Below are 110602 nucleotides of genomic sequence, written 5' to 3' on the forward strand. Positions count from 1 at the left end.
ACATCAGCTACTATCCTGACATCGCCGTGCCCGGCGCGGCGGAAACCGTCGAGGAATTTTCCAGGCTGGCCGTGAGCCGCGGCGTACGCCGGCTGGTGCTTCTGTCCGGTCGCGGCGAAGCGGAGGCGCAGCGCGCGGAAGAGATGGTGAAGGCTACCGGCGCCGACTGGACGATCCTGCGCTGCGCCTGGTTCGCGCAGAATTTTTCCGAAGGCGCCTTCCTGGACGGCGTGCTGGCGGGACAGATTTCCATCCCCGCTGCCGAGATCGGCGAGCCCTTTGTCGATGTCGACGACATCGCGGACGTCGCAGCCGAGGTCCTGTCGAACGACGGCCATATCGGTGAGTTGTACGAGCTTACCGGACCGCGGCTCCTGACGTTCCGCGAAGCGGTCGCCGAGATCTCCAATGCCGCTGGCCGCGACGTGGTCTTCAGCCGTGTCTCGCCCGAAGCATTCAGGGCTGAACTCGAGGCTTACGAAACGCCGGCCGATGTCGTCTGGCTGCTCGACGAACTGTTCGGACAGGTGCTCGACGGCCGAAACGAACACCTCACCGACGGTGTCCAGCGCGCTCTTGGTCGTGGCCCCAAAGACTTTTCCGCCTATGTGCGCGAAACTGCCGCCACCGGCGTGTGGCACGTGAATCTCTGAGAGGGAGAGAGAAATGTTTGCTCAGATCGTAATCGCCATCACTTTCATTGCCGCGATTGGCAGCGGCCTCATGGCGGGCCTGTTCTTCGCCTATTCCAATTCGGTGATGCCATCGCTGGCGCAGGTGCCGGTGCCGCAGGGCGTGCTGGCCATGAACACCATCAACACGGTGATCCAGAACCCGCTGTTCCTGTCCATCTTCATGGGCACGGCGCTGCTGGCGCTGTTTCTTGTACTTGCGGCACTGTTCGGCTGGGGCGTCGCTCGACCCAGCTGGGTTCTGATCGGTGCAGCTCTCTATGTCATCGGCAACATCGTCGTCACCATGGCCATCAACGTGCCGATGAACGACGCACTGGCCGCCACCGCCCCCGACAGCCAGGCCGCGGCGCAGCTGTGGGCCACCTATCTCGATCGCTGGGTGTTCTGGAACCACGTGCGTGCCTTCGCATGCACCGGCGCGCTGGCGGCTTTCATCGCGGCGCTGATGTAATCAATCATTCTTTTCGAAAGGACCCGTCGTCTCCCGTCGAGACGGCGGGTTCTGCCGTCCGGCAGTCGCGGCTTTCAGCCGACGCCAGGCTTTTTGCGGTCGGAGTGACCGAGGTCACGCTCGGGGTCGATGACATCACGCACGAGCTGCTTCAATTTGGCGGCGTCCGGGAACCCGCCGTCGCGCTTGCGATCCCAGATCAGCTCGTCGTTGCAGGTGATGGTGAAGACGCCGCCCGTTCCCGGTACCAGGATCACTTCGCCGAGGTCCGTGGCGAATGTCGACAACAGTTCCTGCGCCATCCAGCCGGCACGCAGCAGCCACTGGCACTGCGTGCAATAGGCTATGACGATGCGGGGGCGGGAAGCGTCGGTCATCAAAACCTCGTTGAGTGACGACAAAAGAAAACGCCCCGGAGTGCGGGGCGTTTTTGATTCAGGCTGCGCTGAGCTTGGCCAGGGTCGCGTCATCGACCTCGAAATTGGCATAGACGTTCTGGACGTCGTCGTCGTCTTCCAGTGTCGCCACCAGCTTCATCAACGACTGGGCACGCTCCTCGTCGACCGGGATGTTGTTCTGCGGCCGCCAGATGGCTTTCACCGATTCAGCTTCGCCGAGCGCGCTTTCGAGGGCCTTCGAGACTTCGCCGAGATTTTCGAACGCGCAGTAGATGGTGTGGCTCTCTTCGTCGGTCTCGACGTCGTCGGCACCGGCTTCGATCGCGGCTTCCATCACCTTGTCGTCGCTGCCGACCTTGGCCGGATAGACGATTTCGCCGATACGATCCCACATGAAGGAAACCGAACCGGTCTCGCCGAGCCCACCGCCAGCCTTGGTGAAGGCGGCACGTACGTTGGAAGCGGAACGGTTGCGATTGTCCGTCAGTGCCTCGACGATGAGGGCCACACCGCCAGGGCCGTAACCTTCGTAGCGCACTTCCTCATAGTTTTCGGCATCGCCGCCGGAGGCCTTGGAGATGGCGCGCGCGATGTTGTCCTTCGGCATGGACTCGGCCTTGGCGTTCTGGATTGCCAGGCGCAGGCGCGGGTTCATCGCGGGATCGGGCAGCCCCTGCTTGGCGGCGACGGTGATCTCGCGCGCCAGCTTGGAAAAGATCTTCGAGCGGACCGCATCCTGGCGGCCCTTGCGATGCATGATGTTCTTAAACTGTGAATGGCCTGCCATGGCACCCCTGCGGTCGTTTGCGGCTGTCGAACCGTCATGCGCGGGAATGGTACGCCAAAAACGATCTGACATGTTGATTGGGCAGCGGTTGCGATCCGATGCCGGATGGCGGGCTTATAAATAAATCGGCTCAAAACGTCCAGATATGCCAAGGCGACACGGTGAGCGCGGTGTGAGCCTCTTTCGAAAAGCATGGATCTCTGTCGGGTAACCAGCAGCGCTGCCGGGGATCGGGGTCAATAGCCCGCCTTGATCTTCTCGAATTCGGCGACCATGCGCTGCTTCAGTTCCGCCGGCAGCGGCTGCTGGAACAGTGTCTTGTCGAGGAAGGCATCGAGATTGTCGAAACCACGCTCGGCGAGCAGCTTCCTGTCGATCGCAGCCATGCCGGCGGCATTGCCGTGGCCATAACCGAACGTCGTGACCAGATGGCTGGATACATTGGGCGCGTTGACGGCGTTCAGGAAATCGTAGGCCTCGTCGACATGCGTGGCGTCCTTCAGCAACGCATAGCCGCATACCCAGGTGGACAATCCTTCCTTGGTGTCGCGGTTCATCTCCAGCGGTACGCCCTGGCCTTTCAACGTGACGTAGGTCTCGGCCCAACCCCAGGCAAGGTCGATCTCACCGCCGGAGAAAGCCTGGTTGATCGAGGTGTCGTCGGTCCAATAGAAGCGGACATTCTTGTGCACCTGGCGCAGGAAGTCGGAAGCCTCCTTGAATTGCGCATCCGTCATCCGGGTCCAGTCTTTCAGGCCGATGACCAGGGAGGCCAGCGCATAGGCATCGTCGACATTGTCGCCGATGGTGACGCGACCCTCGAATTTCGGGTCGGCGAAGATGCGCAGCGACTTCGCGTCGTCAGGCGTGACCTTGTCGGTGCGGTATATCAGGGACGAAGTGCCCCAGTCGAATGGCAGCAGCCAGGCCTTGCCGTCGGCGGTGGTGACAAGGTCCTTCATCTTCATCAGGCCGGGATTGATATCCTTCCAGCCGATGATCCGCGACGTATCCAATGGTTGCAGCAGACCGGCTTCGCGCCATTTGACCACGCTCTGCGCGCAAGGATGGCCGACATCGGCCTTGAAGCCGGCTCGCATCTTCTCGAAGGCTTCATCCTCGTCGCCAAAGAAGGAAAAACTCGGCTCCGCCCCTTGCTTGGCGGTGTAGTCGGCGTGCAGCAGTGGATCCTCATAGCCCGACCAGTCAAAGACGATCAGGTCGCCGCCGGCCGCAATCGCCGCGCTTGCTGCAGTGGTGGCCAGGGCTGCGGCCAGGATCATGCGGCGAAAAGTGAAGGCCATGAGGCGAGAGCTCCCCGATCGCGAAACGGCACGTTTGTCGACGGTAGAGCAGTTTTTGCCGGCTGACGAGAGGGAACAAGGCTATGCCAGCGGATCCCGTCCGACAGGCCGTTCGAAGGTTTCCAGAACCGCCGCGGCGGCGGCGCGGCCGCTGACGATGGCGCCCTCGACATAGCCGGGAAATGACGGGGAGAGCTCCGAGCTGGCGAAATGGATGGGTGCCGTTCCGGCGCGCAGCAGGGCTTCGGCATCGTGGGCGGAAAAATCGGCGACGATGTCGCTGTAACCGCCACCGCTCCACGGATCATCGATCCAGTCACGCATGGCAACGTCGAGCGGCTCGAGGATCTGCGGTCCAAGCGCTGCGGCAATCCGGGTGAAAACTTCTGCGCGCAGAGCCGCATCCCCCAGTGCGCGTAGCCGCAAAGCCGACGGCCCGCCGATGAAAACCACAAGTGCGGGATGCGCGTCTTCCCTGCTGGTGTCACAGACGAAAAGACCATGGACGTCACGCCACAACACCATGCCGTTGCGGCCCTGATCGCGCCAGAACGCGCGGGCGTAGCGAAGGCGCATCTTGATGACCGTGCCGCTGCGCCAGGCGTTGAGTGCCCTGGCGAGCTTTGCCGGCAGGGCTGGCGAGAAGACAATGCGGTTTGCCACAACCGGTGGCGCCGCGATGACGACGCGCCTCGCCTGGTGGAGGCCTTCGGCCGTCATCAGGGTCACGCCACTTTCATCGTGCCGGACTTCGTGCACCGGTACCGAAAGCCGGATGCGGTCGCCAAGGTCAGCAGCCAGGTCCTCGGCCAGCGCGTGCATCGTCTCGGCAAGGAAATATTGCAGTTCCGAGACCTCATTGGTGATACGGCGGTCGTTGTCGATCAGATACCAGACCGGGACGGCATCGATCGGCTGACACCACAGTCCTTCGATCGTCGAACAAAATGCGGATTTGGCGTCAGCATCGTCCGGTTGCCGCTGCAGCCAATCCCATACGCTGAGGTCACCTACAGCCGGATCGGCAGGATCGATCGAATTCATGCGATCGCGTATGGCGACATTGGCATCCCAGAGTGCCCGGCTGTCTTCCTCCGACATTTCCGGTTGCAGCGTAAAAGAGCCGTCGATCGGGGTCGTCACCAGCGTCTTGCCGTGACGTTTCGCCAGCGCCATCACGTGTGGCATGTCCTCGCACAGGAACTGGCCGCCGCTGTCGTAACGCTCGCCAAGAGAATTGGCCTGCGTCTCGACCCGGCCGCCGACCCGGCCGCGCGCCTCGAGGACCAGAACGTCCAGCCCATCGTCGCGCAAGGCAAGTGCTGCCGAAAGGCCGGCAAAACCTGCGCCGACAACAATGACGTCGTGGATCATCAATATCCCGCTTTGATCTTCTCGAACTCGGCGATCATCTTCTGCTTGAGTTCCGTCGGAATAGGCGACTGGAAAAGCGTCTTGTCGACGAATTTGTCGACGTCGTCATAACCCCTGTCCTTCAGCAATTTCGCGTCGACGGCGGCCATGCCCTTGGCATTGGCCTGGCCGTAACCCCAGTCCTTCACCAGCACATTGGCGACGTCGGGCTCATTGATCGCGTTGAGATAGTCGTAGGCCAGGTCGGCATTGCCCGGCGCGTCCTTCAAGCGGACGTAGCCGCAGACCCAGGTCGAAATGCCCTCCTGCGTATCGGGTTTTGCCTTGATGGGCGAGCCGGCAAGCACGGACTGGGCGGTCGCATCATTCCAGGCCCAGGCCAGGTCGATCTCACCGCCGGTCAGCGCCTGCACGATGTTGGTGGTGTCGGTCCAGTAGAGGCGTACGTTCTTGTGCACCTGGCGCAGGAAATCCGATGCCTGCTTGAACTGTTCGTCGGTCATCTGGGTCCAATCCTTGAGCCCGATGACCAGGGAGGCCAACGCGTAGGCGTCATCGACATTGTCGGGGATGGAGACGCGGCCCTGGAATTTCGGGTCGGCGAGGGATTTCAGCGACTGGATGTCCTTCTCGTCCACTTTTTCGGAGTTGTAGGTGAGCTGCGAATTGCCCCAGTCCCAGGGCATGAACCAGGCCGTCCCGTCTTCGGACGTGGCGAGGTTCTTCATCTTCATGATGCCGGGGTTGAGATCTTTCCAGGCGGTGATCCTGGAGGTGTCGAGCGGCTGCAACAGGCCGGCGTCGCGCCATTTCACGACGCTTTGCGAGCAGGGATGGGCAAGGTCCGCCTTGAAACCGGAGCGCATCTTCTCGAAGGCCTCGTCCTCGTCGCCGAAGAAGGTGAAGGTCGGGGCGTCGCCATGCTTCTCGGTGTATTTGGGATGGAACTCTGGCAGTTCGTAGCCAGCCCAGTCGAAGACGACGAGATCGCTGCCGGCGGCGTGCGCGGTAGCCGGCGTCATCAACGTGCTCGCCAGGGCGAGTGCGGTCATCCAATGGCGGATCGTCGTCTGCATTCCAGTTCCCCTTGGTTGCGCGGGCCGGTGCCCGTCTGGTTGTCGTGCCGTTCGTCAGTTCCTTGCGAAATGTGCCAGCTTTGTTTCAAAGCCTCTGGATGCCGCTTGCCCCTCGTGTGTAGTGCCGCGGGAAAACGGTCAGCAGGAATTCATTGGCGGCTTGCAGGGCCGTTTCGCGGCTGACGTCTTCCAGCCCCATCATCAGGCGCAGCCAAAGCCCTTCGAGCAGGGCGCTGAGCGCCAGCGCAAGGGCCTGCGGCTCGAAGGCGTAGCCAGCCTCGGCTTTCAACCCGCTGCACAGATCGAAGAGAAGGTTCTGGTAGGCAGTGTCGCGCGCGCCCGAAAGCGCCTGATAGGTGGGACGTGATTTTGCCTCGCCCCAGAAGGCGCACCATGCCGCCAGCTTGCGCTTGTTGCAGATGGCGCGGTCGAAATCCGCCGTGACCAGCGCCTTCAACCGATCGGCCGTGTTGTCACCGGCCTTGTCGTAGGCGTTGCGCCAATGCGTGGAATATTCGTCGTACATATATTGCAGCGTGGCGACGAGCAGCTTCTCCTTGCTCTCGAAATGGAAATTGACGATGCCGCGCGACAGCTTCGCGCCATCCGCGACATCGGCCATCGTCGTTTCGGAATAGCCACGCTTGGCCAGGGAATCGATCGTCGCTTCGATCAGCTGCTGGCGGCGCACTTCCTTGGAAGCCTTACGGCCACGCCGTTCGCCTTGTCGTTCGGTCTCTGCAGCCTCGTCTTCGAGATCGATTGTCTTCATAGGTAAACGGTCTCCTAAGCGCCGGCCTATACTGGCTCCCAGCCGCGCTGATGAGTGGGGCGGTGTGTGCCCGAGTCAAGCACCTTCTGCATCGCTTCCGGGTGCGGATGTTCCTGTCGGCATAGGCTTTGGCGAAAGCCTTGGACGTCGACACCTTCCTGCTCATCGGATGGATCACCGTGTCGGCAAATGATCGTCGGCAGAGCCTAGCGTTTCGAAGGGCAAACGCAAGGGTATTTGCTGAACATTCATTCAATATAGACAAGGCAAGGCCCGTCGTGGCAGGATCGGCAGCCGGCGACCGGCAGAGGCGGGGCGCAAGGATGGACGGCCTGACATGACCGACCGGAACGAGACGGAAGCGGCGGAACAGTGGGCGCTGGTCAACACGCCGCTCGGGCAACCATGGTCGGGCCGCGCGCGCTACGCTGCCGCCATGTATTTCTACAAACATGGCGAGATGAACGCCGAGACCCTCGAAGTCTATCGCATCTGCTCCAGGCTGGATGCGGAGGATCCCCTGCCGATCATCCGCGATCGTGGCGTCGGCAAGGCGTGGCTGAAACGGGTCGACTGCAAATAAGCCGAAGTCGAGATCAGCCGATCGATTTTTCCAGCACGCGCACCCAGTTGCGATGGGCGATCTTTTCGATCAGCGCACGGCCATAGCCGTGCTTGGCCAATGCATCGAGCAGCTTCGGCAGGCCGGCGGCGTCGCCGATCGCGGCCGGGATCATGGCGCCGTCAAAGTCGGAACCCAGGCCGACACGGTCTTCGCCGAGCGCTTTCACCAGATAGTCGACATGACGCACCATGACCTCGAGCGGCGTGTCGGAGTTCATGCGGCCATCCTCGCGCAGGAAGCCGGTGGCATAGTTCAGGCCGACCATGCCGTCGGTATCGCGAATGGCGCCGAGCTGCCAATCGGTGAGGTTGCGCGAGTGCGGGCACAGCGCGTGAACGTTGGAATGGGTGGCGACCAGCGGTGCATTGGAGAGCTTGGCAACGTCGCGGAATCCCTTCTCGTTGAGGTGGGAAAGGTCGATCATGATCCTGAGCTCGTTGCAGGCCTTGACCAGCGCCTTGCCGGCATCGGTCAGACCGTCGCCGGTGTCGGGCGAGGATGGGAAGCGGAACGGCACACCGTGGCCGAAGGCGTTGGGCCGGCTCCAGACGATGCCGAGCGAGCGCAGGCCGGCGGCATGAAGCACGTCGAGCATGGCGAGGTCAGTGTCGATCGCCTCGGCACCCTCGATATGGAAAACCGCCGCCATCGACTTCTTTGCCATCGCCGCGCGGATGTCGGCGGCGCTGCGGCAGACGGTCAGCGCGCCCGCTCTTTCCAATCGCAGCAGGATCGAGGCCATGCCCAGCGTGGTTTCTCGGGCGAATTCGCGCGGCAGTTCCGGCGGCAGTGGCTCGTTGTCGGACGGCATGGCCGGAATGCCGTCATCCTTGGCCTTGCGTTCCTCCTGCGGCGGCGGGAAGATGGCGAACATGCCGCCGGCGAGCCCTCCCTTCCTGGCACGTGGCAGGTCGATGTGCCAGCTGGCCGGCGATCCTTCGATGAACAGCTTTTCGACATCAGCCTTGCCGGACTGGTAGAGCTTGAGCAGCGTGTCGTTGTGGCCGTCGAAGACGGGGATCAGGTCGGTCTCGGTCATTGGGGACTTTCGGCTGGCGACTTTGGAAACGAGGCGCCCTGTTTACGGCGGGTCGTCCGCGCACGCAAATGCCAGAGGGCGGCTTATGCTTGTCACTGCATGCAAGGCGTGCTGGAAAGAACATAGATTTCGAACTGCCGGAGCCATCCTTGACGAATACGCTTTACGACGCGCTGCTTCGGCCGCACGAGGCCAATCACGGCACCTTTCTCGCGCTGAGGGATGGCTCTCGCGTTTCCTACGCCGACTTCCTGAAACTGTCCGCGCGGGTCGCGCACGCCATGGCTGGCGCCGGCGTGCGACCCGGCGACCGGGTGGCGTTGCAGGCAAAAAAGTCGTTGCAGGCCCTGGCCGTCTATGCCGCCACCGTTCGCATGGGCGCAGTGTTCCTGCCGCTCAATACGGCCTATACGGCCGCCGAGGTCGACTATTTCATCAGCGACGCCAGTGCCAGGCTTCTGATCTGCGACGGCACCAGCGCAGCCGCTCTGCAGCCGGTGGCGGACAGGACAGGGGCGGCGCTGCTGACGCTCAATGGGGATGGTTCCGGCTCCCTGATTGAGCGGGCGGATGGCCTGTCCGAAATCTATGCGCCCGCCGAGCGAGGACCGGAAGACCTCGCCGCCTTTCTCTACACGTCCGGGACGACCGGACGGTCGAAGGGCGCGATGCTGACGCATGACAACCTGCTGTCGAACGCGGAGGCGCTGGTGGAAACCTGGCGCTTCACCGAGCAGGACGTGCTGCTTCACGCCTTGCCGATCTTCCATACGCACGGACTGTTCGTTGCCACCAACGTCATCCTGCTCGCAGGCGGATCGATGATCTTCCTGCCGGGTCTCGACATCGATGACCTTGTCGCGAACATGCCGCGCGCGACCACATTGATGGGGGTGCCGACCTTCTACACGCGCCTGCTCGCAGATCCCAGGCTGACACGGGAACTGGTCCAGCACATGCGCCTGTTCGTTTCCGGCAGCGCGCCGCTGCTGGCCGAAACGCACCGGGATTTCGAGGCGCGCACGGGCAAGCGCATCCTCGAGCGCTACGGCATGACCGAGACCAACATGAACACCTCGAACCCCTATGACGGCGAGCGCCGCGCCGGTACAGTTGGGCAGCCTTTGCCTGGCGTTTCGGTACGCATCGCTGAACCCCATGCCGGCAAGCCGGTTGCGACGGGCGATATCGGGGTGATCGAGGTGAAGGGTCGCAATGTCTTCAAGGGTTACTGGAACATGCCGGAGAAGACCGCGCAGGAGTTCCGCGCCGACGGCTATTTCATCACCGGCGATCTCGCCACGCAGGACGGCGATGGCTACGTCACCATCGTTGGTCGCGCCAAGGACCTGATCATCGCCGGCGGCTACAACATCTATCCCAAGGAAATAGAACTCCTGCTCGACGAGATGCCGGGCGTCGAGGAGTCGGCGGTGATCGGCGTGCCGCATCCCGATCTCGGCGAAGGCGTGGTCGGTGTCGTGACGGCGCGCAAGGGGGCTGCGCTCGACGAGGCCAGCCTGCTTGCAGGATTGGCGTCAAGGCTCGCGCGCTTCAAGCAGCCGCGCCGTCTCTTCGTGATCGACGAGTTGCCGCGCAACACGATGGGCAAGGTGCAGAAGAACCTTCTGCGCCAGCAGTTCGCCGAGACGTTCGCGGTGAAGGGGTAGATGCGCAACGCTTCCTTCTCTCCTAGAGCGTTTCCGTTTTTCACGGAAAACGCTCCAAGTTTTTGCTCCAGGGAAGAAGGAAGAAGACGCGTCCTGACTACGACAGCTTGTCGAGCTTGCGCTGCATGGCGGCGATCTGATCCTTCAACTCCTGAAGGTCATCAGCCTTTTCCGCCGGCTCCGCCTTGGCAGGCTCCGGGGCGGTGTTTGCGGCGCCACCCGCCGCGGCAGCCGGGAACGGCGTGAACATGCGCATGGCGTTCTGGAACATTTCCATGTTGCGCCGGGTCTGTTCTTCGAGCGCTTTCATCGGCGTCGGCAGTTTCATCATGTCCATCGGCGTCTTGCCGAGCGCCGATTTCATCTGGTCGCGGAAACGTTCCTGTTCCTTGGAGAAGGCGAGCATCGACTGCTCGAGGAAACTCGGCACGATCATCTGCATCTGATCGCCATAGAAGGCAATGAGCTGGCGCAGAAAGGGGATGGGCAGCATGTTCTGCCCGTCCTTGTTCTCCAGTTCGAAAATAATCTGGGTCAGCACGGGGTGCGTGTGTCGTCGCCGGTCTTGGCATCCTGGACAGTGAATTCCTCGCCTTTCTTGACCATTTCGGCGAGGTCTTCGAGGGTCACATAGGTGCTGGTGCCCGTGTTGTAGAGCCGGCGGTTGGCGTATTTCTTGATCACCACCGGTTCGTCTTTCGCCGCCATTCAGCATCCTCCCGCGGATACCGGCTTGCCCGTAAGCAGCCGGTAACGATTACTCCCTGCGTCGAGGATATGCGCAAAACCGTCACAATTCCAAGCGGTTTGTGCAGTGCGGAAGCAGACGCCGTCCTTTCGGCGCTGCAATATGCTGCGCAGCATGCCGCAATATGCTGCGCGGGATGACTTACGCGGCGGCAATGACAGCCAAATCGATCAGATTTCGAGTTTGACTCGCAGCCTCGAACCGGCAAGAAAAGTCAAACCAACGGTTGCAAACCGCTCAATTCGAGGTCTGGAGAAGAACATGTCCGCTTCCAACGCCATCGTCGTCGCAAGTGCCGCGCGCACTGCCGTCGGGTCCTTCAACGGAGCCTTCGCGGCAACGCCCGCGCATGAGCTTGGCGCAGTGGTGATCCGCGAGCTGCTGTCGCGCGCGGGTGTCGAGGCGGCGGAAGTCGATGAGGTTATCCTCGGTCAGGTGCTGACCGCGGCCCAGGGCCAGAACCCGGCGCGGCAGGCATCGATCAACGCCGGCCTGCCGATAGAGACTACCGCGTGGGGCCTCAATCAGGTCTGTGGCTCGGGCCTGCGCGCGATCGCCATCGGCATGCAGCAGATCGCTGGTGGCGATGCCAAGGTGATCGTGGCCGGCGGCCAGGAGTCGATGTCACTGTCGGCGCATGCGCAGCACCTGCGTGCCGGCGTGAAGATGGGCGACTACAAGATGATCGACACCATGATCAAGGACGGTCTGTGGGACGCCTTCAACGGCTACCACATGGGCATCACCGCCGAGAACGTCGCCAAGCAGTTCCAGATCACCCGCGACGACCAGGATGCTTTTGCTCTCGCCTCGCAGAACAAGGCCGAGGCCGCGCAGAAGGCCGGCCGGTTCAAGGACGAGATTGTTGCCTTCACGATCAAGGGCAAGAAGGGCGATACCATCGTCGATCAGGACGAATACATTCGCCACGGCGCCACGCTGGACGCGATGACCAAATTGAAGCCGGCCTTCGACAAGGACGGGACGGTGACCGCCGCCAACGCTTCGGGCATCAATGACGGTGCTGCCGGCGCGCTGCTGATGACAGAAGCCGAGGCGGTGCGGCGCGGCATCACTCCGCTCGCCCGCATCGCTTCCTGGGCGACCGCCGGCGTCGACCCGTCGGTGATGGGCACGGGCCCGATTCCGGCTTCCAAGCGTGCGCTGGAAAAGGCAGGCTGGAAGGTGTCGGATCTCGATCTGGTGGAAGCCAATGAGGCATTTGCCGCGCAGGCCTGCGCCGTCAACAAGGGGCTCGGCTGGAACCCGGACATCGTCAACGTCAATGGCGGCGCCATTGCCATCGGCCATCCGATCGGCGCTTCCGGCGCGCGCATCTTCAATACGCTTGTCTTTGAGATGAAGCGCCGCGGCGCCAAGAAAGGGCTGGCCACCCTATGCATCGGCGGCGGCATGGGCGTCGCGATGTGTGTCGAGGCACTCTAATCGAAAAAGACGAGCGGGCGGCCAAGGTGCCGCCCGTTTCGTCTCTGAAACCAATCCAGATGATTTGGTTCAAAGACTCGTCATAAGAGTCGGGTTCAAGAAGATCCGCCATACGGGTCATTCAATGAAGGCGATTTCGAAATCGCCTGAGATGCAGCAAAGGGGAAACGCATGAGTAAAGTCGCACTCGTCACCGGTGGGTCGCGCGGTATCGGTGCCGCAATCTCGATCGGTTTGAAGAATGCCGGTTACAGCGTCGCGGCGAACTATGCCGGCAACGACGAGGCAGCAGCGAAGTTCACGGCGGAAACAGGGATCAAGACCTACAAGTGGTCGGTTGCCGACTATGAGGCCTGCGCGGCCGGTATCGGCCAGGTAGAGGCTGACCTCGGCCCTGTTTCGGTGCTGGTCAACAATGCAGGCATCACGCGCGATGCGATGTTCCACAAGATGACGCCGCAGCAGTGGAAAGAGGTGATCGACACCAACCTGTCCGGTGTCTTCAACATGTCGCATCCGCTGTGGAGTGGCATGCGCGACCGCAAGTTCGGCCGCATCATCACCATTTCCTCCATCAACGGGCAGAAAGGCCAGGCCGGCCAGGCCAACTACTCGGCGTCGAAGGCCGGTGACATCGGCTTCACCAAGGCACTCGCGCAGGAAGGCGCGCGCGCAGGCATCACCGTCAATGTGATCTGCCCCGGCTACATCGCCACCGAAATGGTCAAGGCGATCGACGAGAAGGTACTCAACGAACGCATCATTCCGCAGATCCCGGTCGGCCGTCTTGGCGAGCCGGAAGAGATCGCGCGTTGCGTGGTGTTCCTGGCTTCCGAAGAAGCCGGCTTCATCACCGGCTCGACCATCTCGGCAAATGGCGGGCAGTATTTCGCCTGAGCGTGCTCTCGCATGAAGACAAAACGGGCCGCAAGCGGCCCGTTTTCATTTCTGTGGCAACGGAAGCCTCTAACTGGAGGGTGCCGCATCGCGGGGGATCGATGCCGTGGCGACGGCTGCGATGATGGAAGCGATGCCGGCTATGATGAAGGCAGCTGACATCGATTGCGTGATGACCATGCCTGCGATGGCGGATCCGAGCGGGAAGCCAGCCAGGTTCAGGCTCATGGAAATCGACATGACGCGGCCAAGCTGGTGCGGGTCGGTGCGGCGCTGGCGCAAGGTCAGCAGCGCAACATCGATCGGGCCGGACACCACGCCGGCAATCATCAGGCCGATCGCCAACCCACCCAGCCCGAATTCCGCCGCGACCGGCCAGGCAGCCAGGGCGGTGATCACCATGCCGATCGCCATGACATGACGCTCTCGCCCCGTCGTGCGCAGACGACCCGCCATGAGCGCGCCGATGCCTCCGGCAATGCCCATCGCAGCCCACAGCGCCCCGGTCACCGAGCTGCTTTCCGTCGCGCCATAGCGTTCGACCACGAACACCGGCACTACCACGACAAGCACACCCCAGGTGATCTGATAGAAGGAGTAGGAGATAGCGAGGCCGCGCAGGGTGGGCTGTCGTGCCACCATCTCGATGCCTTCGATCGTCTGGCGCAACAGGGAGGCATGGCGCGATGCCAGACCCGGCAGGCGTGGAACGTAAGAGAGGCAGATTGCGGCGCCGGTGTAGGCAAAAGCGATGATTGACAACGCAGCTTCCGGTCCAAGCAGGGCTACCGTCAGGCCGGCCAGCGCAGGCCCCACGACATCGGAGACGGCATAGACTGCGGTGTCGAGCGCGTTGACCCGGTCGAGCGCATGGGACGGCACGAGCCGTGGCAGCAGCGTCCGCGTGCCGGATGCGCCCAATGGGCCGGCCAGCGAGAACAGGACCACCAGGACAAACAGGACCGGGGGGCTCGCCCAGCCCGCCCAGCCGGCCACGCTGACCGCGGCGATGAAAATGGCGCTGGCGATCAGATCGATCCGGACCGCTGCTGTCGGACCCACCCGGTCGAGCAATGCGCCGGCGATGGGGCTGATAAGGAGGCCTGGAGCAATCGCGGCAAAAGTCAGCCAACCGGCCAGTGCCGGCGAGGAAAAGCGCGCCAGGACGAACAGGACGAGGGTGAGGCCAAACATGCGGGCCGCCAGGCGCGACAGCGTTGCCGCAAGGATCAGGGGCGACAGGCCGGGGATCGACATCAAGGCACGATACGAGTTCTGGGCTTCCATAGGAGCTGTCCCGGCTGCAGGCGGCCTACCGTATGGAGGTGCCTGCGCCTCTGTAAATGGACCACGGGCGCCGGTTTGAAGCGGACACGCACCATCCCGGCGACGAAAAACAAGGTCCGGTTCGACCGTGTGGAATGGCTTGCGATGTTCAGGGATTGTGCCGTTCCGGCACACAAACGTTAACGTTGGCCAGCCGCAAGACGGACAAGCTCTTCAGAAGCCTGTGAATCATTGGTGGACAAGCTGTGCACAACACCAGATGTTGGGGTGAACGAAACGAGAAACTTCTGCGATCGCCGATTCGTCGCCGATTCGTTCCGGCTTTGGTCGAATTGTTAACGAAAATCGAGGGTTGAGTGTCCGATGTGGTTAATGGCTATTAAGAAAATGCTGTCATTTCAGCGGCTTGACCTGCGCCCCTCGTTAGCCGGTACTCATGCGGACGCCTGTTGCCGGCAAAAGTTAACGGCGGTCATCAAAAGCGGATGGTTTGGTCGGTTAGTCGATTCAGCATGTGGTGCGACTCTCTCAGCCGAGGTCCATATCTAGCCGTGAACGAACCGTGAATCGCGAAGAGTCAGCGATTCGTCGCTGATTCGTTCCAGACTCGTTCCGAGCGTTAATCCGGCGGTGCATAAGGCTGGATGCGGTGATCGCGTGCGACGCTTCCATGAACATTATGCTTTCGCTCCGGCGCTTGAATGCCTATGTGTGCGCTGTCGCCGCTAGAGCGTTTCCGTCTTAACGGAAATGCGGAAACGCTCTAATCCTTAGTTCTTACGCAATTCCGGACGGAAAACCGCTACGCACTTTTCCTGGAATTGCTCCAGGGGCGGCGCCGATCACGGGAAAAGGTCTTCTTTCCGGGCCGATGAATATCCATCCCAAACCCACTGAACCGCTGATCCTCTCAGGCCGCGACGTCACCGCCGTGCTCGGCCCGACCAACACGGGCAAGACGCATCTCGCCATCGAGAGAATGGTCGCGCATGAAAGCGGCATCATCGGCTTGCCGCTTCGCCTCCTGGCGCGCGAGGTCTACGCCCGGCTATGCGAGAAGGTCGGCGCGAACAAGGTCGCGCTGGTGACGGGTGAGGAAAAGATCCAGCCAGCCGGAGCGCGATACTCGGTCCACACCGTCGAGGCGCTGCCGCGCGAGACCGATGCCGCATTCGTTGCCATCGATGAAGTGCAATTGGCCGGCGATCTCGAACGCGGCCATATCTTCACCGATCGTATCCTCAACCTGCGTGGCCGGCAGGAGACGTTGCTCCTGGGCGCCGCCACCATGCACGGCATCCTGCAGAAATTGCTCAGGGGCGTGTCGGTGGTGACCAGGCCTCGCCTGTCGCACCTCGCCTATGCCGGCTCCAAGAAGCTGACCCGCCTGCCGCGCCGTTCGGCCATCGTCGCCTTCTCGGCGGATGAGGTCTATGGCATCGCCGAGTTGATCCGGCGCCAGCAGGGCGGTGCGGCTGTCGTGCTTGGCGCATTGTCGCCTCGTACCCGCAATGCCCAGGTAGCGCTCTATCAGTCCGGCGACGTTGACTATCTGGTAGCGACCGACGCCATCGGCATGGGATTGAACCTTGACGTCGATCATGTCGCCTTCGCCCAGAACAGGAAGTTTGACGGCTATCAATACCGAAACCTGACCGCTGCGGAGCTCGGCCAGATCGCCGGTCGTGCCGGCCGGCACCTGCGCGATGGCACGTTTGGCGTCACCGGTCAGGTCGACCCGCTCGACGAAGACCTTGTCCAGAAGATCGAAGGCCATGATTTCGAGCCGGTGAAGGTGCTGCAATGGCGCACGCCGAGTTTCGATTTTTCCAACCTCGATGCGCTGAAGCGTTCGATCGAAACCAACGCCCCGGTTGAAGGGTTGACCCGGGCTCTGCCAGCCGTCGATGCACAGGCGCTTGAGTTCCTGTCAAAGGACGGCGAAATCCGTGCGCTCGCTACCAGCCGTGAACGTGTGGCCCTGCTGTGGGAAGCCTGCGCCTTGCCGGATTACCGCAAGATCGCTCCCGCACAGCACGCTGACCTCATTGCTTCCATCTATATGGACCTTGCCAGGCACGGCCACGTCGATGAAAGCTACATGGCGGAACAGGTGCGTCGCGCCGATACCACCGAGGGTGATATCGACACGCTTTCGCATCGCATCGCCCAGATTCGCACGTGGACTTTTGTATCCAATCGTCCAGGTTGGCTTGCCGATCCGACACACTGGCAAGAAAAGACACGGGAAATCGAAGACAGATTGTCCGACGCGTTGCATGAGCGGTTGACGAAACGCTTCGTTGATCGCAGGACTTCCGTCCTCATGCGGCGCCTTAGAGAAAATACCATGCCCGAAGCCGAAATCAGCCCAACCGGAACCGTCCTCGTTGAGGGCCATCATGTCGGCGAACTGCAAGGGTTCCGCTTCACGGCCGACCAAGGCGCTGGCGGTGAAGATGCCAAGGCTGTGCGTTCGGCCGCGCAGAGGGCACTTGCCTCCGAGTTCGAAGCCCGTGCGGAACGCTTCGCGGCGTCCGGCAACAACGACATCGCCTTGGGTTCCGATGGCGTGCTGCGCTGGATTGGCGCGCCGATCGGTACGCTGGTGGCCGGCGAAGACGCGCTGAAGCCGCGACTGGTGCTGCTTGCCGACGAACAGCTGACCGGTCCGGCCCGCGACAAGGTGGCGGCGCGTGCCGATCGTTTTGTCAATTTCCAGGTCGAACTGCTGTTGAAGCCGCTGGTCGACATGAAGAATGCCGAGCAGCTGACCGGGATCGCTCGCGGCATCGCTTTCCAGCTCGTCGAGCATTTCGGTCTCATCAACCGGCGCGATATCGCGGAAGAAATGCGCACGCTCGACCAGGAAGGTCGTGCAGCGCTGCGGCGCCTCGGCGTGCGTTTCGGCGCCTATCATGTTTTCGTACCGTCGCTGATCAAGCCGGCGCCAGCTGGCCTTGTGACGCTGTTGTGGGCACTGAAGAACGACGGCAAGGACAAGCCGGGCTTCGGCGATGTGGTCCACGCGCTGGCTTCCGGCCGCACCTCGATCGTGATCGACCCGACCTACGACAAGACGTTCTACCGTTTGGCCGGCTATCGCAACCTCGGCCGTCGAGCGGTGCGCGTCGACATTCTCGAGCGTCTGGCTGATCTCATCCGCCCGGCGACCAACTGGAAGCCGGGCCTTGGTGTTCGTCCGGACGGCGCTTATGACGGCCAGGCCTTCATGGTGACGCCGCCGATGATGTCGATCCTCGGCGCAACCGCCGACGACATGGAGGAGATCCTGAAAGGTCTCGGCTACCGTGCCGAGCCGAAGCCTGCGGCGGACGTCAAGGCCAAGCTCGAACAACTCGACCAGGCGGCCCGCGAGGCCGCAGAGGCGAAGGCCGCGGCTGATGCCACCGCAAAGGCGGCGGACCAGGTGACTGAAGCGGCTGCCACCGATGCCGTTGACGGCTCTGGTGCTGTTGAGGCTGAGCCGGTCTCCGAAACCCCGGAGGTCGAGTCTGCTGCGGAAGACGTCGCTGACACCGGTGCGGAAATCGCCGAGACGGCAGAAGCCGTGGAAGCAGGCGAGGCTGGCGGAACCGAGGAAGCCGCGGTCATCGCCGAGCCGGCCAGCGAAGCAGAGGCAACCGAGCAGGCTGTGGGCGAAACCGAGCAGCAGGCCGAAGCTGTTGCGGTCGAAGGCGCAGCCCCGAGTGGTGAAGCGGCCAAGGCCGAGTCGGAAGAGCCGAAGCCGATCCTGCTGTGGCGGCAGGCACGTTTCGATCATCGCCGCGACAACCGTCATCACCGTGGCGGTCGCAACGCGCAGGGGGCAGGCGAAAACAACCGCCAGCGTTCCGATCGCGAAGGTGCCGATCAAGGCAACAACCGCGAGCGTTTTTCCCGCGACCGGTTCAAGGGGCGCGCCAATGGCGAAGGCGGACGGCCGGATCGTTCCGGCGGTAAGCCGCAAGGCGAACGTCAGGACCGGCGTGACGGTCGGCCCGAGTGGAAAGGGAAGCAGGACGGCCGCAGGCCGGAGGGCAAGGGTGGCAAACCATCCTTCCAGGCAAAGCCGCGCGAGGAACGCCCGGTCCGCTTCGATCCTGACTCGCCTTTTGCCAAGCTGGCCGCTTTGCGCGACCAGTTGAAGAAGTAGATGACGGGCCTGCGTTCCTCGGCGCGCCGCGTCGGTCTTTGAACCGATGGTTGCCGAGGGTCGCCAACGCATCGACAAGTGGCTGTTCTTTGCGCGTGCGGTAAAATCGCGGTCACTGGCTGCCAAGCTGGCGGTTGCGGGCAGGGTGCGCATCAACCGCGACAAAGCAGCGCAGGCGTCCGATCTGGTCAAGGTCGGTGATGTTCTGACCATCACGCTCGATGGCCGGATCCTGGTTTGGAAAGTGTTGGGGCCAGGTGCCCGGCGCGGTCCGGCGGAAGAAGCCCGTACGCTCTACGAGGACATGTCGCCGGTGCCGACCGCCCGCAAGGAAGCGTTGCCCGACGCCATCGTGCCGCTGCGCGACACCGGCAGCGGCCGCCCGACCAAGAAGGAGAGGCGGCAAACCGATCGCCTGCGCGATGGGGATTGAGGAGCATAAAGGCCCACGGTGGCGAGGCGGTTGGAATGCAAAACCCACCTGGGCCAATTCGTTGGAATGCACCGGCCTTGCAAGCGGTGGCCAAAGACGTTACCTGACCGGCAAGAAGCGCAATTCCAGGAAAAGTGTGTAGCGGTTTTCCGTCCGGAATTGCGCCAGAAAAGAGTAAGAGCGTTTCCGCGTTTCCGTGAAAGACGGAAACGCTCTAGAGATAGAAGAACGGGACTTTCCCGGAGCAGGCCATGACCTACCTCGTCACCGACAACTGCATCAAATGCAAGTACATGGATTGTGTCGAGGTCTGTCCGGTCGACTGTTTCTACGAAGGCGAGAACATGCTCGTCATCCATCCGGACGAGTGCATCGATTGCGGCGTGTGCGAACCGGAATGCCCTGCCGACGCCATCAAGCCGGATACCGAACCGGGTCTCGACAAGTGGCTGCAGATCAACACCGAATACGCCGAGAAATGGCCCAACATCACCACCAAGAAGGACGCGCCGGCTGACGCCAAGCAGTTCGATGGTGAGACCGAGAAGTTCGAGAAATACTTCTCTGCAGAGCCGGGCGGTGGCGACTGACGGTTCGGGGCAATCCCCAGCTTTAACAGCAGGATTGTGCTAACCGTCTTGACGAGCGGGGTAGTGCTTGTCCTTCGCGTATGCAGCAAAATCTTGATTCTTGCGAGTTTTTGTGTTACACGGAAAAAACATGCCGGTGACACAACGTCGATTTATGGCGAACACGCCCCTAATCATCGAAAGGTGACTTCCTATTTCCGGACCAGAGCACTCTGGGCCAGGCGGACGCAGTTTTGCGGTTGGCCGGCGCAGGCTTTTTCCGGAGGATTTCGCTTGTTGTGTGGCATTCCAGGCCGGACCTGATCCGGCAGCCCCAGTTCTGCCGGCAGAGGCCTGCCGGCGCCACAACAAGGAGTTCAGGGCGTAATGGCAACGACAACCCCGCAGAAGAAGTCCGCATCCGCAGCCCGTCACGGTTTCAAGACCGGCGAGTTCATCGTGTACCCGGCGCACGGCGTCGGCCAGATTGTCTCGATCGACGAGCAAGAGGTGGCGGGCCACAAGCTGGAGCTGTTCGTCATTGATTTCCAGAAAGACAAGATGCGCCTGAAGGTACCGGTCGCCAAGGCAACCTCGATCGGCATGCGCAAGCTCTCCGAGACCGATTATGTCGACCGCGCGCTGAAGGTCGTGCAGGGCCGTGCCCGCGTGAAGCGCACCATGTGGTCGCGCCGCGCCCAGGAATATGATGCGAAGATCAATTCCGGCGACCTGATCTCGATCTCGGAAGTCGTACGCGACCTCTACCGCGCCGAGAACCAGCCGGAGCAGTCCTATTCCGAACGCCAGCTCTATGAAGCTGCGCTCGACCGCATGGCCCGCGAGATCGCGGCTGTGAATCGTATGTCGGAAACCGAAGCTGTGCGCCTGATCGAGGTCAATCTCAACAAGGGCCCTAAGCGCGGTGCCAAGGCTGATAACGAAGAAACCGAACAGGAAGAAGCTGCCTGATCGCTTCCTGTCTCTGGTTACAAAAGCCCGGCCATTCGGCCGGGTTTTTTGTTGGCCGGCATTCAGAAAGACTCAGTGTTTCCGCGACAGTTGTTTTGTCGCAGTCTCCAGGCCAGTCAGTGTCAGCGGGTACATGCGGCCACCGAAGATGTCGTGGATCATGCCGATGGAGTGCGTGTAACTCCAATGCTGTTCGCGAGTCGGGTTCAGCCAGACCGCGTTCGGCCACTGGTTCAGCACGCGTTGCAGCCAGGCAATGCCGGCTTCCTTGTTCCAGTGCTCGACCGCGCCGCCAGGCGAGACGATTTCATAAGGGCTCATCGAGGCGTCGCCAACGAAAATGACCTTGTAGTCGTGACCGTATTTGTGGAGCACGTCGAAGGTCGGAATCTTCTCGGTGTAGCGACGACGGTTGTCCTTCCAGACGTCCTCGTAAAGGCAGTTATGGAAATAGAAATATTCAAGCTGCCTGAATTCCGCGCGGGCGGCCGAGAACAGCTCCTCCACCACCTTGATGTGATCGTCCATTGAGCCGCCGACATCGAAGAACATCAGCAGCTTCACCGCGTTACGCCGTTCTGGCCGGGTCTGCACGTCGAGATAGCCATGCTCGGCGGTGGCGTGAATGGTGCCCGGAAGATCGAGCTCTTCATCGGCCCCCTCGCGCACCCAGCGGCGCAGGCGTTTCAGCGCGACTTTGATGTTGCGGGTGCCAAGCTCGACAGAGTCGTCGAAATTCCTGAACTCGCGCTTGTCCCACACTTTCACGGCGCGGCGGTTGCGGCTTTCCGCCTGGCCGATGCGCACGCCTTCGGGATTGTAGCCATAGGCGCCGAAGGGCGAGGTACCGGCGGTGCCGATCCATTTCGAACCACCCTGGTGGCGGCCCTTCTGCTCCTCCAGCCGTTGTCTCAGTGTCTCCATCAGCTTGTCGAAGCCGCCCAGCGCTTCGACAAGTTTCTTTTCCTCTTCGGTCAGCGTCTTTTCCGCCAGTCGGCGTAGCCATTCCTCCGGCAAAGCCGCGGCGTCGACGCCAGCCTCACCCGAGACAGCCTCCACGCCCTTGAAATAATGCGAGAAGACCTGATCGAAGCGGTCGATGTGGCGCTCGTCCTTCACCAGGGTGGCGCGGGCGAGATAATAGAATCCCTCGACATCGTAACTGACGAGATCCGCGTCCAGGCTCTCGAGCAAAGTCAGATATTCCCGCAACGACACGGGTACCTTGGCGGCTTTCAGTTCAAGGAAGAACGGGATGAACATCGCGCCAATCTGCGTCGGCGAAGGCGTGGAGGCAAGGGCGATCCAATCCTGCGCGGTTGCCACACTCATGGTAAAAATAAGATTCAGCCTTTTTTGGTAATTTCCCGTTAGCAATTCCCTTGGCGGGAGTTTTGGTATCGGCACCCGTCTCCGGTTCTTGTTCTTGCGTACGGGTTCTCATGCGTTTCACCACGGTGTCGGCAATTCTGCTTGCCTGCGCGGCGCTTGCCAGCTGCGCTTCCAGCTCCGGCATGGATGAAGTCCTGTCGCCGGGACCATCCTCCGAGACGACAAGCTCGATCACCCGGCCGAACAGCCCGGTGCCGAGCGCCAGCATCAAATCCGAATTGCGCGAGGCTCCCGCCCCGCAAATGGCGATGACGATGCCTGTCCCGGAGGCGTCCATTCCCGAGGTCGAATCCTTCGCCGGTTCGGAGCCAGGCATGCCGGCCATGCCATTGCCGGCGATGAAGCCGGCAATCCTGACGCCGGCGGAAAAGCCGGTGATCCGGAAAGCGGCGATCGTGCGCGGCGACGTCTATGCCCGTCGTTTCCGCGATGCCAAGCCGATCAATTTCGGTCGCACCACTTCACCAAGGCAGCTTGCCGTCCACGGTGTCGACGTCTCGCGCTGGCAGGGCGACATCGATTGGGCAAGGCTGCGTACGCAGGGCGCCAACTTTGCCTATATCAAGGCGACCGATGGCGGCGACCATCTCGATCCGATGTTCAAGAAGAACTGGCGCGAAGCAAACGAGGCTGGGTTGCGCCGCGGTGCCTATCATTTCTTCTACTGGTGCCGGGTGGCCAGTGAACAGGCCGACTGGTTCATTCGCAACGTGCCGAAAGTGCCGGGTGCTTTGCCGCCGGTCATCGATGTCGAATACAACGGCGAATCCAGCTGCAAGCGGCGTCTTTCACGCGAGAAAGTGCTCGAGAAGATGCAGGTGTTCATGGACAAGCTGGAGCGTCATTACGGCCAGCGTCCGATCATCTACACCGCGCCCGATTTCTACCGCGACAATCTGAGGGGTGCGTTCCTGGATTATCCGTTCTGGCTGCGCGCCGTGGCACAGCACCCTTCCAAGGTCTATCCCGGCCGCAAGTGGGTTTTCTGGCAGTATTCGGGTTCCGGGCTATCGCATGGCGTCGCCGGCAAGATCGACCTCAACGCCTTCCATGGTTCGGAAGACGACTGGCACGATTGGGTCGCCGACAAATCCAGCTGAGGAGAAGCGGGACAGGAGTGGTCCCGCGCTCGAACTGATGGACGGCGGGACATGAGCGATCCCGCCGAACTGTCCGATTACATCAGGTCGTATTCGATGAAGCCGGTGTGGCGGGCCACGCGGTCGTAAAGCTTGCGCGCGGTCGCATTGGTTTCATGCGTCATCCAGTAGACATTGATAACACCCACTGCCTTGGCGGTCTGCCTGACTGCGTCGATCAGGGCCGTGCCGACGCCCTTGCCGCGGATTTCGGGATCGGCGAACAGATCCTGCAGGTAGCAGTTGTTCGCCTCGGCCCAGCAGGAGCGGTGGTACATGTAGTGGGTGAGGCCGGCCGGCTTGCCGTCGACGAGGGCGATGAAGCCACGCGGTTCGTACTCACCAGGCGTAAACAGCCGCTTCCAGGTGAGCTGATAGGTCTCTTCCGGCAGAACGGTGTTGTAGAATTTGAGATAGGCGGTCCACAGCCGGTGCCATTCGGCGTGATCCGACTGTTCAAGCGGGCGGACGGTGACGGTCATGGTTCGAGATCCCCTCTGTTATGGGGGCCGTTGTAGCTGTCGGACTGTGCCAATGCGATGGCACAGCAGGCGCCTTTCCATTGTGCGAACTATCTTTGCTGGAGCGGGACAGAACCGCCATTCTCACCCCTGACGCCTGGCCATGAAGGCCAGGCGTTCGAACAGATGCACATCCTGTTCGTTCTTGAGCAGCGCGCCGTGCAGCTTGGGCAAGGCGTTTTTCGGATCGGCGAGCAGATCTTCCGGCGAGACGTCGTCGGCGACCAGCAGGCGGATCCAGTCGAGCGCTTCGGAAGTCGACGGCTTCTTCTTCAGGCCCGCCACTTCTCGGATTTCGTAGAACTGCGTCAGGGCCGCGCGCACAAGGTTCTGCTTGATGCCCGGATAGTGCACATCGACGATGCGATGCAGTGTGTCGACGTCGGGGAAGCGGATGTAGTGGAAGAAGCAGCGACGCAGGAACGCGTCCGGCAGTTCCTTCTCGTTGTTGGAGGTGATGATGACGATCGGGCGCACCGTGGCGCGGATGGTCTCGCCGGTTTCGTAGACAAAGAATTCCATGCGGTCGAGTTCCTGCAGCAGGTCGTTGGGAAACTCGATGTCGGCCTTGTCGATCTCGTCGATCAGAAGCACGATCTTCCTGCCGGCGGCGAAGGCATCCCACAGCTTGCCGCGCTTGATGTAGTTATGGATGTCATTGAAACGGGCATCGCCAAGCTGGCTGTCGCGCAGGCGCGAAACGGCATCGTATTCATAAAGGCCCTGCTGTGCCTTGGTGGTGGATTTCACGTTCCATTCGATGAGATCAAGGCCAAGGCCGGCTGCCACCTGACGGGCAAGTTCGGTCTTGCCGGTGCCGGGTTCACCCTTGACCAGCAGCGGCCGCTCCAGCGCGATCGCCGCATTCACCGCCACCATCAGATCCTTGTCGGCGACATAGGCCGATGTTCCTTCAAACCGCATCGAAAACTCCAGCTCCGTCACAGCGAACCTAAAGCAATTCCAGCAAAAGTGTGTAGCGGTTTTGCGTCCGGAATTGCGTAAAAACAAAAAGTTAGAGTGTTTCCGCGTTTCCGTGAAAAACGGAAACGCTCCAGAGATGGGCGGCGGAAGGGGCAAGCCACGGGTGGCTTGGCCAAAAGACGGGCAAGACAAAGATGCCCACTGGCAAGCTGACCGGCGGCGCTCTATATTTGCAAGTGACGGTCTGCGTCTCGCGGCAGGAGAGACATTTCCCCGGGGCCTTATTGATCTCGAAGGGAGCTGTCCCTGACCGGACCCGTGGGTTCGGACATATGGCGCCCACCTACTTTGTAGGTTCCCGGGATCAACTTCTTCACCGGTTGCGTGGATCGTCACTTCCTCTTTTCTGTCTCGGGCAGTGTTGGCTTAAGGTCGCCGTTGCGACAGTGCGCGCTGCCGTGCCATGGCATAGGCGCTGTGAGCCGACAGGAGTGCCCTCCCACCATGCACAAGGAACGCAAGAAACAACTGCGCAAGGAGGCTCTGGCACGCCGCGACGCGCTCGATCCATTCTGGCGCATCGAGGCATCGCTCGAAATGGCTGAGACCGCGCGTGACAGCATTGCCTTCGAACCCGGCGCGATCGTTTCCGGCTTCTGGCCGATGCGCTCGGAAGTCGATGTCCGGCCGATGATGTTCGCGCTGCGCGAACATGGCGCGCGCCTGTGCCTGCCGGCTATCCTCGACAAGTCCACGATCGCCTTTCGCGAGCTGGTGCGTGGTGCGCCGCTGGTCGAGATGGGGTTTGGAACGCATGGTCCCGGGGAGGAAGCCGAGGTGCTGGATCCGGATATCATGCTGATCCCGCTTGCCGCATTCGACGGCCGCGGCCACCGTATCGGTTATGGGGCCGGCTATTATGACCGGGCGATCGGCAGGCTGCAGGATGCCGGCAAACAACCACGCCTGATCGGCATCGCCTTCGATTGCCAGGAGGTATCGGAGGTTCCGGACGAGCCGCACGACGTGGTCATCCCCGAAATCCTGACAGAGAGCGGGTTGCGGCGGTTTGCCGAGCAGTTATAGAAGACTGCATGAGGCTGCTTTTTCTGGGCGACATGGTGGGCAAGACGGGCCGCACGGCAGTGTGGGAACAGTTGCCCGGGCTGATCTCCGACTTCAAACTGGATTTCGTCATCGTCAATGGCGAGAACGCCGCTGGCGGCTTCGGCATCACTGAGGAGATCTTTCGCGAGACGATTGCCGCCGGCGCCGATGTGGTGACCACCGGCAATCATGTCTGGGATCAGCGTGATGCGCTGAACTTCGCGCCGCGCGAGGAACGGTTCCTGCGCCCGGCCAATTTTCCGAAAGGTACGCCGGGGCGTGGCTCCGGTGTCTATATCGCGCGCAACGGCGCGCGCGTGCTGGTTGCAAACATCATGGGCCGGGTGTTCATGCATCCCGAGCTCGATGACCCGTTCCAGGCAGGAGAGCGCGAGCTTGCCGCCTGTCCGCTCGGTGAGCAGGCCGATGCCGTCGTGATCGATTTCCATGCCGAGGCGACGAGCGAGAAGATGTGCTTCGCGCATTTCGTCGATGGTCGCGCCTCGCTGGTGGTCGGCACCCACACACACCAGCCGACCGCCGATCATCAGATTCTCAACGGCGGAACCGCCTATCTGACTGATGCCGGCATGTGCGGCGACTACGATTCTTCGCTCGGCATGGACAAGGAAGAGCCGCTGAACCGGTTTCTCTCGAAAGTGCCGAAGGGCCGCTTCGAAGCAGCTAACGGACCTGCTACGATCTGTGGCGTCGGCGTCGACATCTCTGACCGGACGGGTCTGGCGGAACGTGTTGCGCCGTTTCGTCGCGGACCTAGGCTTGAAGAAACGGTCCCATCCTTCTGGTTGTGACATTGAAGACGGGAACCGTCGTACCTAACTGCCGCCGAAACCTGCCTTACCTGCTTCAGATCGTTCAAGGGGAAGACGACCTCCATGCAGATCATCGAGTTTCTTGCGCCGTACTTCACTTTCGTCAACGATCCGACCGCCTGGGTCGCCCTGCTCACCCTGATCGCGCTCGAGATCGTTCTCGGCATCGACAACCTGATCTTCATCTCGATTCTGACCAACAAGCTGCCGGAAGCCCAGCGCGCCCGGGCGCGTCGGCTTGGCATCGGTGCCGCGCTCATCATGCGCCTCCTGCTGCTCGCCACCATCTCCATCATCGTCGGGCTGACGGCTCCGGTGTTCAGCGCCTTCGGCCATGATTTCTCCTGGCGCGACCTGATCCTGATCGCCGGTGGCCTGTTCCTGGTGTGGAAAGCGACCAAGGAGATCCACCATACGGTCGATCCGCAGGATCATCAGGATTCCATGATCGGCGAGACGCTGCAGATCAGTCTCGGTGGCGCGATCGTGCAGATCCTGCTGCTTGATCTGGTGTTCTCGGTCGACTCCATCATCACGGCCGTCGGCATGACCGACGAGATCGCCATCATGTACATCGCGGTGATCGTCACCGTCGTCGTGATGCTGCTTGCGGCTGCGCCGCTCGCCAACTTCATCGCCAAGAACCCGACCATCGTGATGCTGGCGCTCGGCTTCCTTTTGATGATCGGCATGACGCTGATAGCCGACGGCATGGGCTACCATGTACCGAAGGGCTACATCTACGCCGCCATGGGCTTCTCGGCACTGGTCGAGGCGCTCAACATGCTGGCGCGGCGCAGGAAAGCGAAGAAAAGCGGCGGACATTGAAGGTTGACTTGCCCGTCTCCAATGGAGGCGGGCAAGTCTTCAGGCGGCGCCGAACATGACCTTGCGGCCATCGGGATCCTCGACGGTGACGACGACGTCGTCGAGGGCGAAGGGCTCGATGGACAGCTCCTTCAGTCGGGCGAGAAAGCCATCCCGGTCATGGATGTTGAAATAGAGGTGGGTTACGTTCGAGCCGGCCAGCGGCGGATGGGTGTAGCCGGCAAAGGCAGCCGCATCATGGATCGCCAGCTGAACTCCCTCGCGGTCGATGCGCCAGTAGACATAGCTGCCCGGCGTACCGACCTGTTCGAGCGGCAGGCCGGCGACACGGCGGTAGAATTCCGCGGTTTTGGCAGGGTTCGCCGCGGTCAGGAAAATTCCGCGAAATGTCGTTTGCATGATCCTGCCTCGAGCATTTTGTAGCCAAATGGAATCATTTGGCGTTAGCAAAACAAAAGCCTGGAGCGTTTCCGCGTTTCCGTGAAAAACGGAAACGCTCTAGGTCGATGGCACCCCGACAGGATGCCGGTCGGCGATCAATCCCAGTGTGATGCCTTGTTCCAGCCAGGCCTTGGCGCCCGCGAGGACGAGCGCAAAGCCATCCGTCGAATCCACCGCCGTCTTGACCTGCTGATCCGCGTCACCCTGGAAGTCGAAATTGCGGATGGCGACGAAGGTCGCCGTGCCGTCCAGCATTGCTTTGAAGATCCATTCGACAGTCGTCGCCGGCTCGCCCCAGCCGATCAGGATCTTCTGGTCCTTCACCAGTTCCCTGACGGCGACAGGGGACTTGAAGTCATACATGCGCCACTCCCATTCGACCTGCCGGCCTGAATCGAGGCGGGCGCTGCCATGGGTGAACCAGAATTTCGACGTGATGGCCGGGTCGATGAAGGCTTCATAGACCTCAGTCACCGGCTTGCGGATCAGCATGCCGACTTCCGCGGCAGGGGCCTTGCGCAGTTCCATCGCTTTGTTCCTTCCTGTCTGGTAGCCGCGATGTGTCTTCTCGGCGGAGTCAGATGTTGTCCGGATTGGCCGGCACGCCCTTCATTTCGGAACGGTAGTAGCCATCGCGCAGGTTGATGCCGTATTCGACATAGGCCTTCATGCAGGCGAGCATCTGCGACCAGCCCTCGCAGTTGATGTAAGAGCGCTTGCGGCCGGCCTCGTCCTCGCGCCAGCCATCCTCGGCAATGGTGACGAAGGTGCCGCCGTCGTCGAGCTGTTCGAAGTTCATCTCGATGCGGGTTTTGTATGCCGGCTTGTCATCGGGACCACTGCCGTCCCAGCGGAGCACGATCCGCCGCTGCGGTACGACTTCGTCGACCTCGACCGGGATTTCGCCCCACCAGGTCACGGTGGTGCCGACCACCAGCGGCGCGGAGGCACCGCGCACGGTGGTGAAATAGCCGCTGAGCTTGGTCGGATTGACGACGGCGTCGAAGACTTCGGCGACCGGCTTGCCGATGCGCCCGGAAACCCTGATTGCAATGGACATGTCCACAGCCTCCTGCTTGAAATTTCCTCTATAATGTTATAAAAATATAACATGTCAAGCGAAGCAAAAGACGATCATGTTTTCAAAGCCTTGGCACATCCGCGCCGACGCCTTTTGCTCGACGAACTCAAGGATGGCCCGAAAACGACCGGTGCCTTGTGCGAGATGTTCGCCGACATGGACCGTTGCACGGTGATGATGCATCTGAAGGTGCTGGAAGATGCCGGACTGGTCGTTGCCCGTCGCGAAGGGCGCGAGCGCTGGAACCACCTCGACGCGCTGCCGATCAAACGCATCCATGATCGCTGGATCAGCGAATACGCTACCCATGCCATTTCGATCCTCGATCGCCTGAAGGCGGATCTGGGGTAGTCGGGTGTACTATTCCGCCATCGCCACCAGTGCATCGCGGTCATAGCCAAGGCGGATGGGCGCCCCGACCGGAATGTCGTCGGCGCCGAAGTCATTTGTCTCGGTGACCGATAGTGGCTTTTCCAGGCCCGGTATATCGACGATGAGATGCGTGATTTCACCGAAATAGTGTCGCTCCACAACGGTGCCGGACACCTCGTGTTTGGCCGTTGCGCTGTCCCACAACACACGGAGCCGCTCCGGTCTGATGCCAAGTGTGGCGCCGGCACCGCTACGCATGAATGCCTTAGGCTTTTCGGTGGTGACACGACCGAAGCCCAGGGTGTCGACGGTGATGGACGAGCCGTTTTCCTCGACGATCTCGGCCTTCACGAAATTCATGCCGCCAAGGAAATCGGCAACCTGGCGGTTCACCGGCCGCTGGTAAATCTCCTTCGGTGACGCGATCTGCGCGATGCGGCCGCCGAACATCACGGCGATACGGTCTGACATGGCGAGGGCTTCATACTGGTCGTGGGTGACCAGGATGAAGGTGATGCCGACCGCCTGTTGCAGGCGGCGCAGCTCCACCTGCATCTGTTCGCGCAGTTTCTTGTCCAGCGCCGACAAGGGCTCGTCGAGCAGAAGCACTTTCGGCCGCATCACCAGCGCGCGGGCCAGCGCCACGCGCTGGCGTTGGCCGCCGGAGAGTTCATGCGCCCCCCGCTTGCCAAGGCCGTTCAGCGAAACCATGGCGAGTACGTCCTCGACACGGCGTCTTTCCTCGGCCGGGTCGAGTTTCAGCCGCTTCAATCCATAGGCGACGTTCTGCTCGACATTGAGGTGCGGGAAGATGGCGTAGCTCTGGAACACCATGTTGGTGGGGCGCCGGTTGGCGGGCACGCCAACCATTTCCTGCCCGTCGACGGCGATGGTGCCGCTGGTCGGGTTGTCGAAGCCGGCGATCATCCTGAGCAGCGTGGTCTTGCCGCAGCCGGAGGGGCCGAGCAGGGAGAAGAATTCACCCTCGCGGATGGTCAGGCTGCAGTCATCCAGTGCCTTGAAGGCACCGTAGCTGCGGGTAACGTCCCTGATTTCGATCATCGGCCGATCTGAGGTCGGGCGGTCGGGCATTGGCCGGTCAAGCATGCAGAAGACCCTCGGACTGGGTGCGACGCGCAGCGCGGCGGCGCAGGATTTCGGCGATGGAGAGCAGCACGAAGGAGCCGATGAGCAGTAGCGTACCGAGTGCCAGCACTCCGGGCAGCTTGGCAGCGAAACGCAATTGGCCCCAGATGTAGATCGGCAGTGTCGCATCCGTCCCGGTAAGGAAAAAGGCGATGATGAAATCGTCGAGCGAGATGGTGAAGGAAACAAGCAGGCTGGAGATGATGGCCGGCGTGACCATCGGCAAGGTCACGCGCCGGAATGTGCCAAAGGCGCTTTCGCCAAGATCGGCTGATGCCTCTTCCAGGCTGCGGTCGAAGCCTTCGAAGCCCGAAGTCAGCACCGACATCGAATAGGGAATGCAGATCAGCACATGACCGAGCACGACGGTGAAGAGCGAGAGGCTGAGGCCCAGTTGCAGCATCACCAGCAGCATGGATATGGCGACGATGACTTCCGGCAGCACCAGCGGCGCCATGATCAGGCCGTGGATCGGGCGTCGGCCGGGGAAGCGGTAGCGGGTAATGGCGCGCGCGGCGAGGATGCCGAGGGTCGTGGAGAGCACGGCAGCCGAAACGCCGACGATCATGCTGTTCCAGGCGGCGTCGATCAACGCCGGTGTCTTCGGCAGGTCGCGGTACCACTGCAGCGTATAGCCGGCGAGCGGGAACTTCGGCGAGGCCGAGGTGTTGATCGAGAAGATCGGCAGGAACAGCACCGGCAGATAGAGAAAGCCGATATAGAGTAAGGCATAGGCCGCCAGCCAGGAATTGCCGCCAGGCAGGAAGCGCTTGAGGACGGTCATCGCGCGAGCCTCATTGCCGCGCGGAGCAGAAACACGGTGGCGCCCGCCATCAGGCTGACCACGATCATGGTCGTCACGGAAAGCGCTGCCCCCAGGGGCCAGTTCGCCGCCTTGCCGAACTGCGCCTGGATGGCATTGGCGATCATGACGCCGTCCTTGCCGCCGACCAGCTTCGGCGTGACATAGTCACCGACCGTCGGGATCATCACGATGAGCAACGCCGAGATCACACCTGGCGCCGACAGCGGCAGCGTCACGCGCAGGAAGGATCGGAACGGTCCGTCACCGAGATCCTTCGCCGCCTCGATCAGTGTACGATCGACCTTTTCGAGCGAAACGTAGATCGGCAGGATGGCGAAGGTCGCCCATGCGTGAGTGAGCGTGATGACGACCGCGCTGGTGTTGTAGAGCAGGGCGGTGGACGGCTCGCTGATCAGGCCGAGCCCCATCAGGCCGGAATTCAGCACGCCGTTGTAGCCGAGGATGACCTTCCACGACATCACGCGCAGCAGGTAGCTCGTCCAGAACGGGATGGTGATGAGAAAGAGCCACAGGCTCTTGTGACGGCCGCCGTGGAAGGAAATGAAATAGGCGATCGGATAGGCCAGCAGCACGGTGAACAGCGACACCAGAAGCGACACGAAAAGCGAACGCCACAACAGGTCGAGATAGATCGGTTCGGTCAGCGCGGTGCGATAGTTCTGCAGCGTGAAGGTGTGGTCGATGGTGAGGTAGTTCTGTGTCCAGAACGAATGGGCGAACACCACCAGGATCGGCAGCAGCAGCAGGATAAGAGCGTAGAGAAGCGTTGGACTGATCAGGGCAAGGCCCTGGAAGGATTCGGACTGCAGGAAGGGTGGCCTTCGCCTGATGCCGCCCGCAGCAAGTGGCGGCGACCCTTCTGCGGCTGCCGTCATTGCAGCGCTCCCGGTGCGTATGTGGTCGCTGGCCTGGACTGTCCCGCCATGCTGCCTCCCGCCGGTCGTTCCCACATTTTCTTGTCGAGATTCAACCGCCTTGTGCTCGCGAGTCGATGCGCAGCCCTGGCGGGTGTCCTCTTGCCGGCTTTCCTCATCATGAGCGCATCCGCCGGTTGAAATCAAGCGGTATTTCTGCGATGTTGATTGAACAGCCATTCAAAATCTTTTTGTGAAACCTGTGTTTTCCAACGGTTTGAAGGGCTTGTAGAGGTTGAAATCAAACGAGGCTGCGATGGCTGCGCTGCGCGAGACAGGAACCGGTGGGCTGAATGCGGAAGTATCGGAAAACGCCGTTGAGACCGCGCGACGTCACCTCGTCCAGCCCTGGCCGGTGGCTTCCACCGTTGGTGCCGAAGCGCGGGCGCTGATCGGCGACGGCGACGGCATCTACATCACCGATGGTGAAGGCAAGCGGCTGATTGATGGTCCGGCCGGCATGTGGTGCACCAATGTCGGCCACCGTCGCGAGGAGCTGGCGCGCGTGCTCTACGACCAGGCGATGCAGCTGTCCTACAACACGCCTTGGTATACGATGAACGCACCCTCGGCGGAGCTGGCGCGGCGTATCGCAGCGGCAGCGCCCGGCGACCTCAGTCACGTGTTCTTCACCACCGGCGGATCGTCGGCGGTCGAGACGGCGCTGCGTTTCATGCAGTTCTACAACAACGTGCGTGGCCGGCCGGAAAAGAAACTGATCCTGTCGCGCGGTGGCGCCTATCACGGCTCCACCTATCTGGCGGCTTCGCTGAACGGCCGCCCGCGTGACCGCGACTGGATGGACGGCGCCGACGAGCTGGTGGTGAAGCTGTCATCACCCGATCCGTTTCGCCGGCCGGGGGGGATGGAAGTCGGTGCCTTTGCCGACATGCTGGTCGAGGAGTTCCGAAGCAGGGTCGAGGCGATCGGCGCCAGCAGGATCGGTGCCTTCGTAGGCGAACCTGTCCAGGCTTCGGGCGGTGTCATCGTGCCACCGGACGGCTATCTGAGGCGCATCCGCGAAATCTGCCGCGAGAACGATATCCTTTACATCTCGGACGAGGTGGTGACGGCATTCGGCCGGCTCGGCCACGTCTTTGCTTCCGGCGACGCGTTCGGGCTCGATCCGGACATGATCACCTTCGCCAAGGGGGTCACATCCGGCTATTTCCCGCTCGGTGGCGTCGTCATCTCCGAACGGCTGCTGCAGGAGCTGCGTCGCTCCAACCATCCCGACGCGATGTTCGCGCATGGGCTGACCTATACCAGCCATCCGATCGGTTGTGCGCTGGCACTGAAGAATCTCGACATACTTGAAGATGAGGTTCTGGCGCATGCCCGGGCCGTCGCACCTTACTTCCAGGCGCAGCTGAAGTCGCTGGAAGACCTCCCGCTGGTTGGTGAGGTGCGCGGGCTGGGATTGATGGCCTGCGTGGACTGCGTGGCGGATCGCGAAAGCAAGAACCCGCTGCAGCTGGACAGGGCAGTCGGCGCGCGCATCGATGCGCATTGCCATGAGCTCGGGCTTCTGGTGCGTCCGCTGATCAACATGTGCGTGATGTCACCGCCGCTGGTCATCACGCGCGAGCAGATCGACACAATGGTCGCGATCCTGCGGGAAGGCATTTCGCGCACGATGGGGGACCTGCGCCGGGAGGGGCTGTGGCAGGGCTGAGGTCAGAGCGCCTCCGCTATGTTGGGATTGCTTTAGCCGTCGCCGCCACCACCGCTGTCGCCACTCCCGTGACCTCCTCCGGAATGATGGTCGCCGCCATAATGCCCTCCGCCATCGCCGGATCCCAGAGAACCACCGACGAGCGGCACCATGAACCGGCGGCTGGACGTGCGGTATTTGATGCCGAGGAAGATCGCGGCGACAATCGCCACCGGGATCAGCAGATAGAGCCATGCGTCCATATCGCCGTCTCCTTGTGTGGAGGCTGACTATCGCATGGTCGAAGGTGTTTGTGGACCCGAGCTAGGCGGCTGGTTCATCGACGCGGATCGTCTTGCTTTGCCAAAGCAGGATCAGGCCGGCAAGGACGATAAGAGTAGCGCCGGCGATGGTGGCCGGGCCGGGAACCTCGTTGAAGGCGAGATAGCCGATGATGGCTGCCCCCACCAGCTCGAGATAGACAAGTGGTGCCAGCACCGATGTTTCGGCAAGCCGGAAGGCGACGATCAGCATGAAATGACCGATCAGGGAAAAGATACCCACTCCGGCGAAAAAGATGAGGTCGCTCCAGGCAGGTGTGGACCAGGTGAACAGGGCCTGCGGCAACAGGATCAGCGCACCGAAGGCGCATTGGAAGGCCAGTGTCTTGAGCGGATCGCTTTCCAGCGCGGCCTTTCGGGTGACGATCATGTAGAAGGCGAAACACAAGCCCGAGGCGAGCGCCAGCAGAATGCCGGGGTCAATCGTGCTGCCCGGCTGCAGGATCACCATGGCGCCGGCGAAACCAAGCACCAGGCTGATGCCCTTCACCGACGTCATACGCTCCTTCAGGATCAGCACCGACAGCACCATGCCGATGATGGGCGCGATGAAATAGGCGCTGATGGCGGTGGCCAGCGGGATGAAGGTGATGGCGACGAAATAGAGTGACATCGCCGTGACCAGCAGGATGGTGCGCAGCATGTGCGCGCCAAGGCGCTCTGAGGGGAACACGTGCCGGCCATAGCGGGCAAAAGCGTAAGGCAGAACGATAATCGTGGCCACGGCATAGCGCGCCCAGCCGATGAAGAGCGGCGAATAGTCGGCACTCAGATATTTCGCCAGCCCGTCGACGATCTGGATAGCAAAGGCCACCGCGGCCATCAACAGGATGCCTCGGGTCTGCGGGGATAGGCCGGCGGATGCGCTCATGCGCGGCTTCTAGCGCTAAGCCTCATGCCGTTACAGTCGAAGATATTGATCCAGACAGGCAGAATTCACTCCCTTCTTCGGTGTTGGTGAAGAAGGGAGTGTGGCGTCGCCGGCCGATAGATCCTACCAGCGTGCCTGGCCGAGCAGCTTCTCGCCGAGCGGCGTCAGGGTTGCGGTCGTGGCGTTGTGCTTTTCCCATTCGCGCGGGTCGCCTGGGAAGGCGTCACGTTGCGGGTGGTCGAGTTCACGCCACAGCCGGAGGCGTTCCTGGCGCTCCGCCTCGTTGTCCCATTCCGCCGGATGCATGGAAATATACTGCGCCATGCGCACGCGGTTGTCGGAATGGTTGGGACGCACGCCGTGCGCCAGCAGCGAGTTGAAGATCATCAGGTCGCCGGCTTCCATCTCGATGTTGACGGTAGCCTGACCGGCCATGTCGGGATGCATCGGGTCGCGATCGGCAGGCTGCGTTTTTTCCCAGGCCTCGAAATCGGAGAACAGCTTCGGCACGCATTGGAAACCGCCGACATCGCCGTCCTGCTTCTGCAGGCTGAGCACACCCTGCACGCCGATGGGCAGAGGGCGGATCGAGGTGTCGACATCCCAGTGGATGAAGCCGTTGGGATTGCCCTTGACCTTCTTCGGCGGGTTGAGGTTGGCGCGGTCGATGGTCACCCACAGATCCTCGCGGTCCCAGATGTCGACGAAGGCGTCGTAGATGCGCCGCTCCATGCGATTGTCCCAGAGATACTGGTGATTGTAGATCTCCAGCATGCCGGTGTTGTTCAGCTCCTTCATCTTGTGCTCGCGCCGCTGCGGCGCATACCAGGTGGAAGGATCGGTCGGGTCCTTCTCGTCGAAGCGCCACAGGAGATCGACCAGCCGCCTGACGTTCTCGGCCGGGACCGCCTGGCGCACGATGACGTAGCCATTGGTGATCCAATGCTGCCAGTCGTCTTCGGAAAGCACGCGCAGCGGCAGCGTCTTCTCGATGTCCTTCAACTGGGTGGACATAGACGTGGTCGGGTGGTGGTCCTTCACGGCTGCGGCTTGCATGGCGTTCTCTCCCTGGCTGGCACCCAACGATGGGGTATGAACGGGAGAATAAGGAAGCAGTCGAAGCCGTGTTGTCCTGCACCAGCAATTTCCGGTACTATTCTGGCGTCTTGAAGCTCAATAGCGCCGCATGAAGCCTTATCTCGAAAGAGTGCCAGCCAGTCCTGACGCCTCCTGGAGCATGCTGAACCGGCGGCTCGACGATGGCATCCCGTTCCAGTGGCATCATCATCCCGAACTCGAACTGACCCTGACGCTGAATTCGCGCGGGCACCGTTTCATCGGCGACCATGTCGGTACTTTCGATGGGATCGATCTGGTCCTGGTCGGCTCCAACCTGCCGCACACATGGTCATCCTCGGAGAAACTGGACCCGGCCTTGCCGCATGTCGCACTTGTGGTGTGGTTCACGCAGGAATGGATCGAAACGATCACCAGTTCGTCGGTGGAATTGGGCGCCGTTGCCGCGCTTGTCGCAAAGGCCGGCGCCGGCCTGTGTTTCTCGAGAGAATCGGCTGTTGCGCTCGCCGACGACTTCAAGCGGCTGTTCGACCTGCCCGCGCCGCAGCGGTTGCTTGCCTTGCTCGCCATTCTTGGCAGGCTCGCGGATGATGCCGACACCGAGCCGCTTTCCAGCGAGGCCCTGGTGCCGATGGAGCGCGACGCGGGAGGCGCGCGCATAGACCGGGTGCTGACCCACATCCACCAGTCCTATGCGCGGGAGATCCGACTGGAGGAACTTGCCGGCATCGCGGCGCTCAGTGTTTCGGGAACGCACCGGCTGTTTCGCCGGCACATGCGCGCAACGATTTCCGACTACATCATCCGGCTGCGCATCGGTGATGCCTGCGCGCGTCTGTCGGGGACGAGCCAGCCGGTCCAGCACATCGCGAATGCCGTCGGTTACGGTTCGCTGGCGAACTTCAACAGGCATTTCCGCCGCCTGCGCGGCATGTCGCCTCGCGACTACCGCGCGCGATTCAGGCCGCGGTAATCGGTTTCTCGTCAGACCCGGCTGAGCAGCGCGGTGTTGAGCGCTTCCATATCCTTCTCGGCCGGCTGGGCCTCCAGCGACAACACCGGCAGTTGCTGGCGCAGATGGTCGTGATGCGTCCGTACGCCATATTCGAGGTCGGACATATAGAAGCCGGCAAAAGCCTCCGACAGCATGGATTCGTTCGACCAGACCGAAAGTTGAACATCCTCGGCCATGGTGTCGCGGTCGATGCGGAAGGCAAGATAGCGAGCAGCAGCCTGCTCGCGACTTTCGTCAGCATAGCGGTAGATGGCACCGCGCAGCAGCGTCTCGCCGGTCGACAGTGGGAACTCCTGGTAGAATTGCACCGATTCCGGCGTTACCGCGATGACGGCGTTGGGAAACAGACCATAGTAGATCCACGCCTTCTTCTGCGTATCGGGAAGATGGTCCGGCTGCGGTGCAATCCGTACATAGTTCCTGACGCTCCAGCGGCGACCGGCATGCGGATTGTAGGTTGCGAAGGAGCGCGAGACGCCATTGATGAAAGGCTCGTCGTAGTAGGTCGAGCCATAGAGGTCCTGCAGAGCCGGATGCGCCATGGCGACGTGGTAGCCTTCATTGTCGACGTCACGTACCGATTTCCAGTTGACCGGGCTTTTCTGGGTCCAGATGCCCCAGGAAGGCACCATCTCTGCGGCTCGGTAAGGTGCGAACTCCGCTTCGATCGGCTTCAACAGGTCGACCACGGCTGGCTGGGGTCCGCCATCGCGGAAACGGATGAAGATGAAACCCATCCAGATTTCCAGGTCGAGTGGCTTCAAGCCGAATTCGGTCTTGTCCAGTTCCGGGAAGGAACGGGGACGAGCGGCGCCGCGCAGCGTGCCGTCGAGATTGTAGACCCAGCCATGGAAAGGGCAGACCAACGCATTGGCGCAATGACCCTGATTGTCGGCGACCACCCGGCTGCCGCGGTGCCGGCACAGATTGTGAAAGCCACGCACGATGCCGTCCTTGCCGCGCACGATCAGTGCGCGCTCGCCGACCACATCCATGGTCAGGTAGTCGCCGGGATTGGGCACGTCCGAGACGTGGCCGGCGATCTGCCAATGGGTGCGGAACAGATGCTCCTTCTCCAGCTCCAGCAGTGCGTCGGAGTGGTAGGCCCAGCCCGGCAAGCCGCTGCGGTCCCAATCATTGGGGATCGCCACATCGCGGAAATGTGGGTTCATGAGGAGTGCTTTCTTATTGAATATTCATTCAATAAGAGCATATTTGTTATTGAAATGCAATGGCTTGTGAGTTTTGTGCATTCGCACATACGAAGATTCGACTGTGCCTGGACGGGAATTTTCCCGTCTTTCCCGCGACTTAATCGGGGTTTGTCGCAGGCTCTTTCGCCTGCAAAACGAGATGCAAATCACACAAGCCGCGCCAGTTCGGACGGCTGGTTTTGCTGTGCCTGACACAACAAGCTTCAACGGAAAGATGGCGCACGACGATGCGCCTCGAGGCTGACCCTCGGACGCTTTCCTGCACGTGACAATGATGGTGCCGGTTTATCCGGCTTTGGCAGGTGCTTTCGGTTTTGCGGCCTTTTTGGCGGCCGGTTTTGCATCGGCGGCCTTCGCCGCAGGTTTTGCGGTCTTGGCCGGAGCCTTTGCAATGGCTGCTGCCTTGGCGGGTGCAACTGTCTTGGCTGCCTTCGCCGGTTTTTCCGCTGCCTTCGGTTTGGCTGCCTTTGCGGGAACAGCAGCCTTGACCGACTTGGCGCTCGCCGCGCGCGCCGGCTTTTTACCCTTGCTTTCTTCGGCCCCGATCTCATCGGCGGCCTGATGCCAGTGGCGTTCGTGAGCGCCGTGCGGCCTGCCCTCACGTTCCCAGATTTCGTGGGCGCGCTGCCGGATGCGTTCCTGCCTGTCGTCTGCCATGGACGTCTCTCCTGATGTTCGACGCATACCCGCGCAACGCAGTGAACCATGCGCAGCCGCAGGTTGAACATGCGCATATTTCCGCAAGGTGACGACGGTGGCAAGTGCGCGGGATAGGGCGCGTCTCCGCGGGGCGGGATAGGTCAAGCCACAAAGCCTGCAGATGCCCCGTCAGTTCGAAACGAAAACCCCGGCCGAGGCCGGGGCTTTGCACGGGCCGAGGCCAGCTTCAGCTGTTCTTTTTCGTGATCAGCGTCAAGGTGCCGTCCTGGCCCATGCTCGTGGCCACGACCTGTGCCGATGTCGATCCCTTGGCCTTCAGGGCAGCCTTGGCTTCCGGGACGGCATCGATATTGCTGCGCAATTGCTTGAGGCTGTCATCGGTGCCTTGCGCAACCACCTGTTCGACCTCCTTCTGCGTTGCCTGGGGCAATTCGCTGACATCGACCACGTTGATGCGCTGGATCTTCGGTGCTTCGCTTGGTGCCGCCGCCGGCGGATTGGCCGGTGTTTGTGGCGTTGGCGATGATTGAGCATTCGCAGCCACGATGCCGACGAAAGAAATGCTGGCCGCAAGCATTAGAGCCTTGTGCATGGGTTTCCCTTTCCGGTTGGCCCCCGCTGACAACCAGCAGAATAGGACAATGAGTCCTGAAGCCGCCGCTCACCGGGTCATTTCGTGACCAATTGGTGTCCGCAATGTGCGTCGCCGCTGCAATGTGTGTCGTCGCTCAGGATTGCACGCTATGGGCGAAGGAACATATATAAAGTTCGCGTGTTAAGAAGCGTCGTGCCATCAAAAAGCACCCGGGGCTATTTTATTTCGGTTTACCAATCCGCTTCACCAAACGGCAGGCGACTGCCGCTAGACCAGGGTTACACAGGGTTCCTTTCCAGACGCTTCTTCATGATAGACACTGCTTCCCACGAGACACATACGGCAACTCCGGTTGTCTTGACGGCGACTTTCGGTCCGAAGCGCGACGGCAATGCATGGTCCTTCCGCGCGATGCGGTCGCGCCTCACCAGGCGGGATCAAAGCCTCTACCCGAAGCTCTCGTTCAGTATCGGCCTAGCGATCCTCTGTGCGGTCGTGCTGGCGGCCATGATCCTGTCGCGCGCCTGGAACGATTTCGCGGAGGCCAGACAGAACCACTACGACATCCAATATTTCAGGCAGGTGCTCGATACCGCGAACCTTATCTCCGCCGAGCGTGGCCCGGCCAATGATGTGATGTCCGATCGAACCGACGCAGCCTTGAAGCGGCTCGCCGAGTTTCGTACCCGCAGCGACACGGCCCTGGCGGCTCTTGCGGCAATGCCCGAGGTGCCAGTCCTGCTGCACGACCATCCCATTCCGCCGGAACTCCTCGGTGCCGTTACCGAAAGCCTTGCCGCAGCCAGAGCCAAGGTCGACCGTGCCGCAACCGTGCAGGGTGGTCAGGCCAGGCTCAAGGCGATGCAGGAAGCCATCGAAGCGATGTTCGAGGTCTCCGACAATTTTCGTGCCGTCACGACAGCGCGGGCGAACCAGCTGATCGGCCATGACAGCGGTTTGTCGGAGCCGGTGCTCATTGGCCAGATGCTGGCGGACCTGCGTGAATTTGGCGGGCGCATAGCCTCGGAAGTGATTGCGCCGATGGCGTCGCATCAGCCGATCCCGCTCGAGAACATCATCGACGCGCGCCGCGATCAGGGACGCATCTACCAGATATGGCATATGCTGCGCGGCCAGACCGCTCTCAATGCCATGCCGGATCTTGCCAGGAACCAGGCTGCCATCGACAGGCTGTTCTTCGGTGTCGGCATGGACATGGTCAACGCCATCATCAAGCAGGGCAAGGATTCCAGCGACTATCCGATGACGGCGACGGAACTGACCCGATCCTTCGTGCCGACCATGAAGTCGGTGGAGGATTATCGGACAGCTTTCCTCGACAACACGGTGTCGCGTGTTGCCATGGAACGTGATGCCGCGTTGCGGTTGCTTGTCATCGTTGCACTGGCGACCTCGATCGTGCTTGCCGTTCTGGTCGGAGTGCTCCTGTCGGTGCGTCGTGATGTTTTCCGTCCGCTGCTGCAGGCGCATGAGGAGGTGATCGGCCTGGCCGAGGATCGTCCGCTGGTGGCAAGGCGCGATTCCGGCAGTGCCGGCGAAATGACACGGCTGTTCGACGCGATTGACATCCTGCAGGATCGCATGCGCGAGCGTGCCTCGTTGACCAGTGAATTGCGACTGCAGGCCGAAACCGACGGCCTGACGGGCGCCCTGAACCGACGCACGCTCGATTACATTGCCCAGAACGGCCGCGACGGCTTGCCGGCGGATGATGCGCTCGCCCTGATCATGGTCGATCTGGACCACTTCAAGAGCATCAACGACACGTATGGACACCTCGCGGGTGACCGCGTGCTGATTGAGACGGCCAGGCTTCTGACGCGCGAGGCACCGATCGATTGTGTCGTGGCCCGCTTCGGGGGCGAAGAATTCGCCTTGCTGCTTTCCCGGGCGGACCTCGACCAGGCCGGACGTCTTGCAGAAACAATCCGCAGCAAGCTGCAGAACCATCGCTTCATGCTTTCCGACGGCCAGCAGATAAGCGTCACCGCAAGCTTCGGTGTCGCCTGCGGCCAACGCGGTCCGCGCGACTGGCGTCATCTGGTCGAGCGTGCGGACAAGGCACTCTACCGGGCGAAATCGGATGGCCGAAATCGTGTGTCGATTGCTTCTGCCGTCCTGGCTCGCCGGGCCGGCGTCAAGGATCTACAGCGCCGGCGGGCCTGAGTCAGACGCCGTCGTTAGCGTCGATAGCTTCATGAGGTTTCAAGTTTCCACTGTCGAAAACAAATAGCGCTGATCGTTCTAAAACGCGTTCATTCGAAGATTGGAATCATGAATCCTCACGTATCTGTCCATTGGCTCGAGGTTGTCTTCCCGCTCTTGATAACGATCGGTGCCACTATCGGGCTATGGCGAAATAGCCCTGCGCGAGCAAATCGAATGTATCTATTTGGCTCATTCATGCTCACGCTGGCGTTTGCAGGGACGATGGTTGCAAACCTTTTCTATCAGAATCTCCTGCTTGCGCGGGCGTGGCCACCAATCCGTATCCACGATCAGGTGGTGGTGACGGAAAGTGGAGATGTCTTCGTCAAGATAAAGGATCCGATAATCGGTCGCGCTGACCGAGTTCAACTCTATGATTGCAATGGTAAATTCAAGGCCGCGTTCCAACCTGACAGCGCTGGCGGCGTTTTCAAAATCGCGGCAAGTCCGGATCAGAGTTTGGAAATCTATAGTGTTCGAACCAATACGGTGGACACTTTTGCCTTGGATGGGACCTTCCTCCGGAGGCGGAGTGTCGACGACAGGGATATGCCTTTCGATTTTCTCAAATCCGGCCCCTCTGTGAAAAAAGCAGGTTTGTGCGAATTCGAGATTGATCCGATTTCATCCCAATTTTCTGTAAGAAAAGGCACCAGTATCAAGCCGCTCGAGCCGGGCGACTGGATACTCGAAAACCTACTAAATTATTGGGGTATTGGAGGTACCGGTGCCTTGGGCATAGGTCTGATGCTGGTTTCCACTCTTAGAAGAGATAAGTTGCAGACTTGAGATCGTCATCTCAAGCATAGGCCACTCCGCTCGGGCAACAGGCCTCTCTCGGTGTCGGATCAAGCGAAGAGTTTTGACTGGCGCATCCGGTTTAGGACGTCATGTGGCGGCGGCTTGCCGATCTGTTCTCCCACAAACCAGCCGCCAGCATGACGATGGTGGTCAGCCAGCCCATCGTCAGAAGGTCGACTTTGAACGCGACCGGGAACAACAGCGCCAGTGCGACGATGGCGGCAATGTGGGAAACCGGCACGGTGCCGTAGACCATCTTCTTGTAGATGGCGCTGCCGAGCAGGTAGATCGCTGGTCCCCCGCACAAGGTCAGGGCGTAGGCCGTCTTCAGGCCGTCATGCGGATGGGCAAGCACAAGGTCGTTGCCGACGGCCGTGGCGATGATCCCGCCGATCAGCACGGCATGGATGTAGTGGAAATAGGCGCCGAGCCGGCCGGGGTCGTCGGAACGGGTGATGGTTTCGGTCGCATCCTTGCTCGATGTCCCGAAATACAGCCACCACATCGCCAGGGTACCGAGGAAGGTGGCGAGCAGGGCCGACAGCACGGCAGGCTCCCAAACCTCCGCGCGGCCGAGCGTTGCGCCGGTGGCAAGCAACGTTTCGCCAAGCGCGACGATGACGAACAGCTGGCAGCGTTCCGCCAGGTGTCCACCCTCGATGGTCCAGTCGCTCGTTCTGGAGCGGCCAAACCCGGGAAGCGCGAAACCGAACATCGGCGACAGGTATTCGCAGGCGATCGCAACGGCCCATAGCGCTGCGCGGGTCCAGTGCTCGGCGAGAGCACCGGCGATCCAGAACACCGCTGCGATCGAAAGCCAGCCAGCATGCGCCGGTAGTTGGCGGAGAGCGGATGGTTCGGCCCCAGTTCCCAGACGACATAGGCCGTGCGGCCGACCTGTATCGCGACATAGGCGAGTGCAAAGACCAGCCCGCGATCGCCGAAGGCTCCTGGAATGGCCGAGGCCATCACCAGGGCCGCAAGCATCACCCCAAACAGCGCCCCACGAATGCGCGGGGTCTCGGGGTCGAACCAGTTGGTGAACCAGCACGTGTACTGCCACCCGAGCCAGACCGCGAACCACAGGATCAGCGTTTCGACAACGCCGGTCGGTGTCAGATTGGTCAACAGCTCATGGCTGAGCTGGGTGACTGCGAAGACATAGACCAGGTCGAAGAACAGCTCCTCGAACGTGACGCGGGCGTGATGGCCGTCACGCTGCCGCAGCAGAGGGTGGTGCCCGGTCATCTTGCTGGCTTCGACAGTCATCCCGTGTTCCCCTCGAAAAAGACAACGCCAAATTGAACACCGACCCGAACTGACCGCAATCGTTGCAGGCGGGGTTCTTCACAGGCTTCGCGAAGATCCCCGCCGCACGTCGACAGGACGCCAGCCTACTTGGTGGTGTAGCCGCCATTGACCAGGATGGTCTGTCCGGTCATCCACCAGCCGTCGGAGACCAGCATGCGGATCCATGGCACGATGTCCTGGATGTCGGTCAGGCCCGTCTTTGAGAAGTTCGACAATGCTGCAGCCGTCCTGTGGTAGGCGACCGCATCGGCCCCTTCGGCCGGATAGAAGAACGGGGTGTCCATCGGACCGGGGCCGATCGCGGTTACCGAGATGCCACGCTCGCCGAATTCCTTGGAGGCTGCACGCGTGAAGTGCTCCACAGGTGCCTTGGTTCCGGCATAGCTGGAATAGAAGGGCGTGAAGGCGCCTAGCAGCGAGGTCACCAGGGTACAGATCTTGCCATTGTCGTTGACGTTCCTGCCTGCCTCCTTGAGGAAGAAGAAGGCCGTCTTGGCGTTCACCGCGCTCATCTCGTCATATTCGGCTTCCGAAATCTCGACCATCGGCTTCTTCAGCACCTTGCCGACGGTGTTGATGGCGATGTCGGGGCGGCCGACCGCCGCGACAGTGTCCGCAAAGAGCTTTTCAATGGCGCCGGCCGTGGTGAGGTCTGCCTGGAAGGCTACTGCCTTGGCGCCCGCAGCCGTTACCGCAGCGAGCGTGGCATCGGCGTCGGCCTTGGTGGCTGCGCTGTTGTAGTGGATGGCGATCGCCCCGGCGCCATGGGCCGCGAGATCGCGGGCGATGAGTCCGCCGAGGTTCTTTGCGCCTCCGGCGATGAGAACGGTTTTTCCCTTGATGCTGTGATCGGTCATGACGTGGCCTCCTTTGCTTTCCGTCACCACGCCATGTATCGTCTGAGAAATTCGCATAAAGCTGCCATTTCTGACATCACTTGTCAGAGTTAGCTACCAAAGGAACGCCTGGATTTGGATCGGATAGACCTGTTCCGCATCTTTGCGCGGGTCGTCGAATGCTCCAGTTTCACCCGCGCGGCGGCGACACTGGGACTGCCGCGCTCATCCGTTTCGGCGGCGGTCATCGAGCTCGAAGACCGTGTCGGCGCCAGATTGCTGCACCGGACGACACGACGCGTTTCGCCCACCCAGGATGGCACTGCCTTCTACGACCGCTGCCTGCGCGTGATCGCTGATGTCGAGGAAACGGAAACCCTGTTCAGACTAGCCGGAAAGGAACCGTCCGGCAGGCTGAAGGTCGACGTGCCAGGCCGTATCGGACGCCTGGTCATCGCCCCGGCTCTGCCCGGTTTCCTCGAAAGGTATCCTCAGATCGATATCGACCTCGGTGTCACGGATCGTGCCGTCAACCTGATCGAGGACAGTGTCGATTGTGTCCTGCGGGTCGGTCCTCTGGCGGATTCGGGGCTTATCGCGCGTTCGATCGGGCAACTGCCTCTCATCAACGTCGCCAGTCCCGCCTATCTCGAACGCCATGGCGTGCCGATGGCACCGGGCGATCTGAAGGATCATCTGGCGGTCAATTATGCATCCCCTTCGAGTGGCCGTATCGACGATTGGGAATGGCTGGAGAATGGGGTCTTGCACTCTCTTCCGATGCGTGGCCGCGTGACCCCCAACAGCGCTGAAGCCTGCATTGCCTGCTGTCTTGCCGGGCTAGGGCTGATCCAGATTCCCGCCTATGATGTCCGCCCCCATCTTGAGGCCGGCGAACTCGTCGAGGTGTTGCCGGGCTTTCAAGCGGAGCCAATGGCCATGACGATCCTCTATCCAAGCAGGCAGCATCTGTCCCGCAGGTTGCACGTCTTTGCCGACTGGCTGGAGGAGTTGTTGCGGAATGCCGTCAGATAGGCCCTTTCCAGGGCCTGTTGCGGACACGCCAGGTCCGTCTCTTCGACAGGGCACTATTCGATCTTGCCACGTGCTGCGACCAACTCGGCCCGGACATAGTTGTCGCCGCGGACGAGATGGACGTGGTTGACCATGTTGGAAACAACGCAGGCGTGGTTGGGAATGATGCGCAGTAAGTCGCCAACACCTGGCGCGTCACCGGACAGGCATTCGATCCGGCCATGTTCCTCGTTCAGGGAAACGATTGCGAAATCGGGGCGCTCGGGAATCATGCCGTAGTGCTGCATGCCGAACAGATCGGAGGTTAAAACCTTGGTTCCGGCATCGATGATCGTGCGATTGGGTTCTGGGGAACTGATAACCGTTGCAACAACCGTCAGCGCGCAATCAGTTGCGTCGCACGCGCCAGCTTCGATCAAGGAACGGTCGTTGTAGATGTAGCTGCCTGGCCTGTATTCGCTGACGCTGTCGTGTCGAGTCATCGCATAAAGGTCGGGTGTGCCGCCGCTGGAGACGGTATCGGATTTGAGCCCCGCAGCGTGCAACAGAGCGATTGCCTCTCCGAGCCATCCCGCGGCTGAGTTGCCTTGTTTCGGAGCGGGATAAGTCATCAGGCCAGCGAAGCGTAGTCCGGGACAGGCAGCGACCTGGCGTGCCAGCGTGACGGCAGCCTGCGGGGTGAGCACCCCGCAGCGGCCCATTCCGGTATCGCACTCCACCAGCACATCCAGCACCGAAGAACTGTCGGCAAACTCAGCCGACAGGCCGGAAACGACTTCGATGCTGTCCGCCACGACGGTGATCCTGGCGCGCGAAGCCAGCTGCCGAAGCCGCCGAAGCTTTGCCTTGCCGACAATGTTGTAGCTGATCAGGATGTCTTCGATGCCTGCGTCGGCCATGATCTCGGCCTCGCCGAGTTTCTGGGCGGTGACGCCGACCGCGCCGGCCGCAAGCTGCGCGTGGGCGAGCACCGGCAACTTGTGTGTCTTGATATGCGGGCGCACCGTAAAACCCAGCGCTGCACAGTGAGCCTGACAGCGCAGGATGTTTGCCTCGACAACATCGAGGTCGATCAACACCGCCGGCGTTTCCACCACGTCACGCCACTTGAGGGGGCCGGCCGCCGGCAAGTTCAAAGCTCCGGCTTCCATCTAGCGATCTGCCGCGTCGACATTGCGAAGATAACCAAGCACGACATCGATGATGTGCGCCAGGCGCAGATCTTCGGCGCCGTCAGCGAGCAGGTTCCGGTTGAACACGACACTGAGTGTCCAGCGGTTCGCCAGGAAAAAATATCCAAGGCCGACGATGGAGATATAGAGTTCAACAATATCCACATCCCGGCGGAAGATACCCTGCTCCTGTCCGCGGTCGATAAGTTCGCCGAGTCGGGTAGACAGCGGCGCGAACATGCTGCGCACGCTTTCCGATTTTTCCAGATGAACTGCTTTCATCAGGTTTTCGGAATTCACCAGGACGATGAATTCCGGGTGGGTCGCGAAATAGTTGTAGGTATGGGCGATGAGCTGGCGGATGCCTTCCTCCGGCTCAAAAACGTCGAGCACGAGAGCTTCGTTCTGGGAACGAAGCTCCTGATAGATGTCCTCGAGGACTGCGACGAACAAGTCGTCCTTGGAATTGTAGTGATGGTAGAGAACGCCTTTGCTCATTCCGGTAAGGGCGGCGATGCGATCGGTGCGCGCGCCGTCATAGCCGTGCTCGGCAAATTCCTGCCGGGCGGCTTCGATGATGGTGCGAATCGTCCGTTCAGGATCGCGCTTCCTGGTGCCCACGGATTTTGCCCTTGAATCAGTCTTTGTGTCCCGGATGTCTACCATATGATGCGCTCCTGCGACGACGCCGAGAACAGATGCAGATGCGCCGGGTCGAATTTGAGGCCAACCTGCTCGCCTTGGTTCAGCCGGTGACGATTGAGCGTCTGCACCGTCCATTCGCAGTCGCCGACGGTGAGGATCACATTCGTCTCGCAGCCGGTATGTTCCACAAGCATGACCGTGCCTTTCAAAGGCGCCACATCCGTGGCGACGATCTCGATATGTTGCGGGCGCACGCCGGCGATCACATCTTGTGCTGCGATGTCTGAAGTCCCGTTGAGGGGCAGGGGATAGATGCCGTCGTCGAACGTAATGTTCTTCGATCCGGCCGACAGCCGGCCTTTGGCGAAGTTGATTGTCGGAGACCCGAGGAACCCGGCAACGAACGTGTTTGCCGGCCGGTCGAAGAGTTCCAGGGGGGTGCCGATCTGCTCGACCTTTCCCCTGTTCATGACCACGATGCGGTCGGCCATGGTCATGGCTTCGATCTGGTCATGCGTCACATAGATTGACGTCGCACCAAGCGACTTGTGCAACTGGCGCAGCTCAATGCGCATGTGATGGCGCAGCTTGGCGTCAAGATTGCTCAGCGGCTCGTCGAACAGGAACGCGCGTGGTTCGCGCACCATGGCACGGCCCATCGCTACACGCTGGCGCTGGCCACCCGATAGCGCGCGTGGCTGACGATCGAGCAATGTTTCCAGATGCAGGGTGGACGCGACACGCGCGACCGATCGTTCGATCTGCTCGGGCGACGAACCGCGTAGCTTGAGCGGGAAACCGATATTTTGCGCGGTCGTCATGTGCGGATAAAGCGCATAGGTCTGGAAGACCATGGCAAGATCCCGCTTCTGTGGTCCAAGATGGTTCACCACCTCGCCATCGATGCGGATCATGCCGTCGGAAATCGGTTCCAGTCCGGCAATCATCCTGAGAAGGGTCGACTTTCCGCATCCGGAAGGCCCGACCAGAACGACGAACTCACGGTCGCCGATCGATATGTTGACATCGTCCAGGATATTCAGCGCGCCAAACTGCTTGCTGACGCCGACAAGATCTATCGAAGCCATAGGGTCCTCCTACTTCACGCCGCCCAGCGACATTCCGCCGATGAGGTATCGCTGGATGCTGGCAAAGACGACAGCCACAGGCACGGACGCGATCAGCGTCGCTGCCATGATCAGATGCCATTCAATCTGGTAGAGCGTGCCCGTCAGGAACGCGATCTGAACCGGTGCGGTCTGCTGATTGACGTCACGCAACAGCGTCAAAGACATGGCGTACTCGTTCCATGAATTGACGAAGGTGAAGATCGCCGTCACGACAACACCGGGCAGGCACAGCGGCAGGAATATGCGGACAAACGCGCTGAAACGGCTGGCTCCGTCGATCCATGCGGCTTCTTCAAGATCCTTTGGGATCGTCGCAAAATAGCTTTTCAGCATCCACACGGCAAAGGCCATGAAGAAGGCGCTGTGCGCTATGATCACCGACATCAGACTGTTTATCAGGCCGAAATAGGCGAACATGCGGAACAGGCCGATGATGAGCACGATCGGTGAGATCATCTGAGTGATAAGCAGGTAGTTGGTCAGGGCGCTGTTTCCCGGAACACGCATGCGCGTCAGCGCATAGGCGGCGGGGATAGCGACCGCGAGCGACAGCAGCGTCGCGCCGACGCTGATCGTGAGCGAATTCACCAGTGCCCGGCCAAAGTTGCGATCGACGAACAGTTCGACAAAATTGCCGAGATAGAACTCTCGCGGCAGCCAGCTGCGGTGGAACGTGAAGATCTCGTCCTTCTGTTTCAGCGCCGTCGACAGCATCGTCAGATAAGGGAACAGCACGACAATCAGAAAGGGCGACAGCGCCGCCCAGCAGAGCACGCTTTTCCTGGCCTTAGACATCGTCTCGCGCCCCCCGCGCCTTGGTCAGGTAGAGATAGATGACCGCGAAGACCAACAGCATCGCGAACATGATCACCGAGCCTGCCGCCGCATTGCCCAATTTGCCGAAAGCGAAGGCCTGCTTGTAGATGTAGGTGATCAGGATATCCGTGCGGTTCGAAGGGCCGCCATTGGTCATGATCCATATGATCGGGAATGAATTGAAGACATAGATCACGTTGAGGACGATCGCGATCTGCATGAATGGCCAAAGCAGGGGCATGGTGATGTAGCGGAGGCTGTGGAGGGCGCGCGCGCCGTCCATCGCCGAAGCCTCGTAGAGAGTGTCCGGAATGGAGGTCAGCCCACCGAGCAGGATCGTCACCGTGAACGGGACCGATACGAGAATGCCGACCAGAATTTCCAAAGTGAATGCCATCCTGGCGTCGGCAAGCCAGGGATAGCCATCGAATGGCAGGCCAAGCGCGGACAGCGTCATGTTGAGCGTGCCGAAGTCGCCGTTGACGACGTAACGCCAGACCACGGCGGTCATCGCAAGCGAGATGGCCCATGGCAGCAGGACGATGGTGCGCGCTATCGTCCGCCCGTAGAACTCCTCGTTGAGGATCAGTGCGATCGGGATCGAAACCAGCATCGTTCCGCCGACCACGGCAACTGTCCATATCAGCGTCTGCCAACAAGCCTGAACAAAAACCGGATCACTGAACGTCTTGATGAAGTTGCCGAAGCCGGTGAACTCCCTGACGACGCCGATGCGGCTGACATCAAAAACGGACATGCGGATGACGTCGAAGATCGGATAACCGATGACCGTGACGGACAGCAGCAGGCAGGGAGCCACCAGGATCAGGGCGAAGAGCGAATTGGATTGCGCAGCTCCGGATCGCCGGAGCCTGGCCATTCGAATTGGCGTGCTGCTGTCAATTGCCGACATGGGACTGAACCTGGGTCCTGAGGCGGCGACGCGGTGTTCCCGCGTCGCCTCTGAAGAATGAAGCACTGATGGAACGGCGCACGCCCCTATTTTTCGGCGAGCAAGGCGTTCATCTTTTCGGCCGCGGCCTGCAGGCCGGCTTCCGGTGTCGCTTCGCCTGCATAGATCTTCGCCAGTTCAGATTTCAGGCCATCGGCCATTTCTTCCCAGCGCGGGAACAGCGGTGCGAACTTCGCCACGGGCCCCATTTCGAGGAAGATGGCCATCTTCGGATTGCCGGTGAAGAACGGCTCGGTCGATTCCGACTTCAGCACCGGGACGAACCCTTCCAGCTTGCCGAATTCGAGGCGGTTTTCCTTGCTGAAGATGTACTCAAGGAACTTCATCGCCTGCGGTTTCACCTTCGACGTTTCGAGGATGGAGATCGTGTCGGTCACGCCATAGGTTGCCGAGGCGGTCGAGATCGGAATCTGGCTGATGCCGTAGTCGATGTCCTTGCCCTGCTCCGCCATCTGCGCGTTGAGCCATGGGCCAGACAGGACGATGCCGAGCTTGCCGGCGGCAAACAGGTTCTGCAGATCCTCGCGGCTGGAGCCGGTCACGCCGGGTTGGGTCGCCTTGGCCTCGATGAAGCGAAGATAGTTCCTGGTCGCCGCCACCGCTTCCGGTGAAGCAAAGCCGCTTTTGCCATCCGGACCGATGATGGCGCCGCCATGGGTCCAGAGCGTGTAGAACCAGTATCCCTCGGTATCGAGGTCCTTGCCCTGCATGCCCATGCCGTAGATGTCATCGCCAAGCGCATCGATTTTCTTGGCGGCTTCGAAAGCTTCATCCCAGGTCTTGGGCGGATTTGTTATGCCGGCTTTTTCAAGCAGCTTCTTGTTGTAGAACATGCCGCGCGCAGAGGCTGCGATCGGCAGACCCCAGGTGTGTCCATCCTGTTTCTGCAGGTCGAGATAGGTCGGCACGAAGGTATCGGCAAAGCCAGGTGACATCAGGCTTTCGATCGGAGCCAGCGCGCCATCCTTGGCGAAACCGGCCATCCAGCGCGTTGCCATGTGCGAAATATCCGGCGCGGTTCCCGCTGAAATATCGCTTACCAGCTGCTGTTGCATTTCAGGCCAGGGCAGATGCTCAACCTTGACTTCGATGTCGGGGTTGGCGGCATTGAACTTTTCCGCCAGACCCTGAAAGAAAGGGCCGGTCTTGGTGCTGTATTCCGCAACACGCACCCGAACGACGTCTTTCGCCCATGTGCTTGTGGTCTGCAGCGCAGCCATTGCGACGGCAGAACCAAATATCAATGCGCCTAGCAGTCTCTTGGCCATCAGAACCTCCCCGAATGCGCCATAAAATCCAGTGACGGCCGTCATGTGCTACGACAAATTCGCTTCTGTCAATATTGACTGACTAGTCGGTATGTGATTTTTTACCCTTATGTTTGGTTCGCGGCGTCGCCGGCCTAAGGTCTTCACGCATTGAACCAACGCAGGGGAGTAGAGTCGTGACCATCGCACACCGTGTCATCTTGAAAGGCGGAAAGGTTCTCGCTTTTGGCGGAACCGAAGCCGCCATTTCGGACGTCTCGATAGAGGGAGGCCGGATCGGACCCGTCGGTGCCGTCGATCCAAGGCCGGGCGACACCGTCATCGACGTCTCGGGCGCGATTGTCTTGCCTGCACTGAGCGATATCCATACCCATATCTATTGGGGCGCGACCTCGCTCGGAGTGAAACCCGAAATCGTTGCTCATCGCTCCGGCACGGGCGTTTTCGTCGACGCCGGCTCCGCGGGTGCTGGCAATTTTGTCGGCTTAAGAGCGTTTGTCTTCGATCCTTCGCCGTTCCACACCTACGCGTTTCTGAACGTCTCCTTTCCGGGAATATTCGGGTTTTCGAAGCGGGTCATGGTTGGCGAATGCTGCGACATCCGCCTGGCCGATCCCGATGCTTGCATCGATGCCGCCTTGGCGCATCCCGACAAGGTCGTCGGGATCAAGGTTCGCGCGGGTCGAAAGGCGGCTGGAGACAATGGCGCAAGAGCGCTGGAGATCGCGCTGGACGTGGCGGAACGCGTCAAGCTTCCCGTGATGTGTCACGTGGACCTCGATCCGCCCTCCATCGACGACGTCCTGCGTGTCCTGCGCAAGGGTGACATCATCACCCATTGCTGCCGACCCGATCCAAATGCCGCAACGGTCAACGGGCATGTCATCGAGTCGGCGTGGCAAGCGCGTGAGCGCGGTGTGCATTTCGATATCGGTCACGGCATGGGCGGCTTTTCATTCAAGGTCTGCCGGGAGATGCTTGCGGAAGGTTTCGTGCCTGATCTGATCAGCTCCGACATTCATACCTTGAGTGTCGACGGTCCCGCATTCGACCTGTTGACGACGATCAACAAGCTGATCGCCCTCGGCGTGGACCCAACGACGGCTCTCGCCTGCGGCAGCGCCAACCCGACAACGGTCATCGGTCATCCCGAACTCGGCCGCATCGCCGTTGGTGACGAAGCCAACATCGCGGTTCTCAAATGGCGCGACGAGCCGTGGGTCTTCCATGACGCAAGCGGCGAAGCCCTGAGCGTGGAGCGCCGCCTCGTTTGCGAACGGCTGATCGTGAGGGGCCAGGAAATCACTCTCGAGGGCGAAAGCCAGCCTTTGCCGGGCCAATCCAGCTGATCGGACACATACCTCATGCAGCATGTACTCAAAGCACATCACTTCATCGGCGGCCGCTGGACCCCATCGCAGAACGGAAACATCTTTGAATCGCGCTCACCCTATGACGGCGCGCTTCTGGCGCTGCTCGCCGAGGGTGATCGCGAAGACGCGCAGGCGGCGATCGTGGCCGCCCAGGCCGGGTTCAAGGTGCTGTCGCAGATGACGGCCTGGGAGCGGTCGAAACTTTGCAATCGCGTCGCTGATGCGATGGAGAAGCGGCGCGAGGAGCTTGCCGCCACACTGGCAAGCGAACAGGGCAAACCGCTTGTGGCGGAGGCCTATGGCGAAATCGACGCAGCGGTGACCGGCTTTCGAGAGGCCGGCGAATTGATCAAGTGGCTCGAAGGTGAAGTCATTCCAGTCGAGACGCCCGGCAAGCGCGCGATCAGCTTCCGCCAGCCGCGCGGTGTCTATGCCGTGGTGACGCCATGGAACTTCCCGATCAACATTCCGGTCGAATATCTCGCACCTTGCCTGGCAGCCGGCAACGCCGTGGTCTGGGTTCCAGCGCCGACGACATCGCTGTGCGCGGTCAAGCTGATGGAATGCATCGCCGAAGCGGGTTTGCCCGACGGTGCCGTCAATCTTGTCCTGGGACCAGGGGCGGTCGTGGGTGACGAGATTGTCGGCAGTGTCGGTACGCACGGCATCGGCTTTACCGGCAGCCCGGCAACCGGCAACGCCATTGCAAAGCGCGGCGCCGGCAAACCGATGCTGCTCGAGCTGGGCGGCAACGGGCCGGTGGTTGTGCTGGACGATGCCGATCTCGACCGCGCCGCGGCAGCCGCGGCCTTCGGAAGCTTTTTCAACGCCGGACAGGTCTGTGCCGCGTCCGGGCGTATTCTGGTCACCGAGAAGAATCACGATGCGCTCGCCGAGCGGCTCGTCGCGATCGCTTCCAGGATCAGACTGGGCGACCCACTCGACGGCGCCACCACGATGGGCCCGCTCAACAACGCGCAGGTCGTCCGCAAGATAGAAGAGCACGTTGCAGACGGTGCGAACCGAGGTGGCGAGCTTCTCTTCGGCGGCGAACGCGGACCTGACGTCGGGCCCGGCTGGTTCTACAAGCCAACCGTCATCGGGCGCGTCGAAAAACAGGCCATGCTCAACACGGCGGAGACCTTTGGTCCGATTGCCCCGCTCGTGGTCTGTGCCGACGAGGCCGATTTGCTTGATACCGCCAATGCTTCCTCGCACGGGCTCGCTGCGGGCGTTTTCACCCGTGACCTGAGCAAAGCCTTCGCGTTTGGCGAAAAGCTTCGGATGGGCCTTGTGAACATCAACAGCCCGAGTTGCTACTGGGAGCTGCATCTGCCTTTCGGCGGTGCATCGGGCAAGTCGAGCGGCCTCGGCAGGCTGGGCGGCAAACACACGTTGCGTGAGGTTACTGACGTCAAGACGATTACGTTCGACGTCACATGACACGGCACCGTGCATTTCAACGTTTCATCCAGGTGTAGAGAGGGGCCATGCGGCTTTGCAGTTTTGTCCACGAGGGCAGGAATGGCTACGGCGTTGTGAACGGCGACCGGGTCGTTGATCTCAGCACATTGCGTAGCGGAGCCTGGCCGACGCTGCGCGACCTGATCGCAAGCCGAAACTTGATGGAGGTCTGCTCTACGGCCCTGGCTCAAGGCGGCGGGCTGCCGCTCGAAACGATCACCTTCGCGCCGGTGATTCCGCAGCCGGAAAAGATCTTCTGCGTCGGGCTGAACTACCACGACCATATGCTCGAAACGAAACATAAGCCGACTGCCTTTCCGACGCTGTTCTCACGCTTCGCCGATTCCCAGTGCGGCCACAATGCGAGACTGGTCATGCCGGACATTTCCAGCCAGTTCGATTTCGAAGCCGAACTGGCAGTCATCATAGGCAGGCCGGGGCGCGACATTGCGTCTGATACCGCGCTTGACCACGTCATCGGCTATGCCTGCTACAATGACGGCTCGGTGCGAGACTGGCAGGTCCACACGACGCAGTTTCTGCCCGGCAAGAATTTTCCCGGCACCGGTGCGTTCGGTCCCTATCTGGTGACGGCCGACGAAGTGGCCGATCCGCAGAACCTGACGATCACCTGCCGGCTCAACGGCGAAACGGTACAGTCCGCCAACACCAGCGACATGATCCATTCGGTCGCCGGGCTGATTGCCTACATCTCGCGCTTTACGCCGCTGTCGCCCGGCGACGTGATCGCGACGGGCACCCCTGGCGGTGTCGGCTTCACGCGTGTGCCCCCGCTCTTCATGAAAAATGGAGATGTCGTCGAGGTCGAGATCGAGACCATCGGCATGTTGCAGAACCGCGTCGTTCAAGAGGGCAGCTTAAAAGTAGCCTGACCGGGGAAGAACCAATGTCCATGTCCACAGCCGGTCAGTCGGCCGACAAGGTGTGGATGGGCTCATCGCGCCGGGACAGCGACCGTTCTCCGCATTGCTCCCCGAAAATCCAGTCCTGGCAGCCAATATCCGAGGAGGCATCATTATGACCGAGATCATCGAATTCCTGGAAGGTGGCTATCGCTTCGTCAGAGGTGTGTCGCAATATTCAGGCGGTGTCGCCGCTTTGCCGGGCTATCGGCTTGAACGCGTGCGGTTCAAGGAGCCGCTCCCACTGGAAAAGGGGTTCGAGCGAATTGCCGAATTGCTGGCGTCCGCCGATCGGCCGTTGACGGCATTTGCCGCGTGCGAATTGCGCTCCCCCGCGCCATTCACGGAAGATGGTTTCATCGCCTTCAACGAAGCCTATACGAAAACGCTTGGGGCATGGGATTTGCTCGACACCGGTCTTAACCCCGTTGCGCGCAGCAATGTCTGTCCCAAGGTTTCGCCCCCGTCGGAACCTTCCTTCTACGCGTTCACCTATACGGTGCCGGCCACCGGCTCCGAGCCTTCGTTTGTGGTTTCAGGTTCGGCCGAGGTGCCGGAAGGACATTTCCATTATCGCGACCACATCGTGCGGCGCGGCGACCTGTCCGAGGAGGGTCTGCGCACCAAGGCCTGTTTCGTGCTGGATGAAATGGAACGCCGTGCCAGAAAACTGGGATTCAGCTGGAAAGACGCAACAGCCGTCCAAGTCTACACCATTCACAATCTCTACCCGTTCATGGCGGACGAAATCGTCAAGCGCGGCGCCGCTCGTGCCGGCCTGACGTGGCATTACAACAATCCGCCGGTCGTCGATCTCGAATATGAAATGGACCTGCGTGGCGTGACGGTTGAACATGTGAGGTGAGGGCTCGGCCACCGGAACGTGTTGCAATGGGCAGACCTCTCGCATGACCGTCAAACTGGAAGGCGACTTCGACTACATCATCGTCGGTGCGGGCACCGCCGGCTGCGTGTTGGCCAACCGGCTGACCCGGGATCCACGCGTCCGCGTATTGCTGCTGGAGGCCGGTGGCAGCGACAACTATCACTGGGTGCATATTCCGGTCGGATATCTTTACTGTATCGGCAATCCGCGTACCGACTGGCTCATGAAAACGGCCCCGGAACCCGGGCTGAACGGCCGCTCGCTTTCCTATCCTCGCGGCAAGGTCCTGGGTGGCTGCACGTCGGTCAATGGCATGATCTATATGCGCGGGCAGGCGGCGGATTATGACCGCTGGCGGCAGATGGGCAATCTCGGCTGGGGTTGGGAAGACCTCTTGCCCTATTTTGTGAAGTCGGAGGATTTTCACGGCGGCAAATCGGACCTGCACGGTGCGGGTGGCGAATGGAAGGTGGCGAAGCAGCGTCTTGCCTGGCCGATCCTGCATGCGGTGCAGGAGGCCGCCAAGGAATTCGGCATCCTGCCGCGTGCCGACTTCAACGACGGCAGCAACGAGGGTTCGGGGTTCTTCGAGGTGAACCAGTCGAGAGGCGTTCGCTGGAACGCGTCGAAAGCTTTTCTGCGTCCGGTGCTGAAGCGCCCCAATCTCAGGCTCATCACGAACGCTCATGCCGAGCGGCTGGTCTTCGATGGCACACGAGCGAAGGGCGTACGCTTCGGGCGAGGCGGCGAAACCTGGGAGGCGTCGGCGAGATCGGAAGTGCTTCTGGCCGCAGGCGCGATCAATTCACCGAAACTGCTGGAGTTGTCCGGCGTCGGCCGGCCCGATCTGTTGCGCGATTTCGGCATCGAGGTCGTGCATGCAAGCCGGGATGTCGGCGAAAACCTGCAAGACCATTTGCAAATCCGAACCGTCTACAGGGTTTCTGGTGTGCAGACCTTGAACACGATGTTCAACAGCCTGTTCGGCAAGGCGCGGATCGGGCTCGAATATGCGTTGCGCCGATCCGGCCCGATGTCGATGGCGCCCAGCCAGTTCGGAATGTTCACGAAGTCGGATCCGTCGATGGAGACGCCGGACCTTGAGTATCATGTGCAACCGCTGTCGACAGACAAGCTCGGCGACCCGTTGCATCCTTTTCCGGCGATCACCATGTCGGTGTGCAACCTGCGTCCCGAAAGTGTCGGCAGCGTCCACGCGACCACACGTGATCTGGCTGTGCAGCCGCAGATCACGCCGAACTACCTGTCGGCCATTTGCGACAGGGAAGTGGCGGTGCGCTCGGTAAGACAGGCGCGGCAGATCATGATGGCCAAACACCTCGAGCAATACATGCCGGATGAGATACTACCCGGTCCCCAGCATCAATCGGATGAGGAACTTCTCCAGCAGATAGGTTCGATTGCCACGACGATCTTCCATCCCGTCGGGACCTGTCGGATGGGCGTCGATGATCACGCCGTTGTCAGCCCGGATCTGCGCGTCAAGGGTATCGCTGGCCTACGGGTCGTCGATGCCTCGATCATGCCGAAGATCGTCTCTGGCAATACCGCGTCGCCGACCATCATGATCGCGGAAAAAGCCGCGGATATGATCAGATCGGTCGCTGCCTGAAGTAAGTTGGCGACACAACAGGCCAGGTTCGATCGCTGTTGGTCAACTCAGATCAGCTGCCGGGGTATCGATGGTTCCTCCTTCGATTTGGCGTAAGGCATCCAAACACTCCGGCTCCTGATTTATGAGGGCGAGCCCATCGAGCCTGAGTTCCCGCGCCCCATTCCAGGCATCTGACGCCTTGTGGCTGGAAATCAGCAGGATGCGGTCCTGGAGATGAGCACTCAAGCGCTCGACAATGCGGCGGGCCTGCTCCGTGTCCAGATGCTCGCCGGGTTCATCGAGCAGGATCAGCGGAAGCGGGCTCAGCAGTGCGCGGGCGAGGTTGAGCCGATGCGCTTCGCCGAGTGAAAGCTTGTCCTGGGTGATCCAGCCTTCCAGTCCGCCGGCGAGCTGGACACGTTCGCCAAGCTCGACGGTGTCGAGTGCCGCCCAGCATTCAGCGTCGGTCGCGCCCGGTGCGAACAAGTTCTCGCGCACCGAATCCGAAAGCACGGCGGCGTCGTGCAGCCCGAGAAAGGTGAGCTGCCTGCGCGAGGTCGCCGAAAGCGCGATGCCGTCTCCAAGTAGCTTACCATCGGCGTCCAGCCATCCGGCGACCTGTTTCAGCAAGGATGTCTTGCCGCTGCCGCTGGGCCCGGAAAGCACCGTCGGGTGTCCGGTTTTCAGGACGAGATCCACCGTGTCGCCGAGCGGCCTGCCGTCTGGCGCGCAGCGTGTCAGCGCCTTGATTTCCAATCGGCCCAGATGGAAAGGTTGGTCGTCGCCGGTGGGCATATGGCTGGGCGGCGTGCCCGCGGACCATGCTTTCAAGGTTCTCGAGGCGGCTTGCTCCTTGACCCGGGCAACCAGGATGCGCGAGCCGCCCTGCATGGCCTCGCCCAATGCAAGCCATGCGAAGGCGACAAATGCAGCCGGAAGCAGAGCTTCCCCGCGCAGACCACCCAGCCATGCAGCCGCCAGGACGACTACGCTGCAGCCAGGGCCAAGCAGACCAACAAGCGTATCGGCAACAGCCATCCTGCGTCGCGAGCGGAGCAAATGTGCATCAGCGTTCGAAAGGGCGGCGAACGATACGCTCAGCGTCTTCGACCAGGCATGCTCCGCCTGCAGCGAGACCACCGCGCCGAGGCCCGCGCCGAGCCGCCGACCTGCCGCGCGCCTGCGAAGGCGTGCGCAATGCCAATCCCTTGCCAGGTTCGGCATAAGCCAGTGGGCGCAGGCAGCCGCGCCAAGCAGAACTGGCAAAATGACCGCCAAGGCCATCGGAGCGACAAAGAATGTGGCTGCTGCGGCAAAGGCAAGACCGGTAGCCGTTGCCAGCAGTGGCAACTGCACCCGGAGCCTGGCAAAATCAAGGTTCTCGACATCATCGATGAAGTCCGCAAGCCTGTCCTGGTCGCCGAGCTGCCAACCCGCGCTGCGTACCTTTGGAGCGGCAGCCATAGCCGAGAACAACGCTGCGCGGCGCGATACCTGGTCAAGCAGGGCTGCCTTGTGGCCGACGAGGCGCTCGCCATATTTGGCGGCCGTCCGGGCCATGGCGAACATCCGGATCAAGGCTGCCGGGATGTGGAAATTGAAGGTGTGGGCGGCTCCACCAGCCCCGGCCAGGGCAACGGCGCCCAGAAACCACACCGAAACACCGGTCAGCAGGATGCCCGCGAACAACGCCACCAGCGTAAGCAGTATAGCCAGGCGCCACCAGAACAGCGAGCCGTGCGAGACCCTGCTTTCGGTCCCGGTCCCTGGCAACATGGAGGGGCTCATAATGCGACCTCCTGGCGAGCGGGCTGCTGCCGATCGAGGTCGACAACCAGCGTAGCCAGCGCCTTCAACTCCGGGTCATGGGTCGCCACGACCACCAGCCTTTGACGAGCGCAGTCGGCCAGAGCAGCCCTGACACGCGCGGCGCTGGCGGCGTCTAACTTGGCAGTCGGTTCGTCGGCAAAGATCGGGCGATCGGAGATCAGGGCGCGCGCAACGGCGATCCTGAGGCGCTGGCCGCCGGACAGGTTCTCGCCACCGGCCTTTATCCGGGCAGCCAATCCTCCCGGCAGCAGGGCATCGTCCAGCAGGCCGACACGTTCCGCCGCAGACGCCAGCTCTGCCGGGCTGCGTTCTGCCCGGTTCCAGGAAAACGCATCCGCGAGCGTACCAGCGGGCATCGCAATGTCTGTCGAAATCCAGTCGACGCCATCCGTGAAGGCCGGATGCGGCTGTGCGAACTCGGCAGCAACTGGTGTTTCGATGCCCGCAAGCCGGCGCAACAATGTTGATTTTCCAGCCCCGCTTTCGCCGACGATGGCGACGATCCCCTTCCGCGGCAGGTGCAAGCCACTCTCGAAGCGATCAGGGACCGTCATCGGTTCGGGAGCTGCAGGTCCGGCCAGGAAGCCATCCAATGCCACAGCTGCTGCATTGCCTTCAGCCTTGGCGTGATACTGCTCCGCATAGCGGCGGAAGGGTGCGAAAAATTCCGGCGCCAGCATCAGGATAAACAGACTTTGCCACAGCTGCAGACCGGCGAAGCCCGGAATCTCGGCCAGCTTGAGATGTCCCAGGCCGAGGAATACGGCCAGGATGGCGATCGAAAGCGATGAGAAGAAATCAATGACGCCGGCATTGAGGAAAGCCACTTTCAGCATGTTCATGGTGCTGTCCGCATAAGCAGTCATCCTGGCCTGCAGCTTCCCGCGTTCGCGATCGACGCCATGCGCGGAGAGAATGGTCGGCAAGGTGCGAACACGATCGTCGAACTGCGTCGCGAGCTGCCCGAAGGCACGTTCCTGTTTTTCCGCCCTGGCATGGATCGCGCCGCCGAGCAGAGTGAAGAACACGACCATGACAGGCGTGGCAAAAAGCAGCGCCAGCGCCGCCTGCCAGGACACTGCGACGATTGCACACACCACCAGAGCCGGGACGACGCCCAGCATCAGAGCTGCGGCGCGATGGCCGACGACAAGTGCCGCCAGCGCTTCCGGATAGCGCTGGAGACCGGCAATCAATGCGCCTGCCGGCAAGGCCTGTATCGTCCGTGCCGGCATCGCGGCGAGATTTTTCGCTGCATTTTCGCGCAGGCCTTCGGCCACGGAAAACTCCGCCACGGCCTGCTGCCGATCGGCGAGAAAACCGGCGAGCGCGGCGAGAGACAGCGCGGCAAGCCCAATGGCAACCGCTTCGACCGAGACAGTTCCGGCTTCGATCATCAGGCCGGCAAAAATGGCCAGCGCACCGGCAAAGACCAGGCGCAGCGCCGTGCGCGAAATCTGCAACAGCAGCGTCGCGCGCAGTCCGCCGACGGCAAGCGACCGCGCCTTCGCGAGCGTACCGGTTGCCATATCGGGGAGTATCCGTCTCGGGGCTGGGCTCATCTGCCTTGCTGCGGGTCTATGTGGCGTTCATCCGGGCTTGCGTCGAAGAGGCACAAGGCAAGCTATTGTAATCATCATTTTATGCTCGTCTTATAGTGAGCGTCGTGACGCCTATAGGGGACGCCAGATGACCGATCCGCTACTCGTCGAATTGTCGCGCCTGCAGTTCGCGCTGACCGCGATGTATCACTTCCTGTTCGTGCCGCTGACCCTCGGTCTCTCCATCATGATCGCAATGATGGAGACGGTCTACGTCATGACCAAGCGCACCATCTGGCGCGACATGACCAAGTTCTGGGGCGTGCTGTTCGGCATCAACTTCGCCCTCGGCGTCGCGACGGGCATCACGATGGAGTTCCAGTTCGGAATGAACTGGGCCTTCTATTCGCACTATGTCGGCGATGTGTTCGGCGCGCCGCTCGCCATCGAAGGCCTGATGGCCTTCTTCCTCGAAGCCACATTCGTCGGGCTGTTCTTCTTCGGCTGGGAAAAGCTGTCTGCCCGCGCGCATCTCGCCGTCACCTGGCTGGTCGCGCTCGCCACCAACTTCTCGGCGCTGTGGATCCTGATCGCCAATGCCTGGATGCAGAACCCGGTCGGAGCCGCCTTCAACCCCGACACGATGCGCATGGAAGTCACCGACTTCATCGCCGTCCTGTTCAATCCGGTCGCACAGGCGAAATTCGTCCATACGGTTTCGGCCGGCTATGTCTGCGGCGCAACCTTCGTGCTCGGCATCTCGGCCTTCTACATGCTGCGCGGCCGCCATATCGAGCTGGCCAAGCGCTCCTTCGTCATCGCCGCGGCCTTCGGCACGGCGTCGGCCCTTTCCGTGATCGTGCTCGGCGACGAGAGCGGTTACGAGATCACCGACAACCAGAAAATGAAGCTGGCCGCCATGGAGGCGATGTGGGAAACCGAGCCGGCACCGGCATCGTTCACGGCCATCGGCATTCCCGACATGCAGGACAAGACCACGCATTTTGCGATCCGGATCCCCTGGGTGATGGGTCTTATCGGCACGCGTTCGATCGACAAACAGATCCCCGGCATATTCGAGCTGGTGGAGCGTGCCGAAAAGCGCATCCGCGACGGCATCCCGGCCTATGATGCGCTGGAGCAGCTGAAGGCCGACCACGGCAATGCCGCCGCGCGGGCGCGTTTCGACGCTACCAGTGCCGATCTCGGCTATGCGCTGCTCCTGAAGCGTTACGTCGCCGATCCGCGCCAGGCGACGGAAGAGCAAATCAAGCAGGCGGCATGGGATACTGTGCCCACCGTTCCGGCGATCTTCTTCACGTTCCGCATCATGGTGGCGTGCGGTTTCCTGCTGCTCGCCGTGTTCCTGACCTCGCTGTGGTACACGATGCGCGAGACGCCGGCGCCGCGCTGGCTGTTCCGCATGGCCCTCTTCGCCATGCCGCTGCCCTGGATTGCCGTCGAGGTCGGCTGGTTCGTGGCCGAGTTCGGCCGCCAACCCTGGGTCATCGAAGGTGTGCTGCCGACCTTCCTTGCCACATCCCAGCTCGGCATCAGCGATCTCATCATCACCATACTGGGCTTCACGCTGGTCTACGGCACGCTCGCCGTCATCGAGGTCCGGCTGATGCTGGCGGCCATCGCCAAGGGTCCGGCAACGGAACATGACCATGCCGCACCGTCAGGCAGCACCACGCTCGTTGCCGCGAAATAGGCACCTGGAAGGAACACGGATATGATCGAGTTTCTTTTCGACTACACCACGCTTCGCCTGATCTGGTGGGTTCTGCTCGGTGTCCTGCTGATCGGCTTTGCCGTGACGGACGGTTTCGACATGGGGGTCGGCACGCTACTGCCTTTTGTCGCCAAGACCGACATCGAACGTCGTGTCGCCATCAACACGGTCGGTCCGGTCTGGGAAGGCAACCAGGTGTGGTTCATCCTCGGTGGCGGTGCGATCTTCGCAGCCTGGCCCGCGCTGTACGCGGTGAGCTTCTCGGGCTTCTACCTGGCGATGTTCCTGGTCCTGTTCGCGCTGATCCTGCGGCCCGTCGGGTTCAAGTACCGTTCCAAGCGCGACAGCCAGCGCTGGCGCAACAACTGGGATTGGGCGCTGTTCATCGGCGGCGCCGTGCCGGCGCTGATCTTCGGCGTGGCGATCGGCAATGTCCTGCAGGGCGTGCCTTTCCATTTCACCGACGACCTGCGCCCGATCTATGAAGGCAACCTGTTTGGCCTGCTCAATCCGCTGGCGATCTTCTGCGGGCTGGTGTCGCTGGCGATGCTGGTCATGCATGGCGCCGCGTGGCTCGCCTTCAAGGCCGATGGAGTGGTTGGCGAGCGTGCCGCGGCGATCGGGCCCAAGGCTGCGCTGCTGGCCGCGATCCTCTTCGCACTCGGCGGCGTTTTCATCTCGCTGGGCTGGTTCGGCGGCTATGAGGTGACCAGTCCGATCGTTTGGGACGGACCATCCAATCCGCTGCGCAAGACGGTTGCCGAGAATGCCGGCGCATGGCTGCACAATTTCCAGACCATGCCGCTGCTGTGGCTGGCGCCGTTGCTCGGCGTGCTGCTGCCGCTGGCGGTCGCGGCAGGCTTCAGGGCGCGCAAGGCCGGCCTGACCTTCTTCGCCTCACAGCTTTCCATCGTCTGCATCATCGCCACGGTCGGCTTGGCGATGTTCCCGATCATCCTGCCGTCGAGCACCAACCCCGGCCATTCGCTTGCGGTGTTCGATGCTTCGTCCAGCCGCGCGACGCTGCGCAACATGCTGTTCGCCACCGTGATCTTCCTGCCGCTCATCCTGCTCTACACCGCCTGGGTCTACCGGGTGCTGTGGGGCAAGGTGAGCGAGAAGGACATTCACGACGCCGACCACGCTTATTGAGGAAGAACGGCCATGTGGTACTTCGCCTGGATACTCGGCCTCGGCCTCGCCGCAACCGTCGGTATTCTCAACGCCTTGTGGTACGAGCTGCGCGTCCTGCGCGACCAGCCGCAGGACCTGACGCAGAAGCAGCCTACACCCTGACGAGACCTCACCCCCTGGGAGGATGAGGTTTCCGTGAGCGACTACACGGGTATGGCGAACGTCGCCGGCCGTCGACGCGGCCGGCGTTAGGTTTCTCGTTTTTCTCCACCAGTTCTCCAAGGTGGCCAGATTTTAACCACGCATTTTCTTGCGACTACCTGAGCCGGTTCTTTTGGAGTACGCAACGTAAGCCCTGACTGACCGGGGCGGGCCAGGGGATCGTCGCCCCTGGTTCAAAGTGCAGGCCAGGAGATTTTTCTTGTGGCGTCTTTCGATCGCAGACCTCCGTTCCCGGCTCTCCATGCGCGTCTGGATTGGCCTTGCTGAAAGCAATGTCGTGGCCGGACACGGTACCGGCACGACCGCGGTCTCATCCCGATCGCTGCCGACGGCCCCGGTGCGGGCCGGCATCCTCGCCGATCAGCTTGCTGACCTGAAAGCAGGGCTTTTCATCTCGATGCCGATCGGCATCGTGCTTGCAGCCGTGATCCTGGTCGAACAGATCCGCTCGGAGGGAGGTCTCCTTGCTTCCTTCTGGTTTGCGGCGAGCGTTGCGGTCAGCGGCGGACGCATTGCGCTCGCGCTCAGACGATCGGACGCAAACGGAGGTGACGAGAACACGGTCCGCGCCGCGCTCGTGCGGTATGGATTGCTGGCCTTGCTGTCGGGGATCATCTGGACGCTGCCTGCCGTGTTCACGCATGGTTACACGAACCCGCACTGGCCGCTCTATCTCATTGTGCTGGCAGGCGCCTGTGCCGGATCCGTGACTTATGGTGCTGCCTACGCGCCGGCCTCCCTCAATTTCATGGTCCCGCCGCTCGTGGTGGCTGCGGGCTGCCTTGTGGCCAAAGGCGACACTGACAGCTACATCCTGACATTCACGGTGATCCTGTTCTTCGGCGGTATGGTGAGGAGCGCCTTCATCGGTCAGTCCCGGTTCTGCGAGACGAGCCGCCTCAAACATGAAGCCAAGGCGTTCGCCGCCGAGATGCAACGGACTTCCAGGCTCGACCCGCTGACCAATCTGCTCAATCGAAGCGGATTGGAGCAGGCCGTGGGCCGGCTCGGACCGGAGGACGGTCCGTTCGTGGTCATGCTGATCGATCTGGATGGCTTCAAGTCGGTCAACGACACCTATGGCCACAGCGTCGGCGATGACCTGCTGGTGAATGTTGCGGCTACGATCGAAAGCCATGCCCCGGAAAGAGCGACCATCGCGCGTATCGGCGGCGACGAATTCGTCCTGCTTTTTTCAGCCGAAGGGCGAATTCAGACCGAGGTGTTCGCAGGCTCGATCATATCCGCAATCGCAAGCCAGGTTTCCACTTTGAATTCGGTGCGTATCGGCGCTTCGATCGGCATCTACGCGTCGGACAAACCACATCTCACCGAAATGCTGCTTCGCGCAGACTTTGCGCTCTACGCCGCCAAACGCAGCGGCAGGAACGAATACTGCTTTTTTGACCAGGAGCTTGAGGAGGCGCTCGAGCGCAAGCATTGCATTGAACGCGATCTGCGCTCGGCCATCGAGGCGGGTGCTGTGTGCTCCTGGTTCCAGCCTGTCCTGCGGCTGGATACGAATGCGACGGTCGGTTTCGAGGCCCTCCTGCGATGGCAGCATCCGCTGCACGGCTTCCTTTCCCCTCCCGCGGTGGTGAACGCGGCTCGCGAAACCGGTCTGCAGTCCCTGCTGACGGAGACGGTCCTGCTCAACTGCTGCTCGATGATTGAAGAGCTGATCGGGAGTGGTCGCGGTCACATGCGCGTCGCGATGAACCTGTCGCCGCGAGAACTGGAAGCGGGCAATGTCGATGACATGATCCTTGGGACGCTCGCTGCGAAGAACATCCCGGCAGCAATGCTCGAAATCGAGATCACGGAGGAAGCCCCGATCGATCGCGGCAGGGTGGACAGGAAACTCGAACGCCTGGCCGACGCAGGCATATCGATTGTGCTCGATGATTTCGGGACCGGATTTTCGACCCTCCTGTCGCTGAAGGACAGCCGTATCCGCAAGATCAAGATCGACCAGAACTTCGTGCGCAATCTCTCCAAGTCCGCCGAGGATCAGGCTCTCGTCAAAGCCGTCATCGATCTTGGGCAGGCTCTCGAGATCGAGGTGATGGCTGAAGGCGTGGAGACCGATGAAGACCGGTTGATCCTCGTGTCCCTCGGTTGCCTGATTGCGCAGGGCTACCTTTTCTCGGCCGCCGTGCCGATGGACAGGGCCCTGGGCTTCACCCCTGAGCCCGATCGCGCGCTGCGGCTGCCACTGTTCACCAGCTGACCAATCGCGGCAGCTTCACGCCTCTTGAAGCCGCATAAGCAAATTTCCGATAATGTATAGTTCACTGCCAAAACTGCAAAGCAAGAGGCGAAGCTCGGGGGGTATTGTTTCTCGAGCAATCGCGCGCCGGCCCAAAGTCAGTTTCTCGGTCTTCTTGCCGGGCAGCAGAATTCAGGAGGCGCTTCCTGCAAGGCAACAAGATGACCAAGCAGACAACGGACGAAGATCACCTGGTCGTATTCTTCCTGATGCCTGAGTTCACCATGCTGGCCTTCACCTCGGCGATCGAGACGCTGCGTCTGGCAAACAGAGCGCTCGGCGGATCGGGGTATCGCTGGCGGGTTTCCTCGACAGGTGGTGAAGGCGTCACGGCAAGCTGCGGCCTCTCCATCGCAGCCCAGTCATCGATCGCCGAAGAACGGCTGGCGCTTGGCCATCCCGACCGCGCTGACTTGGTGATCGTCTGTTCGGGCCAGAATGTCTCACGGTACTACGACAGGTCAGCGGGTGCATGGCTGCGGGAGTGCAGGCAGAGGGGGGTCGTCGTTGGCGGCGTCTGCACCGGTGCGTACACGCTCGCAAAAGCCGGGCTTCTCGACCACAAACGCTGCACCATCCATTGGGAGAACTACCCGCAGTTCAGCGAGGTGTTCCCGCAGGCACTGGCCAACACAAGCGTCTATGAGATCGACGGAGGTATCTACACGTGCGCCGGCGGCACTGCCACCTTCGATATGATGCTGGACGTCGTGCGCAAGGACTATGGTGACGATACAGCTTCGGCGGTATGTGCCCAGGCCCTGATAGACCGGGTGCGGTTGCCTTCGGAGCCGCAACGGGCGCCACTCTCCGTACGCCTCAAACAATGCACGACCAGTCTGCTCAGGGCGGTTTCGCGTATGGAGAAAGCCCTGGATCAGCCGGTTGCCATAACTGCCATCGCGAGGGACCTGAAGATGTCGCGCCGGCAGCTCGAGAGGCTGTTCAGGACGGAGCTGGGGTCGTCCCCGGCGCAGTACTACACGAAGATGCGCATCGAGCGCGCCAGGCTCCTGCTCAAACAATCCCCGATGCCGATCGTGGAAGTTGCCATAGCAAGCGGATTCACGTCCGCGTCGCATTTTTCGAAAGTCTACAAGCGTGCATTTGGCTGCTCGCCGTTGCGGACGCGGGAGCAGAACAGCGACGCGCTTGTCGCTGCGGCCTGATCGGCCCCTCAGCTTGAATTGCCCTGCCGGCGTTGGCGTACTCAAACGGTCTGGCGGCCGAAAGATCTCATGCGCCTGCGGGTCCCGGATGGGCTCTCGCCAAAATGGGAGCGGTAGCATCGCGTGAACGCGGAAGCCGACGTGAATCCGGTCGTGACCGCGATCTCGGCGAATGAGCTTCTCGTTTCAATAACACGGCGCCTGGCGGCATTCATGCGCAGGGCGACGTAGTGCACATGAGGTGCTACGCCCATCGTGCGATGGAACAGTGTCTGCAGGTGCCGCGCACTCATCCGTAATGTCGACGCCAGCTCGTCGAGTGCCATCGGCTGCTCGATCGTCTGCTCCATGATGCGGATCGCGGCTGCCACCCGAGGCTCTCCCACATGAAGATCATGGCCAGTCACGGTTTCGCTGCGCCGGTCGGACAGCGCGTCGGTGTAGATGAACAGCCGGTTCACCTCCAGCGCCAGCGAGTAGCCCTGCCTGCACTTGATGAGCTCTAGCATCAGATCGATGGTGGGCAGTGAACCGCTTGTCGTCACACGCTTGCCGTCAATCACGAACCTGGAGAAACTGACATCGACTGCCGGGTGCCTGGCGGTGAAATCGTCGATGTCCTCCCAGTGCGTCGTTGCCTTGAAATGGTCGAGCAGACCGGCGCGGGCGAGCAGCCATGTTCCGGATTCGATCCCGGCGACAAAAGGCCGATGGCGGGCAGTTCGGGAAAGCTGGGCGATCAGTTGCGGCGAGGCCGCGCGCATCCAGTTGTAGCTGGCCAGCACAAACAGGGGATTGGTATCGGCATTTGGCCGAAACACCTCACTTGCCGGTATCGGAATATGGCTGGTTGTTTCGACGGGCCCGCCATCGGGAGTCAGAATCCGCCAGCGGTATTTCTCTTCACCGGCAATCCGGTTCGCGCCACGAAGGGGTTCGATGACGGAGGCCAGCAGGATGAGGTTGGTTTCCGGAAGCAGGAGAATGTCGATGCACAGCGGATCGATGGAATGCGAGAACGTGTCCGGAACTGGTTTGGTTCTCGATGGATCGGCGAACATGGCGCGGCCTGTTTCCCTGCGTGGGCGCGTCCTCTGTTAGCCTTGGCACAGTCTGAAGGCGAGGCCCTTTTTCAACAAGGCCGGGCTGCGACATCTGCGATCTACGCGGCCCGGTCCTTGCCTGCCGACACAATTCGGGGCTGCCCGACCATTTGTTTTGGCCCTTGCACCCCAGCCCTAAGCAGCCCACGCCCTGACGAGACCTTCCCCTGGGGATGAGGTTTCCGGCGGCATGTTCGCCGCCGGCCGGCTGCCGCCGTCAATTGCCTGCAGGAGAGTCCGGTGTTTTCCCGTCCTGCTCGAATGGATCGACCGGGAAGAGGTCGTCCTGCGAGATTTCCCGCGTTTCTCCTCGCCGCACGTCTCTGACGACGTAGGTGTTGCTTTCTTCGGAACAGCGCGCCTCTTCAATGAGCATCGCGTTTCCATCCAGCGTCCAGACCGTCTTCTTGACCGGCCAGCATTCCTCATCTGCAAATGCAGGGGCAGCGGCGGCAATCAAGGAAACTGCCGCGAGAAACATTTTCGTCATTACAACCTTTCGATTTCCAACTTTGTGCGGGGGTGAATCAAAGTCCCGCTGCGGGCCCTGCTACAAACACCGACACGAACGGTGCCATCCGAAACAGGACCTTAGCCATAGTTGCGAGCATCATGCTCGTGCGAGTCGCATTACAACCCCGAAAATGGGGCACCAGCGTGAATGCTGTGTAACAAGTCCAGTGTGGTCAAAAAGCAGAATCGGGAAGGACGTGAGGCCCGCTTGCGTCCGTCACCAAGTTGGCGCCTCAAATGAAGGTGTCTTTCAAGGGCTTGAATGGTGATCCCGACAGGAATCGAACCTGTGACCTACAGATTAGGAATCTGCCGCTCTATCCTACTGAGCTACGGGACCACGCGGGCGAACACATAGCCGTTTCACACCGCTTCGCCAAGTGCCGAGCGGCCCAAATTGGACGGCTCGCCCGGCAAGAGGACGGTTCGAGGCGTAGGATGGCCGATTGTCAGGCGGCCAGCGCCTTTTCGGCAAGCTTCACCCAGTAGCTGACGCCGTGCGGAATGACCTCGTCGTTGAAATCATAGGCGGGGTGGTGCAGGCCGGCACTGTCGCCGTTGCCGATGAAGATGAAGGCGCCAGGGCGGGCTTCGAGCATGTAGGAGAAGTCCTCGCCACCCATCACCGGCTGGATCGTGCGCTGCACCTGCGCGTCGCCGGCTACCTCGGCGGCGATATCGCCTGAAAAGACGGTCTCGTCGGGATGGTTGAAGGTGACCGGATAGTTGGCGTCGTAGTCGACCTCGATCGTGGTGTCGTGAGCGGCGGCCAGGCCAGCGCAGAGCTGGCGGATGCGCTGCTCGGCCTTCCTGGCGACCTCCTTCTTCAGCGAGCGCACCGTACCGGCGATCTCGGCGGCTTCCGGGATGACGTTGTAGGCATCGCCGGCGTGGAACTTGGTGACCGAGACGACGACCGATTCGACCGGGTCGGTGTTTCGCGAGGCGATCGTCTGCAGGGCGCCGACCAGCTGGCTGGCGATGACGATCGGATCGATGGTGCCGTGCGGCATCGCCGCATGGCCGCCGCGGCCCTTGACGGTGATGGTGAATTCGGCGGTCGCCGCCATGATCGGGCCCGGACGGATGGCGAACTGGCCGACCGGCAGGCCCGGCATGTTATGCATGCCGAACACCTTCTGGATGCCGAAACGATCCATCATGCCGTCCTTGACCATTTCGTTGCCGCCGCCGCCGCCCTCTTCGGCAGGCTGGAAGATCACGGCGACCGAGCCCGCGAAATTGCGCGTCTCGGCAAGATATTTGGCCGCACCCAGCAGCATGGCGGTGTGGCCGTCATGGCCGCAGGCGTGCATCTTGCCTGGGGTCTGCGAGGCGTAGGGCTTGCCGGTGGTCTCGGTGATCGGCAGCGCGTCCATGTCGGCGCGCAGGCCGACGGTGGAGCCGCTGCCCTTGCCGCCGCGAATGATGCCGACGACGCCGGTCTTGCCGATGCCGGTCACCACCTCGTCGCAGCCGAATTCCTTCAGCTTCTCGGTGACGAAGGCCGCGGTCTCGAACACGTCGAAATTCAGCTCCGGCTTCTGGTGGATGTGACGACGCCAGCCGGCGACCTCTTCCTGCAGTTCGGCGGCGCGGTTCAGAATGGGCATAGGTCTCAAACTCGCTGTTGGTCCGGTCTCAATCCGGCGTGGACAGAATTGTGATCGCCTATGCTTTGCCTTGGTGATGTCACATAGGCTAGATAGCAGCGCGGCATTGCGGCCAGGAGGTGGCCGAATGACGAAACCTGACGATCCGTGGACAAATCTTACGGAGACCAGGGTGATGACGGCAAGAGCGATTTCGGAACGGATGATGAGGCCAAGGCATTTGCTCAAGATTCTGTCGGCAGGCGCGGTGTTTGCTGCCGCTCTCGCGGCGCAGCAGGCTCAGGCCAATCCGGCCGTGCTGTTCGACCTCGACAATGGCCGTATCCTGGAACATCAGGACGCGTTCAAGCGCTGGTATCCGGCCTCGCTGACCAAGCTGATGACCGCCTATGTCGCCTTCAAGGCGATCGCCGACGGCGAAGCGGCGCTCAATTCGCCGATCCGCATGACCAAGCTGGCCAGCAGCCAGCCGCCGTCGAAGATGGGCTTCAAGCCGGGTTCGGTGCTGCGGCTCGATACTGCAGTCAAGATCATGATCACCAAGTCGGCCAATGACGTCGCCATGGCGATCGGCGAGAATATCGGCGGCACGCAGGAAGATTTTGCCGCGCGCATGAATGCCACAGCCGCGCAACTCGGCATGACCGGCACGCATTTCGTCAATCCCAACGGCCTGTTCTCGCCCGACCAGTACACGACCGCACGTGACATTGCGCTGCTGGTGACGGCGCTGCGCCGCGATTTCCCGCAATACCAGCCATGGTTCTCGATCGAAGGGCTTTCGCTCGGCAAGAAGAAGATCCCGAACTACAACCTGCTGGTCGGCCGCTATCCCGGCGCCACCGGCATGAAGACCGGTTTCGTGTGTCCCTCGGGCTTCAACATGGTCGGCACGGCGACGCGCAACGGCCGTACGCTGGCCGCCGTGGTGCTGGGCGAGAAATCGGCGATCGCGCGCGCCGATGCCGCCGCGAAGCTGCTTGACCAGGGTTTCGGCACGTCGATGACGACATCCGCCAGCCTGACCTCCCTGCAGCCCTATGGCGACACGCTGGCGGTCAACGACATGCAGGAAGAGGTCTGCAACAAGCAGCCGAAGGAGGCCCAGTCCGAGGCGGCTCCGGCGCCTGATGCCAAGGCGCCGAAATCGCCCTGGCGCGAAAAGCTGGTCAATCCAAGGCTGGTCGCGGTCAGCCTCGGCGGCGCGACTGGACCGGTGCCGAGGGCGATGATCGGCCGCGTCGAAGTCGCCGATACGGCACCCGAAACAGGCAAGGCTGCCAATGTGCCGGTCCCTGTCTGGCGGCCGGACCGGCCCGCCCCGGCCTTCGTGGCTCCGGTCGCGGCCGGTATGCAAGGCGACCAGCCGGTCAAGACGGCCAACTAGCGCATGATCCTGAACCGAACGGTCAAGGCAGCAAGAAGCTGCAGACTTTTCGGACGAGGAGGGCAGCATCCGCTGCCCGTCATGGGCTGAAACAAGGGTTAGGGCATTCCCTGTTTCCAGGAATGCAGAAACGCTCCAGCAGCGAGGCAGGCATCATGAGCGGCGCGACTTTCCCCATTCCCGTCACCGTGGTGACGGGGTTCCTGGGCGCCGGCAAGACCACGCTGCTCAACCGCCTGCTGAAAGATCCCGCACTCACCGACACCGCCGTCATCATCAACGAATATGGCGAGGTCGCGATCGACCATCTCCTGGTCGAACAGGCTTCGGACGGCATCATCCAGCTTTCAGACGGCTGTCTGTGCTGCACCGTGCGCGGCGAACTGGTCGACACGCTGGCCGACCTCGTCGATCGCCTGCAGACCGGGCGCATCGAGAACCTGGCACGCGTCGTCATCGAAACGACCGGTCTTGCCGACCCAGCGCCGGTGCTGCAATCGATCATGGCGCATCCGGCACTGGTGCAGGCCTTCCGCCTCGATGGCGTCGTCACGCTGGTCGATGCGGTCAATGGTGCCGCGACGCTTGATGCTCATGTCGAGGCGCTGAAGCAGGCGGCAATGGCCGACCGGCTGGTGCTCACCAAAGCCGATCTCGCCGATGCCGCGCAGGTCGCTGCGCTGACGGCGCGACTGAAGGATATCAATCCGGGCGCCCGGCTTCTCGATGTCCAGGCCGCCGGTGCCGCCGCGTTGCTCGACTGCGGCCTCTACAATCCAGCCGCCAAAGGCGCCGATGTCGCGCGCTGGCTGGGAGAAGCGGCGGACGACCATCATCACCATGACCACGGTGATCACCATGACCATGACCATGATCATGATCACGATCACCACGATCATGACCATGATCACGATCACCATGGACATCGCCACGACTCTCGGGTGAAGACCTTTTCGCTGGTGCACGACGGCCCGGTGGCATTCGCGGCGATCGACATGTTCTTCGATCTGCTGCGTTCGACACATGGCGAGCATCTGCTGCGCATGAAGGGCGTGATCGAGCTGAAGGAAGATCCGGAGCGGCCGCTGGTCGTGCACGGCGTACAGAAGCTGCTGCATCCACCGGCACGGCTACCGGTATGGCCGGATGGTCAGCGCGGCACGCGGCTGGTGCTGATCACGCTCGACATGCCGGAAGACTATGTGCGCCGGCTGTTCTCGGCATTGACCGATCGCCCGGCGATCGACACGCCGGATCGAGACGCCCTGACGAACAATCCGCTGGCGATTGCCGGGCGCCGATAACGGAGGTCCTGGATGTCACGCATCCAGGACGCCTCAAGCGCCGGCGCGGCTCATCCGGGCCGCCTGGCTTTGCGCAAACAAGCGCGGCGCCCAAGAACATGATCGATTGGCGCGTGCTCCAACCAGAATGACCGTTGGTATAGAGCATCCCTTTAGCGCTCAAAGCAATGGAACGTCAGGCGCCGCGCTCGACCAGGAACCGGTGGCCGCCCGGCACGGCGGCAGTCTCGACCAGCCGGTGGCCGCTCTGGCTGCAGAAGGCGGGGATGTCGATCACGGCGAGCGGATCCGTAGTCTCCAGCCACAACAGGCCGCCGGGCTGCATGTCCGTCAGCCGCTTGCGCGCCTTCAGGACCGGCAACGGACAGTTCAGTCCCTTGAGGTCGTAAACTGCGGGTGTCTCGGCAGCGGTTTCCTGCGGCATGCCGGCTCAGCCGCCGAACATGCCGAGCAGTTTTTTCTTCATCTGCGACAGGCGGCTCTCGTCCTCGACCGGTGCTTCCGGCGCGGGCTGAACCTGAGCCGTCAAGGTCTCCGCCGGCTCCGAAGCCTTCTTCTTGGCCGCTTCCTTGGCGGCCAGGGCTTCAGCCTTGATGCGTTCCTTTTCCGCCTTGGCGAAAGCAATCGCCGCCTTCTTCTCTTCCTCGGCCTTCTTCTTGGCCGCCTGCTCGGCTTCGAGTGCTGCCATCTTGCGTCCGGCGGGGGAATCGATACGGCCCATGCGGGTCATGTTCTCGGTGACCGAGCCGTCATGGTTCATCGATGGCGGCTCGATGGTGATGCGTTCGCCGCGGGCACGGCGCTTGGTCCAGTCTGAGACCAGGTTGGCTTCCTTGATACCGGCGATCGAGGCCTTGGGCGCCGGTGTGGATTCGTTCATGGCGCTGGCGAAGGCCGCGTCATAGTTCTTCTGGTAGGCGCCGTAGGCGACCTTCAGCGGATCCGGAGTGGTGCTGATCGGGCAGGCGCCGGTCGGATTGAACTTCTGGCCGTCCGGCGCGACCTGGTTGAAGACATAGCGCTTCTCGCAGACGTCGACCTTCGGCGGCACCTTGGTGATCTCGAAATTGTCGTAGCCCACCTTCAGCATCTTCCAGAACTCGTAGTTCGGGTCGCTGCGGTAGCGCGCCATGTTGGCGGCGGTCATGCGGAAGGGATAGGCCTGGATCTGGAATTCGGTCTGGCCGCCTTTGAAGGCGTCGCGCGCGAAAGCGTAGATCTCTTCGATCTGCGGGTCGTTCATCGAATAGCAGCCGGACGACGAACAGGCGCCGTGCACCATCAGGTTGGAGCCGGTGCGACCGTTGGCGCGATCATAGGTGTTCGGGTAGCCGATGTTGAAGGAGAGATGATAGCCCGACTTCGGGTTCATCTGGCCGGGGCGCACCGTGTAGAAACCTTCCGGCGCCTGACGGTCGCCCTCGGTGTATTTGGGGCCGAGCTTGCCGGAATAGCGACAGATCGGATAGCTGGCGATGATCTCGTAACGGCCGTTGGTCTTCTGCTTCCAGACCTCGACGACGTTCTCTTCCTTGAAGATGCGCCCGACGATAGGCGACTCGCGATTCATGCCCTTGGCACGCATGTCGGCGAGGATCTTTTCAGGCAGCTGCTTGTTGGCACCCTGCGGTACGAAGTCGGCAACCGACTTTTCGTTACAGCCGGCCACGGCAAGAACGCTGATCATGAAGCCGGTGCGTGCAAGTTTCGCGAACATGGATGCGCTGTCGTCTTCTAATTGTACACCACGGGCTTCAAGGCCCAGGCGTTACCCCGAAGATCGATGGACCCTAAGCCCGTTAACCTTGAAATTTCCTTACTGCAAGCAGCGCCGGCAGTCTTCCCGACAAAGTGACTGAGCCGAAAGCGACGGCAATTTTGTGGCGAGAAACCGGTTCTTCGCCACATTTTGAAGCATCAGGGCCGGCCCAGCCAGACGGCAATGCTACCGGAAACGCCATCCGTTCCGGTCAACTCGTCAAAGCGAACGCCCCATGGCGAGGTATTTTTCGCGGCGTTGTTCGCGGAAATCCACGTTGGAGCTGGCGAAATCCTGCATCGTCTTGGCGATCAGGTCACCCGTGGCACCGATCACCTTCTCAGGCTCGCGATGGGCGCCGCCAAGCGGTTCGGGGATGATGGCGTCGATGATCTTGAGTTCGAGCAGGTCCTGCGCGGTGATCTTCATGTTCGTCGCCGCATCCTTCGAACGCGTGGTGTCGCGCCACAGGATGGAAGCAGCCCCCTCGGGCGAAATCACCGAATAGATCGCGTGTTCGAGCATGTAGACGCGGTTGGCGGTCGCAATCGCGACGCGCCGCCCGAACCGCCTTCGCCGATGACGATCGAGATCGACGGCACTTTCAGCGCCAGGCCTGCCGACGTCGAACGCGCGATTGCCTCGGCCTGGCCGCGTTCCTCGGCATCGACGCCGGGGAATGCGCCGGCGGTGTCGACCAGCGTGACCAGCGGCACCTTGAAACGATCGGCCATTTCCATGACGCGCACCGCCTTACGGTAGCCTTCGGGCCGGACCGAGCCGAAATTGTGCTTCAGGCGGCTGGCGGTGTCGGAGCCCTTTTCCTGACCGATGACGGCGACCGATTCTCCACGGAAGCGGGCGAACCCGCAGACGATGGCCTGGTCTTCGCCGAAGCCGCGATCGCCGGCCAGCGGCGTGAAATCTGTGAAAAGGCCGCTGATGTAGTCGAGGCAATGCGGTCGGTCGGGGTGGCGCGCCACCTGCACCTTCTGCCATGGCGTCAACATCTTGTAGGCCTCGCGCAGCGCTTCGCGCGCCCGCTTTTCCAGCCGCGCGATCTCGTCGGCGACATCGACGGCCTCGCCGCTGTCGGCAAGCTTCTTCAGTTCGAGGATCTTGCCCTCGAGGTCCTGAACCGGTTTTTCGAAGTCGAGGTAATTGTACATTCGTGAGGGGACCGCTGCGCCGGAAAACAGATGGACAGGAAGCCGTAACGGCAGTTCCGAGCTGTGAAACGTCGCCCTCACATAGCGACACCGGGCCTAGTCGGCAAGCGGATGGTGATCGTTGACCAGCCGAACGAGCCTTTCCTCGAGAACATGGGTGTAGATCTGGGTGGTCGAAATATCGGCATGGCCGAGCAATTGCTGCACGGCGCGCAGGTCCGCGCCGTTCTGAAGCAGATGGCTGGCGAAAGCATGCCGCAGGACGTGCGGCGATATCCTCGACGCTGCGATACCGGCGCGGGCGGCCAGGCCTTTCAGGTCGCGCGCGAAGACCTGGCGGGGCAGGTGGCCGCTGTCGGACGAGGAGGGAAACAGGAACGCGCTTTCGGCATAAGCCGGCACTCTGGCGCGCGCAGCAAGCCAGGCGGTCATGGCGACACGGGCCTTGGTCGAAAGCGGCACCATCCGTTCCTTGTTGCCCTTGCCGCGCACCATGAAGAAGCGGTCGTCGCGTTGCGCCACCGTCACCGGCAGGCCGACAAGTTCGGAAACGCGCAACCCCGTGGCGTAGAGCACTTCCACCAGCGCATGCAGCCTGAGTGCGGCAAGGGGATCGCCGCCGGATGGCGGTTCCTTCGCTTCGGCAGCGGCGCGGTCGAGCAGGCGGCCTGCTTCGGCTTCGCCCATCGTCTTCGGCAGCGGGCGGCCTTTCTTCGGGCTGTCCAGCGTGCCGGTGGGATCGTCCTGGCGCAGTCCCTCGGCGTAGAGAAACTTGAAAAACTGGCGCAGTGCCGAAAGCTTGCGTGCCTGTGATGTCGGCGCAAAGCCTTGCGCTGCGATGCCGTCGAGATAGCCGCGGATGTCGCCCGGGGCAGCATTGGCCAGGCCACCCTTGATGGCAGAGGCGGCATCTTCCAGGTCACGGCGATAGCTGGCCAGCGTGTTCTCGGCAGCACCCCGCTCGGCACTCATCATCTCGAGGAAAGCTTCGATGCGGGCGGCACTGCTCATGGTGCAGGCTCTTTCGCTGACCAAAGCATGTCGCGCAAAAGTGTGTAGCGGTTTTGCGATAACGACATGCGCGAAACAACGGACCTAAAGCGCAAGGAGCAGATCTGAAAGATCGCGACGCGCATCAGTTTTTCTTCGGGTTGAGCTTTTCGGCCGGGATGCGCACCGAAAGCTCGGCCTGCTTGGGTGAAACGAACATCACCAGCGCGAACATCGCGCCATAGGCAAGGCCGGCCAGGATCGCCAGGGTCACGACGAGGCGGAGCAGGGTCGGCATGGGTTCGGTTGGCGCCTTGATTCTGTGGTGTTGCCGGAAACGTCCCGTTATGGGACGGCGATTCGGTCATTTCAAGGGTGGTTCGCCACCTGCGCCGCTTGACGCAAAGGGGCTTTTCATGTCGATACGCCGGCAATGAACCCGCAAACCGCCATTCCGCAGGACGAAAGCCGTGTCGCGCTGATCGAGCGGCTTGGCGGCCGTTCCATCGTGTTTGTCGGACTGATGGGAGCCGGCAAGACGGCTATCGGCCGCAAGACGGCTGGAGCACTCGGGCTCACCTTCATCGACAGCGATCAGGAGATCGAGGGTGTGTCGCGCATGACCATCCCCGAACTTTTCGAACGCTATGGCGAGACGGAATTCCGTGCGCTCGAGCAGCGGGTCATCCTGCGGCTGCTGGAACAGGGGCCGCAGGTGCTCTCTACGGGCGGCGGTGCCTTCATGAACGCGCAGACGCGTGAGGCGATCGCCGCGCATGGCATTTCCGTGTGGCTGAAAGCCGATCTCGACCTTCTGATGGATCGAGTGTCCAAGAAGCAGAACCGCCCGTTGCTGAAGACCGCCAATCCGCGCGCCACGCTGCAGAAACTGATGGATGACCGCTATCCGACCTATGCGCTCGCCAATGTCACCGTGCCGACCCGCGACGAGCGCAAGGAAGTGATCGCCGAGGAAGTGATCGCGGCGCTGTGCGGTCATTTCAACATCCAGGCGGCCGTTGCCGCCGACGAGGGGCAGGCATGAGCAAGACCGTCACCGTCGAGGTCGGACTGGGTGACCGCGCCTATGACATCCTGATCGGCCCGGGCTTGCTCGGTCGCGCCGGCGAGACGGTTTCTGCCCGCCTGCCAGGCACGCGCGTGGCGATCGTTACCGACGAGAATGTCGCGACAAGTCATCTCGAAACGCTGAAAAGCGGGCTGGGGAGTGGCGGTGTGGCCGTCGCAGCCACCGTCATGCTGCCGGCTGGCGAAAAAACCAAGAGCTTCGATCATCTTCAGGACGTGGTCGACGCGGTCCTGGGCGCGAAACTGGAACGTCGCGATGCTGTCGTTGCACTGGGCGGCGGCGTGATCGGCGACCTCGCCGGCTTCGCCGCAGGCATCGTGCGGCGCGGCATGGATTTCGTGCAGGTCCCGACCTCGCTGCTTGCCCAGGTCGATTCATCGGTTGGCGGCAAAACCGGCATCAACAGTGCGCGCGGCAAGAACCTGATCGGCGTCTTCCATCAGCCGAAACTGGTGCTGGCCGACAGCGGCGTGCTCGACACGCTGCCGATCCGCGAATTCCGCGCCGGCTACGCCGAACTCGCCAAATACGGACTGATCGACCGGCCTGCCTTCTTCGCCTGGCTGGAAAAGAACTGGCAGGAGGTCTTTGACGGTGGCGATGCCCGCATCGAGGCCATCGCCGAAGCCTGCCGGGCCAAGGCCGATGTGGTGGCGCGCGATGAATTCGAAACCGGCGATCGGGCATTGCTCAATCTTGGTCATACCTTCGGTCACGCGCTGGAAGCAGCGACTGCCTATGACGGCACCAGGCTGGTGCATGGCGAAGGGGTGTCGATCGGCATGGTGCTGGCGCATCGTTTCTCCGCGCGGCTGAACCTGGCGAGCCAGGATGACGCAGCACGTGTCGAAGCCCATCTGAAGGCAGTCGGCTTGCCGACGCGTGTCGCCGACATTCCAGGCGAATTGCCGGGTCCGGAAAAACTGTTCGACTACATCACCCAGGACAAGAAGGTATCGCGCGGTGCGCTGACCTTCATCCTGACGCGCGGCATCGGGCAATCCTTCATCGCCAGGGATGTTCCAGCTTCAGAGGTGGTGGCGTTCCTGCGGGACAGCCTCGAATGAGCGAAATGGCGGGATGGATCGTTGCCGCCGGGCTGGTTGTCCTCGCGATACTGGCCGTCCTGCTCCGCAAGCCACTGCTTGCTTCCTTCGGCCTGCAACTGATCAGCCGGAAACGGCGGCGCCTGACGCAACAGGAAGCGCGCGCCGTGATCTCGCGGCTGCGCAGCGAAGCGAAAGCCATGAAAGAGGATCGCAACCGGGTCGAGGCGCTGCTGGCGCTGCGCGAGCTGGAAGTCTCCGACGTCATGGTTCATCGCACCAACATGCGCTCCGTCAACGCCGACAACGCGCCGGAGGCGATCGTGCGCGAGGTGCTGCAGAGCCCGCACACCAGGCTGCCATTGTGGAAGAGTTCGCTCGACAATATCGTCGGAATTCTTCACGCAAAGGACCTGCTGCGGGCGCTCAACGAAGTCGACAATGATTTTTCGAAGATCGACATCCTGAAGATCGCGGCGAAGCCCTGGTTCGTGCCGGACACGACCAGCCTGGAGGAGCAGCTCAACGCGTTTCTGCGCCGTCGCGCCCATATCGCCATCGTCGTCGACGAATATGGCGAGGTGGAGGGATTGCTGACGCTGGAGGACATCATCGAAGAAATCGTCGGCGAGATTTCCGACGAGCACGACATCGATGTCCAGGGTGTGAAGCAGGAAGCCGACGGCTCGGTGGTGGTGGAAGGCACGGTGTCGATCCGCGATCTCAACCGGGCGCTGGGGTGGACACTGCCCGATGAGGAGGCGACGACGATCGCCGGCCTCATCATTCACGAGGCACAGTCGATCCCGGTCGAGAAGCAGGCTTTCACCTTCCACGGCAAGCGCTTCCTGGTGATGAAGCGCGACAAGAATCGCATCGCGCGGATCCGGATCAGGCCGGCGTCCGTAGAGATCCAGCAGCAAGAGGCTCCGAAGCTGCAGTAGCCTTCGGCCAGAACAGGCGTGCGATAAGGTATGCCGTGAAGGCGCCGACGCACTGCGCGATGATCCAGCCGGCGACATCAGCAAGCCGGATGCCTGCCGTGGTTGCCGTGAAGGCGCGGGCAAATGTCATGGCGGGATTGGCGAAGGAAGAGGACGCGGTAAACCAGTAGGCGGCCGCGATGTAGAGGCCGACCGTCGCAGCGGTCGCCGCGGGCTTGCGGGCAGCGCAGCCGAGCACGACCAGCAGCAGGCCGAATGTCGCCACCGCTTCCGAGAGCCATATGCCGGAGCTGTCGCGTGCCGTCGTGGAGAATTGCAACACCGGCTGCCCGAACATGGCATGCGCCACCCAGATGCCGATGATCGCGCCGACGATCTGGGCGACGATGTAGGGAAGGCATTCGCGCCGGGCGAAATCACCGTTGGCGGCAAGTCCGAGACTGACCACGGGGTTCATGTGCGCACCCGACACCGGTCCGAAGGCAGAGATCAGCACGAACAGCATGCCGCCGGTGGAGGTCGAGGTGACAAAGAGCGCAAAGGCCGGATTGTCGGGCGCCAATGTCGTGCCCATGATGGTCGAGCCGATAACCGTAGCGAGCAGCAGCGCAGTCGCCAGCGCTTCCGACGCCAGTCGTGTGTGAAGTGGCATGGTATTGATCTCCCCCAGCCAGGGAGTTTTCCAAGCCGGGGAGAAGCCGTCTACGCGCGACGGCGAAAGAAGTGTTTCAAGTTTTGGGCTACCAGCGCGTCTTTTCGCCGGGGGCCGCCGGTTCGATCGCCAGCGCGTGCAGGCCAGCCTTCAGCTCGTCGGCCAGCAGGGTATTGACGGCGCGATGACGCTCGATGCGGCTCATGCCGGAAAAGGCAGGCGAAACGATGCGGATGCGGAAATGGGTCTCACCGGTGCCATCGAAAGTGGCATGATGATCGTTCTCGGCGTGGTGATGGCCGGCATGAAGGTGGCTTTCGTTGACAATGGCCAATCTTTCGGGCGCAAAAGCATCGGTCAGCTTTTTTTCCATCGCCGTCTGCATGGACATTGTCGTTCTCCTTCACCACATAGGCTTGATCGCCAACAATTTTCGTCGCCGGCCGGCTGTCGTTCGCCCCGTTTAAGCCGCGATTCAGCGGTTAGGGCGATCATCGCCGAAATGTCAATTCTTGTATCGCCGGGCGAACAGCCCATAAATGGGGTCAGATGAAGCCCTATCCAAAATATTTCGAAAAACTCCGCATTCGTCCGGAAAAGGACGCGGAGCTGAAGTCGCGCGCACCGACCTGCCAGTGGGACGGCTGCAAGGAACCGGGCACGCATCGCGCACCGGTCGGACGCATGGCCGAAGGGAAATATTTCAAATTCTGCTTCGACCACGTGCGCGAGTACAACAAGGGCTTCAACTATTTTTCGGGCGTTCCCGATTCCGAAATCGCGCGTTTCCAGAAGGAAGCGGCGACCGGGCATCGCCCGACCTGGACCATGGGCACCAATGGCGGCACCCATACTGCGCCCGATTTCGCGAAGCAGCGTTCCGGCCGTGCCGGCTACTACAACCGCATGCGTGATCCCTACAACCTGTTCAATGAGCCGCGAGACCACGGTGCCCCGCGTGAACGCAAGGCGAGGCCGCTTGAGGCCAAGGCGCTGGAAACGCTTGGCCTTGACACAAAGGCGACTGGCCAAGAGATCAAGGCGCGGTATAAGGAACTCGTGAAGCGCCACCATCCGGATGCGAATGGCGGTGACAGAGGTTCGGAAGACCGGTTCCGCGATGTGCTGCAAGCCTATCGCGTGCTCAAGCAGGCAGGCCTGTGTTGAGCTCAAGCTGAGCTGAGGTCGTGCCTTTTTCCAACTATCCTCGGGTTGGAAAAGGTTTTATGACCGCCCCGAACAATTTGGGTTGCCGGCGAAGCGCAACGCTTCGCCCGTGGAGACGTTGAGACGCATGAACAAGGTCGATCGCGATATCGCCAACCTGCCCGACACGACGGTGTCGGTGAAGGAAAAATTCGGCTTCGAATCCAAGATGGTGGTGCCGGCTTATTCGGTGGCCACGGAGCATGTTCCGGATGTCGACCCGGACTATCTGTTCGATCAGCACACCACCATGGCGATCCTCGCCGGCTTCGCCTACAACCGTCGTGTCATGGTGTCGGGCTATCACGGCACCGGCAAGTCGACGCACATCGAGCAGGTTGCCGCCCGCCTCAACTGGCCCTGCGTACGCGTCAACCTCGACAGCCATGTCAGCCGTATCGATCTCGTCGGCAAGGACGCGATCGTCGTCAAGGAAGGCATGCAGGTCACTGAATTCCGTGACGGCATCCTGCCCTGGGCCTACCAGCACAATGTCGCGCTCTGCTTCGACGAGTACGATGCGGGTCGCCCGGACGTGATGTTCGTCATCCAGCGCGTGCTGGAAAGCTCGGGCCGCCTGACCTTGCTCGACCAGAGCCGCGTCATCCGCCCGCATCCGGCCTTCCGCCTGTTCGCCACCGCCAACACGGTTGGTCTCGGCGACACCACCGGCCTCTATCACGGCACGCAGCAGATCAACCAGGCGCAGATGGACCGCTGGTCGATCGTGACCACGCTGAACTATCTGCCGCATGACAACGAAGTCGCCATCGTGCTGGCCAAGGCCAAGCACTACAAGAACGACAAGGGCAAGGACATCGTCAACAAGATGGTGCGCGTCGCCGACATGACGCGTTCGGCTTTCATCAATGGCGACCTGTCGACCGTGATGAGCCCGCGTACCGTGATCACATGGGCCGAAAATGCCGAGATCTTCGGCAATGTCGGCATGGCGTTCCGGCTGACCTTCCTGAACAAGTGCGACGAGCTCGAGCGTTCGGTGGTGGCCGAGTTCTATCAGCGTGCCTTCGGTGAGGATCTCCCGGAGAGCTCCGCCAACGTGGTGCTTGGCTAAGCAGGAAGTTCCATGGCCGGCCCCGGCGACAACACGCGCAACAAGCCGAAGAACGGCTCGGACACGGATGCTTTCAAGCGTGCCGTGACGGTGTGCATGCGGGCGATCTCCGGCGACAAGGAGATGGAAGTCGGCTTCGCCAAGGAGCGACCGGCGCTGGCCGGCAGCCGTGCCCGCCTGCCGGAATTGCCGAAGAAGGCTTCAGCCGTCGACATCGCGGTGACCCGCGGTCTCGGCGATTCCATGGCGTTGAAACGCGCCTGCCACGATGTCCGCATCCACACCAAGCTGGCCCCGGAAGGCAAGCAGGCGCGCGCCATTTTCGATGCGGTCGAACAGGCCCGTGTCGAGGCGATCGGTTCGCGCATGATGGCCGGCGTCGCCGACAACATCGGCACGATGCTGGACGACAAATACGCAAAGGCCAATCTGGCCGATGTGCGCGATCGTGCCGATGCGCCGCTCGAGGAAGCGCTGGCGCTGATGGTTCGCGAAAAGCTGACCGGCCGCGCGGTGCCGAAGAGCGGCCAACGCATGGTCGATCTCTGGCGGCCTTGGGTCGAAGACAAGGCCGGTGCCGATCTCGATGGACTCGCCGGAAAGCTGGAAGACCAGCAGGCCTTCGCCCGTGTCGTGCGCGAGATGCTCGCTTCCATGGAAATGGCCGAGGAACTCGGCGACGACCAGGAAACCGAGGACACCGAGGACGACAACGAAAACCAGCCGCAGGGCGAAGAGCAGAGCGAGGAAGGCGGCGAGGACGATTCCGGTTCCGACCAGTCGCAGGCCGAGGACGCCGACGCCTCCGACGATGATGAGGACTCCGCCGAGGCCGAGGCCACGGACGCCACTTCGCAGGACCTGTCCGACGAAGAAGAGGCCGATGCCGAGACCCCGGGCGAAGCCAAGCGTAACGACAACCCCTTCGCCACGATCTCGAAGGATGTCGACTACAAGGTCTTCACCTCGGCTTTCGACGAGACGGTGGGCGCGGAGGAACTGTGCGACGAGGAGGAACTCGACCGCCTGCGCGCCTTCCTCGACAAGCAGCTTGCCAATCTGCAGGGCGTGGTGGGCCGGCTGGCCAACCGGTTGCAGCGCCGCCTGATGGCGCAGCAGAACCGTTCCTGGGATTTCGACCTGGAGGAAGGTTATCTCGATCCGGCGCGGCTGGTGCGTGTCGTCATTGATCCGATGCAGCCGCTTTCCTTCAAGCAGGAACGCGATACCAAGTTCCGCGATACGGTGGTGTCGCTGGTGCTCGACAATTCAGGCTCCATGCGCGGCCGGCCGATCACGGTGGCGGCGACCTGTGCCGACATCCTGGCGCGCACGCTGGAGCGTTGCGGCGTTTCGGTCGAGATCCTGGGCTTTACGACACGCGCCTGGAAGGGCGGGCAGGCGCGCGAGAAGTGGCTGAAGGACGGCAAGCCGCCGGCGCCTGGTCGCCTCAACGATCTGCGCCACATCGTCTACAAGTCGGCTGATGCACCATGGCGGCGGGCGCGTCGCAATCTCGGCCTGATGATGCGCGAGGGCCTGCTCAAGGAAAATATCGACGGCGAGGCGCTGTTGTGGGCGCATAACCGGCTGATCGGCCGGCCCGAGCAGCGCAAGATCCTGATGATGATCTCGGATGGCGCGCCGGTCGACGATTCCACGCTTTCGGTCAATCCGGGCAACTATCTGGAACGGCACCTGCGCGCCGTGATCGAACTGATCGAAGATCGGTCGCCGGTGGAACTGCTCGCCATCGGTATCGGTCACGACGTCACCCGCTATTATCGCCGCGCCGTCACCATCGTAGATGCGGAAGAACTGGCCGGTGCGATGACCGAGCAGCTTGCCTCGCTGTTTGGCGAGGAGACCGCGCGCGACATGCGCCGCGGTGGTTTCAGGCGCGCTTCGTGAGCCGTTCAGGGCGGGTGTCGATGCCTGGAGGACTTCGGCTCCTTGCTGCATTCGTCGTTGGCTTCCTGGCTACCTCACCGGCTTTCGCAGCAGGGCGTCAGGCTGTCGAGCCGGTCGAAATCAGCGTGCGGCAGATCACGCAGTTCCATATTGGCCGGGACGAAAGGAAGTTCGGGCCGCTGGAGTTCGTCGGCGGGCTTGAGATGACCGGCTCGTCGCGCGATTTCGGCGCCCTGTCGGCTTTCCGGTTTCTCACCCCGGGCAGTGACTTCATCGGCGTGACCGACACCGGTTTCTGGTATTTCGGTTCCATCGCCCGCATGGCGCAAGGTCAGCCCTTTGCCATCTTCAACTTCACCATGCAGCAGATGGTGAATGAAAAAGGCCAACCGATCGACAGGAAATGGGAAGTCGACGCAGAGGGCCTGAACGTCAAGGATGGCATCGCAACGGTCGGCTTCGAGCGCAACCATCGTGTCGCGCAGTTCAAGATCGACCCGACCGGCATGAAAGCGCCGTTCAGGCTGCTCGACTTCCTCGTCCCGGCAAACGAGCTGCGCAGGAACCGCGGCTTCGAGACCGTGACACGCGCACCGGCCGATGGCCCGCTGAAAGGCGCACTGGTGGTGGTGTCCGAAAAGAGCCTGGACAAGAGTGGCAACATCTACGCCGCCATCATCGAAGGTCCCGGCAAGGGCATCTTCACCGTCAAGCGTAACGGCGAGTTCGACATCACCGACGGCGGGTTCCTTCCCGGGGGTGATCTGCTGCTTCTGGAGCGCTCCTTCTCGATGGCTGGCGGCGTCAAGATGCGGCTGCGCCGCATCGCCGGTGCCGAGATCGCCAAGGGCAAGATTGCTGATGGCGCGGTGCTGCTGGAGGCCGATATGGCCTACCAGATCGACAACATGGAAGGCATGGATGTCTGGCGACGTGACGACGGCAAGCTGATCGTGTCGCTGGTCTCCGACGACAATCATTCGATCCTGCAGCGCAACCTCTACCTGGAATTCATCCTCAGCGAGGACTGAGAGCGCGCTGGCGCCGGGCTGGAGCAATTCCAGCAAAAAGTGCGTAGCGGTCTTCCGTCAGGAATTGCGTAAAAATAGAGAGTTAGAGCTTTTCCGTGTTTCCGTTAAAAGCGGAAACGCTCTAGGTTGAGGACCGCGTACGCTTCGAGGCCGGCCGATGCCCTCAAATGCCACAGACCTGATCGATCGTTATTGCGCCGTCTGGAATGAAGCCGACGATGCGCGTCGTGCAACGCTTCTGCACGCTGTCTGGGCCAAGGACGCCACCTACACCGATCCACGCGCGGACACGACAGGCCCGGAAGAATTGCTCGCTCATATCGTCAGGATAAGGGCGAGCCGCCCCGGTGCGCGAATCGAGCGCACCACCGCGGTCGATATCCATCACGGCATCGCGCGTTTCGGCTGGCGCGTCGTCGAGGCCGACGGCACGGAGCTGCCGGAGGGTCTCGACATTGCCATTTTCAGTTCTGACGGCAGCCACATCGAGAGCATCATCGGCTTCTTCGGACCGTTGCAGCCTCCCAGCTGATCCAGCGCCCACTGCTCGGCTCTGGAGGGCACGACGGCATCTCCAGGCTCAGGCCTTCTTGCGCTCGAGACGCATGACGATTTCGTCGCCCAGGACCTGGCCGGTCTCTCGGAAGCCCTCCTGGAGATAGAACGCCGCGGCGGTACGATTTTCCCGGACGACACCCAAATAGATGGCGCTGCAGCCCGGAATGGCAAACATCCTTTCGACCAGGGCGCGCAGGCCAGCGCGGCCGTAGCCGCGCCTCTGGAAGCGCTGGTCGATCATCAGTCGATAGATCCACCAGTTTCCGTCGTCGGCATCCAGCGTGTACATGGCGAAGCCCACGGCTTGGTCTCCCACGAAGATGCCGAGCGGCACGCAGTCGGGGTTCTCGTCGGCCTCTTCGAGGGATTCGGCATTGCTCGTGACGAAGTCGTCCTGATCATTGGTGACATTGAGGGCAACAATCGCCCGGCGCCCGGTTTCAGCAAGCGTTTTCAGAACGACAGTCATTTTGGCTTGGTTCCGTGAGCTAACGATGTGTGTAGCGGTTTTCGTCTTAACCCGCGCAAAAACAATGGATATGGGGCGTTTCCGGGTTCCCGTGATGGACGGAAGCGCTCTAGTCGAAGACCGGGCGGAAGAAGGAACGTTCGTAACTCAGGAAACACTGGGTTTCCTCGTAGTAGCGCATGGCGGCCTGGCATTCCGGATCCGCCGCAGCCTTTGTCCGGTATTCCTCATAGGCGGCCAGGCTTGGGAAGCTGAACAGGGCGAGCGCAATATTGCTCGCTCCTTCCGAGGGCATGAAATACCCGTGGTGGGTACCGCCGAATTTTTCGACAAGCGGGATCCACAGTCGGCCGTAGTGTTCGAACTCCTTCAGTCGCGCGGGATTGAGAATGTAGCGCAGGTAACAGGTGACCATGATTTCTCCGGTAGTCTGTTGAGAGCGGAGAAAAACACCACTGCCGATCAGCCGGTAGAGCCAGGCGTGAGGAGTTCATTGCGGTATGCGTGGTTTGCGTCGCTACATTGATGGGGCGTCGTCAGACGGCGCGCCTCGTCAAAGGAATGCTAGCGCGGATTGACGGCCAGCCAGATGGTGTGCTTGGCGCCGCGCTTGCCGTGGGCACGCACGGTGACTGCCTCCGCGGCGAAGCCGCTCTGCTGCAGGCGGCGGGTGAAGCCGCGATCCGGTCCTGAAGACCAGACAGAAAGCACGCCACCCGGCTTCAACGCGTTACGCGCGGCCTTGAGACCGGCAAAGCTATAAAGGGTGTCATTGCTGTCTTGGGTCAGCCCTTCGGGCCCATTGTCGACATCAAGCAGGATGGCATCGAATTCGCGGCGAGCGGAATCGATGACGCGGGTGACGTCGCCTTGCCTGATGGCGACACGTGCATCGTCGAGACAACCGTTGAAGATGGGTGTCATCGGGCCGCGCGCCCACGCAACCACCGCCGGCACCAGTTCGGCGACGGTGATTTTTGCGTCGCTGCCAAGTTCGGCAAGGGCGGCTCGCAGGGTGAAACCCATGCCGAGGCCACCGATCAGGATATGAATGCGGTCGTGCTTGCCGAGTTTCTCCAGCGATAGCCGGGCGAGTGCTTCCTCCGAACCGCTGAGGCGACTGTTCATCAGCTCGTTGGAACCGAGCATGATGGAGAATTCGCTGCCGCGCCGCTTCAAGCGCAGTTCCTGCTTGCCGTCAGGTGTCCTGGCGGCGTCGAGCTGTTCCCAGGGAATCAAGGCCGGACCGCTACGGGCTGGCTCCAGCGCGCTGCGATCAGGCGGTAGGGGATCAGTGCGACGACGGCAATGATGAGCTTCACCGAGAGGTCGCCCAATGCCCAGGACAGCCAGCGCATGGTTTCGACCGAAAACAGGCCGAGCAGCGGTGCATTCTCCAATGCGAATGCATCGTCAGGACCGATGAAGGCGAAGGCGGCGGAAAAGGCGATCGAGAAGAAAATCAGCGTGTCGAACACCGAACCGACCAGTGTTCCGAAGATTGGCGCACGCCACCAGCTCTGACGGCGCAGCCAGTTGAACACCGTGACATCGAGAAGCTGCGCGGTCAGGAAGGCTGCACCGGAAGCGCAGGCGATGCGCACCAGGCGGGCAGCCGCGGTGTCGAACTCGATCAGGCCGGCGCGGAAGAGAAGCGGTGGCGCAACGATGGAACAGATGACGGCGGCCATGAAGCCGACGAAGACGATGCGGCGCGCCACAGCCGGCCCGTAGCGGCGGTTGGCGAGATCGGTGACGAGGAAGGCGAACGGATAGGTGAACGCACCCCAGGTCAGGATATCTGCCAGCGACAGCGCACCGACCTGTCCCTGCATGGGGAACTGAACAAGGATGTTCGAAGCCACGACGACAACAGCCATGGCGACCACGAAGGGCAAATACTGCGAAAGGAAACGCATTTTTTTATCCTGGGTAATGGAACCAGCGGAGCGCCTGGCCGGGACGGGCGGCGCGTCCTTCATTCGAGCATCGGATGGTTCAAGCCAGGCTGGACAATCCGATGCTCAGGCGGTCGTCCCCCGCCTGAAAGCTATCAGGCAGCGGCCTGGCCAGCGTTCTTCTTGGCAATCTGCTTCTTGAGCAGGCGAGCGCGCTGCGACAGTTCCTTCTCGTCGGCCTTGGCCAGGAACGCGTCGAGACCACCGCGGTGCTCGACCGAACGCAGGGCGTTGGCCGAAATGCGCAGGCGCACGTTCTGGTTCAGCGCTTCCGAGATCAGCGTGACATTGACCAGGTTCGGCAGGAAGCGACGACGGGTCTTGTTGTTGGCGTGGCTCACATTGTTGCCGGTCTGGACGGCTTTGCCGGTGAGTTCGCAAGCGCGGGACATTTTTGCTACCTTCAGTTCATACCGGGCCAAACCTTCGAGCCACGCCAGATGGCGCGCGATGCTTTCGGCGGCCTCAAGGAAAAAGTTGGCGTTCCATAGTGGCATTTCGCCGGTGCGTCAAGCGTTGTTCGGCTTAGCAATCAGTCAACCAGCCGATGCAAGCGCCGATATCACCAGCATATGGCTATGCTTTTGCGTGCCGGTGGTCGAGCCTGACTTCTCTGAAGCCGGAATCGGCGATGGTGCTGCATAGATCGAACCATTCGCAGCCGTTGCAGGCCTGGCGCGTGGTCCCGGCATGGAACGCCTCGCGCATGCGTTTTATCGTCGACGCATCGAGGGAAAAACGCTCGCCAACGCGGATTGGACGGCCGATCAGCGTCTCGACTGCGTTGGCGGCAAGCCGATCGCGTTCGGGCACGGTGTCCCGAAAACAATGGGGATCAGAGTCGGCCAGCAATGGTTGGCAGATGTCGTCCGGGCCGGCGACGAGGAGCATGTCCTCGCCGCTGCTCAGTCGTTGCACCACCTTGTCGTAGCCTTTCGTGAAGGCTTCACTGTAGCCCTTGCCGACATAGGTCAGCATGCATAGCAGGTGGTGGCCGCGGATGCGGACGGTCACGTCAGATCCGCGAAATCACGTCTCAGAGCGAGATCTTGCCGCGACGGACAGCTTCGATGGTCGCGGTCGCCAGCACGGCCTTCAGAATGCCGCCGAGCACGAACGGGGCGAAGCCGAAAGTATAGGCCTTTTCCGCGCCGATCATGCCGGCCAGCACCAGCGTGCCGAACACCAGGATGAAGGCGTTGCCGGCCAGCATGGCGACGACGTTGCGAACCAGACGGCCTTCGGCGGTCCAGCCGCGTTCAGCCAGCCAGCCGACAAAAGCGGCAGCAATCGGGAAGGCAGCGAGGTAACCGGCGGTCGGGCCGGCGAAATAGGCGAGGCCGCCGGCACCGCCAGCGAGAACCGGGAAGCCGACGGCAGCTTCACCCAGCCAGGCGAGAACCGTGACGAGGCCGAGGCGCCAGCCGAACAGCGCGCCGACCAGCGTGACGGCAAAGGTCTGCATGGTCATCGGCACCGGGAACATCGGCACCTCGATCCAGGAGGAAGCAGCGAGGAACAGCGTGCCGAGGAAGACGGCGGTCGCCTGGACGGCAACCGAACGGCCGGCAAGGCGCAAGGGAACGAAAGTGGTGGAAGCTGCGGCGGGAGCGTTCATCGGGCCTCTCCGGGTCAAATTTTGGTTCGCCGGCTCTCCGGCGTTTTGCAGGATGCATATTTCACAGGCTGATGGTGCAACGCAACAGCATTTGCGGCGTTGAGGGACAAGCCATGCTTCAGATCATCAAATGCCTTGACGGCGCCCCATAGATTCGCCGGATTTGCCCGCTTGAGAAGCCACCAGGGACATTAGAGCCAATCTTGAAAGGACCGACGTTTCGATGCCGCGCCCGACCCTTGTCCTTGCCGCCCTGCTTGCCAGCACCACAATGGCTACCTCCTCGGCGCCTGCCGCGGAAGCTTTCCACGGCGAATACACGATTTCCTTTCTCGGCATCACCGTGGCGCGGTCAAGTTTCGACAGCCGCTACGAAGGTGACAAATACACCATCGATGGCAGAGCTTCGGCGGCCGGGCTGGCGCTGATCTTCGACGACACCACCGGTACGTTGACGGCGTCCGGCCGGTTTTCGCGCGCCGGCATCCAGCCACAGGCTTTCCGCGCGGACTACACTTCGGGCAAGAAAGTCTCGATGGTTGACATCCGCTTCTCCGGCGGCGCGGTATCGTCCTCCAAGGTACTGCCACCTCCGAAACCGCGCGGCGACGACTGGCTGCCGCTCGATGCCGGCGACCTGAAGGGCGTCGCCGATCCGATCGGTGCGACGGTCATCCGTGCCGACAGCCTGGATGAAGTCTGCGGCCGCACGGTGAAGATGTATGATGGCGAGATGCGCGCCAATCTGGTGCTGACGCCGGTCAGCAAGGGCAAGATGGCGGTGAAGGGCTATCAGGGGCCGACCGTTACCTGCCTGATGACGTTTCAGCCGGTGTCCGGCTATGCGCAGCGACGCAAGGCGCTGAAGTTCCTGCGCGATCGTTCGAAGATCATGGTGACGTTTGCGCCGCTCGGCCAAACCGGGATATATGCGCCGATCCATGCCACGGTCGGCACGGAAATCGGCACGATCACCGTCAAGGCGCGACGGTTCGAAGCAAAAAGCTAGGCGCGCGAAGATGCGCCACCGGAGGGGACATGGCGCGCGCAACATTGATAGGCTTCTCGGCCGTGGCGATGTGGGCCTTGCTGGCTCTGCTCACAGACGCTTCCGGGACGATGCCGCCTTTCCAGCTTTCGGCAATCACCTTTGCCATCGGCACCTGCGTCGGCTTCGTGGCCAGGTTGTTCATGCCGGCCGCCAAACCGGAGCCGATCCCGGCGATCGTGTGGGTGATCGGCATCGGCGGTCTGTTCGGCTATCATTTCTTCTACTTTACGGCGCTGCGTAACGCGCCAGCGGTCGAGGCGAGCCTGATCGCCTATCTGTGGCCGTTGCTGATCGTGCTCGGTTCGGCGCTGATGCCGGGTGAAAAGCTGGCCTGGAATCATGTCGCCGGTGCATTGCTCGGCCTTGCTGGCACTTTCCTGATCGTCACAAAGGGTGGCGGACTGGCCTTCGATCCCCGCTATGGTTTCGGCTATGCAATGGCTGCGGTCTGCGCGGTGTTGTGGTCGTCCTATTCGCTTCTGTCGCGGCGCTTTCCATCGGTGCCGACCACCATCGTCACCTGGTTCTGCCTGGCGACGTCGGTGCTGTCCCTGGTTTGCCACCTGCTGCTCGAGCAGACCGTGTGGCCCGCAAACGCCGGCCAATGGCTGGCGGTGTTCGGTTTGGGCCTGATGCCGGTCGGAGCTGCCTTCTACGCCTGGGACATCGGCGTGAAGCGCGGCAACATCCAGGTGCTGGGCGCGGCGAGCTATGCCGCGCCACTTCTGTCCACGCTGGTGCTGATCGTCGCCGGTTTTGCGGAACCCAGCCTGCGTATTCTTGCTGCCTGCGTGCTCATCACCGGTGGCGCCGTGCTGGCGGCGAAATCGCTGCTGTTCGGCAAGCGCCAGGCGGTCGAGAACGGAGCTGGCGCATGATGCCCTTTCCCGGTGGTATCGAAGCGACGCCGAACGGCACGCTGATCTTCTCCATCGTGGCAGCCGTGCTCTATGCCTTTGCCATCGACAGGCCTCCGTCATGGAAGCGCTCGGCGGCAAAGACGCTTGCGGTCGCGCTGCTTGCCGTGCTCGCCTATCTGCAAGGCGGGCCGGTGCTGCTGGTCGCCGCACTGGTGCTCAGTGCGCTGGGCGACGCATTCCTGTCACAGGATGGCGACAAGGCTTTCCTCGGCGGGTTGGGCAGTTTCCTGGCTGCCCATCTCGCCTATGTCGCCCTGTTCGCTGCCGCGGGCGGCGGGGTGCCGGCATTGACCGGAACGCCCTGGCACATCGTGGCAGCCCTGACTATGGCTGTTTTCGCGCTTGGCATGCTGCGCCTGCTGTGGCCGCATATCGGTTCGGACCTCAAAGTCTCGGTTGCCGTCTATGTCACCGCCATCTTCGCCATGGGGGTGACTGCATTGACCACCAGCAACACGCTGGTGATCGGGGGTGCGATCCTGTTCATGGCATCAGACGCGCTTCTGGCGATCGAAAAATTCCTGGCCGAAGCGGTGGAGCGGCATCGGGTCTGGATGCGCTATGCGGTGTGGGTGCTCTACTATCTGGCGCAGCTGGCGATCACGCTGGGCTTCCTGCTTGCGGCCTAGCGCTCGAAAATCGACATCGATTTCCGGGAAGAAGCGCCGCAAGGCACTGGATGCGCTAGGAGGGCTGCCAGCCGGGCGCTGCCATTTCGAACGCGCCGAAATTGAAGCCCGGCGCCACGGTGCATCCAACGAGTGTCCAGTCGCCAAGGCTGGTCGCGGTCTGCCACCAGCCCGCAGGCACCACGATCTGCGGACGTTGATTAGCGGCAAGGTCGACGCCCAGCATATGCCGGGTCACGCCATGGCCTTCGCGATGCAACGACAACTCCAGCGGAGCGCCGGCGTGGTAGTGCCAGATTTCGGAAGCGTCCTTGACCCGGTGCCAGGCTGAGACCTGGCCGCGCTCCAGCAGGAAATAGATCGCCGTCGAATAGCCACGCCCGCCTTGCGGCGCGTCACGAAAGGTCTCGACATACCATCCACCTTCCGGGTGCGGCTGCATGTCGAGAGCCGCGACGATCTCTGCTGGCGTCATGGTCAGAACACGTCCTTGCGCTTGCGTATTTCGGCGAAGACCTCGGCGTCGCTCGCCTTTTCCATGCCCAGATGGCGGCGGATCGCCGGGTCGTGCCAGCGCAGGAACGGATTGGTGGAGAGTTCCTCTCCGATCGTTGTCGGCAGGGTTGGCTTGTCGGCGGCGCGCAGCTTTTCGATTTTCGCGGCGCGCTCCTTCAGGGCCGAGTTGGTTGGATCCACGGTCAGCGCGAAACGGGCGTTGGACAAGGTGTATTCGTGGCCGCAATAGACCTTTGTGTCAGCCGGGAGTGCGGCGAGCTTCTTCAATGATTCGAACATCACGGCGGCCGGCGCTTCGAACAGGCGGCCACAGCCAAGTGCAAACAGCGTGTCGGCGGTGAAGACGACGCCGGATTGCGGGAAATAGTATGAGACATGACCCGCGGTGTGGCCCGGGGTGAAGATGACCTCGACCGTCTCTTCGCCAAGCTTGAAGGTGTCGCCGCCCTTCACGGTGCGGTCGATGCCGGGGATCTTGGCCTTTTCGACCTCGGGGCCAATGATCTCCAGATTGAAACGCTGCTTCAGCGTCAGGTTGGCTTCGACATGGTCGGTGTGGTGGTGGGTGGTCAGGATGGTTTTCGGTGTCCAGCCGCTGCGTTTCATGGCGGCGGTGATGGAGGCTTCCTCCGGCGCGTCGACGAGAGCCACCGCGCCGCTTTTCGGCTCGCGCAGCAGCACGCCGAAATTATCCTGGCGGCACATGAACTGTTCGATTTCGATCGCCATCGCCGGTCTCCCTTGTCGTCCGCACAGATAGGGTGATCGGCCGTTCCTGTCACCCTCTAATGCGTGTCGCGATCTTTCAGATTCGCTCCTTGCGCATGAGGTTTTTCTTCTCCCGCATGTCGTTATCGCAAAACCGCTGCGCACTTTTGCGCGACATGCTTTAAAGATGCCGGCGTGACCCTACTTGTCGGAGGATACGGTCATCAGCACCGCTGTTTGTTGACACCAGCCTTCCCGCAGATACGGTCCAGCCCATGCATTCGGATATTGTCGACCTGCGCTCCTTCTATGCCTCGCCGCTTGGACAATTGGCCGAGCGTTCGATCACTATGGCACTCTCGTCGATCTGGGCTTCCGTGCCCAACGAAAGGTTGGTCGGGCTCGGCTATGCGCTGCCATGGCTGGAGCGTTTCGGTGCCGACGCGGAGCGAGCGCTTGCCTTCATGCCGGCCACGCAGGGTGCGGTGATCTGGCCGTCTGCCGGTCCGTCGGCAACCGCATTGGTCTTCGACGAGGAACTGCCGCTGGTCGATTCTTCCGTCGACCGCATGTTGCTGATCCATTCCCTGGAGCATACGGAAAATCCGCGCGAGACACTGAATGAAGTCTGGCGCGTGCTGGCGCCGGCCGGTCATGTCGTCATCGTCGTGCCGAACCGGCGCGGCGTGTGGGCGCGTTTCGAACACACGCCGTTTGGCACCGGGAGACCCTATTCGCGTGGGCAGATCGCAGAGCTGCTGCGCGAGGCGAACTTTACCCCGGCCGCCTGGTCGGACGGACTTTATTTCCCGCCCTCGCAACGCCGTTTCATGATGCGCTTCCAATCGCTTTTTGAAAGCGCCGGGCGGCGGCTGTGGCCGATCTTCTCCGGCGTGATCGCGGTCTCGGCACAGAAGCGGCTCTACCAGGGCGTGCCGGTGGCGCAGCGTGCATCGCGTCGAGTCTTCGTGCCGGTGTTTTCACCGCAAGGTGCGACGCGGCTCGGTCGGCAAATCAAGGAGCCCAGCGGGCTGGGCGTTCCCGGAGCGCAATGGCGATGAGCGACGTATCCGGCACCGTCCAGGCCGAAATGAGCAGCCTTCGCGATCAGGTGGCCACGGTCCGGCAGGGGTTGAGTCTCTCGCCAGGACGCCGCGCGCTGCTGATCTTCGGCGGCGGCATTCTCGCGGTCATTCTCGCCACGGCCTATGGCCAGATCCTGCTCAATCGCTGGAACCAGCCGTTCTACGATTCGCTGCAACGGCGCGACCTGACCGCCTTTCTCGATCAGCTCGTCGTTTTCGCGATGATTGCAGGCGGGCTGCTCGTCCTCAACATCGGCCAGCAATGGCTCAACCAGCGTTTTCGCCTGAAGCTGCGTGAGGCGCTGACCATCGACCTGATCGAGGAATGGCTGAAACCGAACCGTGCATTCCGCGTCGCCAATGCGGGAGCGATCGGCGTCAATCCCGATCAGCGCCTGCAGCAGGATGCCGGGCATCTGTCCGATCTTTCGACCGATCTCGGCGTCGGTCTGGTGCAATCCTTCATCCTGCTGGTGTCGTTCGTCGGTGTGCTCTGGGCACTCTCCTCGGGGTTCGTCTTCAACATCGGCGGACACGCCATCGCCATTCCAGGCTATATGGTCTGGGCCGCGTTCCTTTATGCCGGGATTGCGTCCTGGCTGAGCTGGCTGGTCGGGCGGCCACTGATCGGGCTGAACAGCGATCGCTATGCGCGCGAGGCGGACCTGCGCTTCTCCATGGTTCGGGTGAACGAGAACATCGATGCCATCGCGCTTTCGCACGGCGAAGCAAGCGAGAAACGACGGCTGGCAGCGGATCTCGCCGCGCTGATCGCTTCGATCATGCGGATCTTCCGCGCCCAGATCAATCTCGGCTGGGTCACAGACACCTATGGCTGGATCACCGTGGTTGCGCCGATCCTGGTGGCAGCGCCGGTCTATTTCGCCGGCGACATCACTTTCGGTGGGCTGATGATGGCGGTCGGCGCCTTCAACCAGGTCCATTCCTCCTTGCGCTGGTTTGTCAACAACATCGGCGCGATCGCCGACTGGCGCGCGACGCTGATGCGTGTCGCCGACTTCCGCATGGCGCTCAAGGAGACCGATCAGCTGCATGGCAATGAACAGCATATCGAGGTGTTCGAAACCGGGGACGGCACCATGGTGTTCGAGGACCTGATCGTGGGGGCGACATCGGGCTGTTCGAGACTGGCGCAGAAGTCGGTGACGATCGAACCGGGCGAGCATGTGCTGATCACCGGCGATCCGAGTGCCGGCAAGACCCTGTTCTTCCGGGCAGTAGCCGGGCTGTGGCCATGGGGGGCAGGGCGCATCGGCATGCCGGCGCGTGCCAATCTCGCCTTCGTCCCGCGCACGCCTTATTTTGCGCCCGGCACGCTGCGCGAAGTGCTGGTCGATGGCGTGACCGGTATCGACGATGCGAGCGTCAAGAGTGTTCTGGCCGAGGCCGGTCTTGATCACCTCGCGCCGTCGCTTGATCGCCATGCGCGATGGGACAGGGAACTCAGCGAGGAAGAACAGCGGCTGGTGGCTTTCGCCAGGCTCGCCCTGCAGAAGCCGGACTGGGTGGTGATTGACGAGGCGATGGACACGTTCAGTGGCACGGTTGCCAAACGTGTGTTCGCCATGCTGGGCAAACACCTGCCCAAGGCAGGTGTCGTCAACATCGGCCGCGGCCAGCACAACTACAACTTCTTCCCGCGTGCACTCGAGATCATCAAATGCGCCGACCTGCCGGCGCTGAAACCGCCGCGGATACGGGCCGGCGCGCTGGAGCCGCCACCGCTGATCCGCAGGCGCAACGGAAACGGTAGCAAGCGCAATGGCAGCGGTGCCAGGCATGATCGCGACGACGAGAGCGTGGAGCGCGTGAACTAAGACGAAAACCGCCCCGTTGCTGGCGGGGCGGTTTTCGAACGAGACACCCACTGCAATCAGAGGACGTGTGATTCCGCGCGTGCCTCGGATGCGGAGATCGGTCCGGCCTTGCTCGAACCGAAAATGGCAAAGGACAGCGCGGCCAGGATCCATACGCCGAGACCGCCATAGAGCATCACCCAACCGAAACCTTCGACCAGAGCCGAGTGGACCACCTCCGCGGGCACCACCAGGCCCGGTTGGCTGGCATCGTGCAACGTCGTGGTGTTGCCGGCTGCGATCTTTTCGGCGATCGCACGCAGGTCAACTCCGTCGAGGGCGTTCGGCAGGCCCTTCTTCAGCCCGTGCAGGATGCCCTCGACAAGGACAAAACCCATCACGGCAATGTTGATGGCAAGCGCGATCAGGCGGGCGCTGGTGTCGATGCCCGAGGCCATGCCGGCACGGCTTGCGGGCACCGAACCGGTGGTCATGTTGGTGGCCGGCGTCGTCGTCAGGCCAAGGCCGATGCCCGCAACGAGCGCACCGGGCAGCACTGTGAGGCCGCTTGCCGCCTCGGAAGCGGAACCCAGCCACATCAGGATGAAGCCGAGGCCGATGGTGAACAGGCCGAGCGGAATGACGATGCGCGCATTGAAGCGTGCCAGCAGGTACTGGGCGATCGGCGGCATCACCAGGAAAGGCACCGTATAGGCGAGCACCGCAAGACCCGTCCTGGTGCTGTCATAGCCCAGCCCGACCGAAAAATAGATCGGCAGGTAGATCATGAAAGGCCAGTAGCTGAAGTTCATGCCGACGCAGCCGACGATCGCGCCGGAAAAGTCACGGATCTTGAAGACCGAGAAGTCGAACATCGGGTGGGTGTGGTAGCGCTCCACCAGCACGAATGCGATAAAGCCGACGATGGTGGCGGCGGCGATGCCGAGCGCCGCGGGGCTCAGGAAACCACCGAAGTCGGGAGCCTGGGTGATTTAATAGGCAAGGCCAAAAACCGCGGCGCTGAGGGTGACGATGCCAAAAATGTCGAGCTTCTTGGCCTGCGGATCACGCGATTCGGTGACGCCGGCATAGGTGAGGATCAGGCAGAGCACCGCCAGCGGTGCGTGAACGAGAAAAACCCATTGCCAGGTGGACAGGGCGACGATGCCGCCACCGATGATCGGCCCGAAGCCGAGACCGATGCCGGCAATCACGCCCCAGATGGCGAAGGCCCTGCCGCGTTCCCTGCCATCCTGGAACTGGTGCGAGAGAATGGCGATGGAGCAGATGAACATGGCGCCACCAGCCATGCCCTGCAGGAAGCGCGCGACGATCAGCAACGAGGTGTTGGGGGCCAGGCCGCACATCAGCGAGGTCAACCCGAAAGCCGCGACCGTGATGGCAAAGACAAATTTCCTGCCGAAGCGGTCGGCAAACGTTCCGGTCGCCATCAACACGGTGGTGCAGGCGATGGTATAGGCATTCATGATCCACTGCATGGCCTTGAAATCGGCCTGCAGCACACGTTCCAGCGTGGGCAGGATCACCGGCACGCTCGAGATCTCCAGGCCGAACATCAAGGCTGACAGACACACGGCCGCCAGCACGAGGCCGTTTCTATTGGGGGTAGCCATCAAAAACCTCCGGCGTCGACGGAGGCGATGTCCACGCCCACGCCGCTCAATTGCGTTGTGAAATCCGAGTTCCAGATAGTTGCAGCTTGAACATAAGAAAATGCGATGTATCTCTATTTCAGAGATAACAAATTGGTATGCTGACAATGTTGTCACTAGACGTTGAGGCCGTGCAGGCCTTTGTCATGGTCGCCGACCTTCAGAGCTTTACCCGCGCCGCCGACGCGTTGGGTACGACCCAGGCGGCGATCAGCGTGAAACTCAAGCGCCTCGAGGAGAAGGTTGGCCGCAAGCTGATCGAACGCACGCCGCGTCATGTGCGGCTTTCGGCGGAGGGGGCGGTGTTCATCCAGCCTGCGCGTGAGTTTCTCGTTGCGCACGACCGCGCCGTTGCCGGGCTCTTCTCCTGTGCCCGCCGTTTCGCACTGGGCATCGCAGCCCACGTCGCCGGCCCGGAAGTGACGACGCTGCTGGCGCGCCTCAACGAACATGATCCCGCGCTGACCATCGAGGTGCAGGTCGATAATTCGCGCAATCTGCTCGATGCGTTCGATCGTGGAGAACTGGATGCCGCAATCGTGCGGCGCGAGGACGACCGCCGCGACGGCGAGGTTTTGGGGCCGGAGCATTTCGGCTGGTTCGCCGCCCCCAACTTCCGTTGCCGGCCAGACGAGCCGATACGGCTTGCCGCCCTGTCTCCCGCATGCGGCGTGCGCGACATCGGCACCCATGCACTTGACGATGCCGGCATCGCGTGGACGGAAGTATTCCTTGGCGGTGGCTCGTCGGTGGTTATGGCGGCTGTGTCAGCGGGGCTTGCCATGGCCGTATTCTCCGAGCGGCTCGCACCGGTCGGTACCGTCGAAGTCAGCCGCAGGTTCAACCTGCCGCCGCTGCCGTCCTCGGAAATCGTGCTGCATTCGACGCTGACCGACCAGCGTTCGCGTGACGCGCTGCGCACCATCGCCTGCGCCTTCCGCGAGCACCGCGCCGCAGCGGCATAGCCTAGAGCGCTTCCGATCTTGTCGGAAACGCGCAAATGCTCCAACGCTTTGTTCTTAAGCAATTCCGGCCGCAAAACCGCGCCTGACAGGCGCGGTCCGGGCCTTCGGTCAGCGCTTGCTGCCGATGTTTTCCAGGTCGTAGGCGGTGGTCTGATAGACGCTGTTGATCCAGTTGCCGAACAGCAGGTGGGCGTGCGAGCGCCAGCGGTTGAGCGGAGGGCGCCTGGGGTCGTCGTCCGGATAATATTCGTGCGGTACCGCGATCGACACGCCGGCATTGACGTCGCGATCGTATTCTTCCTTGAGCGACGTCGAGTCGTATTCGATGTGGTTGAACATATAGAGCCGGTTGCCGGCCTGCTCGGCAAGCAGGCTCGGGCCTGTCTCTTCCGAGTCCATCAGCAGTTCCAGCCCGGAACCTGCGGGAATGTCGGCGGTCCGCACTTCGGTCCAGCGCGACACCGGAATCGCGAAATCGTCCGAGAAGCCGGAGAGATAGGGGGAGGCGGGCGCGTTGTTGCGATGGCGGAAGACGCCGAACGCCTTTTCCTCCAGCGTGTGTTTGGGCACCTGGTGGAAATGCCAGGCGGCCGCCATAGCTCCCCAGCAGATGAAGAACGACGAATGGACGTTGGTTTTCGTCCAGTCGAGAATGCGCTGGAGTTCGTTCCAGTAGGTCACGTCCTCGAAAGGCAGCAACTCCACCGGCGCGCCGGTAATGATGAAGCCGTCGAACTTGCGATCCTTCACCTCGTCCCAGGTCTGGTAGAAGGTGATGAGGTGTTCCTCGGAGGTGTTCTTGGCCTTGTGGTTGCCAACGCGGACCAGGGTCAGTTCGACCTGCAGCGGCGTGGCGCCGATCAGCCGGGCGAACTGCGTCTCCGTCCTGATCTTGTTGGGCATCAGGTTGAGCAGGCCGATCTGGAGGGGGCGGATGTCCTGGCGCAGGGCGGTCTGCTCGTCCATGATGGACACGCCCTCCTTGACCAGAACTTCACGGGCGGGGAGCTGATCGGGGATCTTGATCGGCACGTTGCGAACTCCAAAAAACAAAACCGGCATTGCTGTCGCAAAGCCGGTTTACGGATCGCAAACGGCCCTTTAGCGACTTATTTAACGTGGCTGCAAGCCGACCGGCCAAATCACCACGGATCAATGCCCTGCTAATACGCCGACCAAGCGATGGCGTCAATCGATGGTCATTCGGCAGGCCAGCCTCGGTTTTCCTCGACAATCGCAGGTACGGGCGGTATTTCCGCCCTGGAGCATTTTTTGTAGCCAGGCGGAATCACGTGGCGTCACGAAAATGCGGCCAAAACAAAAACTTAGAGCGTTTTCGCGTTTCTGCGAAAAACGGAAACGCTCTGGCCTTCGGCCCGGAGGCGTCAATCACGGACTTTTGACATGACCAAGGCAACCGATCTGCTTCGTCCGCAACCCCGCGCCGGTATCATGGATATCGAGGCTTACGTGCCGGGCAAGGGTGCTGCGCATGGTGTCGCCAAGGTCCATAAACTCTCGGCCAACGAAAATCCGCTCGGACCGTCGCCGAAGGCTGTCGAAGCCGCGCAGGAGGCAGCTGCGGGATTGGAGCGCTATCCGGATGGCCAGGCGACCAGGCTGCGCCAGGCAATCGCCGATACGCATGGGCTCAACGTCGCCAACATCCAGTGTTTCAACGGCTCCGACGAAGCGCTTGGGCTGCTGGCGCGCATCTATCTCGGCATCGGCGACGAGGCGATCTACACCGAGCACGGGTTCCTGGCTTATCGCATCTTCATCCTGGCAGCCGGCGCAACGCCTGTGGTGGCCAGGGAAGCCAACGAGCATGTCGACGTCGATGCCATCCTTGCGGCCGTAACGCCGCGCACCAAGATGATTTTCCTGGCCAATCCGAACAACCCCACCGGCACCTACATTCCTTTCGAGGAGGTGCGACGCCTGCATGCCGGCCTGCCGAAGAACGTGCTTCTAGTGCTGGATGCTGCCTATGCCGAATTCGTGCGCCGCAATGACTACGAAGCGGGCGTCGAGCTGGTCGCAGGCAACGAGAATGTCGTCATGACGCGGACCTTCTCCAAGGTGCATGGGCTCGGCGGTGCGCGTATCGGCTGGTCCTATGCACCAGCGCATGTCGTCGATGCGCTCGAGCGTGTCCGCGATCCCTTCAACGTCAGTGCCACCGCGATCGCGGCAGGCGAAGCCGCTATCCGCGACCGCGGCCATGTCGAGCGCTCCGTGCAGCATGTCGAAACCTGGGTGTCGTGGCTGACCGAAGAACTGACCCGGCTCGACCTGCGGGTGACGCCCAGCGTCGGTAACTTCATCCTGATCCACTTTCCGGATGACAGGAAACATTCCGCACCTGCGGCGGACGCGTATCTGAGTGAGCGAGGCTATATCCTGCGGCGCGTTGCCGGCTACGGTTTTCCCAACGCGCTGCGGATGACGGTCGGAACCGAAGAAGCCAATCGCGGCGTGGTCGCCGCACTCACCGAATTCCTGAAAAGCTGAAAAAATGTCCGAACCCCTGTTTGAAAAGATTGCCCTCATCGGCATCGGCCTGATCGGTTCTTCGCTGGCGCGCGTGGTGCGCCGGGAAGGGCTTGCCCGCCATATCGCGATCTCCACCCGCCGTCCGGAGACGTTGAAACGTGCAGAGGAGCTGAAATTAGGCGACAGCTACACGACCGATGCAAAGGCGGCGGTGCGGGACGCCGATCTTGTCATCGTCTCGGTGCCGGTAGGCGCTTCCGGTGCCGTGGCCGAGGAGATCGCACCGGCACTGAAGAAGGGCGCCATCCTTACCGATGTCGGTTCCACCAAGCAGTCGGTGGTCGCACAGATGTTGCCTTTCGTGCCGGAGGGCGTGCATTTCATTCCCGGCCATCCGCTGGCCGGTACCGAGAACTCAGGCCCGGATGCCGGCTTTCCAGACCTGTTCGACAACCGCTGGTGCATCTTCACGCCGCTGCCGGATACCGATCCAGAAGCGCTGGAGGCATTGTCGGAATTCTGGCGCCGCTGCGGTTCCAACATCGACACGATGACGCCCGAGCATCACGACATGACGCTTGCCATCGTTTCGCATCTGCCGCACATCATCGCTTACAACATCGTTGGTACCGCGGACGACCTGGCCAATGTGACGAAGTCCGAGGTCATCAAATATTCGGCCTCGGGTTTCCGCGACTTCACCCGCCTTGCCGCATCGGATCCCACCATGTGGCGGGACGTGTGCCTGCACAACAAGGATGCCATCCTGGAGATGCTGGCGCGCTTCTCGGAGGATCTTTCCTCGCTGCAAAGGGCGATTCGCTGGGGCGATGGCGACAAGCTGTTCGACCTGTTCACCCGCACCCGGGCCATCCGCCGCTCGATCATCCAGGCCGGTCAGGATATCGATGTTCCCGACTTCGGACGCCAGGTGGTGGAGCATCCGGGCAAGTGAGGCAGTCGGCAATCGACAGTCGTAGAACAACGGGGACGTATCCAGAAACCGCCTTGTGATTTCTGAAAACCGAGCGAGTAGTTCCGACTGCCGACTGCCGACTGCCCTATTCCACCGGCTTGATCGTTCCGAGCGGGATGAAGCCCAGCGAGGCGCGGCCCTTCACCACTTTCAGCGGCATCGTCGGTTCGTTGCCGAGCATGGAAAGGGCAGCAAAACCCTGCCGGATCTGGTTGGCCTGCTCGGGGATCGCCGTGGCCAGGATCGCCGCCACCGCTTTCGGGTTCTGCAGCTTGATGTTGAGGGTGCCGTCGATGAGGCCGTCGGCGTCAACCGCGATCGGGCCTGCGAGGACGATGCGGGCTTCGCCGGAAGACAATTCGAGGTTCCTGATCTCGGCGGATTGACCGCGCAGGCTTTTGGGCGGTGTGCCGAGCATGGGAAGACCATTCTTCACCGTGACGTCACCCTTGCCGCTGAAGGGCGGGAGAACCCGGCCGCCAATGGTATGGGCATCGATTTCGAGGTCGGTGAAATCATGTGTCAGCACAAGGTCCTGCCCATTGGGACTGGCCGTCGCAGTGAGCTGGCCGACGCTGAACAGTTGGACGGGATCGGTCTCATCTGTCGGATCGGTCTGGCCGTTGAAACCCTCCGCCGTCACCGAAACGCGGCTGGGCAGGGGCCACCACAGATGTCCGCTGATGTCCAACTGGTCCCAGTCGATCCACAGCGGCGGCATGTCGGGCACGGAGGTGCGCAGCGGTCCGTCGAGATTGACATTTGGCGTCAGCGGCTGGGCAAGGCTCGCCGTGGCAATCATGCCGCCAGCGGCGGCTGCGACGTTCCTGGCATCATCCTGATAGGCAAGCCCATCGCAGCTGACCACGAAACGCATCGGGTAGCCGCTGACAGTCAGATTGGTGCAGTCGGCATTGATTCCCTTGGCGGCGAGGGCTGCAACAGTGTTCGTCGCGTCGCTTCTGACGCGTCCTGCCAGCCAGTACCAGCCAGCACTGTAGAGGCCGAACAGGACAAGCAGCGCCAGGATCAGCCGGGGCAGCCAGCGCCGACGTTTTGGCTTGGTCTGGTCACTTGACGTCATGCTGTGGCCCTCGATAACCCAAGAAGAACCGGAATGACCGTTCCGGTCGAAATGATTTGGTGCGGATGACTATGCCCACTTAGGGCGGGAATGCGATGAAAATGAAACTGCATTCCGCCCTGTCTCTTTGCTTGTCGCATGATCTTTGTCCAAAAAGTCTGCGACCTTTTGGGATCATGCTTTAGGCTTGGCGATATGGGCGATTTTTGGGTTTTTGGCTACGGTTCGCTGATCTGGCGGCCCGGTTTCGCGCATGTCGAAACGCAGAGGGCGCGCCTGCATGGCTATAGACGCTCACTCTGCGTCTATTCCTTCGTGCATCGCGGTACCCGCGAAAGGCCGGGGCTCGTGCTCGGGCTCGATCGCGGCGGTTCCTGCATCGGGCTGGCTTTCCGGGTACCTGGTGAGTTGCGTGATGAGGTCATCGCTTACCTGCGTGAGCGCGAACTGGTCACCAACGTCTATCTCGAACGCTGGGTGAAGGTGGCTCTGGAGGACGGCCGTATGGCGGATGCCGTGACCTATGTCGCCGACCGTGGCCACGAACAATATGCAGGTGCACTCGAGGAAGCGGAGGCCGCTGCCGTCGTACGCGGCGCCGTCGGCCAGTCGGGTGTCAATGAAGACTATGTTCTCAACACCATCCAGCATCTCGAGGCGCTCGGCATCCGCGACCGCTGGCTGGAACAGGTGGCGCGGCTGATCGTCCCGCCTGAAAACGCCTCTGGCCCATTGAACCCTGCACGATAGTCCCTAGCTTGCTGCTGGGATCCGCACCTGTGTGCATTGGAGCGATTCCGTTTTTACGGAAACGCGGGAGCGCTCCAAGTTTGTTTTCGCCGCATTTTTGTAACGCCAGGCGATTCGACCTGGCGACAGAATGCTCTAGGGAGATCTATCTTGGCCAGACGTCTGCTCGGTCGTACCGACCTCGAAATCGCGCCGCTCGTGCTGGGCGGCAATGTGTTCGGCTGGACCGCCGACGAAAAGACGTCCTTCGATCTGCTGGACCGTTTTGTCGACGGCGGGCTCAACGCCATCGATACCGCGAACGTCTATTCGCGCTGGGCGCCCGGCAACAAGGGCGGAGAGTCTGAGACCATCATCGGCAAGTGGATGAAGGCGCGCGGCAATCGCGACAAGGTAGTCGTCATCACCAAGGTCGGTGCAGACATGGGACAGGGCAAGAGGGACCTTTCCGCCGGCTACATCGAACGGGCTGTGGAAGACTCGTTGAAGCGCCTGCAGACCGACAGCATCGATCTTTATCTTTCGCACTGGCCGGATCCGACTGTGCCTTACGAGGAGACGCTCGGCGCCTACCAGACGCTTCTTGCCAAGGGCAAGGTTCGCCATATCGGCTGCTCCAACCTCGACGCCGGCCAGCTTCGGGCGGCGCTCGATGTAGCCAAGCTGCGCAATCTGCCGCGCTACGAGGTGCTGCAGCCGGAATACAATCTCTATGATCGCGCTTCCTATGATGGTCCTCTGCGCGACCTGTGCGTGGCAGAGGGTCTCGGTGTGATCACCTATTTCAGCCTCGCCAAGGGATTCCTGTCGGGCAAATATCGCAGCAAGGCCGATCTCGGCAAAAGCGCTGCGCGCGGCGAGGATGTGGAGGCCTATCTCAACAAGCGCGGCATGCGCATCCTGGCAGCGCTCGATGCTGTGGCAGGACGGCACGCGGCCAAGCCTGCCGAGGTCGCGCTCGCCTGGATCATCGCACGGCCGGGCGTGACGGCGCCGATCGCCAGTGCGACCACACCGGAGCAGATGGCGAGCCTTGTGCGAGCCGCTTCGCTTGGGCTCACGCAGGCGGATGTCGAAGAACTGGACAAGGCGAGCGTGTAGCTCGCCTTGAGATGGCAATCAGTGGAAACGGGTGCGATCAGGCTGCCAGCGCGCGGCCGACGCGATCGCGGATTTCAGCCAGGGTGAAAGGCTTCTGCACGACATCCAGGATGATCCCGTTCAATTCATCCGCGCGTTCACGCTGGTCAGCATAACCGGTCACCAGCATGATCTTGAGCGTGGGGAAAGCGGCGGCTGCCGCCTTGGCCATTTCGATGCCGTCCATCTCGGGCATGCGGATATCCGAGACGATCAGGTCATAGTTGCCATTGGCGGCACGGATGCTCTCCAGGCCCTGAGCGCCATCGGCCGCAACGTCGATGTTGTACCCTGCGCGCTCAAGCGCGCGGGCAGCGAGGGTGCGGACGGATTCATCGTCCTCGACGATCAGGAGCTTTGTCATGAGCAGAGATTTGCCCTGCAAATATTGACGTTTCCTGAAAGTCGAAGACACCTCCAACTTCTTTTCGAAAGCGACGAGGCGGAGTTCAGACGTCGCCTTTGACGACTCCGACGAAGGGCAGTTCACGGAATGCGTGGCCGACATCCATGCCATAACCGACGACAAAATAGTCCGGGCAGTCGAAGCCGACATAGTCGGCGTTGAGGTCCGTCTGGCGCCGCATGCGCTTGTCGAGCAGCACGGCGACGGAACAGCTCCTGGCACCGCGCGACAGCATCAGTTCGCGAGTGAACTTCAGCGTCTTGCCGGATTCCAGGATGTCGTCGATCAGAAGCACGTCACGGCCTGCGACCTCGTTGTCGATGTCGCGCAGCACGCGCACCTGGCCGCTTTCGGTGCCGGCGCCATAGCTGGAAATGAAGATGAACTCGACCTCCGGCGACAGGCCGGCGTCATGCATGGCGCGAATCAGATCGGCGGCAAAAATGAAGGAGCCCTTCAGCACCGAGATGACCAGGAGGTCGTGGTAGTCGTGGGCCGCGATTTCCTTGGCGAGCTCCAGATTGCGCCGCGCGATCGCGGACGCCGAAAACAAAACCTCGATATCCTTGCCGCGTACAACTGGCATGAAGATCCTTTCCGGAAGCGCGCCAGACAGCCGCAGGCGTCTGTTATCGCGCGAAGGTGACCGAGACGGCCGTTACGCCGTTTCTAGGCACGTCGAGCCGGCTGGAAAAGGCAAATCTTTCGCCAGGCGGCAAGGTGCGGCCGGATGTCCCCAGGCCATAGCGGGTGATACGGCCATCATTGCCGGTCACGCGGATCTCCAGCGGCGGCAGTTCGGCCGCCTCCATGCCATCGTTGCCGGCTTCGCCGTCGACCAGGAGCACGGGTCGATGCCCGCTGCTGTCGACGCGCGAACTCACGCCGGAGATGCTGAGCGCGCTGGTAACCCTGTCAGGGCCGAAGAACGCATTCTCATGAAACAGGACGTGGCCGCCCGAGACCCAGAAGGCCAACAACGCAATTAAAACACCGCCGCTCCAGAACAACGGACCGCCAGGTGAAGCATTGTGCATCTCAGGCGCTGTTTCGCCTTTGCGCAGCATGCCCATGCCGTCGAGCAAGGGCGCCGGCTCAACCACCTCCACGGGGGTTTGCGGTGGCGATCTATCGAACTGGGTGGGAGAATCAGGGCCGAGCACGATGAAATCGGCGTCGACCACATCCGCGGCCACAGCGCTGCCGTTGCGAGCCGATGAGGCCGCCGTCATGATTTCGCCGGAAACCGGGCGTGCCGTGCCGTGATCGGCCATGCCTTGATATGGTTGCCTCTGTTCGCCCTCTGTTTCCATTCCGTAGACAAAAATGGTTAATGCTTCCCAACCGGAATCGATTTACAGCATCCTCCGGTGCCGAAAATAACCGGCGGTTAACCATGCCGGTCAATGGTCTTTTCGTAGATACGGGCGGACTGCCGCCAAAAACAATTCCAGGTCGCCGCACGTGATCCGCTTCGAAAATGTCGGCCTCCGCTACGGCATGGGTCCGGAGATTCTCCGTGACATCACCTTGCATGTTCCGGAGCGCTCCTTCCAATTCCTCAGCGGCCCCTCGGGTGCCGGCAAGACGACCTTGCTGCGTCTTCTGTTCCTGTCGTTGAAGCCGACACGCGGATTGATCACGGTGTTCGGCAAGGATCGTGCGCGCATCACGCGTGAAGAATTGCCGCATCTGCGCCGGCGTATCGGCGTGGTGTTTCAGGATTTTCGCCTGCTGGATCACATGACGACCTACGAGAATGTGGCATTGCCGCTGCGCGTGCGTGGCCGCGAGGAATCCAGCTACCGCACCGACGTCATCGAACTTCTGAAGTGGGTCGGTCTTGGCGACCGCATGCACGTGCTGCCGCCGGTCCTCTCCGGCGGTGAGAAGCAGCGTGCCGCGATCGCGCGCGCGCTGATCGAGCAGCCACAGATCCTGCTTGCCGACGAACCGACGGGCAATGTCGACCCGCAGCTGGCGCGCCGGCTGCTTCGGCTGTTCATAGAACTGAATCGCCTCGGTACAGCCGTCGTGATCGCTACTCACGATCTTGGCCTGATGGAGCAGGTCGATGCCCGGCGACTGATCCTGTCGGGAGGAAGGCTGGACATCTATGACTGAGATGACGGCCGATCACGAAGAGGAAGAGGGCGAGATCCGTCGCGCCGAGGCACCCCTGCGCACGCAACGCAAGATGGCACCGATCGTGCCGGCGCAGAACATCGCCGGCCGAGCGCTGGTTTTCGTCATCGCCATCATGACCTTCCTGTCCTGCCTCACCTTCGGTGCGGTCACGCTGGTGCGGGGCACCGCTGCCGTGTGGGAGAACCAGATTTCGCGCGAGGCGACGATCCAGATCAAACCGGTCGACGGTCTCGACATGGACGCGACGCTCACCAGCGCCGCCGCGATCGCAGCCAAGTTCCCGGGCGTCGAAGGTACCAGCATCGTTGACCGTGACGCCACCGCGCGGTTGCTGGCTCCGTGGCTGGGCAGCGGGCTCAACATCGACGAATTGCCGGTGCCACGCCTTGTCGTCGTCACCATCGACGAGAACAATCCGCCCAATTTCTCTGCCATGCGCGAGGCGTTGACCAACACGATCGCCAGCGCATCACTGGACGATCATCGCACGTGGGTCGACCGGCTGGTCGCCATGGCGCGCACGACAGTGACCATTGGCATGCTGGTCCTGGTCCTGATGTTGTCGGCGACCGTGCTGACGGTGGTGTTCGCCACGCGCGGCGCCATGGCAGGCAATGGCCATATCATCGAGGTGCTGCATTTCGTCGGTGCCGAAGCCCGATTCATAGCCCGGCAGTTTCGACAGCAGTTCCTTGTCACCGGCATGAAAGGTGCAGCGGCCGGTGGCGTGGCAGCGATCGTCGTGTTTCTGATTTTCTCCTTCTGGGCCTCGCGCAACATGGCGACGCCACAGGCCGACCAGGCTGTCGCGCTGT

108 protein-coding genes, 1 tRNA gene, 1 other RNA gene, 4 pseudogenes and 1 riboswitch (2 of these 115 cut by a window edge) are annotated in these 110602 nt (G+C 61.7%); of the genes and pseudogenes, 53 read left to right on the forward strand and 61 right to left on the reverse strand.

The features are described 5' to 3' along the window. Both C1M53_RS13655 and C1M53_RS13660 read left to right on the forward strand, forming a co-directional pair. A protein-coding gene (locus C1M53_RS13655; RefSeq protein WP_165358137.1) for an NAD(P)H-binding protein crosses the window boundary here: on the forward strand, nt 1-653 show its 3' portion. Its footprint begins 187 nt before the window's first position; the window shows 653 of its 840 coding nt (coding positions 188-840); its start codon lies beyond the left edge, outside the window; it ends in the stop codon at nt 651-653. A 13-nt stretch (nt 654-666) separates the two neighbouring features. Further along, nucleotides 667-1146, forward strand: coding sequence for an anthrone oxygenase family protein (locus tag C1M53_RS13660; protein ID WP_129412736.1), 480 nt, complete (start codon nt 667-669; stop codon nt 1144-1146). A gap of 74 nt (nt 1147-1220) precedes the next feature. Here the strand turns inward: C1M53_RS13660 and C1M53_RS13665 are convergent, their stop codons facing one another. From C1M53_RS13665 to betI, 6 genes are all read right to left on the reverse strand, one after another. Then, on the reverse strand, nt 1221-1523 hold the full coding sequence (locus C1M53_RS13665) for a SelT/SelW/SelH family protein (RefSeq protein WP_129412737.1): 303 nt from the start codon (nt 1521-1523) through the stop codon (nt 1221-1223). 58 nt (nt 1524-1581) lie between these two features. Next, nucleotides 1582-2331 (reverse strand): YebC/PmpR family DNA-binding transcriptional regulator, encoded by a 750-nt coding sequence (locus C1M53_RS13670; protein ID WP_129412738.1) that lies wholly within the window; start codon nt 2329-2331, stop codon nt 1582-1584. Between the two features lie 236 nt (nt 2332-2567). Then, a complete protein-coding gene (locus C1M53_RS13675; protein WP_245488599.1) occupies nt 2568-3614 on the reverse strand; it encodes an extracellular solute-binding protein in 1047 nt (348 codons plus the stop codon). 102 nt (nt 3615-3716) lie between these two features. Further along, nucleotides 3717-5009: a flavin monoamine oxidase family protein gene (locus tag C1M53_RS13680; RefSeq protein WP_129412740.1), complete on the reverse strand. Its 1293-nt coding sequence runs from the start codon at nt 5007-5009 to the stop codon at nt 3717-3719. Beyond that, nucleotides 5009-6031 (reverse strand): extracellular solute-binding protein, encoded by a 1023-nt coding sequence (locus C1M53_RS13685; RefSeq protein ID WP_245488600.1) that lies wholly within the window; start codon nt 6029-6031, stop codon nt 5009-5011. Before C1M53_RS13685 ends, C1M53_RS13680 begins: the two co-directional genes overlap by 1 nt. Nucleotides 6032-6170: 139 nt before the next feature. Then, complete coding sequence (betI, locus tag C1M53_RS13690; RefSeq protein WP_129412742.1) at nt 6171-6857, reverse strand: transcriptional regulator BetI; 687 nt, start codon at nt 6855-6857, stop codon at nt 6171-6173. 337 nt (nt 6858-7194) lie between these two features. Here betI and C1M53_RS13700 point away from each other — a divergent pair, with 337 nt between their 5' ends. After that, a complete protein-coding gene (locus C1M53_RS13700; RefSeq protein ID WP_129412743.1) occupies nt 7195-7440 on the forward strand; it encodes a hypothetical protein in 246 nt (81 codons plus the stop codon). 13 nt (nt 7441-7453) lie between these two features. Here C1M53_RS13700 and C1M53_RS13705 read toward each other — a convergent pair whose 3' ends face one another. Beyond that, the gene (locus tag C1M53_RS13705; protein ID WP_129412744.1) at nt 7454-8521 is read right to left on the reverse strand and encodes a dipeptidase; all 1068 of its coding nucleotides are present in this window, start codon (nt 8519-8521) and stop codon (nt 7454-7456) included. A 149-nt stretch (nt 8522-8670) separates the two neighbouring features. Here C1M53_RS13705 and C1M53_RS13710 point away from each other — a divergent pair, with 149 nt between their 5' ends. Continuing rightward, nucleotides 8671-10191 (forward strand): malonyl-CoA synthase, encoded by a 1521-nt coding sequence (locus tag C1M53_RS13710; protein ID WP_245488544.1) that lies wholly within the window; start codon nt 8671-8673, stop codon nt 10189-10191. 97 nt (nt 10192-10288) lie between these two features. Here the strand turns inward: C1M53_RS13710 and phaR are convergent. Continuing rightward, nucleotides 10289-10899 (reverse strand): annotated as a pseudogene (gene phaR / locus C1M53_RS13715) (polyhydroxyalkanoate synthesis repressor PhaR). A gap of 301 nt (nt 10900-11200) precedes the next feature. On the opposite strand from phaR, the gene C1M53_RS13720 reads away from it, so the two are divergent. Then, the gene (locus C1M53_RS13720) at nt 11201-12385 is read left to right on the forward strand and encodes an acetyl-CoA C-acetyltransferase (RefSeq protein WP_129412746.1); all 1185 of its coding nucleotides are present in this window, start codon (nt 11201-11203) and stop codon (nt 12383-12385) included. Between the two features lie 171 nt (nt 12386-12556). Continuing rightward, on the forward strand, nt 12557-13282 hold the full coding sequence (phbB, locus tag C1M53_RS13725; RefSeq protein ID WP_129412747.1) for an acetoacetyl-CoA reductase: 726 nt from the start codon (nt 12557-12559) through the stop codon (nt 13280-13282). A gap of 69 nt (nt 13283-13351) precedes the next feature. Here the strand turns inward: phbB and C1M53_RS13730 are convergent, their stop codons facing one another. Beyond that, nucleotides 13352-14569 (reverse strand): MFS transporter, encoded by a 1218-nt coding sequence (locus C1M53_RS13730; RefSeq protein WP_129412748.1) that lies wholly within the window; start codon nt 14567-14569, stop codon nt 13352-13354. Between the two features lie 871 nt (nt 14570-15440). Here C1M53_RS13730 and C1M53_RS13735 point away from each other — a divergent pair. From C1M53_RS13735 to C1M53_RS13755, 4 genes are all read left to right on the forward strand, one after another. Further along, the gene (locus C1M53_RS13735; protein ID WP_129412749.1) at nt 15441-18725 is read left to right on the forward strand and encodes a helicase-related protein; all 3285 of its coding nucleotides are present in this window, start codon (nt 15441-15443) and stop codon (nt 18723-18725) included. Between the two features lie 46 nt (nt 18726-18771). Further along, nucleotides 18772-19158: an RNA-binding S4 domain-containing protein gene (locus C1M53_RS13740; RefSeq protein ID WP_129412750.1), complete on the forward strand. Its 387-nt coding sequence runs from the start codon at nt 18772-18774 to the stop codon at nt 19156-19158. A 251-nt stretch (nt 19159-19409) separates the two neighbouring features. Further along, nucleotides 19410-19748: a ferredoxin FdxA gene (fdxA, locus tag C1M53_RS13750; protein WP_024922886.1), complete on the forward strand. Its 339-nt coding sequence runs from the start codon at nt 19410-19412 to the stop codon at nt 19746-19748. 366 nt (nt 19749-20114) lie between these two features. Beyond that, nucleotides 20115-20699, forward strand: a complete 585-nt coding sequence (locus C1M53_RS13755) for a CarD family transcriptional regulator (RefSeq protein ID WP_054313823.1) — start codon at nt 20115-20117, stop codon at nt 20697-20699. A 72-nt stretch (nt 20700-20771) separates the two neighbouring features. On the opposite strand, the gene C1M53_RS13760 is transcribed toward C1M53_RS13755, so the two are convergent. Continuing rightward, entirely contained in the window at nt 20772-21962 is a 1191-nt protein-coding gene (locus tag C1M53_RS13760) for a VWA domain-containing protein (protein WP_129416168.1), read from the reverse strand. A gap of 179 nt (nt 21963-22141) precedes the next feature. Here C1M53_RS13760 and C1M53_RS13765 point away from each other — a divergent pair, with 179 nt between their 5' ends. Continuing rightward, nucleotides 22142-23191, forward strand: coding sequence for a GH25 family lysozyme (locus tag C1M53_RS13765; protein ID WP_129412752.1), 1050 nt, complete (start codon nt 22142-22144; stop codon nt 23189-23191). Between the two features lie 77 nt (nt 23192-23268). Here C1M53_RS13765 and C1M53_RS13770 read toward each other — a convergent pair whose 3' ends face one another. Both C1M53_RS13770 and C1M53_RS13775 read right to left on the reverse strand, forming a co-directional pair. Further along, the gene (locus C1M53_RS13770; protein ID WP_129412753.1) at nt 23269-23712 is read right to left on the reverse strand and encodes a GNAT family N-acetyltransferase; all 444 of its coding nucleotides are present in this window, start codon (nt 23710-23712) and stop codon (nt 23269-23271) included. Nucleotides 23713-23835: 123 nt separating this feature from the next. After that, the gene (locus tag C1M53_RS13775; protein ID WP_129412754.1) at nt 23836-24675 is read right to left on the reverse strand and encodes a MoxR family ATPase; all 840 of its coding nucleotides are present in this window, start codon (nt 24673-24675) and stop codon (nt 23836-23838) included. 238 nt (nt 24676-24913) lie between these two features. Here C1M53_RS13775 and ssrS point away from each other — a divergent pair. The 4 genes from ssrS to C1M53_RS13795 all read left to right on the forward strand — a co-directional run bounded on the left by ssrS (nt 24914) and on the right by C1M53_RS13795 (nt 27443). Continuing rightward, nucleotides 24914-25070: non-coding RNA, 6S RNA (gene ssrS / locus C1M53_RS13780), on the forward strand. Between the two features lie 109 nt (nt 25071-25179). Next, nucleotides 25180-25761 carry a 5-formyltetrahydrofolate cyclo-ligase gene (locus C1M53_RS13785; RefSeq protein WP_129412755.1) on the forward strand — a complete coding sequence of 194 codons (582 nt, stop codon included), beginning with the start codon at nt 25180-25182 and terminating at the stop codon, nt 25759-25761. Between the two features lie 8 nt (nt 25762-25769). Continuing rightward, complete coding sequence (locus C1M53_RS13790; protein WP_129412756.1) at nt 25770-26594, forward strand: YmdB family metallophosphoesterase; 825 nt, start codon at nt 25770-25772, stop codon at nt 26592-26594. An 84-nt stretch (nt 26595-26678) separates the two neighbouring features. After that, nucleotides 26679-27443, forward strand: coding sequence for a TerC family protein (locus tag C1M53_RS13795; RefSeq protein WP_129412757.1), 765 nt, complete (start codon nt 26679-26681; stop codon nt 27441-27443). Nucleotides 27444-27482: 39 nt separating this feature from the next. Here C1M53_RS13795 and C1M53_RS13800 read toward each other — a convergent pair whose 3' ends face one another. The 3 genes from C1M53_RS13800 to C1M53_RS13810 form a co-directional block, all read right to left on the reverse strand. Beyond that, nucleotides 27483-27842 (reverse strand): VOC family protein, encoded by a 360-nt coding sequence (locus C1M53_RS13800; protein WP_129412758.1) that lies wholly within the window; start codon nt 27840-27842, stop codon nt 27483-27485. A 99-nt stretch (nt 27843-27941) separates the two neighbouring features. Beyond that, nucleotides 27942-28412 carry an SRPBCC family protein gene (locus tag C1M53_RS13805; RefSeq protein WP_129412759.1) on the reverse strand — a complete coding sequence of 157 codons (471 nt, stop codon included), beginning with the start codon at nt 28410-28412 and terminating at the stop codon, nt 27942-27944. Nucleotides 28413-28461: 49 nt separating this feature from the next. Continuing rightward, nucleotides 28462-28944, reverse strand: coding sequence for an SRPBCC domain-containing protein (locus C1M53_RS13810; protein ID WP_129412760.1), 483 nt, complete (start codon nt 28942-28944; stop codon nt 28462-28464). A gap of 51 nt (nt 28945-28995) precedes the next feature. On the opposite strand from C1M53_RS13810, the gene C1M53_RS13815 reads away from it, so the two are divergent. After that, nucleotides 28996-29316 (forward strand): metalloregulator ArsR/SmtB family transcription factor, encoded by a 321-nt coding sequence (locus C1M53_RS13815; protein WP_129412761.1) that lies wholly within the window; start codon nt 28996-28998, stop codon nt 29314-29316. A 9-nt stretch (nt 29317-29325) separates the two neighbouring features. Here the strand turns inward: C1M53_RS13815 and C1M53_RS13820 are convergent, their stop codons facing one another. From C1M53_RS13820 to C1M53_RS13830, 3 genes are read right to left on the reverse strand one after another with little or no spacing between them, the layout of a single operon-like run. Then, on the reverse strand, nt 29326-30399 hold the full coding sequence (locus tag C1M53_RS13820) for an ABC transporter ATP-binding protein (RefSeq protein ID WP_129412762.1): 1074 nt from the start codon (nt 30397-30399) through the stop codon (nt 29326-29328). A 37-nt stretch (nt 30400-30436) separates the two neighbouring features. Next, on the reverse strand, nt 30437-31267 hold the full coding sequence (locus C1M53_RS13825; protein ID WP_129412763.1) for an ABC transporter permease: 831 nt from the start codon (nt 31265-31267) through the stop codon (nt 30437-30439). Further along, on the reverse strand, nt 31264-32184 hold the full coding sequence (locus C1M53_RS13830; RefSeq protein ID WP_129412764.1) for an ABC transporter permease: 921 nt from the start codon (nt 32182-32184) through the stop codon (nt 31264-31266). Before C1M53_RS13830 ends, C1M53_RS13825 begins: the two co-directional genes overlap by 4 nt. Before the next feature lie 295 nt (nt 32185-32479). On the opposite strand from C1M53_RS13830, the gene C1M53_RS13835 reads away from it, so the two are divergent. Continuing rightward, on the forward strand, nt 32480-33898 hold the full coding sequence (locus C1M53_RS13835) for an aminotransferase (protein ID WP_129412765.1): 1419 nt from the start codon (nt 32480-32482) through the stop codon (nt 33896-33898). Nucleotides 33899-33930: 32 nt separating this feature from the next. On the opposite strand, the gene C1M53_RS13840 is transcribed toward C1M53_RS13835, so the two are convergent. The 3 genes from C1M53_RS13840 to C1M53_RS13850 all read right to left on the reverse strand — a co-directional run bounded on the left by C1M53_RS13840 (nt 33931) and on the right by C1M53_RS13850 (nt 36145). Beyond that, nucleotides 33931-34140: a hypothetical protein gene (locus tag C1M53_RS13840; protein WP_129412766.1), complete on the reverse strand. Its 210-nt coding sequence runs from the start codon at nt 34138-34140 to the stop codon at nt 33931-33933. Nucleotides 34141-34201: 61 nt separating this feature from the next. Continuing rightward, nucleotides 34202-35089: a DMT family transporter gene (locus tag C1M53_RS13845; protein ID WP_129412767.1), complete on the reverse strand. Its 888-nt coding sequence runs from the start codon at nt 35087-35089 to the stop codon at nt 34202-34204. 123 nt (nt 35090-35212) lie between these two features. Next, nucleotides 35213-36145, reverse strand: a complete 933-nt coding sequence (locus C1M53_RS13850) for a phytanoyl-CoA dioxygenase family protein (RefSeq protein ID WP_129412768.1) — start codon at nt 36143-36145, stop codon at nt 35213-35215. 130 nt (nt 36146-36275) lie between these two features. Here C1M53_RS13850 and C1M53_RS13855 point away from each other — a divergent pair, with 130 nt between their 5' ends. Further along, nucleotides 36276-37139 (forward strand): AraC family transcriptional regulator, encoded by an 864-nt coding sequence (locus tag C1M53_RS13855; protein ID WP_129412769.1) that lies wholly within the window; start codon nt 36276-36278, stop codon nt 37137-37139. Between the two features lie 11 nt (nt 37140-37150). On the opposite strand, the gene C1M53_RS13860 is transcribed toward C1M53_RS13855, so the two are convergent. The 3 genes from C1M53_RS13860 to C1M53_RS13870 all read right to left on the reverse strand — a co-directional run bounded on the left by C1M53_RS13860 (nt 37151) and on the right by C1M53_RS13870 (nt 39647). Further along, nucleotides 37151-38353 carry an aromatic ring-hydroxylating dioxygenase subunit alpha gene (locus C1M53_RS13860; protein WP_129412770.1) on the reverse strand — a complete coding sequence of 401 codons (1203 nt, stop codon included), beginning with the start codon at nt 38351-38353 and terminating at the stop codon, nt 37151-37153. Nucleotides 38354-38680: 327 nt separating this feature from the next. Continuing rightward, nucleotides 38681-39052: a DUF2934 domain-containing protein gene (locus tag C1M53_RS13865; RefSeq protein ID WP_129412771.1), complete on the reverse strand. Its 372-nt coding sequence runs from the start codon at nt 39050-39052 to the stop codon at nt 38681-38683. A 229-nt stretch (nt 39053-39281) separates the two neighbouring features. Further along, complete coding sequence (locus C1M53_RS13870) at nt 39282-39647, reverse strand: hypothetical protein (protein ID WP_129412772.1); 366 nt, start codon at nt 39645-39647, stop codon at nt 39282-39284. A gap of 312 nt (nt 39648-39959) precedes the next feature. On the opposite strand from C1M53_RS13870, the gene C1M53_RS13875 reads away from it, so the two are divergent. Further along, entirely contained in the window at nt 39960-41837 is a 1878-nt protein-coding gene (locus C1M53_RS13875; RefSeq protein WP_129412773.1) for a GGDEF domain-containing protein, read from the forward strand. Between the two features lie 108 nt (nt 41838-41945). Then, nucleotides 41946-42668: a hypothetical protein gene (locus tag C1M53_RS13880; protein WP_129412774.1), complete on the forward strand. Its 723-nt coding sequence runs from the start codon at nt 41946-41948 to the stop codon at nt 42666-42668. Nucleotides 42669-42759: 91 nt separating this feature from the next. Here C1M53_RS13880 and C1M53_RS32120 read toward each other — a convergent pair whose 3' ends face one another. From C1M53_RS32120 to C1M53_RS13890, 3 genes and pseudogenes are all read right to left on the reverse strand, one after another. Further along, complete coding sequence (locus C1M53_RS32120; protein ID WP_245488545.1) at nt 42760-43482, reverse strand: low temperature requirement protein A; 723 nt, start codon at nt 43480-43482, stop codon at nt 42760-42762. 74 nt (nt 43483-43556) lie between these two features. Then, nucleotides 43557-43949, reverse strand: a pseudogene (locus tag C1M53_RS32125) (low temperature requirement protein A); the annotation flags it as partial. Between the two features lie 125 nt (nt 43950-44074). Continuing rightward, nucleotides 44075-44848 carry an SDR family oxidoreductase gene (locus tag C1M53_RS13890; RefSeq protein ID WP_129412775.1) on the reverse strand — a complete coding sequence of 258 codons (774 nt, stop codon included), beginning with the start codon at nt 44846-44848 and terminating at the stop codon, nt 44075-44077. A 114-nt stretch (nt 44849-44962) separates the two neighbouring features. Between C1M53_RS13890 and C1M53_RS13895 the strand changes: the two genes are divergently transcribed. Continuing rightward, nucleotides 44963-45862, forward strand: a complete 900-nt coding sequence (locus tag C1M53_RS13895) for a LysR family transcriptional regulator (protein ID WP_129412776.1) — start codon at nt 44963-44965, stop codon at nt 45860-45862. A gap of 53 nt (nt 45863-45915) precedes the next feature. Here the strand turns inward: C1M53_RS13895 and C1M53_RS13900 are convergent, their stop codons facing one another. From C1M53_RS13900 to C1M53_RS13925, 6 genes are all read right to left on the reverse strand, one after another. Further along, complete coding sequence (locus tag C1M53_RS13900; protein ID WP_129412777.1) at nt 45916-47013, reverse strand: D-TA family PLP-dependent enzyme; 1098 nt, start codon at nt 47011-47013, stop codon at nt 45916-45918. Then, nucleotides 47014-47700, reverse strand: a complete 687-nt coding sequence (locus C1M53_RS13905; RefSeq protein ID WP_129416169.1) for a TetR/AcrR family transcriptional regulator — start codon at nt 47698-47700, stop codon at nt 47014-47016. Further along, nucleotides 47694-48767, reverse strand: a complete 1074-nt coding sequence (gene ugpC / locus C1M53_RS13910) for a sn-glycerol-3-phosphate ABC transporter ATP-binding protein UgpC (RefSeq protein ID WP_129412778.1) — start codon at nt 48765-48767, stop codon at nt 47694-47696. Before ugpC ends, C1M53_RS13905 begins: the two co-directional genes overlap by 7 nt. A gap of 9 nt (nt 48768-48776) precedes the next feature. Further along, the gene (locus C1M53_RS13915; RefSeq protein ID WP_129412779.1) at nt 48777-49604 is read right to left on the reverse strand and encodes a carbohydrate ABC transporter permease; all 828 of its coding nucleotides are present in this window, start codon (nt 49602-49604) and stop codon (nt 48777-48779) included. Continuing rightward, nucleotides 49597-50505 carry a sugar ABC transporter permease gene (locus C1M53_RS13920; RefSeq protein WP_207213107.1) on the reverse strand — a complete coding sequence of 303 codons (909 nt, stop codon included), beginning with the start codon at nt 50503-50505 and terminating at the stop codon, nt 49597-49599. The genes C1M53_RS13915 and C1M53_RS13920 overlap by 8 nt, the downstream gene beginning before the upstream one ends. Before the next feature lie 119 nt (nt 50506-50624). After that, a complete protein-coding gene (locus C1M53_RS13925) occupies nt 50625-51866 on the reverse strand; it encodes a sugar ABC transporter substrate-binding protein (protein ID WP_165358138.1) in 1242 nt (413 codons plus the stop codon). A gap of 176 nt (nt 51867-52042) precedes the next feature. Here C1M53_RS13925 and C1M53_RS13930 point away from each other — a divergent pair, with 176 nt between their 5' ends. The 5 genes from C1M53_RS13930 (at nt 52043) to C1M53_RS13950 (ending at nt 58145) form a co-directional block, all read left to right on the forward strand. Then, nucleotides 52043-53215, forward strand: a complete 1173-nt coding sequence (locus C1M53_RS13930) for an amidohydrolase/deacetylase family metallohydrolase (RefSeq protein ID WP_245488546.1) — start codon at nt 52043-52045, stop codon at nt 53213-53215. 15 nt (nt 53216-53230) lie between these two features. After that, entirely contained in the window at nt 53231-54682 is a 1452-nt protein-coding gene (locus C1M53_RS13935) for an aldehyde dehydrogenase family protein (protein ID WP_129412782.1), read from the forward strand. Nucleotides 54683-54729: 47 nt separating this feature from the next. Beyond that, nucleotides 54730-55596: a fumarylacetoacetate hydrolase family protein gene (locus C1M53_RS13940; protein ID WP_129412783.1), complete on the forward strand. Its 867-nt coding sequence runs from the start codon at nt 54730-54732 to the stop codon at nt 55594-55596. 145 nt (nt 55597-55741) lie between these two features. Beyond that, a complete protein-coding gene (locus C1M53_RS13945) occupies nt 55742-56491 on the forward strand; it encodes a hypothetical protein (RefSeq protein ID WP_129412784.1) in 750 nt (249 codons plus the stop codon). Nucleotides 56492-56534: 43 nt separating this feature from the next. Beyond that, nucleotides 56535-58145, forward strand: a complete 1611-nt coding sequence (locus C1M53_RS13950; protein ID WP_129412785.1) for a GMC family oxidoreductase N-terminal domain-containing protein — start codon at nt 56535-56537, stop codon at nt 58143-58145. Between the two features lie 42 nt (nt 58146-58187). Here C1M53_RS13950 and C1M53_RS13955 read toward each other — a convergent pair whose 3' ends face one another. Both C1M53_RS13955 and C1M53_RS13960 read right to left on the reverse strand, forming a co-directional pair. Further along, nucleotides 58188-59915, reverse strand: coding sequence for an ATP-binding cassette domain-containing protein (locus tag C1M53_RS13955; protein WP_129412786.1), 1728 nt, complete (start codon nt 59913-59915; stop codon nt 58188-58190). Beyond that, a complete protein-coding gene (locus C1M53_RS13960) occupies nt 59912-61486 on the reverse strand; it encodes an ATP-binding cassette domain-containing protein (protein ID WP_245488547.1) in 1575 nt (524 codons plus the stop codon). Before C1M53_RS13960 ends, C1M53_RS13955 begins: the two co-directional genes overlap by 4 nt. A 160-nt stretch (nt 61487-61646) precedes the next feature. Between C1M53_RS13960 and C1M53_RS13965 the strand changes: the two genes are divergently transcribed. From C1M53_RS13965 to C1M53_RS13985, 5 genes are all read left to right on the forward strand, one after another. Then, on the forward strand, nt 61647-63212 hold the full coding sequence (locus C1M53_RS13965) for a cytochrome ubiquinol oxidase subunit I (RefSeq protein WP_129412788.1): 1566 nt from the start codon (nt 61647-61649) through the stop codon (nt 63210-63212). Nucleotides 63213-63233: 21 nt separating this feature from the next. After that, the gene (cydB, locus tag C1M53_RS13970) at nt 63234-64385 is read left to right on the forward strand and encodes a cytochrome d ubiquinol oxidase subunit II (protein WP_129412789.1); all 1152 of its coding nucleotides are present in this window, start codon (nt 63234-63236) and stop codon (nt 64383-64385) included. A gap of 12 nt (nt 64386-64397) precedes the next feature. Then, complete coding sequence (gene cydX, locus C1M53_RS13975; RefSeq protein WP_129412790.1) at nt 64398-64529, forward strand: cytochrome bd-I oxidase subunit CydX; 132 nt, start codon at nt 64398-64400, stop codon at nt 64527-64529. Nucleotides 64530-64788: 259 nt separating this feature from the next. After that, complete coding sequence (locus tag C1M53_RS13980) at nt 64789-66819, forward strand: GGDEF domain-containing phosphodiesterase (protein WP_245488548.1); 2031 nt, start codon at nt 64789-64791, stop codon at nt 66817-66819. Between the two features lie 200 nt (nt 66820-67019). Beyond that, complete coding sequence (locus tag C1M53_RS13985; RefSeq protein ID WP_129412791.1) at nt 67020-68027, forward strand: GlxA family transcriptional regulator; 1008 nt, start codon at nt 67020-67022, stop codon at nt 68025-68027. Between the two features lie 41 nt (nt 68028-68068). On the opposite strand, the gene C1M53_RS13990 is transcribed toward C1M53_RS13985, so the two are convergent. From C1M53_RS13990 to C1M53_RS14005, 4 genes are all read right to left on the reverse strand, one after another. Further along, a complete protein-coding gene (locus tag C1M53_RS13990; RefSeq protein WP_129412792.1) occupies nt 68069-69088 on the reverse strand; it encodes a GlxA family transcriptional regulator in 1020 nt (339 codons plus the stop codon). A 259-nt stretch (nt 69089-69347) separates the two neighbouring features. Continuing rightward, nucleotides 69348-69620 (reverse strand): hypothetical protein, encoded by a 273-nt coding sequence (locus C1M53_RS13995; protein WP_129412793.1) that lies wholly within the window; start codon nt 69618-69620, stop codon nt 69348-69350. Between the two features lie 286 nt (nt 69621-69906). Then, a tRNA-Arg gene (locus C1M53_RS14000) sits at nt 69907-69983 on the reverse strand. Nucleotides 69984-70092: 109 nt separating this feature from the next. Further along, nucleotides 70093-71256 (reverse strand): M20 aminoacylase family protein, encoded by a 1164-nt coding sequence (locus C1M53_RS14005; protein WP_129412794.1) that lies wholly within the window; start codon nt 71254-71256, stop codon nt 70093-70095. 205 nt (nt 71257-71461) lie between these two features. Here C1M53_RS14005 and C1M53_RS14010 point away from each other — a divergent pair, with 205 nt between their 5' ends. Then, nucleotides 71462-72643: a D-alanyl-D-alanine carboxypeptidase family protein gene (locus C1M53_RS14010; RefSeq protein WP_129416172.1), complete on the forward strand. Its 1182-nt coding sequence runs from the start codon at nt 71462-71464 to the stop codon at nt 72641-72643. 155 nt (nt 72644-72798) lie between these two features. Further along, on the forward strand, nt 72799-73947 hold the full coding sequence (locus C1M53_RS14015) for a GTP-binding protein (protein ID WP_129412795.1): 1149 nt from the start codon (nt 72799-72801) through the stop codon (nt 73945-73947). Between the two features lie 175 nt (nt 73948-74122). Here the strand turns inward: C1M53_RS14015 and C1M53_RS14020 are convergent, their stop codons facing one another. The 5 genes and pseudogenes from C1M53_RS14020 to C1M53_RS14040 all read right to left on the reverse strand — a co-directional run bounded on the left by C1M53_RS14020 (nt 74123) and on the right by C1M53_RS14040 (nt 78163). Beyond that, nucleotides 74123-74371 (reverse strand): sulfurtransferase TusA family protein, encoded by a 249-nt coding sequence (locus tag C1M53_RS14020; protein WP_129412796.1) that lies wholly within the window; start codon nt 74369-74371, stop codon nt 74123-74125. A gap of 6 nt (nt 74372-74377) precedes the next feature. After that, nucleotides 74378-75664: a murein L,D-transpeptidase family protein gene (locus C1M53_RS14025; RefSeq protein ID WP_129412797.1), complete on the reverse strand. Its 1287-nt coding sequence runs from the start codon at nt 75662-75664 to the stop codon at nt 74378-74380. Nucleotides 75665-75925: 261 nt separating this feature from the next. Next, nucleotides 75926-76875: pseudogene (locus tag C1M53_RS14030) on the reverse strand (acetyl-CoA carboxylase carboxyltransferase subunit alpha). 96 nt (nt 76876-76971) lie between these two features. After that, nucleotides 76972-77886: a site-specific tyrosine recombinase XerD gene (locus C1M53_RS14035; protein ID WP_129412798.1), complete on the reverse strand. Its 915-nt coding sequence runs from the start codon at nt 77884-77886 to the stop codon at nt 76972-76974. Nucleotides 77887-78010: 124 nt separating this feature from the next. Next, a complete protein-coding gene (locus C1M53_RS14040) occupies nt 78011-78163 on the reverse strand; it encodes a histidine kinase (RefSeq protein ID WP_129412799.1) in 153 nt (50 codons plus the stop codon). A gap of 135 nt (nt 78164-78298) precedes the next feature. On the opposite strand from C1M53_RS14040, the gene C1M53_RS14045 reads away from it, so the two are divergent. From C1M53_RS14045 to C1M53_RS14055, 3 genes are read left to right on the forward strand one after another with little or no spacing between them, the layout of a single operon-like run. Continuing rightward, a complete protein-coding gene (locus C1M53_RS14045) occupies nt 78299-78910 on the forward strand; it encodes a shikimate kinase (protein WP_129412800.1) in 612 nt (203 codons plus the stop codon). After that, nucleotides 78907-80022 (forward strand): 3-dehydroquinate synthase, encoded by a 1116-nt coding sequence (gene aroB / locus C1M53_RS14050; RefSeq protein WP_129412801.1) that lies wholly within the window; start codon nt 78907-78909, stop codon nt 80020-80022. The genes C1M53_RS14045 and aroB overlap by 4 nt, the downstream gene beginning before the upstream one ends. Next, nucleotides 80019-80945, forward strand: a complete 927-nt coding sequence (locus C1M53_RS14055; protein ID WP_129412802.1) for a transporter associated domain-containing protein — start codon at nt 80019-80021, stop codon at nt 80943-80945. The genes aroB and C1M53_RS14055 overlap by 4 nt, the downstream gene beginning before the upstream one ends. Here C1M53_RS14055 and C1M53_RS14060 read toward each other — a convergent pair. Together C1M53_RS14060 and C1M53_RS14065 are read right to left on the reverse strand one after the other, a co-directional pair. Beyond that, nucleotides 80893-81597 carry an aquaporin gene (locus C1M53_RS14060; protein WP_129412803.1) on the reverse strand — a complete coding sequence of 235 codons (705 nt, stop codon included), beginning with the start codon at nt 81595-81597 and terminating at the stop codon, nt 80893-80895. The genes C1M53_RS14055 and C1M53_RS14060 overlap by 53 nt on opposite strands. Nucleotides 81598-81685: 88 nt before the next feature. After that, nucleotides 81686-81988, reverse strand: coding sequence for a BolA family protein (locus C1M53_RS14065; protein WP_129412804.1), 303 nt, complete (start codon nt 81986-81988; stop codon nt 81686-81688). A gap of 158 nt (nt 81989-82146) precedes the next feature. Between C1M53_RS14065 and C1M53_RS14070 the strand changes: the two genes are divergently transcribed. From C1M53_RS14070 to C1M53_RS14090, 5 genes are all read left to right on the forward strand, one after another. After that, nucleotides 82147-82764: a J domain-containing protein gene (locus C1M53_RS14070; protein WP_129412805.1), complete on the forward strand. Its 618-nt coding sequence runs from the start codon at nt 82147-82149 to the stop codon at nt 82762-82764. 127 nt (nt 82765-82891) lie between these two features. Next, nucleotides 82892-83878, forward strand: a complete 987-nt coding sequence (gene cobS / locus C1M53_RS14075) for a cobaltochelatase subunit CobS (RefSeq protein ID WP_129412806.1) — start codon at nt 82892-82894, stop codon at nt 83876-83878. 12 nt (nt 83879-83890) lie between these two features. After that, nucleotides 83891-85789, forward strand: coding sequence for a cobaltochelatase subunit CobT (cobT, locus tag C1M53_RS14080; RefSeq protein WP_129412807.1), 1899 nt, complete (start codon nt 83891-83893; stop codon nt 85787-85789). A gap of 20 nt (nt 85790-85809) precedes the next feature. Continuing rightward, the gene (locus C1M53_RS14085) at nt 85810-86820 is read left to right on the forward strand and encodes an esterase-like activity of phytase family protein (protein WP_129412808.1); all 1011 of its coding nucleotides are present in this window, start codon (nt 85810-85812) and stop codon (nt 86818-86820) included. Nucleotides 86821-86977: 157 nt separating this feature from the next. Next, nucleotides 86978-87352 carry a nuclear transport factor 2 family protein gene (locus C1M53_RS14090; protein ID WP_129412809.1) on the forward strand — a complete coding sequence of 125 codons (375 nt, stop codon included), beginning with the start codon at nt 86978-86980 and terminating at the stop codon, nt 87350-87352. A 48-nt stretch (nt 87353-87400) separates the two neighbouring features. Here the strand turns inward: C1M53_RS14090 and C1M53_RS14095 are convergent, their stop codons facing one another. From C1M53_RS14095 to C1M53_RS14125, 7 genes are all read right to left on the reverse strand, one after another. Then, nucleotides 87401-87847, reverse strand: coding sequence for a GNAT family N-acetyltransferase (locus C1M53_RS14095; protein ID WP_129412810.1), 447 nt, complete (start codon nt 87845-87847; stop codon nt 87401-87403). Between the two features lie 109 nt (nt 87848-87956). After that, complete coding sequence (locus C1M53_RS14100) at nt 87957-88262, reverse strand: NIPSNAP family protein (protein ID WP_129412811.1); 306 nt, start codon at nt 88260-88262, stop codon at nt 87957-87959. Nucleotides 88263-88411: 149 nt separating this feature from the next. After that, nucleotides 88412-89086, reverse strand: a complete 675-nt coding sequence (locus tag C1M53_RS14105) for a hypothetical protein (RefSeq protein WP_129412812.1) — start codon at nt 89084-89086, stop codon at nt 88412-88414. Further along, nucleotides 89083-89766 carry a queuosine precursor transporter gene (locus C1M53_RS14110; protein ID WP_129412813.1) on the reverse strand — a complete coding sequence of 228 codons (684 nt, stop codon included), beginning with the start codon at nt 89764-89766 and terminating at the stop codon, nt 89083-89085. The genes C1M53_RS14105 and C1M53_RS14110 overlap by 4 nt, the downstream gene beginning before the upstream one ends. 134 nt (nt 89767-89900) lie before the next feature. Further along, complete coding sequence (rpmB, locus tag C1M53_RS14115; protein ID WP_129412814.1) at nt 89901-90197, reverse strand: 50S ribosomal protein L28; 297 nt, start codon at nt 90195-90197, stop codon at nt 89901-89903. Nucleotides 90198-90381: 184 nt separating this feature from the next. Next, on the reverse strand, nt 90382-90819 hold the full coding sequence (locus C1M53_RS14120) for a DUF1284 domain-containing protein (protein ID WP_129412815.1): 438 nt from the start codon (nt 90817-90819) through the stop codon (nt 90382-90384). A gap of 22 nt (nt 90820-90841) precedes the next feature. Beyond that, nucleotides 90842-91423, reverse strand: coding sequence for a biotin transporter BioY (locus C1M53_RS14125; protein ID WP_129412816.1), 582 nt, complete (start codon nt 91421-91423; stop codon nt 90842-90844). Between the two features lie 223 nt (nt 91424-91646). On the opposite strand from C1M53_RS14125, the gene C1M53_RS14130 reads away from it, so the two are divergent. From C1M53_RS14130 to C1M53_RS14140, 3 genes are read left to right on the forward strand one after another with little or no spacing between them, the layout of a single operon-like run. Continuing rightward, nucleotides 91647-92432 carry a DUF3108 domain-containing protein gene (locus tag C1M53_RS14130; protein ID WP_129412817.1) on the forward strand — a complete coding sequence of 262 codons (786 nt, stop codon included), beginning with the start codon at nt 91647-91649 and terminating at the stop codon, nt 92430-92432. 29 nt (nt 92433-92461) lie between these two features. Further along, entirely contained in the window at nt 92462-93352 is an 891-nt protein-coding gene (locus tag C1M53_RS14135; protein WP_129412818.1) for an EamA family transporter, read from the forward strand. Next, entirely contained in the window at nt 93349-94023 is a 675-nt protein-coding gene (locus tag C1M53_RS14140; RefSeq protein ID WP_129412819.1) for a lysoplasmalogenase, read from the forward strand. The genes C1M53_RS14135 and C1M53_RS14140 overlap by 4 nt, the downstream gene beginning before the upstream one ends. 55 nt (nt 94024-94078) lie before the next feature. On the opposite strand, the gene C1M53_RS14145 is transcribed toward C1M53_RS14140, so the two are convergent. Then, nucleotides 94079-94498, reverse strand: coding sequence for a cupin domain-containing protein (locus tag C1M53_RS14145; protein ID WP_129412820.1), 420 nt, complete (start codon nt 94496-94498; stop codon nt 94079-94081). Nucleotides 94499-94500: 2 nt separating this feature from the next. Further along, nucleotides 94501-95268, reverse strand: a complete 768-nt coding sequence (gene gloB / locus C1M53_RS14150) for a hydroxyacylglutathione hydrolase (protein WP_129412821.1) — start codon at nt 95266-95268, stop codon at nt 94501-94503. 254 nt (nt 95269-95522) lie between these two features. On the opposite strand from gloB, the gene C1M53_RS14155 reads away from it, so the two are divergent. Together C1M53_RS14155 and C1M53_RS14160 are read left to right on the forward strand one after the other, a co-directional pair. Continuing rightward, nucleotides 95523-96308, forward strand: a complete 786-nt coding sequence (locus tag C1M53_RS14155) for a class I SAM-dependent methyltransferase (protein ID WP_129412822.1) — start codon at nt 95523-95525, stop codon at nt 96306-96308. Next, nucleotides 96305-98170: an ABC transporter ATP-binding protein/permease gene (locus C1M53_RS14160; protein WP_245488549.1), complete on the forward strand. Its 1866-nt coding sequence runs from the start codon at nt 96305-96307 to the stop codon at nt 98168-98170. Before C1M53_RS14155 ends, C1M53_RS14160 begins: the two co-directional genes overlap by 4 nt. 56 nt (nt 98171-98226) lie before the next feature. Here the strand turns inward: C1M53_RS14160 and C1M53_RS14165 are convergent. Next, nucleotides 98227-99783 (reverse strand): annotated as a pseudogene (locus C1M53_RS14165) (MFS transporter). Between the two features lie 146 nt (nt 99784-99929). Here C1M53_RS14165 and C1M53_RS14170 point away from each other — a divergent pair. Continuing rightward, nucleotides 99930-100787 (forward strand): LysR family transcriptional regulator, encoded by an 858-nt coding sequence (locus C1M53_RS14170; protein WP_165358139.1) that lies wholly within the window; start codon nt 99930-99932, stop codon nt 100785-100787. 108 nt (nt 100788-100895) lie between these two features. On the opposite strand, the gene metA is transcribed toward C1M53_RS14170, so the two are convergent. Further along, nucleotides 100896-101819 (reverse strand): homoserine O-succinyltransferase, encoded by a 924-nt coding sequence (gene metA / locus C1M53_RS14175; RefSeq protein ID WP_129412825.1) that lies wholly within the window; start codon nt 101817-101819, stop codon nt 100896-100898. Nucleotides 101820-101868: 49 nt separating this feature from the next. Beyond that, a riboswitch (SAM riboswitch) is annotated at nt 101869-101946 on the reverse strand. 245 nt (nt 101947-102191) lie between these two features. Here metA and hisC point away from each other — a divergent pair. Together hisC and C1M53_RS14185 are read left to right on the forward strand one after the other, a co-directional pair. Beyond that, a complete protein-coding gene (gene hisC / locus C1M53_RS14180; protein WP_129412826.1) occupies nt 102192-103301 on the forward strand; it encodes a histidinol-phosphate transaminase in 1110 nt (369 codons plus the stop codon). A 4-nt stretch (nt 103302-103305) separates the two neighbouring features. After that, a complete protein-coding gene (locus C1M53_RS14185; RefSeq protein WP_207213108.1) occupies nt 103306-104238 on the forward strand; it encodes a prephenate/arogenate dehydrogenase family protein in 933 nt (310 codons plus the stop codon). Between the two features lie 106 nt (nt 104239-104344). Here the strand turns inward: C1M53_RS14185 and C1M53_RS14190 are convergent, their stop codons facing one another. After that, nucleotides 104345-105343, reverse strand: a complete 999-nt coding sequence (locus tag C1M53_RS14190) for a DUF2125 domain-containing protein (protein WP_129412827.1) — start codon at nt 105341-105343, stop codon at nt 104345-104347. A gap of 195 nt (nt 105344-105538) precedes the next feature. Here C1M53_RS14190 and C1M53_RS14195 point away from each other — a divergent pair, with 195 nt between their 5' ends. Both C1M53_RS14195 and C1M53_RS14200 read left to right on the forward strand, forming a co-directional pair. Further along, on the forward strand, nt 105539-106093 hold the full coding sequence (locus tag C1M53_RS14195; protein WP_129412828.1) for a gamma-glutamylcyclotransferase: 555 nt from the start codon (nt 105539-105541) through the stop codon (nt 106091-106093). Nucleotides 106094-106243: 150 nt separating this feature from the next. Beyond that, nucleotides 106244-107194, forward strand: coding sequence for an aldo/keto reductase (locus tag C1M53_RS14200; protein WP_129412829.1), 951 nt, complete (start codon nt 106244-106246; stop codon nt 107192-107194). 37 nt (nt 107195-107231) lie between these two features. Here the strand turns inward: C1M53_RS14200 and C1M53_RS14205 are convergent, their stop codons facing one another. From C1M53_RS14205 to C1M53_RS14215, 3 genes are all read right to left on the reverse strand, one after another. Further along, nucleotides 107232-107597, reverse strand: a complete 366-nt coding sequence (locus tag C1M53_RS14205; protein ID WP_129412830.1) for a response regulator — start codon at nt 107595-107597, stop codon at nt 107232-107234. Between the two features lie 85 nt (nt 107598-107682). Further along, nucleotides 107683-108225, reverse strand: a complete 543-nt coding sequence (gene hpt / locus C1M53_RS14210) for a hypoxanthine phosphoribosyltransferase (RefSeq protein WP_129412831.1) — start codon at nt 108223-108225, stop codon at nt 107683-107685. 43 nt (nt 108226-108268) lie between these two features. Beyond that, nucleotides 108269-108913 carry a hypothetical protein gene (locus C1M53_RS14215; RefSeq protein ID WP_129412832.1) on the reverse strand — a complete coding sequence of 215 codons (645 nt, stop codon included), beginning with the start codon at nt 108911-108913 and terminating at the stop codon, nt 108269-108271. Between the two features lie 190 nt (nt 108914-109103). On the opposite strand from C1M53_RS14215, the gene ftsE reads away from it, so the two are divergent. Together ftsE and C1M53_RS14225 are read left to right on the forward strand one after the other, a co-directional pair. Continuing rightward, a complete protein-coding gene (gene ftsE, locus C1M53_RS14220; RefSeq protein ID WP_129412833.1) occupies nt 109104-109763 on the forward strand; it encodes a cell division ATP-binding protein FtsE in 660 nt (219 codons plus the stop codon). After that, nucleotides 109756-110602: the 5' portion of an ABC transporter permease gene (locus C1M53_RS14225; RefSeq protein ID WP_129412834.1), read on the forward strand. 146 nt of this gene lie beyond the right edge of the window; 847 of the gene's 993 nt are visible here — the first part of the coding sequence; the start codon lies at nt 109756-109758; its stop codon lies off the right edge, out of view. The genes ftsE and C1M53_RS14225 overlap by 8 nt, the downstream gene beginning before the upstream one ends.

This window comes from Mesorhizobium sp. Pch-S (genome assembly GCF_004136315.1).
Classification (GTDB): Bacteria; Pseudomonadota; Alphaproteobacteria; order Rhizobiales; family Rhizobiaceae; genus Mesorhizobium.

Bases quoted from the DNA above. Each gene is read 5' to 3' on its own strand.
- C1M53_RS13660 (WP_129412736.1), top strand. From the start codon at position 667: ATGTTTGCTCAGATCGTAATCGCCATCACTTTCATTGCCGCGATTGGC.
- C1M53_RS13665 (WP_129412737.1), bottom strand. From the start codon at position 1,523: ATGACCGACGCTTCCCGCCCCCGCATCGTCATAGCCTATTGCACGCAG.
- C1M53_RS13670 (WP_129412738.1), bottom strand. From the start codon at position 2,331: ATGGCAGGCCATTCACAGTTTAAGAACATCATGCATCGCAAGGGCCGC.
- C1M53_RS13675 (WP_245488599.1), bottom strand. From the start codon at position 3,614: ATGATCCTGGCCGCAGCCCTGGCCACCACTGCAGCAAGCGCGGCGATT.
- C1M53_RS13680 (WP_129412740.1), bottom strand. From the start codon at position 5,009: ATGATCCACGACGTCATTGTTGTCGGCGCAGGTTTTGCCGGCCTTTCG.
- C1M53_RS13685 (WP_245488600.1), bottom strand. From the start codon at position 6,031: ATGACGCCGGCTACCGCGCACGCCGCCGGCAGCGATCTCGTCGTCTTC.
- betI (WP_129412742.1), bottom strand. From the start codon at position 6,857: ATGAAGACAATCGATCTCGAAGACGAGGCTGCAGAGACCGAACGACAA.
- C1M53_RS13700 (WP_129412743.1), top strand. From the start codon at position 7,195: ATGACCGACCGGAACGAGACGGAAGCGGCGGAACAGTGGGCGCTGGTC.
- C1M53_RS13705 (WP_129412744.1), bottom strand. From the start codon at position 8,521: ATGACCGAGACCGACCTGATCCCCGTCTTCGACGGCCACAACGACACG.
- C1M53_RS13720 (WP_129412746.1), top strand. From the start codon at position 11,201: ATGTCCGCTTCCAACGCCATCGTCGTCGCAAGTGCCGCGCGCACTGCC.
- phbB (WP_129412747.1), top strand. From the start codon at position 12,557: ATGAGTAAAGTCGCACTCGTCACCGGTGGGTCGCGCGGTATCGGTGCC.
- C1M53_RS13730 (WP_129412748.1), bottom strand. From the start codon at position 14,569: ATGGAAGCCCAGAACTCGTATCGTGCCTTGATGTCGATCCCCGGCCTG.
- C1M53_RS13735 (WP_129412749.1), top strand. From the start codon at position 15,441: ATGAATATCCATCCCAAACCCACTGAACCGCTGATCCTCTCAGGCCGC.
- C1M53_RS13740 (WP_129412750.1), top strand. From the start codon at position 18,772: ATGGTTGCCGAGGGTCGCCAACGCATCGACAAGTGGCTGTTCTTTGCG.
- fdxA (WP_024922886.1), top strand. From the start codon at position 19,410: ATGACCTACCTCGTCACCGACAACTGCATCAAATGCAAGTACATGGAT.
- C1M53_RS13755 (WP_054313823.1), top strand. From the start codon at position 20,115: ATGGCAACGACAACCCCGCAGAAGAAGTCCGCATCCGCAGCCCGTCAC.
- C1M53_RS13760 (WP_129416168.1), bottom strand. From the start codon at position 21,962: ATGTTCATCCCGTTCTTCCTTGAACTGAAAGCCGCCAAGGTACCCGTG.
- C1M53_RS13765 (WP_129412752.1), top strand. From the start codon at position 22,142: ATGCGTTTCACCACGGTGTCGGCAATTCTGCTTGCCTGCGCGGCGCTT.
- C1M53_RS13770 (WP_129412753.1), bottom strand. From the start codon at position 23,712: ATGACCGTCACCGTCCGCCCGCTTGAACAGTCGGATCACGCCGAATGG.
- C1M53_RS13775 (WP_129412754.1), bottom strand. From the start codon at position 24,675: ATGCGGTTTGAAGGAACATCGGCCTATGTCGCCGACAAGGATCTGATG.
- C1M53_RS13785 (WP_129412755.1), top strand. From the start codon at position 25,180: ATGCACAAGGAACGCAAGAAACAACTGCGCAAGGAGGCTCTGGCACGC.
- C1M53_RS13790 (WP_129412756.1), top strand. From the start codon at position 25,770: ATGAGGCTGCTTTTTCTGGGCGACATGGTGGGCAAGACGGGCCGCACG.
- C1M53_RS13795 (WP_129412757.1), top strand. From the start codon at position 26,679: ATGCAGATCATCGAGTTTCTTGCGCCGTACTTCACTTTCGTCAACGAT.
- C1M53_RS13800 (WP_129412758.1), bottom strand. From the start codon at position 27,842: ATGCAAACGACATTTCGCGGAATTTTCCTGACCGCGGCGAACCCTGCC.
- C1M53_RS13805 (WP_129412759.1), bottom strand. From the start codon at position 28,412: ATGGAACTGCGCAAGGCCCCTGCCGCGGAAGTCGGCATGCTGATCCGC.
- C1M53_RS13810 (WP_129412760.1), bottom strand. From the start codon at position 28,944: ATGTCCATTGCAATCAGGGTTTCCGGGCGCATCGGCAAGCCGGTCGCC.
- C1M53_RS13815 (WP_129412761.1), top strand. From the start codon at position 28,996: ATGTCAAGCGAAGCAAAAGACGATCATGTTTTCAAAGCCTTGGCACAT.
- C1M53_RS13820 (WP_129412762.1), bottom strand. From the start codon at position 30,399: ATGATCGAAATCAGGGACGTTACCCGCAGCTACGGTGCCTTCAAGGCA.
- C1M53_RS13825 (WP_129412763.1), bottom strand. From the start codon at position 31,267: ATGACCGTCCTCAAGCGCTTCCTGCCTGGCGGCAATTCCTGGCTGGCG.
- C1M53_RS13830 (WP_129412764.1), bottom strand. From the start codon at position 32,184: ATGACGGCAGCCGCAGAAGGGTCGCCGCCACTTGCTGCGGGCGGCATC.
- C1M53_RS13835 (WP_129412765.1), top strand. From the start codon at position 32,480: ATGGCTGCGCTGCGCGAGACAGGAACCGGTGGGCTGAATGCGGAAGTA.
- C1M53_RS13840 (WP_129412766.1), bottom strand. From the start codon at position 34,140: ATGGACGCATGGCTCTATCTGCTGATCCCGGTGGCGATTGTCGCCGCG.
- C1M53_RS13845 (WP_129412767.1), bottom strand. From the start codon at position 35,089: ATGAGCGCATCCGCCGGCCTATCCCCGCAGACCCGAGGCATCCTGTTG.
- C1M53_RS13850 (WP_129412768.1), bottom strand. From the start codon at position 36,145: ATGCAAGCCGCAGCCGTGAAGGACCACCACCCGACCACGTCTATGTCC.
- C1M53_RS13855 (WP_129412769.1), top strand. From the start codon at position 36,276: ATGAAGCCTTATCTCGAAAGAGTGCCAGCCAGTCCTGACGCCTCCTGG.
- C1M53_RS13860 (WP_129412770.1), bottom strand. From the start codon at position 38,353: ATGAACCCACATTTCCGCGATGTGGCGATCCCCAATGATTGGGACCGC.
- C1M53_RS13865 (WP_129412771.1), bottom strand. From the start codon at position 39,052: ATGGCAGACGACAGGCAGGAACGCATCCGGCAGCGCGCCCACGAAATC.
- C1M53_RS13870 (WP_129412772.1), bottom strand. From the start codon at position 39,647: ATGCACAAGGCTCTAATGCTTGCGGCCAGCATTTCTTTCGTCGGCATC.
- C1M53_RS13875 (WP_129412773.1), top strand. From the start codon at position 39,960: ATGATAGACACTGCTTCCCACGAGACACATACGGCAACTCCGGTTGTC.
- C1M53_RS13880 (WP_129412774.1), top strand. From the start codon at position 41,946: ATGAATCCTCACGTATCTGTCCATTGGCTCGAGGTTGTCTTCCCGCTC.
- C1M53_RS13890 (WP_129412775.1), bottom strand. From the start codon at position 44,848: ATGACCGATCACAGCATCAAGGGAAAAACCGTTCTCATCGCCGGAGGC.
- C1M53_RS13900 (WP_129412777.1), bottom strand. From the start codon at position 47,013: ATGGAAGCCGGAGCTTTGAACTTGCCGGCGGCCGGCCCCCTCAAGTGG.
- C1M53_RS13905 (WP_129416169.1), bottom strand. From the start codon at position 47,700: ATGGTAGACATCCGGGACACAAAGACTGATTCAAGGGCAAAATCCGTG.
- ugpC (WP_129412778.1), bottom strand. From the start codon at position 48,767: ATGGCTTCGATAGATCTTGTCGGCGTCAGCAAGCAGTTTGGCGCGCTG.
- C1M53_RS13915 (WP_129412779.1), bottom strand. From the start codon at position 49,604: ATGTCTAAGGCCAGGAAAAGCGTGCTCTGCTGGGCGGCGCTGTCGCCC.
- C1M53_RS13920 (WP_207213107.1), bottom strand. From the start codon at position 50,505: ATGGCCAGGCTCCGGCGATCCGGAGCTGCGCAATCCAATTCGCTCTTC.
- C1M53_RS13925 (WP_165358138.1), bottom strand. From the start codon at position 51,866: ATGGCCAAGAGACTGCTAGGCGCATTGATATTTGGTTCTGCCGTCGCA.
- C1M53_RS13935 (WP_129412782.1), top strand. From the start codon at position 53,231: ATGCAGCATGTACTCAAAGCACATCACTTCATCGGCGGCCGCTGGACC.
- C1M53_RS13940 (WP_129412783.1), top strand. From the start codon at position 54,730: ATGCGGCTTTGCAGTTTTGTCCACGAGGGCAGGAATGGCTACGGCGTT.
- C1M53_RS13945 (WP_129412784.1), top strand. From the start codon at position 55,742: ATGACCGAGATCATCGAATTCCTGGAAGGTGGCTATCGCTTCGTCAGA.
- C1M53_RS13950 (WP_129412785.1), top strand. From the start codon at position 56,535: ATGACCGTCAAACTGGAAGGCGACTTCGACTACATCATCGTCGGTGCG.
- C1M53_RS13955 (WP_129412786.1), bottom strand. From the start codon at position 59,915: ATGAGCCCCTCCATGTTGCCAGGGACCGGGACCGAAAGCAGGGTCTCG.
- C1M53_RS13960 (WP_245488547.1), bottom strand. From the start codon at position 61,486: ATGGCAACCGGTACGCTCGCGAAGGCGCGGTCGCTTGCCGTCGGCGGA.
- C1M53_RS13965 (WP_129412788.1), top strand. From the start codon at position 61,647: ATGACCGATCCGCTACTCGTCGAATTGTCGCGCCTGCAGTTCGCGCTG.
- cydB (WP_129412789.1), top strand. From the start codon at position 63,234: ATGATCGAGTTTCTTTTCGACTACACCACGCTTCGCCTGATCTGGTGG.
- cydX (WP_129412790.1), top strand. From the start codon at position 64,398: ATGTGGTACTTCGCCTGGATACTCGGCCTCGGCCTCGCCGCAACCGTC.
- C1M53_RS13985 (WP_129412791.1), top strand. From the start codon at position 67,020: ATGACCAAGCAGACAACGGACGAAGATCACCTGGTCGTATTCTTCCTG.
- C1M53_RS13990 (WP_129412792.1), bottom strand. From the start codon at position 69,088: ATGTTCGCCGATCCATCGAGAACCAAACCAGTTCCGGACACGTTCTCG.
- C1M53_RS13995 (WP_129412793.1), bottom strand. From the start codon at position 69,620: ATGACGAAAATGTTTCTCGCGGCAGTTTCCTTGATTGCCGCCGCTGCC.
- C1M53_RS14005 (WP_129412794.1), bottom strand. From the start codon at position 71,256: ATGCCCATTCTGAACCGCGCCGCCGAACTGCAGGAAGAGGTCGCCGGC.
- C1M53_RS14010 (WP_129416172.1), top strand. From the start codon at position 71,462: ATGAGGCCAAGGCATTTGCTCAAGATTCTGTCGGCAGGCGCGGTGTTT.
- C1M53_RS14015 (WP_129412795.1), top strand. From the start codon at position 72,799: ATGAGCGGCGCGACTTTCCCCATTCCCGTCACCGTGGTGACGGGGTTC.
- C1M53_RS14020 (WP_129412796.1), bottom strand. From the start codon at position 74,371: ATGCCGCAGGAAACCGCTGCCGAGACACCCGCAGTTTACGACCTCAAG.
- C1M53_RS14025 (WP_129412797.1), bottom strand. From the start codon at position 75,664: ATGTTCGCGAAACTTGCACGCACCGGCTTCATGATCAGCGTTCTTGCC.
- C1M53_RS14035 (WP_129412798.1), bottom strand. From the start codon at position 77,886: ATGAGCAGTGCCGCCCGCATCGAAGCTTTCCTCGAGATGATGAGTGCC.
- C1M53_RS14040 (WP_129412799.1), bottom strand. From the start codon at position 78,163: ATGCCGACCCTGCTCCGCCTCGTCGTGACCCTGGCGATCCTGGCCGGC.
- C1M53_RS14045 (WP_129412800.1), top strand. From the start codon at position 78,299: ATGAACCCGCAAACCGCCATTCCGCAGGACGAAAGCCGTGTCGCGCTG.
- aroB (WP_129412801.1), top strand. From the start codon at position 78,907: ATGAGCAAGACCGTCACCGTCGAGGTCGGACTGGGTGACCGCGCCTAT.
- C1M53_RS14055 (WP_129412802.1), top strand. From the start codon at position 80,019: ATGAGCGAAATGGCGGGATGGATCGTTGCCGCCGGGCTGGTTGTCCTC.
- C1M53_RS14060 (WP_129412803.1), bottom strand. From the start codon at position 81,597: ATGCCACTTCACACACGACTGGCGTCGGAAGCGCTGGCGACTGCGCTG.
- C1M53_RS14065 (WP_129412804.1), bottom strand. From the start codon at position 81,988: ATGTCCATGCAGACGGCGATGGAAAAAAAGCTGACCGATGCTTTTGCG.
- C1M53_RS14070 (WP_129412805.1), top strand. From the start codon at position 82,147: ATGAAGCCCTATCCAAAATATTTCGAAAAACTCCGCATTCGTCCGGAA.
- cobS (WP_129412806.1), top strand. From the start codon at position 82,892: ATGAACAAGGTCGATCGCGATATCGCCAACCTGCCCGACACGACGGTG.
- cobT (WP_129412807.1), top strand. From the start codon at position 83,891: ATGGCCGGCCCCGGCGACAACACGCGCAACAAGCCGAAGAACGGCTCG.
- C1M53_RS14085 (WP_129412808.1), top strand. From the start codon at position 85,810: ATGCCTGGAGGACTTCGGCTCCTTGCTGCATTCGTCGTTGGCTTCCTG.
- C1M53_RS14090 (WP_129412809.1), top strand. From the start codon at position 86,978: ATGCCCTCAAATGCCACAGACCTGATCGATCGTTATTGCGCCGTCTGG.
- C1M53_RS14095 (WP_129412810.1), bottom strand. From the start codon at position 87,847: ATGACTGTCGTTCTGAAAACGCTTGCTGAAACCGGGCGCCGGGCGATT.
- C1M53_RS14100 (WP_129412811.1), bottom strand. From the start codon at position 88,262: ATGGTCACCTGTTACCTGCGCTACATTCTCAATCCCGCGCGACTGAAG.
- C1M53_RS14110 (WP_129412813.1), bottom strand. From the start codon at position 89,766: ATGCGTTTCCTTTCGCAGTATTTGCCCTTCGTGGTCGCCATGGCTGTT.
- rpmB (WP_129412814.1), bottom strand. From the start codon at position 90,197: ATGTCCCGCGCTTGCGAACTCACCGGCAAAGCCGTCCAGACCGGCAAC.
- C1M53_RS14125 (WP_129412816.1), bottom strand. From the start codon at position 91,423: ATGAACGCTCCCGCCGCAGCTTCCACCACTTTCGTTCCCTTGCGCCTT.
- C1M53_RS14130 (WP_129412817.1), top strand. From the start codon at position 91,647: ATGCCGCGCCCGACCCTTGTCCTTGCCGCCCTGCTTGCCAGCACCACA.
- C1M53_RS14135 (WP_129412818.1), top strand. From the start codon at position 92,462: ATGGCGCGCGCAACATTGATAGGCTTCTCGGCCGTGGCGATGTGGGCC.
- C1M53_RS14140 (WP_129412819.1), top strand. From the start codon at position 93,349: ATGATGCCCTTTCCCGGTGGTATCGAAGCGACGCCGAACGGCACGCTG.
- C1M53_RS14145 (WP_129412820.1), bottom strand. From the start codon at position 94,498: ATGACGCCAGCAGAGATCGTCGCGGCTCTCGACATGCAGCCGCACCCG.
- gloB (WP_129412821.1), bottom strand. From the start codon at position 95,268: ATGGCGATCGAAATCGAACAGTTCATGTGCCGCCAGGATAATTTCGGC.
- C1M53_RS14155 (WP_129412822.1), top strand. From the start codon at position 95,523: ATGCATTCGGATATTGTCGACCTGCGCTCCTTCTATGCCTCGCCGCTT.
- C1M53_RS14160 (WP_245488549.1), top strand. From the start codon at position 96,305: ATGAGCGACGTATCCGGCACCGTCCAGGCCGAAATGAGCAGCCTTCGC.
- C1M53_RS14170 (WP_165358139.1), top strand. From the start codon at position 99,930: ATGTTGTCACTAGACGTTGAGGCCGTGCAGGCCTTTGTCATGGTCGCC.
- hisC (WP_129412826.1), top strand. From the start codon at position 102,192: ATGACCAAGGCAACCGATCTGCTTCGTCCGCAACCCCGCGCCGGTATC.
- C1M53_RS14185 (WP_207213108.1), top strand. From the start codon at position 103,306: ATGTCCGAACCCCTGTTTGAAAAGATTGCCCTCATCGGCATCGGCCTG.
- C1M53_RS14190 (WP_129412827.1), bottom strand. From the start codon at position 105,343: ATGACGTCAAGTGACCAGACCAAGCCAAAACGTCGGCGCTGGCTGCCC.
- C1M53_RS14195 (WP_129412828.1), top strand. From the start codon at position 105,539: ATGGGCGATTTTTGGGTTTTTGGCTACGGTTCGCTGATCTGGCGGCCC.
- C1M53_RS14205 (WP_129412830.1), bottom strand. From the start codon at position 107,597: ATGACAAAGCTCCTGATCGTCGAGGACGATGAATCCGTCCGCACCCTC.
- hpt (WP_129412831.1), bottom strand. From the start codon at position 108,225: ATGCCAGTTGTACGCGGCAAGGATATCGAGGTTTTGTTTTCGGCGTCC.
- C1M53_RS14215 (WP_129412832.1), bottom strand. From the start codon at position 108,913: ATGGCCGATCACGGCACGGCACGCCCGGTTTCCGGCGAAATCATGACG.